This window comes from Caballeronia udeis, assembly GCF_001544555.2.
Lineage (GTDB): Bacteria > Pseudomonadota > Gammaproteobacteria > Burkholderiales > Burkholderiaceae > Caballeronia > Caballeronia udeis.
This window is the reverse complement of sequence record NZ_FCOK02000029.1, coordinates 1-102,174: the sequence shown is the minus strand read 5'-3', so window position 1 is coordinate 102,174 and position 102,174 is coordinate 1. Positions and strand designations below refer to the sequence as shown.

Sequence of the window (102,174 nt, the reverse complement as noted above, 5' to 3'; positions counted from 1 at the left end):
GCCCGAGGCGACAAGCTCAGGGATGTGGGCTGCACCTGCCCTCGGAAAAACCTTGACGGACCGCCTCAGGGCGTGACCCGGTCAGGTGGTCAATGTTTTAAGCGATGCAACCATAGCGATAACCAGCTCGTCAATAGCGCACGAGGTGGTCTTGTAGATACCCCGGCACTGCTGGATGCCCTGACGAACGGCCGCCTTGGAGGGGCAGCGCTCGATGTGCTGCCCCAGGAACCTCCGGACGTCACGCCCCCCCGTGCTTGATCGCTTCCATCGAAACCTGATTGTGACGCCTCATATCAGTGGGCCGCGACGAGCGGCGCACAACGACTGAACAAGGGCATCGCAGAGAATCTGAACGCTTTTGATTCGGGTACACCGATCAATGTCGTGTCTGGTGCTCGCCCTCCCGATCAGGATACGAAGCTCCCTGTACGGAAAACGTAATCGTGTCTTCTGCCTGTTTGACCTCGGCCGTTCCAAATTGCGTGCCGGCGCCGAGCGTGGCCGCAACACGCTGCTCGCACCCGGCGGCGCATTCGGTCTTCCAATGCAATCCTGATGCTGATCGGCCTCTGCCGGCCTGGTTTAACGTTTGCGTATTTGCAGCAGATGATCGTTCCAGCACGTCTCGGTACAGGCCTGCTACGCCCCGCCGCGAATCAATTTGTTTGTTGCGCAAGCATCGCTAAAGAGTTTGGAAAAAAAGTCGATATTGCATCTGTAGCACATAAATATTGGCGAAGCGCTTGCGCGCCTGACAAATAGAATTCGGGGGGGCTACATTGTGAATCAGGAATCGTTGTCCAGACTGCGGACGGTCGCCCCGGGTGAAGTCATCTACTCGGAAGGCTATATCGGAACTTCGGCTATCTATGTCATTGCCGAAGGAAAAGTCGAGATCTCGGCGAAATGCGACGAGAGGCGTGTTGTCCTGGCGACCCTGGGCAAGGGGGAGTGCTTCGGAGAGTCGGCATTGTTGCCGTCCGAGCCACGCGGGTCGACAGCGAAGGCGCTTAGCTTCTGCCGGCTGAGCGTGGTCGAAGCAAAGATCGTGGAAGAAGAACTCGAGCGCGTCTCGCCGCTCCTTCGCCACTTGATGCGCACGCTGATCCGCCGAAACAAAAGAAAGGACGAGCTCCTCGCGACGTACACGAACGCTGACTTCCTACCCGGCATAGTCTCCTACGCCCACGTGCTCAGCTTGATGGCAGGCGGTGTCAATCGGGAAGCACGAGGTCGACGGCTTCAATCCGATGACGTGTCAATCGCACTTACCGAAGTCTGCAAGCGGTGCCAGGCAGTAGCAGGTCATCCTCGCGTGCACGTCATGGCCATGCTCAAACGCATGGAGAAACTCAACCTCGTCATACTCGAGTCGGGTCGCCCTGACTTTCTCGGCAACGTCCCGGCTCCCGCCGTGGACGACACCATCAGCCGCCAGGTTGTCACCTTCGATCCCGTGCGGATCATTGAACGTGCTCAACGAGTGGGTGACCACGATCTTGATATTTCGATCGCCAGCGAACTGGAGTTGATAGAGCTGTCCGATCTCGAAGCGCTGATCGGCGTCGAGAGACAATTGATACTCGATAAGCTCTCGCGCGCGGAAATTGCCGATGACATTTTCGCTTTCCGGCGAACCAAGGTACTGACGTACATCGAAAAGAACGGCGTGGCTTACTTCTCCAAGAAGAAGGCGCGACCGGTCACCGAACTCGAATCGCTTACTGACCTTGATCTCATTGACGACCGGACGCTGTTCGATGCCGTCAGCGCGTTCGATACCTACGATCTCGCGAAACTGCTCGCCTCGGCGACGGACCACACGGTCTCGGAGCGGCTGCTTTCAGTCATGACGAAGGCACGGCAGAGCGAGACGGCGTGGATCATGCGTCGTGAACTCGTGACCAATCCTCTTGAGATACAGGACATTGAAGAACGCTTTATTCAACTGGTCAAGTCGATAAAAGCCGGGCCCGCAGCCGACGCCGACGCCGAACAGCGTTCGGTCGGAACCTGACTCATCGAAAACAGTCACCGTCGTCAAAAAAAGATAAACGAGAGATCGAATGGACATCCTAACGCTGTGCGGAGCGCTGGTCGGCATCGTCGCTATCGTGGCCGGCTTCACCCTGGAAGGCGGCCATTTCCTGACGCTCTTCCAGGTAGAAGCCATTGTCATTGTGCTGGGCGGCACGATCGGCGCCGTGATGGTTCAGAACACGTGGACCAAATTCTCGGCAGGGGTAAGGCAACTCGGTATGGTCTTCACCAAGGCCAAGCCGATAGACCGGGAAAACCTGACCATCCTGCTCGAATGGGGTCATAAAGCAAAAGTGGAAGGGATGCTCGCATTCGAAACCATCGATCCCGAAGGCATCAGCCCCTTTGCCAAGAGAGGACTGGAGCTGATCGCCAACGGCGTGCCGACCGCCGTGATCGAGGATGCCTTGCAAAGAGAACTGGACGCGTATGAGCGCAACCAGATGGCTGCGGCGCGGATATGGCTGCAGGCCGGGGGTTATGCTCCTACCTTCGGCATCCTGGGAGCGGTGCTGGGCCTGATTCAGGTGACGGGGCACCTCCTGGAACCTGCTCTGCTTGGCCAGGGTGTTGCGGTCGCTTTTATCACGACGCTGTATGGACTGGCCCTCGCCAATATCCTGTTGCTGCCCATCTACGGAAAAATCAAGGCAAGAATAGATAGCGAATTACGATTCAAGAAATTGTACTTTGACGGCTTGCTTGCGATCTCCCGCAAGGAGTCTCCGCAGTTGATCGAAGCCCGGCTGGTGGCGGATATTACTTAGAGGCTCATGCGATAAGCGAAGTCAACGATCGGGTTCCGGCGGCTGCCTACCTTTCCTGACATTCACCAAGGATTCCTCATGATTTGGTGAAACAGTGATTCGCCGAAACACGTGAGCCAGGTCGCTTCACCCACGCCACTTTCTATCTGAAGATCATGTCCTCAGTCACGACCAAGCCTAATCCCAAGTTCGACGACGACGCCGAGATACTCGCCGAACGATGGTTGATATCGTACTCGGATTTCGTGACCACCCTGATGGTGCTATTCATCGCGCTGTACGCAATGCAGTTGGCCCAGCATCGGGAAACCGAAAGTAAAAGTCTCACGCTTACACCCGTCGAGAAGCAAGGCGCAAGCGACACCCATGTTCAAGCGTCCCGGACTGCGGCGCTCAAACAGGTCCAGGCGTCCAGGCGAGAATTGATCGCGGCTTTAAAGGTACTGCGCGACAAGCAGGAAATCCTCGTTCACGAAACCGCGCGCGGTGTCGAAATAGAAATCAATGCGAAGATACTCTTTCGCTCGGGTGAAGCCCATTTGATGCAGGATTCAGACGCAGTGCTGGATCAGGTGGCGACGGCGCTCAAGGAGCATTCGGCACAGCAGATCCTGGTGGAAGGACACACCGATTCCGTGCCCATATCCACGGCGAAATACGAGTCCAATTGGGAGCTTTCCTCCGCGAGAGCCGGCTCGCTCGTCCGGTTCCTGGTCGATCGGGGCATTGAACCACACCGGCTCGCGGCTATTGGTCGCGCGGACAACATCCCCGCTGTGATCGGAGACGACGCCTATGCCCGCGCAGCCAACCGTCGTGTGGTGATCGTCGTGCAATACGATGTTCCGGGCACACCTCAGTAGACCCGCGCGAGTAGCGACTCGACGTCGACCACCCGGTTGACCAGGACGTAAGCCGGCAACAAACCGGCTCAGGCGTTCCCGATCCGCGGCCCCGGTAGCGGGCACTCAACCGGGTGATTCGTTATAGCCTGCGGCATGAATGCATTGCCCGATTCGTGGAAACCACGTTGTCCGATCATATGGCCGTGTGCCTCGAATCTGCGCCGAATCATTCGCGGCACGAACGCCATGCCAATCACATACATCATCGGCGCGCCTGCAATAGGTTGCGAGACCAGCGCGGTTATCAATAACGGTGCGCATGCTGCGATCTTCTTCCAGTCCCGGCCGGGTCCCAGCCTGAAACCGGAAAGCAGGAGCACCTTGCAGATGAACCCGAACAGCCCGATCATCCCGAGTTCCGCGAGCAGGCAAATGCCGTCATTCCTGCCAAGGCTGGAGTAGAGGCCATTGCCAAGCGGATTACGGCGCACATCTTCAAGACCTCGTTCAATCGACATGGAGCGGTCGGACAGAGAGGAGCCGTGTGTGACCGCCTTGTCTTCCAGGCCAATATAAGGTGTGTACATGGAGACGGGATAAACGAGAGCAATCATCGCCGCCGTCAGCACGACACGCCAGGCGCGAACGCGCGTGCCCGAGAACAGGAAAATGGAGCCCATGGTCATTGCAAGCAAGGCGACACCCAGCGACGAGAACGCGCAGATCGTTCCGCCTGCAAGACCGAACATGACAACTTTCGAGCGCCGCGTAAAGGCCTCATAGGCCAGGCAGAAGCACGCCACCCCTTGATAAATCCCGGCTTCCCGGAAGAATGCGCAATAACGGTCGAGCTTCACGGCGCCCGAAACATAGTCGCCGTACAGCATGGAAAACGGGAAGTAGACGGCGCCGGTCGAGGTCTGTTGATGCAGCGTGGCTTCGGTATAGCCCTTGACGTCAACCGAGAACAAGAACAACGACTCCTTGCCACCGAGTATGGCAGACAGCGCGACGGTGATGACGCTGGAAAGTCCGAGTAGCGCGATGACGGTGCACAAGGTCCTGAAGAACTTGCGATTAGCGTCCACATCGATGAGAAACGCGCCGTAAGCCAGCACGATTATCCCACTGGTAATGAACTCCTTGAGCACCCAGTCGAGTTGTGACTTCTCGAAGAAGATTGAGATCGGACAGATGTACAGCCAGTAAAGACCCAGCAACGTAAGCAGAGTAGCGATGTCCCAGCGAATGGCGGAATTGGAGTAGCGAGTTCTCTTGAAGTTGTGCAGCAAGTGCAGGCCGACAAGAGGTAGCGCCAGCGCCATGCCTAGCGGCGTGTAGGCCTCGCCAAGCGCTGTCGGACGCATCAGGAACAGGTTGAGAACAAGGCCTATGCTCACCAGGCTGGTGGCGTCTGGCATCTTTATCGAGAATCGTCGCATCGACATCTTTATTTGCCACCATCGTTAGTTTTTTGAGCAGTCAGGGGATCGGGCAACGGTGTCGATCGATACGTCAGATCATTAGCTGCTAGGTACGTCGCCGGGTCCTCGGGAGAACGAATGTCTTTACGTCGCCCGAATACTAATGAGCTTTTTAATTAATCAACGTAGGCTGGCGTACGTAGAGCGGTCGAATAGTGCCCTCCCGCTTCTGATGCGGTCTTGCCGGCAAAGCCAACTGCTCTATAGCACCTGTTTGTTTGCGCTGAGGAACCTTGGTCTTGCCGCGCTATGTGCGGGAAGCAACAGACTGCTGATTGACCAGCCGTTCTTCAACCAGACAATCGGGCGGAGGGATGGGAGAGGATCAGGATCGAAAACCTCCGTACGAATCCTCTTTTTGACGGCCGGAAACCTGACCGTCACCCGGAAGGTGTGGGACTGTCCGCGCAGCTCTGCCGGACGTGGCGGCATCCTCACGTCTTGACCACGGTGAGAAGCCGCGCGCACCGTCCAGCCACAACGCACGGTTTCTCGGCACATCAAGGTGCAATGCTATTCAACGCGACGCGGCAACATCCGCATGCACCGGAGCGCGCCAGCAGAGACCGATGACGACACCAAGCACGCACAGTCCGGCGATATACCAGGCCGGCGCCATGACGATTCCCTGACGGCCCACCATATACGAAGCAACGGCAGGCGCGGTGCCGCCGAAGATCGCGTAAGCGGTGTTATACGACAGCGCAAAGCCCGTGAAGCGGACTTCAGGCGGGAAGCTCTTGACAATGATGTACGGTCCGAGCGTGATGGTGCCGATCAGGAATCCCCCTGCAATATAGAGCGGCCACACAGCGCTGCTTCCGGAACTCAGTGCGAAGTAGAAGGCGCTTGTCACCGCCAGCATCGCCACGCTGCCCAGTGCGTACGCGCGGCCACCGCCAATCTTGTCTGCAGCCCAGCCTGCGACCGTGCTACCTATGATCAGCCCGAAGATCGACCACGAGTTGTTCGTGAAGACCGCTTTTCCCTCGTAGTGAAACTGCGATTGCAGGAAGGTTGGCGTGTACAGGAAGTAGAGCACGAAGATCCCGGAGAAGACCCACGTGGCCAGCAGCGATACAGCAATCGCACCCCGGTGATGCCTGAGCACGACGGACAGCGGCAAACGCGGGTCGGCAGCACGCTTGGCACGCAAGGCCTCGAAGACAGGCGTTTCGTGCAGGTAGCGGCGCAGGTACACGGAGATCAGCCCAAAGACCCCGCCGGCAATAAACGGCATACGCCAGCCCCAGCTCTTCAGGCTGTCGGCGTCGAGGTTGCCCATCAGGAACTTTGCGCTCAACGCGCCAAGCAGGATGCCGGTGCAAAGCCCCGACATCAGGAGGCCACACGCAAGACCCACGCGGTCACGCCGGACGTGTTCCGAGCAGAAGATCCACGCGCCCGGCACTTCACCGCCCACTGAAAGACCCTGAAGAATCCGACATAGCAGGAACAGCAGCGGCGCGACCATTCCGAGCATTTCATAACTGGGCAGCAGGCCGATCAGCAGCGTAGGAAACGCCATCAGGAACAGGCTGAGCGCGAACATCTTCTTGCGGCCAATCTTGTCGCCGAAGTGAGCGAAAAAGATCCCCCCGATCGGACGAACGAGATAGCCCGCGGCGAAGATACAGAACACCTCGAGCTGAGCAAGCCACTCCGGTGTGTGCGGGGGAAAGAACACGGTGGCCAGCAGCTTGGTAAAGAATACGGCGACGATGAAATCGTAGTACTCAAGCGCCCCGCCCAGCGAGGCGAGACCCAGCGTCTTGACATCGCTCCAGGACATCGACTGCGGCCCCAGGGCCGCCTCATTCGATCTGGCAGGTGTAGTACTCATTGTTGGCTCCAAACAAGTGAAACTTCAAAGTGAAAGTTCACGCCTGGCAAATCTGCCGTCCTCGAACTTATCAGCATACTGACGAAATTGATATAGGTTCAGTCGCTGACGAGCACGCTGGCCGATATCCTTGCGTGACGCTTCTTAAGTTAACTCTTAAGCTGAGAGGGAAAACCTGTCTTCGACGACGGTCCGGCAACTTGGCTGTAAAATCATCAGCGCACTGACAGATAACTTTTTATCCGGAAAAAAAACCGATTGCAACAGGGGTTCCCCTAAAGGTTGCACGGACCAGAAGCTAACGAAACAATCTCACTCGCTCGGAGCTTCACGGCATCATGCAAGTGCGAGTTACACTTGACCTGAACGACAGGATTTATTGGAAAGGATGAATATGGGCACAGTTACGGAGAAGAAAGCTGCCGTCTCGAATCCGACGATCGAGACCGGTCACTTATGGCAGCGCCCGGGCTTCCTGATCCGGCGTCTCAATCAGATCCATGTCGCGCTGTTCTTCGAAAGCTGCAAGGACTTTGCAATCACTCCGGTTCAATATGGCTTGCTGACGACGCTGAGCGAGCGCCCCGGGCTCGACCAGACGTCGCTGTGTGCAGAAGTCGGCGTCGACCGCACTACCATGGCGGACGTTCTCCGGCGCCTCGAAGAGCGCGGGCTGGTCAAGCGCGAACCCAGTCCTGATGACGGACGCCAGAAAATTGCAAACATCAGCGTCAAGGGCCGACGTGTGATGAACGAAATGTACGAGAGCATGCGCGACGCGCAGGTTCGGTTCCTGGCGCCGCTGGCTCCCGAAGAGCGCGTTGAATTCGTCCGCATGATGATGCAACTGGTCGAAGGCAACAATCAGTACGGCCGCACGTTGCTCAAGCACTTCGACTGAAGAGCCGGCGTGGTTTCATCGCTAAACCTGTTTCACTGCGAGACATCCCGGCGGAATGTTTCGGGAACGAAGAGCACGCCGACTACCAGCGACACCCCTGCAATCACGATCGGGTACCACAGGCCGAAATAGACGTTCCCGCTTTCGACGGCCATCGCGGAGACCACGAACGGCAACATCCCGCCGAACCAGCCCGATCCGAGATGGAACGGAAGTGACAGCGAAGTGTAGCGAATCCGAGCGGGAAAGAGCTCGACCATGAATGCCGCCATCGGGCCGTAGACCATGGCGAGATAGACGATCAGCAACCACATCAGAAAGACCACCGCAGGCGCGTTGATCTGCGACGGGTCCGCGTGCCGCACCCAGCCCGCGGCCAGCAGCACACGCTCCAGATCCCCCGGTCGCTGCCGTGCACCGTCGCACCGCCAATGGTGGTTGTTGTCGACTGCCCTGCCTGCAACGGCACGTGCCTGTACGAGACCCCCGACGCACTCAGGAACGACCGGATGCGGTCGCATTCGGTCTTTGGCGCAGCGAACAGGGAAAAGTGACAGTCGTCCGCATGAACGGTTACCGGCGAGGTTTTCTGGAACATCTCCAGTCTTGGGTTGGCGTAATGCGTCAGCGCGTGAAAGATGGGCTGGGTGGTCAGGGCGAGCAACAGGCAGGCGGTCATCATGATCCACTTGCGCCCGATGCGGTCCGAAAGCCAGCCGAATACCAGATAGAACGGAAAGACGCATACCAGCGCGATAGCCAGGTAAAGATTCACCGTGTCAGGTGCGACTTTTAACGTGTTCTGCAGGAACACCATCGAATAGAAGTGGCCGGTCCCGAACACAACGCCCACCCCGGACGCTGTGCTGAACAGCATGATAAGCACGTACTTGAGATTTTTCCACTTGCCGAAGCTCTCGCTGATCGGAGCTTTGGACAGTTTTCCCGCCTGTTTCATCCCTTGAAAGGTCGGAGACTCCGCCAGCTTCGTTCTCAGGTAGACAGAGATAATCAGTAATACGATGGAAATGAGAAACGGCAGGCGCCAGCCCCAATCCTGGAATGATGCGCTATCCATCGCGCGTCGGCTCGCGCTGACTACCGCAATGGATGAGAGCAAACCAAGCGTCGCAGTTGTTTGCAGCGAGCTTGTGTATAAACCACGGCGGCCTGCGGGAGAATGTTCCGCGAGGTACGTAGCCGCTCCGCCCGTTTCGCCTCCCAATGCAAAACCCTGCAATAACCGCAGGCATACAAGCAACAGCGGCGCCAGCATGCCGATCTTGGCGAACGACGGCAGCAACCCGACACCAACCGTAGCGACACCCATCAGGACGATGGTCGCCATGAAGGTATATTTCCGGCCGATCCTGTCGCCCAGACGGCCGAAGAACAAAGCGCCGAGCGGCCGTACCAGGAATCCGGCGCCGAAGGTGGCGAGACTGGCGAGTAGCGCCGTGGTCTCATTACCGCTGGGAAAGAAAAGCGTGCTGAATGTTCCAGCCAGCGCCGCATAGATATAAAAATCGTACCATTCGAGCAACGCCCCGAATGATGACGCGACGATAAGCGTCAATTCGTGGCGCGTGACCGTGCGCCGCGATGGCTCCGACGTCGAGATGTCCATTCTCACTCCTGGCGGCACGGTTATCACCACGGTTTAATTCAGTCATACTTATTGACTGGCTTAACGCTTGCTACATATCTCCGAGTACTTCCAATGCTTCGTCGCGGGTCATGACGGCGGCGTACTTCTGTGCCATGTCGAACAGGTTGGCGTCGTGAGGCGCGATAGCGCGGTCACCAACGCAGTCGGAAAGCACGAACGGACGGAAGCCATACTGCATGGCGTCCACCACGCTCGAGCGCACGCAGCCGCTTGTCACCGCCCCGGCAACCACCAGCGTCTGCACGCCACGTAGCGCAAGCCACGCGGCCAGTGACGTACCAAAGAACGCCGACGGCACGGTCTTGCGCACCACCAATTCACCATCACGCGGCGTGAGTTGCGGCACGATTGCACTGTTGTGTGCATGCTCCTTGAGCGCGAGCAGGCCCGGCACCTTCAGCGTGAAGATATTTTCGTCGGCATCATCGTCGGAGAACACAATGCGCGTGTGGGCGACGGGCCAACCGCGTTCACGCGCGTGCGCCAGCAGTGCGACGGTGCGCTCGATGGCCGGCGCGATGTTACCCCCGCCAAATACCTCGGGGTCCGCGAAACCATTGACGAAGTCAACGATGAGCAGCCCTGCGGGCGCCTTCGGTTCCAGCGCCGAACCGAAGCTCTGGCGCTGATAGGTATCAAGTTCATTGGACATGCTGATTCCTCACTTATCCAGCACGCGGCCGTCGCGCACCACGGCTTCATCATCAAGGAACACGTCGCAGTGACGCAGCGGGATATCAATATGACAGGCCGTCGTGCGTTTGCCGCCCGCTTCGTTGTTCGGTCCCAGGGAAAACAGGAAGTTGCCTTCGAACGCACGCGCGTCCATGCCGATAGTCGCCTCGCGATCGTATAAGCCCAGCGTCGACCAGTGCGCGCGCGGCTGCAGCCCCCAGCCGATGTGCGAGATGGCGTAAGCCTCGCGGTCCCTGAAGGTGCCCATGTATTCCTTGAGCAGGTCCGCGTCCATGCCGCCCTCTATGCGGGAGGCAAAACCATTCTCAATCGTCAGTTCGATACGGTCCTGGACATAGCTCTTCTGCGGCAGCAGGATGTCTCCCCTGTCGATCACAATGCGCCCATAGGCACGGCCTTCGTCCGGGAACGTCAGCGCAAAGCCGCTTGGCCAGTGGTCCCACCGCCCCGGTTCATCGACGAAACCGTATTCCGCAATCGCCTCGAATTCGCCTATCGGGCAGTGAAAATCCGTCCCCGCCGCCGAGACAATGTGCATCTCGCGAGCCCCGTTGATACGGGCCTGTGCGGCCAATACCCGCTCGCGGTCAGCAAGACTTGGCACCAGCCGCGTGAGCACCTCGGGCGGCTCGACCGCGAGCAGGATCCGGGTCCCGGTCTTGAGGATCTCGAGCTGCTCGGGCGAGAACAGCAGCGTCATCAGGTTCAGCACAAGGTCGCTCGCCTTGAGTGCTGCAATGGCTGCGGGGTTACCCGTGAGCGGCGTCGTGCCGAGGTACGCGAGCGAATCGCGGCTGAGCGCCTTCTCGCCGTTCACCGGCGGCAAGTCCAGCCGGTTGACAATAGCGCCCATCGACTGCGTGGCGATCAGCGCCGTCGAGAGCGTCTGCGGATGAGTCGCCGCGCTCGTGAGAATGGTGACGGTTTGACCCGCCTCGAGCCGCGAGAGCGTCAACACCTGCTTCCACGCTTCGATCATCTGGTAGTCGCTGACTGGCATGGTGGTCTCCTCAAGAAATGGGCATCAGGCCTGAGGCAACGGTGCGCCCAGGAAGTCACCGAACCCGCGATAGAAACCTTCCTCGTCATCCCACGGAATCATGTGGCCGGCATCGGGAACATGCGAATGCGCGAGCTGGGGCACAAGCGTACGGATCTTCTCGACATCTTCCGGGCGCACCACGTCGCCGCGTCCGGCGGTCATCAGCATGACGGGCACGCCGATATGCGGCAGGTCCACGTGAATATCGTCGGAATGAAAGCCCTCGAAACTTGTGATCACCGCGCGCTCGTCGCAGGTATGCAACCACTCGGCACGCAGTTGCCTCTGCTCATGCGTCCAGGTGGGACAGAACGGGCGCATACCTTCTGCATCCGTTCCCTCGCGCGCGAGGCGCATGGAATTGACGTACCAAGGCAACTGCGACGGATACGGACGGCGCCCCCGACCGGACACCGGCGGGTCGACCATCACCACCCGCGCCAGACCCGGCGGCTGGGCGCGGGCGGCGCGCGCGCCAATGCGCGCGCCCATCGAATGACCCACCACGCTATAGCGCGTGAGCCCGATTGCCCGAGCGAACGCGATCAGGTCCGCGGCCTGCGCATCGAGGCTGTAGTCAAGCGTATCCGATGCCGAGGACAGGCCCCGGCCGCGGACATCGAGCACGTAGGTGTCGAAGCTCGTACCGAAGCGCTCGCCGACGAAACCCCACGTCGCGGCCGGACTGGTGATACCCGGCACGATGATGACGGCGTCGCGCCCGGCACGCTCGCCGGTGTCGCCGCCGTAGCGCAGGTAGTGCTGGCGGATCCCGTTCGCGTGGACGTTGCCGCCGTGGAGGAAGGTGGATTCTATGCTCATGCGGACTCCGGATTGATCAAACTTAGGCAAATCAATAAGCCCCCGATAACAGCGCGCCTGCACCCGGCACCACCGTCTCCAGTCCGAGCGCCTTGAGCATGGCGTAGGTCGTCGCAATCGAAGCGGTGATGACCGGCTTGCGCGTCATGGCTTCGACCTTGGCTACCGCCGCCAGCGACGGCATCTGCACGCACGCCGAGAGCACGATCGCGTCAGCGTTCGATGTGTCCATCTGCGCCACGATACCCGGCAACAAGCTCGGGTCGTGACGGCCCACGTCGAGATTGTCGGGAATCTCGAGGGCGCGGTAATCGAGCACCTCGTATCCCTCGTTGCGGATATAGTCGACCACCAGTTCCGTGAGCGGCTTCATGTAGGGCGCCACCACCACAATGCGCGTGGCGCCGATCACCTTCAGCGCATCGACCAGTGCGCCGGCGCTGGTGATGACCGGTGCCGCCCCGCCATTCTCGACCGTGCGTGAGCGCAGCCGCTCCTGCGACACGCGGTGGTAACCATGCCCCATCGCCATGATTGCGACCAGGCATGCGTAGCCCAGCACGTCCACGCGAGCATCGCTCAACTCAAGCGCGCAGCGGTCCGACTCCGCATCCATCGCAGCCAGTTCTTCCTTGACCACCTTCTTCATGCGCATGCGGCTGGAATGAAACGTGAACCGCTCGGGACGGATCGTCTGGCGTGCCAGCAGCATGGCCGGGATCTCCGTCTCCATCGTCGTGTTCGAACTCGGCACAATCTGACCAATTCGATATTGCTTCGTCATTGCCAACTCCAGATCCATTGGATGTGATGTACTCGTGCCCGTGTTGGCAAAACCGGCGTCAGAGCTTGAAAATGCGTTCTGCGTTACCGTGGCAAACCAGCTCTCTGACGTGATCGTCGAGCGGCGCCTGCTCAATGAAATCAGCGGCAATCGCTGTCGATTCATACGGGTAGTCCACCGAGAACATCACGGCCTCCGGACCCATCTCGCCAATCGCACCCAGCAGCGAGGGTGCCGAGCACACACCGGATGTGGTGATCAGGATGTTCGTTCCGATGTACCCGGACGGCGCGCGCTCGAGGCGGATGCCGTGCGAATAAACAGCGAAACGGCTATCGAATCGCCAGCGCAGGTAAGGCAAGCCTTCGCCCATGTGGCCCAGGATGACCTTCAGCGCGGGGAAGCGATCGAAGACACCGCCGAAGAGAAGCCGCAGCGCATGGCTGCCCGTTTCCACGCCCCATCCCCACGCGGCGCCCGTCAATTCCGGATGGCCGTCGAACACCTTCGGCATCACATAGGCATCCGTAGGGTGCAGGTACAGCGGGACATCGAGTTCCTGCATCCGCGCCCAGAAAACGTCGTACGCCCGGTCGTCGTAATACGTTCCCAGCGTGTGCCCATTGACCAGCGCACCCTTGAAACCGAGCTCCTGGACAGCGCGGGTCAGTTCTTCAACAGCCCCTATAGGCGTGTGCATGGGCAACGTTGCAAAACCGCCGAACCGGCCCGGATGACGCGCAATCTGTTTTGCCAGAAAGTCGTTGCTTTCCCTGGCGCGGGCCACGGCCAGGGTCGGGTCAGTCTCGCCCTGCACGCTCGGCCCCGTCTGCGACAGGATGGTGTAGTCAATCCCCGCGCGGTCCATCTCGCCAATGCGCTGCTCGTCGAAATCCGTAAGGCGGGCCGCGAGATCGGCAAGCACATCAGGGGCAATGTGCTGGGTAAAGCTTTTTGAATAGCCCTGGAAACCAGGCGTTGAAAAGTGTTCTTCCAGGGCGATTTTCCGAATTCGTTTAGTCACGAGAAGACTCCATACGTTTATTCAGCGTACTGATTGTTTGAGCAGAACATAGCGGGGCCACGAACCCCAAAACAGGCCTCGAGTTACCGCCGCAATTGCTTTATTCGCCTCGACCAAAGAGACGTTTCACGCGCCCCCAGATAACACTCCACACCAGACTGCCGACGTTGAACCGGGTCGACGGTCCTGCGGAGGCGGGCATGTCCGAACCCGCCAGTTGCGCGGTGATCCTCGCGCCAAAGTCGGCGATCATCCGACGGACGAAGTCTTTAACAAGGCCCGACCGCGAGAATTGAGCCAGGGGGCCCTGCAACATATATTCGAGCGTGACTGCTACACGCGTGTGCGCTCCGTTCCCTTCATCGCTCAACGCGTAGGTCACGTCGCCATTTGCCTTCGAGCGGCTGATGTTGTCCTGCCCGGCCCCACGCATCACGGCACGGCGCGCGGCGTCATCGCGTTCGAGCCGCGCCGCGCCGGCGAAATTCGCCGACATCGGACCGAACTTGATAGCGATCTTCCCCTTCACCTTTTCCGAATCGTGTTCGATCAATTCCGCGCCCGGAAGGCATGCGGTGACAGATGGCAGGTCGCCCATGAACGCCCAGACCTGGTCGAGCGGAAACGGCACGACAAAGCTGTCATCAATCGCGGTCCAACCCTTGCGCGCACCGGTCTGCTGGACGTTCGCGACCGGCGATGCCGTATCTTCCTGCGATGAGCGTGCGGGCAGATCTGAAGGTGCGGCAGCGACAGTGTTGAAGGTCTGAAACTGGCCTGCTGCTTGCGGCTGGGCAGCCGTTGCCGCCGCTTGTCGAACCGGGGCCGGCGATGCATCCGTTATCGGGCTTTCCCTCAGGTCGGCAAGCACGACCTTGATTGCGTTGACAATGCCGACGTACCCCGTACATCGACACAGGTTCCCCGACAGCTCAAGGCGAATGCGCGCTTCGTCAGCGTCAGGAAAGCGCCGCACGATATCGCGCGCGGTAATGAGCATGCCGGGCGTACAGTAGCCGCATTGCAGCCCGTGATGAACCGAGAAGGACCGGCGCAGGCGCTTCATCAGCTCATCGTCGTCGAACCCTTCGATCGTGCGGACCTTCTGATGGTCGCAGGCTACCGCGAACGTGATGCAGGAGCGCACCGGTTCACCGTCCAGAAGGACCGTACATGCGCCGCACACACCATGCTCGCAACCAAGGTGAGTGCCGGTCAGGTTCTGATTGTCGCGAAGAAAATCGCCCAGATGGGTGCGCGCCGCAACGTCGCCGCGAATGGCCCGGTTGTTGATGGTGAGTTCGATGACAGACATGGAAATTCCTGGAATTCCTGTTAACGCGCATTCCTGTTAACGCGCGGATGAACCGAAGGCTTGTGCAAGACAGCGCTCGACGGCCGCTTCGTGCATGGACCGGTCGATAGCGTCGGCATTTGGCATTGCATTCGCCACGCCCGACGCAATCGCTTCCGGCGTCGCCGCGCCGGGTCCGTGTTGCGCTATTGACTGAGCGAGTGCTTCCAGCCCTGCAGGGGGACCATCAAGCGCACCAAGCACCACACGAGCCAAACCGGTTTGTGCGTCAAACGCCGCGGCCGCGCTTGCGTGAGCGAACTCGCCCGTCTTCCTGCACAGCTTGTAGTAGCCCCAGCGCAAGGTGAGCCCCATCTTCGGCAGCAGGACTGCCGAGATGATCTCGCCCTCCTCCAGCAGCGTCGTAAATGCGCCCAGCATGAACTCGCTGGCACGCACCCGGCGCGTACCGGTTGCCTTCGACAGCTCGATCCGGGCGTCGAGCGTGGAAAGCGCCAAAGGCCAGTCCGCAGCAGGATCAGCGTGCGCAAGGCTGCCGCCAATGGTTCCTCTATTGCGAATCGCTCTATATGCAATACCCGCGGCGACATACTGCATAAAACCGTTGCGCAAAAGCTCGTACTTGCCATCCTCGATTTCCGCATGAGTAATGGCGGCGCCCACACGAACGAGGTCACCCGCAACGGTGACGGTGCGCAGTTCGTCGACACGCGATACATCGATCACTTTCGACGGCCTCGCCAGACGGAGATTCAGCATCGGCCCCATCGACTGGCTGCCTGCAATCGGCTTGGCGCCAATGGCTGAATCGCCGAGCTCGCTCAGCGCTTGCGGCAATGTCGCAGCCCTGACGTAATCAAACGCGGCGGCCTTCATCGAATCACCTCGTGGACTTGTTCTGCCTCTGGTTTTCTGCGGGCGGCGGCCCTGGCCGCTTCAATGGCAGTGAGCAATCGCCGCGGCGTGAGAGGTGTCTCGGAGACGAGTGCTCCAAGGGGACTGAGTGCGTCATTCACCGCATTGAAAAGCGCGGCCGGCGGTGCAATCGCGCCCCCTTCGCCCACGCCCTTCGCCCCGAACTCGGTATAGGGCGATGGCGTCTCCATATGGATGATCGTCAACGGCGGTAGCTCAGTCGGCCCAGGCAACATGTAGTCCGCAAGCGTGGAGGTCAGAGGCTGGGCGTTGTCGTCATACAGTGTCTCTTCGTAGAACGCCGTACCAATGCCCTGTGCTGTGCCACCGATCGTCTGGCCTTCAACGACCATTGGATTGATCATTCTCCCGCAATCCTCAACAATCACGTATTCCAGGATCTCGACGTGGCCGGTCTTCGTGTCGACCGCAATGGCCGCCGCATGCGTTGCATAGCTGAACGCGCCGGTATCCACCTTCGGCTTGAAACCTTGAGTCGCCTCGAGTCCCGTCAGGTCGACGCCTGCAGGCAGACGTTCGGGCCGCAGGTACCATGCGTGACCAATATCCGCCAGGGAAACCCGTCCCGTCACGCCGACGACCTCGCCCGCCTCGAACCGGACAGCGTCCTCTTTTTCGCCAAGGATATGTGCGCCAATTTTTATGAGCCGCGGCACCAGTTCGCGGCACGTTGCAGCAACCGCCCCGCCGGCCATGACAATGCTGCGCGACGCGTATGTGCCTGTTGAGTAGGGTGTAAGCGCGGTGTCGCCGTGAACCACCTTGATCTTCTGGATGGGAACGCCCAGCACTTCATTGGCGATCTGCGCCAGAGTGGTTTCCATACCCTGTCCATGGGAATGAATGCCGGCGCGCACCTCAAGACCACCGTCCGCGGTGATGCGCACCGTTGCCAGGTCGTAGCCAGGAACGACCGGCAAACCCCATGACGCGAACACCGCCGTGCCATGAGCCGACTGCTCGGTGAAGGTCGCAAAACCAATACCGACCAGCCTGCCATCCGGCTCGCCCTCTTTCTGGCGGCGGCGCCATTTTGCGACATCGAGTTGATCGGCTGCTCGCTTCAGGCTTTCCTGGAAATCACCGCTGTCGTAGTGCTTTTTGACAACGTTCGTGTAGGGCATGTCCGCCCCGCGAACCAGATTGTCGTAGCGCACTTCCCACGCCTCGCGGCCAACCGCCCGCGCAATGGCGTCCATGGTCAGTTCGATCGCGAAACAAACGCCCGTACGCGCCACCCCTCGATACGGAAGAAAGCCCGGCTTGTTGGTCGCCGCGCATTGCGTACGGCAGCGGTACCCGCTGAAATCATACGGACCCGGCAGGTTGCCAAGCGCCTGCCCTGCTTCCAGGCCTATCGTAAACGGCCACGCTGAATAGGCGCCGCCATCGATCAACAGGTTGCAGTCCAGCGCCAGTAGCCGCCCGTTCTTGTCTGCATAGGCCGTCAGCTCGTAATGATGTTGACGCGTGTTGGCACCCGCGATCAGGTGCTCGCGACGATCTTCGATAAACCGGAAAGGCCGCTTGTACGTAAGAGCGAGCCACGCAATGCAAAGCTCTTCCTGCTGCAGGACGCATTTATATCCGAACGCGCCGCCCACATCGGGTGAGATCACGCGGACCTGCGCATGATCGATTCCCAGGCATTGAGACAGCACCGTGCGGATCATGTGCGGGACCTGGGTCGACGTAATCACGACCAGTTGCGCCTGGGTATGATCCCAGTACGCCAGCACCGCCTTGCCTTCCATCGGGACCATGCACTGGCGCGCCAGGTCGACCTTCTGCTTCACGACCACGGGTGCATCCTTGGCGCGTTCGTCGAAATTGACGTCCGCCTTGAGATCGAGGAAGAGATTGTCGGTCCAGTGGTCATGCACGCGGACATCGGTACGCGCGCGAGCCGCAAAGGCGCTCGCAAATGCGGGCAGCTCATCCAGATCCAGCTCCACCTCTTCCGCGATGTCCTCGGCCTCGGCGCGGGAATTCGCGAAACACATGGCTACAGGTTCGCCGACAAAACGGACCTTCCCCGACGCGAGAGGAGGGTGCGCCGAAGGCTTGTACGTCGCCAGGCTGGAGTCCGCCACGATGTCCGCGGCGGTATGCATGTCTTCCCGTACGATGACCTGGCTTGCGAAGCGCTCCGGCTTGCCAATACTCTCGATGCGCGCGTGCGCAAGCGGGCTGCGCAAGAACGCGACTTCCTGCAGATCAGGAAACGTATAGTCGGCGACAAACCGGCCCTTCCCATGCAGATGCCGTTCATCTTCGCGCCGCCTCACACGGGCGCCGACACCGCCACTTTCGACGGGTGCTTCTGTCGGTTCAGTGCTGCTCATATGCCTCTCCCGCATTCGTGTAGCCCGCGAATGACATCGTCTGATCGCCCTCTTTCAAACAGGATAGGCCAGATCGTTTGCGATCATGGCCGTGTCATAAATTGCCTGCCGTTCCTTGAGGAGCAATTCATTGCCGCTGCGTTCGAAGCGGTCAAACAGCCGGCCGGCCTGATGCAACGTCGTTGCCCCTTCGACCAGCGTCTGCAGCAGCAGGTAATTGCTCTGCGCCACGATCTCTTCATCGGTGACATCCAGGATGCGGACATTGCTCACGAAATGCAGCATCTGCCGGGGCGCAAACATCTGGGTTCTGGAAATTGCTATTGCGCGGTCGCGGAGCATGTTGCGGCCTTCCGCATACACCAGCCCGGCCGGGAAACCATGAGCAGCATTCTCGTACTCGGTCACGCGGTAGAGACAGTTCTCCGTGAAAAACTCCGGCCACTGTTCGAGATCGCCCCCATCGAGCACGGCGCAGTATTCAGCATGGAAATATTCCACGGCCGCGCGCGCTGCGAGCGCCTTGTCGAGTGCAACCGGTTTCTTCTCAAATCCTGGCAGCATTTAGAACCCCATTACTTCACGATAGTGCTTGTACATCGCACGAATGGCGGCTTCGGAGATCAGGCTATCCGCGGTTCCGATGTTTTCGCTGTCGAGCCTGAGCACGCTGCGGTCGGTTACCGAGCGCCGAACGCCTTCCTGTACAAACTTCATTGCTTCGTTATCCTCCAGACCAAGAAACCCCGATGGTCCCATCAGGTTGCCTTGGCGAAGCCGGTGACGCGTGGTCTCTTCGGTGTCGTCTTCGTAGCCGAACATGGTCCAGAGCATGATCATGCTGTTCGGGCCGTTCGGGACAATATGACGTACGCCCAGGGTATTCATTTCTCGCTGGACAATCAGGTTCGGCCAGATCGTCTGCATGGTCACCGACCACTCTGAATCGAACTCCTTCACGTATTCGAGGAAGCGTTCGTCCTTGAGGACCATGCCCTCATGGAACGAACGCATTTCCTTCTTCTTGTCGGCATCCACCGCCGCATAGAGCGAATCGCTTTTCGCCGATGCCATCGTGCCGTGAATGCCGCGCTTGCTGTCGGCTACCATGGCCGACCGGTTGCCTGCGACCAGCAAGCCGAACACGACGAGGAACGAATGCAGCAGCGTGGCGTGGTACGGGTCCTTCAGGTTCTCGTGGTACATCTTCCAGTTGCATGGCAACTCGTTCTTGTAAAACCCGAGAATGCGCAACTTCTTGCCGTTAAAGACGGCGTCGAAATCTTTCAGGATTTCGGGCGTCAGGTAATCTTCGATTGACTCCATATCATGCGTAAATGACGCGAAGATCACACCATTACGCGTGGTGACGGCAAGCTTCTTGAGGCCATGGTCTTCGTTGCGGAAGTCGCGCGGCATGCCACCGAGCTTGTTCACGCCGCGTTTGAATGGAATGCCTTGCAGGTTTCCTTTCAGGTCATAGGACCACTGGTGATACGGGCAGACAAACTCGGTATTGTTGCCGCGGGTGTGCCGGCAGAACTCCGCACCACGGTGGGCGCAGCGGTTCTCGAACGCGTGGATGGAGCCGTCTTCCGCGCGCGAGACGACCACCGGCGTAGGTCCCACGTACGAGCGTTTGTAGTCTCCGCTATTGGGAATCTCAGCCTCTAGTGCAACGAAATTCCAGGTTGGACCTTGAAAAATCCGTTCCACCTCGCGAGCATATACATCGTCACTCGTATAGACCCAGTCCGGGATGGCATGAAGTCCCTCTTCCGGCCAGACCAGCTGTTCGATGGGCTTGTTCTTGACGCTCGGCGTACCGAGGCCAATGACTGTCTCTGACGAATACAAAATGCGCTCCTGAAAACCTTATGAGTGAGCTTGCCGTTCAAGTTGCCGCAGCTTGACGCCCGGGTCCGCGAGAGCCTCGGGATCGACCTGGGTCGCCTGCTCGACAAGGCGGCGAATCGCCCGCAGTTCACCACCGTTATTTACCGCGAGGGCGTATGTGATCGCGTTATTCCGCAAGCCCATGAGCAAGGTCTTGTCGATGGACGTCTGACGCTCGATCCATTGATCCACCGGACCGTCGAGCATTCCCAGCATCTGTATGTTCCAGTCGTACTGGTCTGTCCAGAACCAGGGACCTGGCCGGTACTCCACCGACTCGCCCAACATGTTGCGGGCCGCGACAATCGCCTGATCCTGCGCGTTCTGCCACGACTCCAGACGCAGGCGCCGGCCGGATACGCCAAACGGAAAATTCGCACAATCGCCCGCTGCGTAAAAACCGTCGGCGGAAGTCCGGCAATGTGTATCGACATGTATGCCGTTACCGGTGGTCAAGCCGGACGCCCTGGCAAGCGCATCATTCGGCTCTTGCCCAATGGCCACCACGACGAAATCAAAGCGCTCTGACACATTCGGCGCGATTGAGAGGGTTACTCCGGATGCCTCCTCCGTTGAGGAAATCAGCTTGGCGCCCAGCATGAACCTGACCCCATTCTGTTCATGCTTGGTGCGTAGACGTTCGGAGAATTCGCGCGGCAGCGCACGCCCCAATAACTGTTCACCGGCTTCCACCACGGTGACGTCGATTCCGCGCGCCCTGGCGCTTGCCGCAAACTCCAGCCCGAGGAAACCTCCCCCTATAACGGCCACGGAACTCGCGCCAACCATGCGCGTTCGCACTCTCATCGCGTCCTGCAGCGTGCGCAACGCGAAGACATGACGGCTGTCCGGCGTTCCGGGAAGCCTGCGCGCTCGGCCGCCTGTTGTGATCAGACATTTATCGAACCTGATGCTTCGGCCACTTCGAAACGTGGCCGTGCGGTGTCTCACGTCGAGCAGTTCAACGCTATCCGCAATCCAGTCGATATTGTTCGTCTCGTAGAAGTCGCTCGAGTGGAGCCACGCGCTGAAGCAGTCGTTATCGTCAGTCGCAGTCAGCACCGTCTTCGATAATGCCGGGCGCTCGTATGGCCGGTGCTGTTCATCACCAGCCAGAACGACCGAGCCGTCGAAGCCCTGCGCCCGCAGCGTTTCGGCTGCGCGGCCACCGGCCTGTCCCGCGCCGATAATCAAGATCGTTTCCACGTTTAAATTCCTGGCTTGGGTCAAAAGACCGCTCCCTCAAAGCTCGACCATTACTGCCCCCTTTTCGACCTGGACCTTGTAAGTCCTGATCGGCGCGGTCACGGGCGCGCAAAGCGCGGCACCGGTCTTCACATCGAATTTCCCCTGATGAAGCGGGCACTCAATGCAGCCATCTTCCAGAAAACCTTCGCTGAGCAACGCGAACTGGTGAGTGCAAACGTTGTGGGTTGCATAAACCTCGCCGTCTACCAGATACAAGGCTATCTGTTCATTCCCGATGGTCGCGGCATAAGGTTCATCCGCGTTGAGGTCTTCAAGGTTTGCTGCGAATTGGAGTGTCATCGCTTTGCTTGGGAAATTGATCAGTGTACTGATTAATTAATCATAGCTCGAATTCATCCTGAGTCAATATTGTCAAAATTATCGTTTACCCTTTACGGGCGTCTTTACCGGTAGAGGGCGAATTTGCAGGCAGGTGCTGGCGTTGACAATTGGGAAAGGAAGAAGATGTAAGCAGACGAATCAACTGAACGCGACGCCTTGCGCATCGCGGCACTCGCCCGAGCTCCTTCATTTTCCGCGGGGATCGTTTTGGGTAATCAGCTGTCGGCGCGGTAACTCCACTCGCTGACCTTCCTTCTCCAGACCATGCCGGGAGGTCGAAATGCTCAGACGGGTGTGGAGATGTCGAGATCGCTTTCGAGTAAAAAAACACAGGGCGAAACCGACCAGCCATAGCGAGAAATAAGTCATTACAAACAGCCGGAGCAAATCAAGAACGTGAACCACATGGCCTCCCGGACTCCCGCCCAAGTGTAATGTGCGAACCGCTGACTCTGATTTGGTGCATAGCCGTTTTGCTCTCCCTCAGCTCACGGCTACGCGGACGTTCGTGTCCTATAACGTTGCGGGTCTTGTCCGGTCAATCTGCTAAGCAAGCTGTTCGGGACGAAACAGAATGCGTTTGACAACGTATTGAACCAGCAGACCGCTCGGGGGTCGACACTCCACCATCTGCCCCACCCGTGCACCAAGAAGTGCAAAACCGGCGGGCGAAAGAACCGATATGAATCCCCGTTCGTAATCCGCTTCATCCGGATAAACGAGCGTCCACTGATGGGCGTGGCCGCCGGCGACAGCCACGCATTCGATCCTTGTATTCACCATGACGACATCCGGCGGTACTTCGGCAGCGTCCAGCAGCATGGCTGTCCCCTCAAGCTCCTCCACGAGCGTACGCTGCTCGGATGAAGCACCGGGCACGCGTGCGCAACGCTTGAGCCGCTCCATATCGAGCTCGGACAGAATAGGCATGCCCGCAGTCTTGGGTCTTGCCGCTGTAGATGGTTGAAATTTATCGAATGACATAGGTACCTCGGGTGTAAATGAAAATTGAAGGGGCTAATGCAATAGCCATCAAGTTATTGTTGAAACTATTAGTTATCCTGCACGATAAGACACTCAAAAGCGCTGATCCGGCAAGACCCGGCATGTCATAGGATCGCTTCTGTCGTCCCCGGGCAATCAATAGGAAACGACTTGTTTACCGGTTTAAACCGCTGCTAGAAGTAATTCACCGTATAGCCGAACAGACGGCCACGCGCGCGTTTCCAAGCGCCGGTTCCTGACAGGAATCGGCGCCGTTGCTGTGATGTGGGACGTGCGAGAGGAGAAGGCCCGGCTCGCGCGTTACTAAAGGTCAGTCGTTACGCGGGAGCCAGGCTCAGGGAAGTGCGGACTTGCCCGCCGGTCGTGCGCGGCTCCGGTTGAGCATGATGACTCTCGATTTTCCGCTCGCGCGCAGGCATCTTCCGGTCAGGACCGGAAGATGAAACACTGCGAGCGAATGAAGCGAAATGAGAAACACGATGGTTACCTAGGTCAGAAACGCTTGAGAAGGACTAAAGATGCAGATGACCTCATTAAAGCTTGTTTGTCAGGATATTGCAAGCTTGTGCCCTGCAAGCATGCATTTCCTCGGCGGTTAAAGCCAGTTGACGCCAGATTCAGACCATCCCGCTTGCGTCGGCAGACGTTGCGGGGATAGGAAAAATCGCGGTGCCGGGGTCTCACCGCGATACCGAACGTCAGCGCGAAGCACACCCGGATCCCGCGGCTTATCGCAAGAAATTCGGCGGTAAGTATGCGCACCGGACGATCAACGGCGGCATTGGCCATAACCTTCCGCAGGAAGCGCCAAAGGCCTTCGCTGGCGCTGTGATCGAGGTCGCCGGTTATTGAACTATTGAACGGAACGGCTCCGAACCGCGGCGACTACCAGTCCCGCCGATGGTTTGTATCACGATGTATCAGCAACGCACATGGACACACAACGTTTCAAGTGCGGTGCGTTCCGGACAAAAACCAGATACATCCATGCGGTCCAATAGATTCACGCCAGCCCTGCTTCACGGCGTCGACTCAGCTTAAACCCTTTGGCACGCAAACCGGTGTTTGCGGACAACCCACTCTCCTGAGGTAGAAACCATGAAACTCGTTCAATCGCTGATCATTGCTGCTGTCGTTGCTATTCCGGCCGTATCGTTCGCTCAATCGAACGAATCTCTTACCCGCGCCGACGTGCGTGCTCAACTGATCCAACTGGAAAAGGCCGGCTATAACCCGGCTGGCGATCAGACGCAATATCCGCAGAACATTCAAGCTGCAGAAGCGCGGGTCGACGCGGCGAACGGCGTGTCAGCAACGTCGTATGGTTCGTCGACCAGCGGCACGGCTGCGGCAGGTTCACGTACGACCGGGTCTGATGTGACCGGTCCGGGCTCGATCTACGCGCGTCCCTAAGCTCAGGCTTGCGCCTTTACCGGCGCAACGTGAATGCGCTTTCGCAGCAAAGAACGGGGCATGGCCTTAATGACGTGAGTTCGTACTCCTATTATTAAGGTCACGTCTTTTTCGGGGTGTGCTTGTTTTCCGGTTCTCACGCCATTGCCCACCACGTCAGCCTGATATTCATGTCGCAATGTATCTGGCGTGTTGGCAGACACAAAACATTGCACCCGCGCCCTTCGCCCGACACAAGCCAGATACGCGCGAGCGCTCCAATAGCACCATGCCAATCAACGGAACACCCATCGTGCACAACCTCCTTGAAACTCCCCTCGCCTTGCTGGCCGGCCTGCTCACCATTGCATCGCCGTGCATCCTCCCGGTGATGCCGATCCTGCTCGGCACGTCGGTTGACCGGCCCGACCGGGTGCGCCCGCTGTTTGTCATCGCCGGCTTCATCCTGAGCTTCGCTGCGTTCGCCATGCTGCTGGGCGCCGTCTCCAGCACCGTCCATGTAGCGCAAGGCGCGCTGCGCGACACCGCCACCGCGCTGCTTGCGCTCTCCGGATTGCTGCGGGTATGGCCGGCACCCTATGAGTGGCTGATGGCGCGTCTGGAGCAGCCGTTGCAGCGCATTGGCACGGCAATCGCGCCCGGCGTGCCGGCGGGCAGCAGCAACACCGGTGGTTTTGTCCTCGGCATGTCATTGGGCGCGGTATGGACGCCGTGCGCGGGACCCGTGCTGGCATCGATCCTCGTGCTGGTTGTCAAGGCCCAGGACCTCCAATGGTCCGCATTGCTGCTTGCGCTATATGCAATAGGCGCCTCGATTCCGATGCTCGCCATCATCTACGGCGGACAGTACATCACGCGCCGCGTACGCGTGGTGGCACGCCATGCGCCCCGTCTGCAACAAATTTTCGGCGCTCTGGTGGTGCTGACCGCACTCGCCATCTACCTGCAATACGACGTCCTGGTCTATGCCCGGATCGCCGCGTTCCTCCCCTCCCTGAAAGGATTTTGACATGACCTCCCGACTCAAGACCGCCGCTGCCGCGATGCTGCTGGCCGCCACCGCCCTGACCAGTTCCGGCGCCAGCGCCGTCCCTCTGAAGAACAGCACGCCCGCGCCGGAATTCGGCGGTATCGACAAGTGGCTCAACAGCGAACCGCTAAGCATCGGTCAGTTGCGCGGCAAGGTCGTGCTGGTCGATTTCTGGACCTACACGTGTATCAATTGCATCAACACTCTTCCCTACGTCAAGGACTGGAATCAGAAGTACAAGGACCAGGGCCTGGTAGTGATCGGCGTGCACACCCCCGAGTACCCGTTCGAGCGCAATACCGACAACGTCAAGACGGCCATCAAGCGATTCAACATCACGTACCCGGTTGCGCAGGACAATCGTTATGCGACCTGGAGCGCTTACAACAACCAGTACTGGCCGGCGTTCTATTTGATCGACAAGAAGGGACAGGTGGTCTATAGCCACTTCGGCGAAGGCGAGTACGACAAGACCGAGGCGCAAATCAGGGCGTTGCTGGCGCAAAAGGAATGAATGCGCGGGGAGCGATTCGCGTCACCTTCCTGCGTCACATCCCTTTGACCGATGGACATTTCCGGTCGCACCGAATCGTCCATCCTGTGCGGGACGAGTACGACAGGCTCTCGAGAAGCTTCATTCAGCGAATTTGTATCCCAACGTATCCGGGAGCCGCATCGATACAAAGCATTGGATTTACACGGGTTCACCGACACAAGCCAGATACCTGTGCACGTTCTAATCCATCAACGCCGGATTTCCCGGGGAAACGAAACAAGGAGTCGACCATGACACAGCTTGAAAAAGTGCTTTACACCGGCAAGACCCACACAACGGGTGGCCGCGACGGCGCGTCCCATAGCGATGACGGCCGCCTGGACATCGCCCTTTCCGTTCCTGGCAGCAAGGGTGCCGGCACCAATCCCGAGCAGTTGCTCGCCGCCGGCTGGTCCGCCTGCTTTATTGGGGCAATGGGCCACGCAGCGGCCAAATTGAAGATTGCCCTGCCAGCGGGCACCGCAGTGGACACGGAAGTGGATCTCGGCACGACCGGGGGCGCGTATTTCCTTCAGGCACGCCTGAACGTCAGCCTTCCCGGGCTTGACCATGAAGTCGCCCAGTCTCTCGCAGACGCCGCTCACCAGACCTGCCCGTATTCCAAGGCTACGCGCGGCAACATCGATGTCGTGATCAAGGTGGCCTGAGCCGGAAGCGCTCTAGCTGCGGCGCCGTTCCCGATGTTCGTCCAGTTCGATGCCGCGTCGAAACTCATAGGGCTGCGCGACCCATGCGTCCAGCCGCCTTGCCGCCGGGTCCGCCGGGGTCACATCCGGCTTTTGCTATATTCGCTGTTTCCCCTGGCAAGCTTTCACCCATGCGCGTCGGCCGTCCGGTTCAAGCCTTACCCCATCCAAATTGCGACTATTGCGGCGCAAAGGCAACGCTCGTGCGGCCGGGAGAGGCGGCTTATCCGTATCAGGACGACCACGGTCCTCTGTGGTTATGCGCGCCCTGCGAGGCCTGGATCGGGATATTCGCGCGCAGTACGCGCAACCTCCCGCTCGGCCGGCTGGCGAACGCCGAATTGCGGGAATGGAAAGCGAAACTACACGCTGCGCTGGAGCCCATGGCGGAGGCCAAGGCCAGGCGCGACGGCGTGAATATCTTCGAGGCAAGATCGAAAGGCTATAAGTGGCTCGCCGGGGAACTGAAAATAGAGCCGAAAGCCTGCAACATCAATTTGCTCGACGTGGAGCAATGCAAGGCGGCAATCGATGTAATCGAACAATTCGAACGGAATCGCCGCGCTGCGACCCCTTCAGAATAGTCGCGACTTGTACGTTAACCTGTGGACAACTCTCCCAACGACTCCATGGCCCGTACCCTACCGTTTAACCGCAGCGCACAAGCAACGCGTGTCCGCTTGTCGAAAATGCAGCTTCTTCCCATGCCCCGGCCGGAAGCGGACAGGCTTTCGTTGCATGCTCATTGCGCACTGCAGGCGCTGCGCGATGGCCATGGATGGATGGCGGGAACCCAGTCGCTCGCAGAAGTCCTGATCCTGACGGCGTACGTCGCGGAGGCGGGATATGGACAAATCACCCGCGAAGCCTGGCTCCAGGGCGAGTTGGCGATCAACGCGGCATTTGCAGAGGGCCAGGCCACGGGAGTCTGGAAACTGGACGACGCCAGTTGTGAGCAACTCGCCGGCGTCGTGTGCGTGCACGACGCGCAACTTCACAACACTCCGTTAGGCATCCTTGCCGCGGCGAGCGAACGGCTTGAACGCCTCAAGGCCGGCGAAGCGGACCCAATGCCGGGACTAAAGCGGGCGTGAACGGAAAATCCGGCACGAGATGCACCAGATGGATGCGGCACGCCGGGATCGCCAGGGCGACGGTATAGCCGCCTTCAACGCACTGCATAGGCCTCACAGAGGCCTCACACAGGCTGCGCTGGTTCTAATCGAAGCGGCTGCAACTGCGCCAATGCCGGAAACGCCTCATCGCGCGATATCGTCTCCATCAGATGATCGGCGGACATCGGGCGCCCGAGCAAGAAGCCTTGCAGGGAGTCACAGCCGAGACGAGTCAGGAACTCTTGCTGCGCGAGGGTCTCTACCCCCTCCGCGACAATAATCAGATTGAGTGTCTGCCCCAGCGCGACGATGGCCGAGACAATGGCCGCATCTTCGGTATCGCGTGCAAGCTCACGAATGAACCCGCGGTCAATTTTCAGTTCACTGGCCGGCAGGCGCTTCAGGTAGAGCAGGCTTGAATAGCCTGTACCGAAGTCATCGATGGAAATACGCACGCCAAGATCGTGCAACTCCTCCAGGATTCGCAGGCTGGCATCCACGTCATGCATCGCCGTCGATTCGGTCACTTCCAGCAGCAGGCAGCGCGGCTCCAGTGCGTGGCGCTCCAGGGTGTCCCGCACGGTCTGGATCAGGCTTATGTGCCTGAATTGCAACGCAGACAGGTTGACCGCCATGGTCCAGTCCTCGCGGCCCGCGTTGCGCCACACGCTCATCTGCCGGCACGCCTCGTCCAGCACCCATTCGCCGATCGGCACGATCAGTCCCGTTTTCTCCGCAAGCGGAATGAACTCGTCCGGCGCGATCATCCCGCGAGTGGGATGCGCCCAGCGCACCAGCGCTTCCACCCCGATCACGGGCCCGACCGGCGCGGCGAACTTCGGCTGATACTGCAATACGAGTTCATGGCGCTCGACCGCGGCACGCAGATCCTGCACAAGCTGAAGCTGCTCGTGAACGTTGGCGTTCATCGATGCTTCGAAGAAACAGTAGGAATCGCGTCCCAGTGCCTTGGCGTGGTACATGGCCGCGTCGGCGTTGATCAGCAAGTCGTTCGGACTGAGTCCATCGCCGGGATACATTGCGATCCCGATACTGGTCGATACCCGCAGCTCCCGGCCGTCCATCTGGAATGGTTCGCGGATGGCGGCCAATACCTTGCCCGCCAGCGTCGCGGCGTCCGCCGGTTCGCCTACATCCGCCAGCAGCACGAACTCGTCTCCGCCTACGCGGGCAATGGTGTCCCGTGTCCGGACGTTCGCCCGGATGCGTTCGGCGACATCAACCAGCAATGAGTCGCCAACGTGATGCCCGTAGGCGTCGTTGATGGCTTTGAAGCCATCCAGGTCCATGAACATCACGGCGAAGCGGCCTTGCTCCCGGTCCGCGTCCTGTGCAGCACGGTCCAGCCGGTCTTCCAGCAACACCCGGTTGGGCAGTTTGGTGAGTGAGTCGTGCAGCGCCAGGTAAGTCAGTTCCTGATTGGCCTCGGCGAGCGACATCGCCAGGGTTGCGGTGCGGGTTTCCAGACGCAGGTCGAATACCGAAATGACCAGTGCAATGGCGAGGATCGCCAGCGTAACGACAATGATCACCAGCGCCATCCACCCCGTGCTCACCCCGTTTTGCACTGCACCGCACACGCTGCCGATCGGAAACTCCGCGGCCGCCATGCCGGTGTAATGCATCGCGACAATGGCGACGCCCATGACAACGGCGGCGCCGGCACGTATCGGCCGGACCAGCGGTGAATTCCGGCGCAGGCGGAAGGCTATCCACAGCGCCACGGCCGACGCAAGGATCGCGATGACGATGGACAACGCGAAAAGCGCGGGAACGTACTGGATTCCCGGTGTCATGCGCATAGCGGCCATGCCGGTATAGTGCATGGCCGCGACCCCGGCTCCCATCAATACTGCGCCGCAGACGAGGCGCGACACCGGTAATTCGTTCTGGCCCACAAGCCATAACGCAAACGCGGAAGAAGCAATTGCGATCAGCAGTGACAGCGCGGTGAACGAGGGGTCGTAGCCGAGCGGGATCGGCAAGCTGAAGGCGAGCATGCCGACAAAATGCATCGACCAGATCCCGGTGCCCATCGCGCACGCCCCGCCTGCCAGCCACCAATAGCCCGCCCGTCCGTGCGCAGTCGCGATACGACCCGCCATGTCCAGGCCGGTATACGAGGCCAGGATCGCGACCAGCAGCGAGAACAGGACGAGCAAGCTATTGTATTCACCAGCAAGCATGGGATACCCCGTCACGATTGATTCGAACCACTTGGGGGCGCCCCAATTCGCCTTCGCATGAAGAAGTCATCGCAAGGAGAGCGCCGAACATGCCCCGTGGCACGTTCCGGAAACCGTGCATGCTCAGGGAAAAAGTCGCGAACAAGACGCCGGGGAGTTGAAGCCTCAGGCAGATGCCGGGGGAACGGTGGAAGGGATGGAAGCGGTGAAGCAACAGCCATGAAATTCATACCGGTTAGTTATAGCGAACACCGCTATCAACCAGCGCGGAGTCAGCCTGTTTTTGGGCGCGTAGCAAAAAAGTCGGGACGCCGGCCTGACGAGAACTGAGCGCGCTGTTAGTTATATCGACTCATTGCGGGGAAACTTGAAAGAATTGAAGAGTGGCCGCGCTTTCGGCCGCCCTTCCATCCGTACTTCCATCCGTACTTGCGTCCTCTCGGCAATCCTGGCCCCGGGCCGAGCTGTCCTGACCCCCGCCCGGCGGATCCGGCGCACCGCCTAGAGCCACCGATGAGCTACGGCTTCGCCCGGACGAACGGGCCCTTAGTCTACGGTGTCAAAACTTCACAACACTACATGCGTCATTGATTAAATAAAGTGACATGAGCCGCAGCAAAATGATTAAATTGTCCCGGCTGCTCCCGTGTGACCGGACTTGCACCGCACACACGGAGCCGTCTCGTTGTGCATTGGCATCTGTGAAGATCGGCCGACAAAGTGCCGGTCAAATCTAGCGAGAGCACTATGTCGCCTTGGTTAGCCGTCGCCTTAGGCGCTGGAGTTTTCAGCGCGGTCGTCAACGTGGCTTGCAATACGGTTGCTCACAAGCGCGGTTCAGCGCGCAAGGCCGCCGAACGTGTCCATGCCGGTCGTCATACCGCATTGACCGTGGCCATCACACTCGAAGAGTTTGCGCATCGCTGTCAAAGCGCAATCGATCGTGCAGAACGCCGTGACCTGTCCGAGCAGCGGCACGTACAGTTGGGCGATGTAGAAATACCGCCCTTCGCATTTTCCAGTGATACCCCATGGCGTGACCTCGATGCCGGAAAGGCATCGTACCTCCGCGCCTTCAGCGCCGATCAAACACACAGCGCCGAACTGATCCAGTCGAACGATCGATGTTCGAATGTCGATGAGTTCGCCGCCTATATCAAGGGCCATTGCGCCGAATTCGGACGGCGAGCCTGGTTGATGGCGGTTGAACTGCGCGAAGAAAACGAACTGCAGGCGGTCACGGATCACAATTACGTGATCGAGTTCGACGCGGCACTCAGCCGATACATCGCGTGGGAACAGCGCCAAAAGGTCCGCGGCGAGAGAGTCCCGTCGCCTTCGCCGGTGGCTCAAAGTCCGCACCGTCCACGAAACAGCGGACGTGGACTCGCCGTGGGCGGTCCGGCATAAATCCAGATTCATCCAGGTTCTTCGCGGATGGCCAGAGCGGCGCGCGTCTGGTAAGTATGGGTGTGCGTCCCGTATATCCTCACCTTTTGCGAGAGCCGCTTACTCCGTTGACGTCAAACGCCGGTTGATTCGTATCTCGATCCGGTTCGAAACACGATGCCATATTCATATGGACACCGGATTAAATCAATAACGAACGCCTGACCTGGCAACCGACCGATTGCAGCCGGCAAAGCCACGGATCTCGACAAAGTGGTCTTGCATGAGCACCCCGCCGCTGACAAACCATTCCGGCCTCTCCCGCATCCAAAATTGTCGGCGTGAGTGATCCGCGCTATTGTTGCGGCAAACCATTTTTATGAGGCGAACATGCTCACGCATCCCGACAATCACCTGATCCCCGCGAAACTCGCCGCATTGCGTCCTACACAGATGACGGTGGGTTACCGCGAAGTCATCGCCAAGCGCGAGCACTGGAAGACACTCGGCAAGAAAGCGCGCACCGAGGCTATTGCTTCCCACTGGTTTCCCGCCGTGCTCGGCCCGGAGAAGCTCTATTACATCGTGGACCATCATCACCTTGGACTGGCGTTGCTAGAGGAAGGGGTCAAGGAAGTGAAGGTGGCGATGCTCAAGGACCTCTCGTGGCTGGACGAAGCGATCTTCTGGCGCATGATGGAGCACAACCAGTGGGTCCATCCGTTCGGTACGGACGGCTCGCGATACGACTTCGAGCATCTCCCCAAGATGGTGACCGGGCTCACGGACGATCCGTATAGAAGTCTCGCCGGCGAACTGCGCCGGGTGGGCGGCTTCGCGAAGGACGCGACGCCGTTCAGCGAATTCCTCTGGGCTGATTTCCTGCGTCCACGGGTCGCTGAAAGCAAGATCCGCAAGAGCTTCACGAAGGCGCTGGATCAGGCGAAAGCCGTCGCGCACACGCCGGAGGCACGGTATCTGCCGGGCTGGTCCGGGCTGATTGAAACCCCCGTGAGCTGACCTGCCTCGGCTCCGCAGGCTGTGGATGCATTCCATTGATAAACGGAATTCGGACGCCCCTGCAGAGGTTTCGCAGGAAACCTCCGGGCACGGAAAAAGATGGTCAATACAGGCCGTGCCTGAATGTTAAGGGTTGCCGCGTGAACATCACGGATCTTCAGGGAACGCCCCTACGGCGTGCCCTCGAACCTGGCAAATCCGCACGAATGCCCGCTGCGGAGTAAGCCGCTCCTACAGGATCACGACTCCACGTCGGCCAGGCTGAAAAGTTCCGTCTTGTCGTTGTACGAGAAGATCTCGCCGTAACGGCCCCAGTTGATCACCGCGTCCAGCGTTTCCTTCGCGCCGCTATCCGACAGAAAGTCCTCCAGTTCCTGCTCGAAACGCACGCGCGGTGCACGGTGGCCCGGGCGCTCATTCAGGACCTTCTTGATCTGCGTAGCAAGGGGCACGTGTCGCAGCAAATGCTCGGCGAACATCATCTTGCGTTCCTGCGTGCCGAGTTCGGCGAATACGCGGGCGGGCGGCGTCAGGAATATATCGCCTTCGCGTATTTCCGCAAAAGCGAGATGCTGCAGCACCTCAGCTACCGGGAACAGATCGTCCACTTCGAGTTGCAGGGTGCGGGCAATTTCCGGCATATCCGCGCGGCCATGGTACGGAGCGGCGGCCAGCGTTTCGATCAGACCGGCCATCAGGTTGGTCGATACCAGCGGCAGCCAGCTACTTAATTCCAGGCCCTTCTTCGTGGCTTCGTCGGACTGGCGCGCGGTCATCTTCGCGTAGATTTCATCGACGAGACTGCGGAACGCCGGATCCAGCCGGTTGCGCGGATGCGCGAACGGCACCTTGATCTCGGCGATCACCCGCCCCGGATTCGACGACAACACCAGGATCCGGTCGCACATGAACACCGCTTCCTCGATGTTGTGCGTGACGATCAGCATCGACTTGATCGGCATCTTGCCTTGCGTCCAGAGATCGAGCAGGTCGGTACGCAAGTTCTCGGCGGTCAGTACGTCGAGCGCGGAGAAGGGTTCGTCCATCAGCAGGAGCGTGGGATCCACGACCAGCGCGCGCGCAAACCCCACGCGCTGGCGCATGCCGCCTGACAACTCGCGCGGGTACGCGTTCTCGAAGCCGTCGAGACCGATCAGGTCGATTGCCGCCAGCGCGCGCTCACGCCGCTTCTGCGCGCCAACACCCAGCGCCTCCAGCCCCGCCTCCACGTTCTGAAGCACGGTCAGCCACGGGAACAGAGCAAACGTCTGGAACACCATGGCGACGCCCTTGGCTGGGCCGTCGAGAGGTTTGCCGAGGTAAGTCACGTCGCCGCTGGTCGGCTCGATCAACCCCGCGATGATCCGCAGCAACGTTGACTTGCCCGATCCGGAGCGGCCGAGCATGCCGACAATCTCGCCTTCAGGAAGCGTCAGGTTCACGCCGTCGAGCACCAACTGGTCGGGCTGGGTCTTGTCGAAGCCGTGACACACGCTCTTGATATTCAGGATTTCATTCCCGGTACGCACCGGTGCCTGGACGATCTCGACGGGTACAACTTTAGGATTTAGCATCGCATTCTCTCTCACTTCAAATTCAGTCGAGCCGGAGCTTGTTTTCGGCATAGGCATACAGCGGACGCCACAGCGTGCGGTTGAACAGTGTCACGAACAGGGACATGGTCGCAATGCCCAGGATGATCTTCGGAAAGTCGCCGGCGGCGGTGGTTTGCGCGATATACGCGCCAAGCCCGTGCGCGACGACCTTGGTGTCGCCCCACTGGACGAACTCCGCCACAATGCTGGCGTTCCACGCGCCGCCCGATGCCGTGATTGCGCCCGTGATGTAATACGGGAAGATGCCCGGCAGCATGGCCTTGCGCCACCATTGCCAGCCATGAATGCGGAAGTTCGCGGCCACCTCGCGATAGTCGTTCGGATACGCGCTTGCCCCCGCAATCACGTTGAACAGGATGTACCACTGCGTGCCGAGCACGATCAGCGGAGACAGCCAGATGTCGGGGTTCAGGTGAAAGCGCACGATCACGATCACGAACACCGGGAACAACAGGTTGGCCGGAAATGCGGCAAGAAATTGTGCGAGCGGCTGGATCTTCTCCGCCAGCGCCGGCCGCAGTCCGATCAGCACCCCGACAGGCACCCAGACCAGGGTGGAGAGCAGGATCAGCAGAGCGACGCGAAGCAGCGTGATCAGGCCAAGCACGAACACGTGGCCGACTTCGTCGAGCGTGACACCGGTACGCACATACGTGACCACGCGATAGACCACATACGCCGTCAGCAGGATCACCAGCATGCCCCAGACAATGTCGCCCATGCGCGATGGTTTCAGCCGGCGCGGCATGCTGAAACGTACACCGCCGAGTGACGGCAGGCGCAGCGGTATACGTGCGGCATTCGCAAAGATCCTGCCCATGGGCACCAGCACGCGATGAATCAGCCGGGTGCGGCGAATCAGGTCGAGCAGCCACGACTCGGGCGCATTGCCCGAGCTGGTCGTTTCCATGCGGAACTTGTCGGCCCACGCGACCAGCGGGCGGAACAGCAGTTGGTCATAGGCAAGAATCACCACGGTCATCGCGAGGATCACCCAGCCGACCGCGTGAAGATTCTTGTCGGAAATGGCCTGCGCGAGATACGCCCCGATTCCCGGCAGCGTGATCGTATTGTTGCCGACGGTGATCGCCTCCGACGCAACGACGAAAAACCAGCCGCCGGACATCGACATCATCATGTTCCAGATGAGGCCGGGCATCGAAAACGGCACGTCCAGCTTCCAGAAGCGCTGCCACGGAGTCAGGTGAAAACCGCGCGAGACTTCATCCAGATCGCGCGGCACGGTGCGCAGCGACTGATAGAAACTGAACGTCATGTTCCACGCCTGGCTCGTGAAGATGGCGAAGATTGCCGCGAGTTCCGCGCCCAGCACGCGCCCCGGAAACAGGGCGAGAAAGAACGTGACTGTGAACGAGATATAGCCCAGCACCGGCACCGACTGCAGGATGTCCAGGATCGGCACGAGCACCAAGGACGCCCGCCGGCTCTTCGCGGCGAGCGTGCCGTAAACCAGTGTGAAGACCAGCGACGCAACCATGGCCGCGAGCATGCGAAGTGTGGTGCGCATTGCGTACTCGGGCAGACTCGCCGGGTCAAGCGAGATGACCTGGGTTTTTAAAGTGGCGATGGGCGCCATCGTCTCGTGAAAACCGATCGCACCCATGGCAATCAGGCAGATGATCAGCGGGAAAGCGACGAAGTCCCAGCCGTTGGGGAGCAACCGCCATGCAGAAGCATTCGCAATGCGGTTTGGGTTAAAACTGAAGTTCATCGGATGTCCCACCGGTCACAGATTGACGGATTGCAAAAACATGCGGGGTCTCACTCGAGCGATTACGCGACAACGCGCTCGAAAGTCCCGCCTGAAAATTGAAGCGAATCATGACCGGGTACCGGCCACGAAAGGGAACAGGGAATCCACACCTCTTAAGAACGGCCACGAAACTTAAGACAGGCGTGTCTTGAGACGGCGCCAGAAGGCGGCCACTCTGTTTGATACGGCGGGATCGCCCTTGACGTGGACATGCAGCGCGGGCACGGCGTGGTAGTAGACGCGTGCTTCTTGCCGGACAGGAGGGTGCGACAACAGCAGACCGAAGTTCATGATATTTCTCCGAGCGTTTGGCTCAGCGCGGTTCTTGGCAAGCCAGCAGACCCGGAGCTCGATCGCGTGATAAGCGCAGCGGAGAACGTCTACTTGCTTGCCCTGGGCATGAGTAAGGTGCAGCGAGTTATGGGACAACTATCAGGGTCCGGCATGGACGCTCCTTGTTGGCGTTGATACAGATACAAATACGGTTAGCCACCACACGTCCGCTTCGGCCAGCAGGCTGCACCGGCGCGGACGGACACTGTCGCACAAGCTTATGCTCGCGACTCAATACCATCAGACGCGCATTAATGACTGCGTCCAAAGGGTGTTTTAAAGGTGCACGAAGAGAGTTACTACGGCGCGCACCGTCTGCCTGCTGGCAAGACGGCGGCTGAAAGAAAAAGCGGGGACGTCCTGCCGGTCAGGCAGCGAAATTCTTCGAAGGTCGACTACTACAGGTGTCCAAGGCATTAGCCCGATTTGTGGAGACTGCGGAGTTTAGTCATTCAAGGAATCAGAAGTCAACCTCATTTGCCACGTCCACCGATATAAATCGAAAATGGGGCATTCAGGTGATCGGAGAGTCCCCTATAACAACAGCACTCTTTCGTATGCCACGTCACAACCGGCCCTGGAAAGAATAATGAAAGAATATAAGAAGGCCACACAGTGTTGCGTACGCCGCCAGGTGCTGCGCGCGTCTTTCGAATACGTCCGCACGGCACCCGCCGGTATGGCGAAAAAAAGCCCGCGTGCTGGTGCAGGCCAGGGGCGCCCAGCGACAGCATGGTGTCGTAAAAGATACGCGACTCCTGAATGTGGGGCAGTTGCGGCAGAAGCAAACCGAAGTTCATGATGTTTCTCCGGACTACGTACGATTGCTACGCACGTGTTAATCCACGCGCTCGTCTACGCCGGTGAATCGAAAAAAGGCGCGAACGAACGCGGCAGCGAGTTTATGCGCGCGGCGCATTGCCACACGGACGCATACCGACGCTGCGTCGAATATGGCGGTCAAAGGTGCACGGAGAGACTGATTACGGCGCGCACCGCCTGCCTGCTGGCAAGACGGCGGCTAAAAGAAGAGTGCGTGGACGTCCTGCCGGTCAGGCAGCGAAACTGTTCGAAGGTCGACAACTGCAGGTGTCCAAGGCACAAGTCCCATTTGTGAATACACTTAAACTCTAGGTGGTGCGGGAATTCAAAGTCAACCTGATTCGATAAGCAGAGCAAAGATAATCTCGAAGCCGCTTGTGCAATGCCACATGACCTGCGCACGCCCTTCCCCGCCTTGACGGGTGCTCACCGGAGATGCGCGAGAACAAGGGACGAAACAGAAGAATGAAGCGAGGAAGTGAAAGAAGGGAGTCAAACGGGAATGAGAGAATCGTGCATTATTCGTATTAACCCAATGCAGATTACTGAATTGAAAGAATAGGGCGTCGTTATTCTTGAATCTTCCTGAATGCATGATTCCACCTGACTTCGCCGCACCCCTTCCCGTAAAATAGAAAGCTGACTTTCGAAATGAACACCCCCATGAAGCTTTCACGTCGCGCAGTGCTTGGCCGCAGCCTCGCCATTCCCCTGAGTCTTGGTCTGTCGCCATTTATGGCTCTCCGGTCTGAAATCGCCAACGCCGCCGAATCCCCGCTGGCCATCGTGATGAATTCCGGTGAAGCCAGTGTCTCGGTCATCGACATGACGTCGCGCAAAGTCATCCGCACCCTGCCTACGCTGCGCGAACCGAGTCACTGGGCGCTTTCCCAGGACCGCAGCAAACTCTATATTGCGGACGCCAGCGGCAATGCGCTGTTTATCGTCGATCCGCATACCGGTACCGCACTCGGCCACAAGGTCATTGCCGATCCCTACCAGCTCGGCTTCACGCCGGATCATCGTTACCTCGTTGTCAACGCGCTCAGGCTCGATTATGTCGACGTCTATCGCGCCGACGACCTGACCCTCGCCAAGCGTTTCTCGCCCGGCTCCATGCCGAGCCACCTCGATTTCTCGCCGGACTCCCGCTGGAGCTTCAATTCCATGCAAGGCTCGGGCACGCTTGTTTCGTTCGACCTGACCACCATGACGATACGCTGGAAGACGAAGCTGGGTTCGACCCCGGCGGGCGTGCTCTGGCACAACGGCAAGGTGCTGGTCTGCGTCATGGGCAGCGACCATGTGGCGGAGATCGACCCGGTGACGGGTGACATACTGCGGCGAGTCAAGACGGGAGTAGGTCCGCACAATATTTTCCTCTCACCGGACGGCAGCACGCTCTACGTGTCCAATCGTATTGGCGGGTCTCTCGTCGCCATGGAACCCACCACGTTCGCCATACAACGCACGTATCCTTTCCACGCTGCCGGACCGGACGACATCGGCATCGCGCCGGATGGCAAGTTGTGGGTCACGTTGCGCTTTCGTGAACAGGTCGCGGTGCTGGACCCGAAAAGCGGCGTTTATGAGACCATTAACGTGGGGCGCTCGCCGCATGGCATTTTCCTCAATTCCGAATTGAGCCATAAGGGCCCGATCACCGCGGAAACCTTGTAAAGAACACCATGCTGATATTCCTCGACAGGTTGTTCAACGCTCTGGCCGGCGAGATCGATCAGTACCTCGTTCTGCCACTGCTTTATCACTTCGGCTGGATGCAGTGGGAAGAGCTGTCTTTCGACTGGGTACTCGTGTGCGTGTATGGCATGTTCGCGGTCATCGTCACCTACGCCGTATGCTGGCCGCTGGAGGCGCTGTTCCCGATCGAACACTGGAAAGATCGAAAAGCCGTAGTGACGGACGCGTTCTATACGGTGCTCAATCGCGTTGGTGTATTGCCCGTCGTCAGTTTCCTGCTGTTCTATCAGGTGCAGGTGTGGGTGAACGGTTTTGTGGTCGCCCAAGGCTATATTCCGCCAACGCTGGAGACTGTCGTGCCGGCGCTGCTGGGGCATCCGGTCATCACGTTCTTCGCCTACGCACTGATTCTCGATTGCGCGGACTACTGGCGCCACCGCCTGTCGCACTCATGGCGCGGCTGGTACGCGTTGCATGCGCTGCACCACGCGCAACGGCAGATGAGCTTCTGGTCCGACGACCGCAATCACCTGCTGGATGATCTTGTCGCGGCAATCTGGTTTGGCGTGGTCGGTCTGGCGATCGGTATTCCGCCGCTGCAATTCCCGCTGCTGTTCCTGTTCATGCGTTTCATCGAAAGCCTGAGCCACGCGAATATCCGCGTGTCCTTTGGCTGGCTCGGCGACAGGCTGCTGGTCTCGCCGCGCTTCCACCGTCTGCATCACGGGCTGCGTGCGGCGGGCCGTAACTCCTGCAATTACGGCGCTGTTTTCCCGATCTGGGACATCGTGTTTCGCACGGCCGACTTCTCGGCGGAGTATCTCCCGACCGGAGACCGGCGCGCGCCGGAATCGATGGCGAGCGGCGGTTACATCGCTCAGCAGGTGGGCGGCTTGCGCTTTTTCCTCAATGAAGTCCGGGCGTCATCGAAAAAGGTGCAGCGCGGTTCCTGATGGAATCAGGACCTTTGCCAGGCGCTTCAGGCTGGAAACGGGCATGACGTTCGGCCTGTGGCGCCAGCACCTGTGTGTTCGCGAGCGCCACGCTTTGCACCGCCAGCAAGCCCTTCGCCCTCCTGCTAACATTGCGAGTCGCCGAGGTTTGACGCGGACGCGTCAAACCTCTCTTACATACTCCGGCCCGCCATGTCTCTGCTCAACCTGCTCGTCCCATGGGAACCTTCGTTCGGGCTCGTGGCAATTTTCGTCATTACTGCGCTGCTGTATGCGCGAGGGTCGCGCCACGTTCGTATCAGTCTTGCCCGGCGCATGGCGTTTTGGGTAGGCCTGGCACTCTTCTACATAGCGCTTCACACGCGCCTCGACTATTACGCCGAGCATGAGTTCTTTGTGCATCGGCTCCAGCATCTGGTGCTGCACCATCTGGCCCCGCTGATCCTGATGGCGTCTTATCCAGGCAGTGTGCTCCGGGCCGGCCTGCCGTTGCGTTGGCGCAGCGCGCTGCGGCGTTGGCAATACCGCAGGCCCGCGCGCGTACTAGCCGCCGTCGTGCTGAATCCGACCTTCATCTCGGCCGCGTTTGTCATCTCGGTTGTCTTCTGGCTGATTCCATCCGTGCAGTTTGTCGCCATGCTCGACTGGCGCATCTATACGTTCATGAACTGGTCGGTCGCTGTAAGCGGGCTGCTGTACTGGTGGATGCTGCTCGATCACCGGCCGCATCCGCCAAGCCGTACCCGGCCGGGCTTGCGGGTGTTATCGCCGGTCATCACCATGACGCCTCAGATTCTCGTGGGCGCGATCATCACGTTCTCGTCGCACGACCTTTATCCGATCTTTACGCTGTGCGGCCGTGCGTTCACCTCGGTTCCGGCGACGCTCGACCAGAGCCTCGGCGGCCTGATCATGTGGGTACCGGCCGGTGTGCTTGAGGCAATTGGCGCCATGATGGCCTTGCGCCATCTGCTGCGTCTGTCCGAACTCCCTGCCCGCGTGCCGCCCAAGGCAAGGCCTCAGAAACGGCGCGCCAAACCGGCCCTCGGTAGATGAAGGTGCGGGCCAGATACACCCGGCCGCTTCATCGGATATCTTCAACCAACGGCAGCTAAAGCAACGGGCGCGGGATGGTTTCATCCCAGCTACGCTCGCGCACCGTCTGGCCGTTCTCCTCGGCCTGCAACGAACCCTTCAGGTAGAAGTGCTCCTTGTCGGCGGACATATGCACTTCGCTGCGCACATGGATGTCCCAGCCTTCTCGTCCCATGCGTAGTGATTGCGTCAGCGTATAGCGAGCGCTAAGCGGATCGTTGCCCTGGATTGTCAGTGAGCGCTTCAGGTTGTGCTCAACAGTCGTATCGATTTCCGTGAACCGCTGCACACCTTCCCCAAAGAGCCCGCCGATACCCTCGGTCACGTACGTCCACTCGCCCGTGGTCAAATCATAGGATGAAGTGCGTGTCATGCTGCCGCCGCGCACCTGCTCGGCCGGCGTCGTGGGACCTCGCTCAGGGGCATTAAACTCGACCGGCAGCTCATCGCCGTGCGCCTCGCGCACCGGCAAATGAAGCGCGGTGTTACCGAGCCTGACCTCGAGTGTCGCGTCTTCCGGCGCCGGCCAGATCAGGGGCCAATAGGTTGTCGCCAACGACAACCGGACCCGGTTGCCAATGCCAAACTCATGCGCGCACGCGTCGAGCGTCAGCCGTACGCGGTATCTTTCGCCAGGCGTCAAAGCGACAGGTGCAGCGGACCCGTCGCGATGCGTCAGGTTGAATACGCCATAGGAAACACGGGTTGCCGAGCCGTCCGGCATCACCTCGGAAAGGCGTGCACACAGATACGCGACGGGACGGTCACTCGATACATCGATCTCAAGTTCCGGCATGCCCAGCAACGCCAACGGTTCGGTCAGCGGCGCGCTGTCGAACACTTGCGCGAGACCATCGTCCATACGCTGGTCGGCGGGCGACTCACCTGCCACGCCCGTCCCCATCCATTCGCCCGCGGCCACGCCGTGACCCTGCGGTGTGTGGACCAGAACAGGAGCCACCGTGTCAGGCGCAGTGCGTGTCAAAACGCCATCGGCCAGGTACAAGCGCCGCATGGCGACTGCCGGGCTTGGCCAAGCCGGCTCGGAGATCCATTTGCCCGGCGTGGCGGCATAAGTGGTCTGCGGAGCGCGCGGTGTCTCCATCCATTCTCGCAACGCCGGACGCTCAGACGTCGAGCCCGAACGATCGTCATGGTCCGGACGCAGCCAGCGGTTCCACCACTCCACCGCTTCCTGCAGAAAACCCACTGCAGGCCCGGGTACGCCGTCGTGCGGATAAATATGCGCCCACGGTCCGATCAGACCTTGCCGCGGCACCTGCAAGCCTGCCATCAGGCGGAACACGGCATTCGTATAACTGTCGGCCCAGCCGCCGACTGCAAATACCGGGCACTGGATCGAGGACCAGTCCTCGCATATCGAGCCGTGGCGCCAGTAGTCGTCGCGGTGCGGATGCTCCATCCACAACGCGGGAAAGAACGGCAGCTTGTCGAGCCGTTCGAGCCATGCGGAGCGCCATTCGTCTCCGTACAGCAATGGGTCGGGCGGACGTCCCTGATAGGCGAGCATGATGCTGCCCCACCACAGGTTGTCGTTGAGCAGGCAGCCGCCTTTGTAGTGAATGTCGTCCGCGTAACGGTCGTCGGTTGAATAGACCGTGATGATCGCTTTGAGCGCAGGTGGCCGGCGAGCGGCGATCTGAAGCGCATTGAAACCGCCCCACGACTTCCCCATCAGGCCGACCGCGCCGCTGCACCACGGTTGCCGGGCGATCCAGTCGATCACTTCCAACCCGTCGTCCTGCTCCTGCAACACGTATTCGTCGGCCATCAAACCGTCGGACTCGCCGCTGCCGCGCATATCGACACGCACCGCCGCGAACCCTGCCGATGCAAAGTAGTGATGCATCGGCTCGTCGCGCGAACGCGTGCCGTCGCGCTTGCGGTAGGGGATGTATTCGAGGATCGCGGGCACGGGCGACGCATCAACCCGGGTATCGGTATCGGCCGGCAACCAGATGCGCGCCGCGAGCCGTGTGCCGTCCGCAAGCGGAATCCAGACGTGCTCGATCACGCGCACGCGTGCGGCGTCCTCATTGTTGCGCTGCATACTTCAAGTCTCCCGTGAACGTGTTCGATTCAGCCGGCCGCGTGCTGTGCAAGAGGTTTTCGTCGAGCCATCCGATCCGCAACTCGGGCACCGACGCCAACAGCCGTTTTGTATAAGCGTGAGTTGGCGCATTGAACACGTCGGCTGTAGCGCCTTGAGCGATGATCTCGCCGCGCAGCATCACCGCCACGCGCTGCGCAATGCGCCTTACTGTGCCCAGGTCATGCGTAATGAACAGGTACGACAGCCCGATCCGTTTCTGCAGCGACTCCAGCAACGAAAGAATGCCGTCCGCGACCAGGGGATCCAGGGCGGAGGTAACCTCGTCGCAAATCACCAGATCAGGTTGCGCCGCCAGCGCCCGCGCAATGCAAATGCGCTGCTTCTGCCCACCGGACAATTCGGCCGGTTTCCGGTCGATGAACGTTTCCGGCAGTTCGGTCAGGCGCAACAATTCCAGCACGCGTTCGTGCACCTCATCCCTATGGATACCGAAGTAAAATTCCACCGGCCGCCCAATGATCTCGCCGACGGTGTGCATTGGATTGAGGGCGACGTCGGGCGACTGGTAGACGAGCTGGATACGCCGCTTCAGGTCACGCGAGCGCTCAATCAGCCTATGGGGCAAAGGCACACCATCGAACCGCAACACGCCGGTCTGCTGTTCGATCAACCCGACGATCGCTCGTGCAACGGTACTCTTGCCGCTGCCCGACTCGCCAACGAGCGCCAATGTTTCACCGCGTGCCAGCTGCAGTCCGACATCCCGTACGATCGCCTTGCCGTGGTAACCCGCGTTCAGCCCTTCGATGCTAAGCAGTGGCTCGGCAACATGAGGGGGACTGGCTCGCAGCGTGTCAGCCGCGCTGCGTTCGGCGACCAGCCGCCGCGTGTATTCGTCGCGCGGTGCGTTCAGCACCGCGTCTGTCGTGCCCTCTTCCACCATCCGGCCGTGCCGCAGCACCATGATCCGGTCTGCTACCTGCGCGACCACCGCCAGGTCGTGCGTGATGTAGAGCGCTGCGGCGCCGAACTCCCGCACGATCCTGCGCAACACGACCAGCACTTCGATCTGCGTGGTGACATCAAGCGCCGTGGTCGGTTCATCGAGCACAAGGATTGATGGCTTGCATGACATGGCCATGGCGACCATCGCCCGTTGCAATTGCCCGCCGGAGACCTGATGCGGATAACGTCGCCCGAAATTGTCCGGGTCTGGCAGGTCGAGCGACGCGAACAACTCGCGCGACCATGCCCGCGCCTCGTCGCGATTCATCAATTTATGCCGCAACGGCCCTTCGCAAACCTGCTCGCCAATGGTCAACGCCGGGTTGAACGCAGCGGCTGCGCTCTGAGCCACATACGCCACCTTGGTCGCACGCAGCGCACGTTGCCGTTGAGGCGTTGCACCCAGGATGTTCTCACCGGCCAGCCACACTTCCCCGCCCGTGATCCGGCAACGGCCACGCGCATAACCGAGCGCGGCCAGGCCAATAGTCGATTTGCCCGCGCCGGATTCGCCGATCAGCCCGAGCACTTCCCCCTGCTCGAGCGTGACATCGACGTTGTCGACCAATACCTGAGCGTTGGGCGCCTCGACCCGCAACGCCCGCATTCTCAAGACCGGGTTCATGCGATCACCCCCGCCTGCCCGACGGCCCGCACCGACAACAACCAGTCGACAATCAGGTTGATGCCAATCGTCAGCAACGCAATTGCCGCGGCCGGCACCAGCGGCGCAATGCCGCCGAAATTGATCACCTGGGCGTTGTCGCGGACCATGCCACCCCAGTCTGCATAGGGCGGCTGGATGCCCAGCCCGAGGAAGCTCAGGCCCGCCACGAACAGGATCGTGAAGCCAAAGCGCATACCGAATTCCGCCAGTAGCGGCGCGACCGCATTCGGCAGGATTTCGCGGCGGATGATCCACGCGAGCCCTTCTCCGCGCAGCCGCGCCGCTTCCACATATTCCTGCACGGCGATCCCCTGCGCGACCAGCCGCGCGAGCCGGAACACGCGCGTTGAATCGAGAATCGCGATCGTGCCAATCAGCACCGGCATGGACGTACCCAGCACCGACAGGATCATCAGCGCGAAGATCAGGACGGGCATTGCCATGAGTGTGTCGACGATCCTGGAGAGCACCTGATCGACCTTGCGCCCCAGCACTGCGGCTGCAAACCCCGTGACAATGCCGAGGGAAAAAGACAGGAGCGTAATCGCCAGCGCAAGGCCGAGCGTTGTACGCCCGCCGTACAGCAGGCGCGAAAACATGTCACGCCCGATGCTGTCGGTGCCGAGCCAATGGCCGGCACCGGGCGTCATCCATACGTCGCCGACCGTCTCGGTTTCGCCGTGCGGCGCAATCAGCGGCGCACACAGCGAGGCGAGCGCGATGACCGCGACAAGCAACATCCCAATCGCCGCGCTTAATGGCACTTCCTTGCCGAACAGTTTCATTGCCCCTTACCTCGCATGCCGCAAGCGCGGATTTGCCCAGACCGCAAGCACGTCGGACACGGTATTCAGCCCGACATAGGCCGTGGCAAACAGCATCCCGCAAGCCTGCACCACCGGCAGGTCACGCTTCGACACCGCGTCCACCATCAACTGCCCGACACCCGGATACACGAACACGACCTCGACCATGATGACGCCGACGATCAGGTACGCGAGATTGAACGACACCGCGTTGATGATCGGCGCAAGCGCATTGGGCAACGCGTGGCGTACGACGATCCATGACTTGGGCAAACCCTTGAGGATGGCTGTTTCGGTATAGGCGCTGCCCATCACGGCCAGCACGGACGCCCGCGTCGTGCGCAGCATGTGCGCGGCCACGACGAACAAGAGGGTGAGCGTGGGCAACGTGGTCGCGTAGATACGCCCGGAAAACGCCATGTCGGGAGACACGGCAGCCAGGCTCGGCAGCACTGGAAACTTGACCGCAAGCAAGAGCAGCAGCACGTAGCCGACGAAGAACTCAGGCATCGATACGCTCGCGAGCGACAACACGCTGGCCGCGCGATCGAAGAGACTGTCTTGCCATATCGCGGACGCTATGCCGATGAGCACCGACAGCGGCACCGCAACCACCGCCGCATAGCCCGCAAGAAACAGCGTGTTGTACAGCCGCGGCAACAGGTCCTCGCTGACCGGGCGTCCGTTCGTCAGTGACGTCCCCAGATCGCCATGCAGGAACTGCAGCAGCCATAGCCCGTAACGTTGCAGCGCCGGGTGGTCGAGACCGAGCGACGCCCGCAAGGCCGCGACGGTTTCCGGCGTCGCCGATTGACCGAGAATGGCGGAAGCCACATCACCGGGCAGCAGTTCGGTACCCACGAAGATCAGCACCGAAACGAGCCACAGCGTCAACACACCAGCCAGCACCCGCTGCAAGACAAGCCGCTTCATTACGACTCCAGCCAGACGTATTCCGCGAGCCGGCCGCCCATGAAGTTAAAGAGCGGATGCGGCGTGGCGCCTTGAAGCTTGCTGCTGGTTGCATCGATATAGTCGGCGAAGAGCGGGATCATCGCGCCGCCGTTGTCGCTCACCATCGACTGCATCTCACGGTACAACTCGCGGCGCTTGGTGTCGTCGAGCATCGCGCGTGCTTGCAGCAGCAACGCGTCAAACTTAGGATCGCGCCAATGTGTGTCGTTCCACTTGGCGTCAGACTTGTACGCAGTCGAGAGCATCTGGTCCGCCGTCGGCCGGCCGCCCCAGTAGCCCATGCAAAAAGGCGCCTGCATCCATACCTTGTCCCAATAGCTGTCTGCAGGTTGCCGGCGGATTGAAAGCTGAATGCCCGCAGGCGCGCATTCGCCCTGGAACAGAGCGGCCGAATCCACCGCACCGGCGAAGGCCGCATCGGATGTCGACAACTCGACCTTCAGTTCCGACAGGCCAGCCTTCTTCAGATAAAACTTCGACTTGTCGGGATCGTAGGCATGCTGCGGCAGATCAGCGGCATGGAAACGGTCGGTCTTCGGAATCGGATGGTCATTGCCGATCGACCCATAACCGCGCAGGATCGTCGTCAATTGCTTCTGGCGGTCAATGCCGTATTTGACGGCAAGCCGCACGTTGTTGTCGGCGAAGGGCGAGGCAGCGCAGTCCATCAGGAACGTGAAGTGCTGGCCGCCGGCCGAGCGCACTATGTTGACCGCCGGGCTGCGCTTGAGCAGATCGACGGTCTTGAAGTCGACCCGGTTGATCGCGTGAACCTGTCCCGAGATCAGCGCGTTCGTGCGCGCCGTGGCGTCGTTGATCACGATCAGTTCGACTGCGTCCACATACGCGGCATCGGGCTTCCAGTAGTGCGGATTGCGCTTGAACAGCGAGCGTACGCCCGGCGTGAACTCGCCGAATACAAAGGGACCGGTCCCTATTGGATGGCTCCAGTCCCTGAAGCCGTTAGGCACCACCAGCAGGTGATAGTCGGACAGCAGGTAAGGCAGGTCCGCATTGCCGCTTTTCAGCTTCATCGAAATCTGCAGCGGGTCGATCTTCGTGATCTCGGTCACATCCTCGAGACTCGACTTGATCGCTGACTTCGAAGCATCGCCGCGATGCAGGTTGATCGAATAGATCACGTCGTCTGCATCCAGCGTCTTGCCGTTGTGAAACACCACGCCCTTTCTTACCTTGAGAATCCATTCCGCAGCGCCGGGTTTTGCCTCCCAGCTCTCGAGCAATTCCGGCTGCACGTGCATCTTTGCATCGATCTCGACCAGGCCGTTCATGAGCATGTAAGCCTGGTTGAGCGGCACCCAATCCGGCAGCAGCGTTGGATCGATCGAGTCTGTCGTATTGCCGCCGCCCATGCCGAGCTTGAGGAGACCGCCACGCTTTGGCTGCGTCGCCGCGAGTGCGCTGGCCGGCACGATCAGGCCAAGCCCCGCGCTTGCACCCAGCGCCGCAACACCTTGCAAAAACTTACGGCGGTTCAACTGGTGATCCCTGCGCGGCAAATCAAACAAGTCCCCTTGATCGTCGAACGGCTTCATGCTTGAACTTCTCCTCATGGTGTCAACGCGTGGGATCAGGATGCACGCCGGCTTGGGTCTATACCGACGCTCCCTAAGAGGACAACGGGGCCAGAGCAGCGACCTCGCGGCGAGTATCGGTAGGCAAAACTACGCGGTCAACGCACTTTATTTTCACGCTCGCATAACAACAGGTAATATGAACGGCAGCCATCCGGACGCAAGTTGCCATGCGAGCAACTCAAGCGAGTCCCCGAAGAAAACTGGAAGTGCGAGACATGAAAGGATACCGACGCCTGATTCCTTCGCTAAATGCATTGGTCGACTTTGAAGCCGTTGCACGGCTCAAGAGCTTCACCCTTGCGGCCGACGAACTCGGCGTCACACAAGCCGCCGTCAGCCGCCAGATCCGCTTCCTTGAAGACGCCATGAAGCTGCAGTTGTTTCATCGGCTGCACCGCTCGATCGCGCTCACGAAAGAAGGCGAAGACCTGTTTTTTGTCACATCGGAATCGCTCCAGAAGATCGCGGGCACCTTCGACAGTCTCAGCAGCAACACACGCGAGCAGGAGTTCGCGATCCTGGCAACAGCCGCGTTTTCGCAATTCCGCATCTTGCCCAGGCTGCCGCTGCTGAAGCGCTCACAGCCGCAACTCAAGCTACGCCTCACCACGCAGATGTTCACCGCGGACCTGCGCCACAACGAAGTCGATATTGCGATCCGCTATGGGTCGGGCAACTGGCGCGATGGTCACTCAACGCTGCTCTTCAATGAGGAGGTGGTGCCGGTCTGTTCGCCATCGTGGCTCGAGGCGCATGGCCGCCCTCAGTCGGCGCAGGACTTGAGCAATGCCCCGCTCATTGCCTATGACTCCACGTCGGAGGGCTGGATGGGCTGGGAGGACTGGTTCGACGCAGTGGGCATCAAACGCAGCCGGCTGAACTATGTCCTGCGTTGCAGCCTGTACACCGATGCCATTCAGGCCGCGTTGCAGGGCCAGGGCGTCGTGCTCGGCTGGCGGCGGATGCTGAGCGACCTGCTAAGTTCGGGGCAGCTGGTGCCGCTTGGCGACGCCTGCGTGAAGATGACCGACGCGTATTACGCCGTCGTACCGCACGGACACGCGGTTACGCCCGCGGTGGATGCCGTCATCGAATGGCTTCGTGAGGAAACGGTGGCGTGAAGCGAAGGCGTCTTCGGTAACGCACCGCTGCCGCCGCTCCCATTACTTATTGTTATGCGAGCGGGAAAATAAAGCGCGTTGACGGTTGGAATTGGCCTATCGATACTCCGTTCACCTCGCGACTCAGGTCGCGCCTGGCAACGTAGGCAATCTGATAAGGACCAGCGGATGTCGAGCATCAATGGCACTACGCACGGCGCTTTGTTTCGCAGTCGGGCTTCAGGTCACGGCATGCCCGGCGCGCTGTTCGGCCGGCAGGACGTCTTTGAGAACGACGTCGATATCTTCTTCCACAAGCATTGGATCATGGCGGGTGTCACCGCCGATATACGCGAGCCCGGCGATATCTCTGCAGTCGATATCGGCCGCGCCTCGATCATCATTCTCCGTGACGACGACAACGTCATTCGAGCGTACCGGAACGTGTGCCGTCATCGCGGCGCGCGTCTGCGCGTGCAAGGCAAGGGCTCCGTGGGAATGCTCGTGTGTCCCTACCATCAGTGGACCTACGGCCTCGACGGCGATCTTAAACATGCCACGCATATGGGGCAGGATTTCGATCCGACCTGCCGCAGCCTGATGCCCGTCCCTATACGCGTGATAGGCGGGTTGATCTTTGTGTGCCTGCACGACGAAGCGCCCGCGGACATCGCTGCGTTCGACGAAATCATGACTCCCCGCCTCACGCCGTTCGATCTGGAGCGCACGAAAATTGCCCACGAGACGGACATCATTGAAAACGGCAACTGGAAGCTCGCAATCGAAAACAACCGCGAGTGCTACCACTGCGGCGCGACGCATCCCGAGCTCACTGTGTCGTTCCTGGCCGAAGATTTCGGCTTCTGCCCGGATGGGCTAAGCGAAGAATCGGAGCGCGCACTCGCTGAATATCGTGCGCGTAACGCGGCTTCCCTGGAGAGTTGGAAGAAGGACGGGCTGCTGAGCGAAGCAGTGGAGCGGTTGGATGATGTAGCCACACTGTTCCGGACGCAGCGCCTCGTCATTGCCGGCAACGGCGAGTCGCAAACAATGAATACGAAGGTCGCCAGCACCCGGCTGCTAGGTGACAACACGCGCCGCGATCTTGGCGATACGCATTTGTGGACGCACAACTCGTGGTCGCACTTCATGAGCGACCATGCGGTTATCTCGTACCTCATCCCGCTCGCGCCCGATCGAACGCTGGTGCGAACCAAATGGCTCGTTCACGAGGATGCGATCGAGGGCGTTGACTACGCGCTGTCCGACCTGATTGAGGTATGGCAAGCGACCAATGCGCAGGACGCGCGCCTCGTCTCGATCAATCACCAGGGCACGCAGGACCCGGGCTACCGGCCCGGACCGTTCTCGCCTTTCACCGAGTCGTATCTGGAACGGTTTTCACGCTGGTACGCGGCGCGGCTGGAGGCGCATGGCATCTGATGCCGTGTGTCGCGTTACGCTTATGATCCGATGCGGCGATCAACCACGGTTGATCGCCGATATGCCTAGGGTGACAGCCTGATCAAAGTAATCGACAAATATAATCAATTTTAATTAAGTCGCCCCTGTACACGGGCCTTTGGAAGGGACGCTCAGTGCGTCCCCGGGTCCTCGGAAAAATAGTGGGCAACGTCGATCCCCGCACGGTTGGCTCGCGATTCCTGTGGCTTTGCCACAGGCGCAACTCCCTTACTGAATGCTTACTCACCCTTTGACTTGCCCAACGCCACCCCATGTCGTCAAGCGGCACGTTTCGCCCCACGCTAAACTATCGGGCGGATGCAAAGCGTGGCACGCGGCACTTGAGCAAACACAGGGATCATGGGAGACATTCGTTCAATGGACGGCGCAGACTTACCAGGCATGCTTCCCGAGATGCTGCCGCGGCTATGGGCATTCGCTCTTCGCATTTCAGGCGATCAGCATGACGCGGAGGACCTCGTCCAGCGAGCCTGCGTGCGGGCGCTTGAGCGAGCGCATCAATTGCAGCCCGACACATCCCCGCTAAGCTGGATGTTCTCAATTGTCCATTCCACCTGGATCAATGAGCTGCGAGCGCGCAGCGTACGCAAGCGCTCCAGCATGGAATGGGACGACGACTTCCTGGAAAACGTCGCCGACCCCGTCGACAAAGGCCCGGAAACCCTGCTCATGCATGGCCAGATCATCAGCGCCGTTGAACGGCTGCCCGAAGCGCAGCGGGTGGTCATGTTGCTGGTTGCGGTTGAAGGCTTGAGCTATCAGGAAGCGGCAGATGTTCTGGAAGTGCCCATCGGCACCATCATGAGCCGGCTCTCGCGCGCGCGGCAAGCCGTCGGCGCGTTGTTCGGCACGCCTGATCCGAAACCCAGGGCTTCGGCAACGCGCAAGGACTCCATAGCATGAAAACCGGCGACCTCATGCTCATGGCCTATGTAGACGGCGAACTGGCTCCCCACGAGAGCCAGGAAGTCGAGATGCAGATCCGCGCATCATCTGAAGCCGCAGAGTTGGTGAGACTGCTGCAAGCGTCGCGTCTCGACTATAAGGCCGCGTTCGCTACGCAAAAATTGCCACCGGTACCCGAGTCGCTTACGCGGAAGATCGAAGCGATGGCCCGTGCACATAGCGCAAGGAACTTGGCTCCGGGCGCAAACGACCCGTCTGTCCCGACGCCCTCCGTTACCTCCGCCTCCGTACCGGTTCGATCACGTCTGCGCGCGGTTCCCACATGGCTTGCGGCGGCGTGTGCCGCGGGCGCGTTTGTCGGGGGACTCTTTTTACGGCCCGGAACGTTACCTCCCCTCAACCCGGGCATGCCGAATTCCGGCACCGCCGCCATGGCAAGCACCGGCGTCTCGCCATGGGTAACTGCTGCGGTTGGCTATCAGCAGCTTTACACGCGCGACACGGTGGCTTACGCCGACGAGAATCCGGCAGCGACGTCAAAAATAGTCGATGACATTCATCGTGATGATGGCCTCGCGTTGCGCATCCCCGATCTAAGGAGCGCCGGCCTGACTTTCAAGGCGGTGCGCCGCCTGAATTTCAATAACAAGCCGCTGGTGCAGATTGTTTATCTGCCGGAGAAAGGGCCTCCTGTCGCGCTATGCGTCACGAAGGGAGCGAAGGCGGATCAGGCGATTGCTTCACAGGTGGTTGACGCCATGCACGTGGTTACATGGCGGCAAGCGGAACTTAGCTATGTGTTGATCGGCAAGACCGAAGGCGTCGATCTGGACGCGCTCGGCAAGCGTATTTCGAACCGCGAGGTTGATCAGTTATTTGGCGATGCGACATCGGGTGTGCCCACGCCAACGGGGTAAGCAATGCCTCAAGCGTCGAAGCACGAAACACAGGTCCGCCGCTCACCGGCGATCGCAGATACACTTGTGACAAGCTTGATTGATCGATTGTCACCGGTTCTGGCATCGTGAATTGCGACAGTCGTTTAGCGGCACACTAGCGGTCCGGGGTCCGGAGATCGGCGCACGAGACAAAGCGAGAATTTAATCATCAGCGAAAGTAACTGCCTGGTCTTATGAAATCGGACGATATCCTGCTAATGGCCTACGTGGACGGTGAACTGCCGCCACACCAACGCGAGGAGGTGGAGCGCGAACTGCGCACGTCTCCCGACGTGGCGGAGCGCGTCGCGCTGTTGCAGGCATCGCGGCTACCGTACCGCGATGCGTTCGCCGCGCAAAAGCTGCCACCGGTGCCGGCCAGCCTTAGCGGGAAGATCGAAGAGATGGCACGCGCGGCGAAGACAAAGGCGGCCCAGTCCGCCGCCGGTCCCAATGCGGGTCCGGACACCAGCGTCAACGACCCCGTCGTTCCCCGTGCGCCGGGCGGTGCATCCTCCTCAACCATCCGCTCGCGGCTGCGCGTTGCGCCGGCGTGGCTCGGGGTCGCTTTCCTGGCCGGCGCTTTTGCCTGTGGACTGGTGCTTCGCCTGGGCCCTGGCATGGGGCCGGCATCGAATACCGGCGCTTCGCTTGCATCGGTCGGCACGGGCGTGTCGCCGTGGGTGATGGCGGCGGCCAGCTATCAGCAGCTCTATTCCCGCGAGACCCTCGCGAACGTTGCCCCTGACGCCGGCCTGTCGATCAAGACCGTCAAGGAAATTCGTCAGGACGATGGTCTCGCACTGCGCATTCCCGACTTGAGCGCGGCCGGCCTCACCTTCAAGCGGGTGCAGCGCCTGCGCTTCAACAACAAACCGCTCGTGCAAATTGTCTACCTGCCCGAGAAAGGCGCGCCCATTGCGCTGTGCGTGATGAAGGAGGTCAAGCCCGATGCCGCGGTGGCTGACCAGCGTGTCGACGCCATGACCGTTGTCACATGGCGGCAGACGAATTTGGGCTACGCGTTGATCGGTCAGCCGCAAGGTGTCGACCTGACGGCGCTGGGCAAGCAGATATCGGCAGGCGGGACCGCCCCGCTGTTCAGCCGCGAAAACTCGTCGCCGGTAGAAGGCGCCCTGGCGTCGTCAGACGTGGCTCCCGGGTCCCGCTCGTTGGTCGTGGCTGGCGTGGAATAAATTGATCGCCCGGCTGTTCTGTTGAATGGGCCGGTGTTTTAATGGCGCATTCAACGCCTGGCGGCAGACATGAAATCATTTGGGTGCGGTCGGATCGAGTGATCCAACCGCATGGCGAGGGTAAGCCGCAAGTAAGCCGCAAGTGAGCCGCAAACCAGCCGTGTTGCCTTCCCGACTATCAGGCTCCTGCGCGCACGCGTTCAACCTCCGTGCTCTTCACATCATCGCGTTGCTTGAAGAGCGTGAAGTCGAAGTCGATCAGCACGAATTGGCCCTCGACGCCATACGGCTTGCCTGCCGCTCCCTCTGCCTTCTTCAGCTCGGGCACCAGACCGTCGCGCGTAGCGAACGCGAAGTCGTCCCACAGGTACGGATCGCCGTCGATGTTGATCTGCGTCGTCAGCTTGCGATAACCCGGCGCCGAGACAAAGAAGTGGATATGCGCGGGACGATGGCCATGACGGCCCAGCTGATCGAGTAATTGCTGGGTCTTGCCTGCAGGCGGCACGCTGTAGCCCACCGGTACGACGCTCGTAAAACTATAGTTGCCGGCGCTATCGGTACGAATGGTTCGACGCAGATTGAAGGCCGGTTGCGAGGCGTCGAAGTACGAATAGTTGCCCAGATGATTGGCGTGCCACACCTCGACCAGCGCATCCTTCACAGGCGTGCCGTCTTCGCCAATCACCCGCCCGCGCATCACGAGCGTTTCGCCCGGATCGGTGCCGTCGTCCAGCCGCGCATGCCCGACAGACTCGGGTGCGCCGGCCACATACAACGGCCCCTCGATCGTGCGCGGTGTGCCACCTTCTATTCCCGCCTTTGCCTCTGCCTCGTCCATCCGCAAGTCGAGGAAATGCTCGAAGCCCAAGCCCGCGGCAAGCAGTCCAAGCTCTCCGCTCTTGCCCGCTTCGCCAAGGTAGTTGAGCGCAGTCCAGAATTCATCGGGTTGCACATCGAGGTCTTCGATCGTATAAAACAGGTCTCGCAGAACACGATTCACGATCACCTTCGTGCGCGCGTTGCCCTCGCTGGTGGCGCTGTCGTTAATGGTCTTGAGCAGCGCGTCGATAGCCTGGTGGTTCATGTTCGTCTCCGTGTGTCATGTGGGTCGGTGCGGGTAGCGTGGATCAGTGCGGGTCACGCCGCAGTCGTTCGATACGTTCCCAGTCGAGCGTGATGCCCAGACCCGGGCCTTGCGGCAAGTGCAGCGAAAAGTCTTCGTAACGCAGGGGTTCCGTGAGGATTTCCTCGGTCAGCAACAGCGGACCGAACAACTCCGATCCCCACTTCAACGTGCTGAACGTGCTGAACAATTGCGCCGACGCAATCGTGCCGATCGCCCCCTCCAGCATCGTGCCGCCATACAGATCGATAGAGGCCGCGAGCGCGATGGATGCAACGCTTGCCGCGCCCAGCAGTCCGCCGGACTGGGCAATCTTGACGGCGAAGACATCGGCGCAACGGTTGCTCGCCAGCGCGAATGCATCGGCTGGGCCATGCAGCGCTTCATCAGCCATGACCGGCACGCGGGCGAGGTCGGTAAGGCGCTTCAGGCCGGCGTGGTTGGTGGCGGCTATGGGTTGCTCGACAAGACTGACACCGGCGTCGGCGAAGCGCGGCAGCGCCCAGATAGTGTCCGGCTCGCTCCACGCCTGGTTCACGTCCACGCGTACGTCACCACGCTCGCCCAATGCTTTCTTGATTGCCACGACATGCGCTACATCGTCGGCCACCGCATTGGAGCCAATTTTCAGCTTGAACACACGATGCCGCCGCCGGTCCAGCATCTGCTCCGCTTCATCGATGTCACGCCGTGTATCGCCGCTCGCCAGCGTCCATGCCACTTCAACGGAGTCCGTTACGCGGCCGCCGAACAACTCGGAGAGCGGCACGCCGACCCGCTGGGCCTGGGCGTCGAAGAGCGCCGTTTCCACCGCGCATTTCGCAAAACGATTGCCCTGGAACAGCTTGCGCAGCTTCGCCATGGCCGCACCGGGCCGCGTTGCATCCAGGCCTTTGAGCAAGGGTGCGAAGTAGGTATCGATATTGACCTTGATGCTCTCGGGACTCTCCTCACCATACGCGAGCCCGCCAATGGTCGTGCCCTCGCCCATGCCGCTTACGCCGTCGGAGCAGCGAATCCGCACCAGCACCAGGGTCTGGCAGTTCATGGTCGCGACCGACAGGCGGTGCGGCCGGATGGTTGGAACATCGACCAGCAGTGTTTCCACGCTTTCTATTCTTACCGCTGCTGCCATTGTGCATTTCCTCCAGGAACGCACATGGTAGAAACGAACACCCCGTGAAGTCCAACACCGCTTCCGACTGGTTTCATACCTTGAAGGTATGAAACCGATATTCTTCCGTTAGCCCACGAGTTCAGGCCGCGCCAGCCACTCGCGCCCCTTGAGCATCCCCTGCCAGTAAAGCGGCGGCAGGATGCGTTCCTTCAGCAACCACGCGAGGCGCGACGGATGCTTACCGTCGATCAGCCAGGTCGGCAGCGTCGGCGCGACCTTCCCGCCATAGAGGAATTCCGCGAGCACGATCTTGCCGCGTTCGACGGTCAGCGGGCATGATCCATAACCGTCGTATGCTGCCTCGCCCCGGACCTTCCCGAGGGCGGCAAGCACGTTGTGGGCGACGACTGGTGCCTGCTTGCGCGCAGCGGCGGCGGTTTTCGCATTTGGCGTGTTCGCGGCATCGCCGAGCGCAAAGACGTTTGAGTAGGTCTTGTGGCGCAGCGTCGTCTGGTCGACGTCGACCCAGCCCGCCTTATCGGCCAGCGGGCTGACGCGGATGAAGTCCGGGGCCTTCTGCGGCGGCACCACGTGGATCATGTCGAACTCACGGGTCACCGATTCCACGCTGCCGTTCTCGAGCGTGCGCCTGAAAATCGCGCGCTTGGCCGGCCCGTCTATCGCACTCAGGTTGAAGCCGAAGTTCAACGCGATGTCGTAACGCTTGACGTACTCCATCAATGCCGGGACATAGTCGGCCACGCCGAACAACACCGCCCCGGCATTGAAGAACTGGACATCTATTTGGTCAAGCCGGCCTGAACGCCGCCAGTGATCCGAGGACAGATACATGGCCTTTTGCGGCGCCCCGGCGCATTTGATCGGCATCGGCGGCTGGGTGAACAGCGCGCGACCGCCCTTGAGCTGGCGCACGAGCTGCCACGTGTAGGGCGCAAGATCGTAGCGATAGTTGGACGTCACGCCATTCTGTCCGAGGGTTTCCGGCAACCCGTCGATAGCATGCCAGTCCAGCTTCAGTCCCGGACAAACGATGAGCTGCCTGTAGCTCACCACCCGGCATCCTTCGAGAACAACCGAATTCTTTTCCGGCTCGAACGCAGCCACCGCGGCCTTGATCCAGTGCACCTTGCGCGGGAGCACGGCGGCCATCTCGCGGGCGGTGGTCTCGGGATCGAACACACCGGCTCCGACCATGGTCCAACCTGGCTGGTAATAGTGGACGTCGGCGGGGTCGATGATGGCAATGTCGAGGTTGCGCTCGCGCGCGAGCAGGCTCGCGGCTGCCGCCACGCCGGCGGCGCCTGCGCCGATGATCACAATGTCATGACTGGCCACGGCGACTTCGCCGGGCACCTTGCCGTCGTTGGCAATACGTCGCGCCAGCGCGGACAGGTCATAGCCTGCTGCCTTGCCAGCGGCGATGATGTCCGGCAGTGTCCGGCGCGGCGCTTCGGACAGCGCCCACAGCGTCGCGGCACGCATTCCGGTGCGGCAATAGGCGAGCACCGGCTTCGGCAGTGCCTGCATCAGTTCGCCGAACTGTGCAGCCTCGCCATCGCCGACCTTGCCGGACTCGATTGGCAGGTAGTGGGTCTCGATACCCTGTTCACGGGCCGCCGCCTCGATCTCGCTAAAGTTGGGCTGGTCGGAACCTTCGCCGTCGGGGCGATTGCAGACGACGGCGCGAAAGCCAGAGTCCGCGATCGCACGCAGGTCGGATGCGGCAATCTGTTGCGATACCGCCAGTTCAGCCGTCAGTTTCTTGATGTCCATCGACTTCTCCTGTTGCTCCTGCTAACTACGTGCACCGGCTCAGATTGCGTTGAGGGGAATCTTGAGATACGGCACTCCGTTCTCTTCCGGATCGGGCATATGTCCGGCGCGCATGTTGACCTGCACTGACGGCAGCATCAGCACCGGCATGTTGAGTGTCGCGTCGCGCGCGGTGCGCATCGCAACGAAGGATTCCTCGCTGATACCGTTGCGTATGTGGACGTTGTGCTCTCGCTCCTCGGCTACCGTGCTGACAAACTGCAAAGGCCGCCCGCCGGGCTGGTAGTCGTGGCACATGTACAGCTTCGTGTCCGCCGGCAGGCTCAACACCTTGTTGATTGACCGGTAGAGCGTACGGGCGTCGCCGCCGGGAAAGTCGCAGCGCGCGGTGCCGTAGTCGGGCATGAACAGGGTGTCCCCGACAAAGGCTGCGGTCTGCACGCCGTCGCTGACCACAAAGGTCATGCAGGCCGGTGTATGGCCCGGGGTATGGATGGCGCGCGCCTGCAACGCTCCGACGGCGAACGTTTCGCCGTCGGAGAGCAGGTGATCGAACTGGCTGCCATCGTGCGCGAATCTCGAGCCGGCGTTGAAAAACTTGCCGAACACGTCTTGTACATGCGTCACCTGCGCGCCGATCGCAATCGTTCCGCCGAGTCTTTCCTTGAGGTAGGGCGCGGCGGACAGATGGTCGGCGTGCACGTGGGTTTCGAGATGCCACTGGACCTTCACGCCAAGCTCCTGGACGCGAGAGACGAGTTTGTCGGCGGTCGTCGTGGAGGTGCGGCCTGACTTCGGGTCATAGTCGAGGACACTGTCGATCAGTGCACAGTCGCCGGTGCGGACATCCAGCAACAGGTAGCTGATCGTCCAGGTACCGGGGTCGAAGAAGCCTTCGACCTGCATGGGACTCGTGGTTTTCAACATCCTCTCCTCAAAAATGGGCCTTCCAATGCGGCAGGGTCGGTGCAATCAGTACAAGAACCGTGCCATCGTCATTCCCATCTGGATTAAATCATATAAGTTGTTGATTTTAGTCAATATTTTTAGCTATCCAGATTGGACGATGCCATCCTCGGACGGCAAGCAGCGAGCGAAGACTGCCAGTTTTGGCAGTCAGGTGGCAGTTGTGGCAGTGTCAACGTATAGTGAGGTTTACCGGAGCCGCCGCCGTGAAATCCCCAAAGTCATTCATACCGGTCACGCCCGTCGCGACGATGCCGGACGAACCGCCTCGAGCGCCGGATGTCGATGCACTCGTGTCATATCTGGAGCACGATGCTCAACCGATGATCGTGCTCGATCCCGAGTACCGCATCCTTGCCGCCAACACCGCTTATCAACGTCAGTTTGGCGTCGCCAGCCAGCCTCACCTCGGCCGCAAGTGCTACCAGGTTTCGCATCACTACGACGTCCCTTGCGATCAGGCGGGCGAGCACTGTCCGATGAAACGGGCATTTGAACTGCGCGGCCCCGACCGCGTGCTGCATATTCATCACACGCCTCGCGGGCCGGAGCATGTCGATGTCGAATTGCGGCCGATTTTCAATGCACAGCGGGAGGTGGTGGCATACGTCGAGCGGCTCTCGACGGTGCGCGGCGCGTCCGCCAAGCCGAGCGCGGAGGGCCTGGTCGGGCGCTCGACGGCGTTCAACGCGGCGATCTCGGCGCTGCATCGCGTCGCTCCTTCGATGCTGCCGGTCCTGCTCCTCGGAGAGTCCGGCACCGGCAAGGAACTGTTCGCGCGCGCCCTTCATGAGGCAAGCGAGCGAGCGCAACACCCATTTGTCGTTGTCGAGTGCTCGGGCATCACGGAGGCCTTGTTCGAGACCGAACTCTTCGGCTATGAAAAGGGGGCGTTCACTGGCGCAGCCGCGCGCAAACCGGGTCTCGTCGAGACCGCGCAAGCCGGAACGCTGTTTCTCGACGAAATCGGCGATGTGCCACTGTCAATGCAGGTCAAGCTGCTGCGGCTCATCGAGTCCGGCACGTTCCGCCGGGTCGGCGGCATCGAGACCTTGCGCGCGGATTTCCGGCTCGTGGCGGCGACGCACAAACCGGTGCGGGAAATGATCGACGACGGCCGGTTCCGCCAGGACCTCTACTACCGCATCAGTGCATTTCCGATTCACCTGCCGGCGGTGCGCGAGCGCCCCGACGATATCGCGCTGCTCGTCGAATCGATACTCCAGCGTCTCGATAACACACAAGGCACTGCGGGCCGCAAGTTCAGCATTGCAACGGACGCTCTCGCGAGGCTCCATGCCTATTCCTGGCCGGGCAATATCCGGGAACTGCGCAACGTGCTCGACCGGGCGTGCCTGTTGGCCGACGACGGGGTGATCCGGATCGAACATCTGCCGGATGACATGGTGGCGGCGGAGTCGGCGTATCTGGGCAGCAGCACGGGCTCACCCTCATTTTCGGCACGCGGCGAGCTTACGGATCGTGAGTTCTTACGGTTCGCAGAGGAGTTTTCCGGGACACGCAGCGCGCTCGCTCAACACCTCGGAATGAGTGAACGCACGCTGTATCGTCGACTAAAGACGCGAAGGTGACTGGGCGGGAGGCAAGTCGGGTTTCGACAGACGGTGACAGCGGGGCAGGAAATGCTGCCGCCAACAATGACGTAATGATCAACGGCGCCATCCACGCGCCATCTCCACGCCACGTTGATGTCATCGGCCTCATCCATACCGTGATTGAATGCTTTGGCAGAACGCGATTCGCAAAATCCTGTGCTATACATGACGGCTGAATCGGACGCATTGACGGAGACGCGATGAAGAGGTCGACCGGCTTGGCGGCATCGCTGTGCGCATTGTTGTGCGCCGCGTTTTTCGCGGGCACGCTTGGCTCGCTCACGTATCCGCACTTCACGCCGACGGCCAACGCAGCAGAAACATCAACGCTACCGCTCACCGATACCGCGCTACTCAAACACGGCGCAAACCTGGCCGCCATCGGCGATTGCGTCGTGTGTCATACAGCAGATCGCAGTGCGCCTTTCGCAGGCGGCCGTCCGCTCGACACGCCGTTCGGCACGATCTATTCGACCAATATCACGCCCGATCGCCAAACCGGCATCGGTGACTGGACGCTCAGCGACTTCACGCGTTCAATGCGTCGCGGCATCGCGCGCGACGGTCACCTGCTCTACCCTGCCTTTCCGTATCCACACTTCACGTACATGACGGATGCCGATATCGCCGCGCTCTACGCGTATCTGATGTCGCGCGATGCCGTGCAGTCCACCGCGCCCGCGAACCAGTTGATATTCCCGCTCAGTTTCCGTCCGTTGATTGCGGCATGGAATCTGTTCTTTTTGCATCCCGGCGTCGAAGCAAATGGCGAAACGAATAGCCAAGCGAATGTTCAAGCGAATGTTCAAGCGCCAGCAGAACCCGCAACGCATGACGCACAGCTAATACGCGGCAAATACCTGATCGACGGCCCCGCGCATTGCGCCGCCTGTCACACGCCGATGAATCTGCTCGGCGCAGAAAAGCGCGGCGACGCGTTCGACGGCAACGTGATCGAAGGCTGGGAGGCACCCGCATTGACGACGTTGCTGAGCGCGCCCGAACCGTGGACGCACGATCAACTCGCCGCGTATTTGCGCACCGGTTTCGCCGATCAACATGGTGCAGCGGCCGGACCGATGCGAGCGGTGACGCAGTCGCTGACAAATGCATCCGATGTCGATGTCGATGCGATGGCCACGTATCTGCTCTCACTACAAAAGCCAGCCGAAGCATCGCCCAAGGCTATGCAGCAAACCGCCCAGGCAAACATGAATAACATCCGCGACGGCGCAACGCTTTTCTCAGCAGCGTGCGCCTCATGCCACGCAGCGAACGCGCCGATGACGACGCTCGGCAGCCGTCCATCGCTGGCACTCGGCACCGCCGTCAACGCGAACGATCCACGTAACGCGCTGCGGACGATTCTCGATGGCATTCCGACCGATCGCAGCATGCGCGCCGCCTTCATGCCCGGCTTCGCCGACACGTTCACCAACGCGCAGATCGCCGATCTCGCCGCGTACCTGCGCTCGAATTTCAGCAGCCAACCCGCATGGACGCTCGACGAAGCCGACGTCGAACGCCTGCGCAAGGAGTCTCACGAACCATGATGACGCTCATTGTGAACGGCATGCCGCATCAACTCGATATCGATCCGTCGACGCCACTCCTCTACGCTCTGCGCAATCAACTCGGCCTGCACGGCGCGAAATTCGGCTGTGGTCTGGGCCAATGCGGCGCGTGTACGGTGATCGTCGGTGACAAGCCGGTGTTCTCGTGTTTAATGCCGGTCGCGGCCATCGGCACGCGTTCCGTGCGTACCATCGAAGGACTCGGCAGCACGGACAAGCCCGGCAAGCTGCAACAGGCATTCATCGATAAACAGGCGGCGCAGTGCGGCTACTGCATCGCGGGCATGGTGATGCGCGCGCAGGCGCTGCTCGATCGCGTACCATCGCCCACCGACGAGCAGATTCGCGCGCACATGGAGCCGAATCTGTGCCGCTGCGGCACGCACATGCGCATCCTTGCCGCGATCCGTCAGGCGGGGCAACCCGCATGAACGATCCGCGCATTCCGCCTGACAACCTCAATCGTCGCCGCTTTCTTGCGGCTGGCAGCGTCATGGTCGGCTTCACCCTGTTGCCCGCCGTACGCGCGCTCGCGCAGACCACGACGACCGAAGCCGGCACGTTCACTGCGTCCGCGCCGCAGCTCCCGGGCAGTCTGAAGACATCGCCAATGCTCGACGCGTGGGTGAAGATCGACGAAGCGGGCTGCATCACGGTGTTCACCGGCAAGGCGGAACTCGGCACCGGCATTCGCACGGCGTTCATGCAGATCGCCGCCGAACAACTCGACGTGACGCCCGAGCGCATCGTCCTCGTCACCGCCGACACGAACGCGACGCCCGACGAAGGCTACACCGCCGGCAGTCATTCGACTGCCGACAGCGGCACCGCAATCGCCAATGCGACCGCGCAGGTGCGCTCGCTATTGCTCGAAGCTGCGGCCACGCGATTGAACGTCGATGTCCTCTCGCTGACGACGCAGAACGGCGAAATTGTCGCGAACGACGGCCGTCGATTGACATTCGGCGAAGCGGTCAGCGGCGTCGACTTGCATCGCAATGCCGCGCCCGGTGCGCCGACCAAAGATCCGAAGACGTTCAAGGTGATCGGCCAGTCGTTTCAACGTGTGGATATTCCGGGCAAGGTGACCGGCGCACCGCGTTATGTGCAGGACTTGAAGTTGCCCGGCATGGTGCATGCGCGCGTCGTCCGGCCGCCGTCTTACGGTGCAACGCTGCAATCGGTCGATATCAAGCCGGTGCGCACAATGCCCGGCGTGATCGCCGTGGTTCAGGACGGCAGCTATCTTGCGGTCGTCGCCGACGATGAATGGCGCGCGATCGTCGCGATGCGCGCGCTGTCCGACACTGCGAAATGGCGCAGCGGTCCGCCGTTGCCCGCGCAGTCGACAATCCACGAGACGCTCGAAAAACTGCCGGCGCAGGAAATCTCCGTCGCAAACAAAACGGCCGCCGCCGCGCCCGCCACGCAGACCTTGCACGCGCGCTTCACGAAACCGTATCTGACGCACGGATCGATCGGCCCGTCGTGTGCCGTCGCATGGCTCAACGACGGCACGATGACGGTCTGGACGCACACGCAAGGCGTATTTCCGATGCGCAAAGGGCTCGCCGACATGCTGTCGATGCCGCCCGAGCGCGTGCATTGCATTCACGTCGAAGGCTCCGGTTGCTATGGACACAATGGTGCCGACGACGTCGCCGCGGACGCCGCGTTGATCGCGCGCGCCGTACCTGGAAAGCCCGTGCGAGTGCAATGGATGCGCGAGCAGGAGCACACGTGGGAGCCGTTCGGACCGGCGATGTCGAGCGACGTGACGGCATCATTGGATGCGAGCGGACAGATCGTCGACTGGAAGTTCGAGGTGTGGAGTAACACGCACAACAATCGCATCGAAAACGCCGGGCGTTTCATGCCGACGTGGTTTCTGTCGAAGCCCTTTACGCCCGCGCCGCCGAAGCCGATTCCGATGCCCGAAGGCGGTGGGGACCGCAACAGCATTCCGCTGTATCGCTTGCCAAATCTCTACGTGCAGCATCATTTCCTGCCAGACATGCCGATCCGCGTGTCGGCGATGCGTTCGCTCGGCGCGTATCACAACATCTTTTCGATCGAGAGTTTCATCGACGAACTCGCGCTCGCCGCGCATACCGATCCGGTTGCGTTCCGCCTGAAGCATCTCGACGATCCGCGCGCGCGTGACGTGATCGAGCGCGCATCACAACGATTTGGCTGGCCGCATCGCGTGCATGACGGCGCGCCGTCGCGCGGCGTCGGCTTTGCGTTCGCGATGTACAAGAACCTGATGGCGTACTGCGCGCTGGCCGTCGAAGTCGCGGTCGAACGCGAAACGGGTGATGTGACGATCGAGCGCGTGGCGTGCGCGATCGATTGCGGACAGATCGTGAATCCGGACGGCGTGCGCAACCAGGTCGAAGGCGGCATTGTGCAGTCGGCCAGCTGGACGCTGTTCGAAGCAACAACCTTCGACGCGCACAACATTACGAGTTTCGACTGGAGCCAGTACCCGATCTTGCGTTTTTCTTCGGCGCCGAAAGTGCTCGATGTCGATCTGATCGATCGGCCGGGCATGCCGTTCCTGGGTGTCGGCGAAGCGTCGCAAGGACCGATGTCGGCGGCGTTGGCGAACGCCGTTGCTAACGCGACTGGCAAGCGCTTCAGGGATTTGCCGCTGTCGCCGGACAGGTTGCGCGCGGCGTTGCGGGTTTAATTGGCCAGAACGAGGCTATGGCAAGGCCGCTCAAGGGTTGCTGATCGAGATGGCGGACAAGTGGGGCTATTGCACAGTGCAGCTCGCAATCGTCTCTGATCCGAAAAAATAAAGTCTGTCATGGACTTTTCACAATGCCCGCCAATGTCAGGTCTCAATATCAACGAACACGTGCTATCGACCGTGAACCGCCCTTCGACCTTCGTTGCCGTGTTCGGCGGCTTTCAATGTCGCGTTGATTTTGATTACCCGGAGGCACGCACCCGTGGGGCCGGAATAACCGTGAGCGACCGGATCCCCTGTGCGCCGCGAATCAGGACACCTTCGATGTCGGCCGTCGCCGACGGACCGCTCATCAGCACCGCGTAGTTCGCAGCGAAGAATTCGGACCGGTGATACGCGTGGTGCAGATTGCCGACAATGTCGGCCGGATCGAGCAATGCAACGAGATGCTGGGACAGATAGCCAAGCGCATTGACGGGATACTGCATTTCGCTGAGCCAGATCGATCCGGTCTCGGCGACAGCAAACCGCGGCCGCACGACGCCGACATCCACATCGTCCAGTTCGTGCGGATCGCGGACCTCTTCGATGCGCTGCGTACCGGCCACTTCGGGCACGGCCGAGCAAATCACTTTCGCGTCCGTAAAGCGCGTTCGGATCAGCGCGTCGATGTCGCCGTCAGCGGGCATCTCCGCCCAGATGCCGCCCATCTGGGCAAGCGTTTCCTTGAACCTGTCGAGCGCCGGCGGCAGGCTGGCATCGAACATGGGCACGTCGGGTAGCGTGGCCGGCGTGCGCTGCGCGGCGCGCAGACTTGCGAGAATAGCGTTTCGGCTGCTCATTTTGCTTTCCTGTTTTTCAGGTACCAGTCGCGGAAGGTTTGCTCGGGCGCATCAGGCACTTCCCGTTGCTTGCCCCAGGCATTGAAGGGGTTGTAGATGAAGGCACGCGGGAACTTGGCAACGGCGGTGTCCGCTGCCTTGATTGCCGCGCGGTACAGCTTCGGCTCGGCCAGCACCTTGCCGGCGACCTTCATAGCCTCTTTCTTGACGAACGGCAGTTCGTGCTGCTCGGCGACGACCTGGCGCCACTTGTAGATCTGCTCGTGGATGTTGATCTTGACGGGACAGACGTTCGTGCAACTGCCGTTCATCGTCGAGGCAAACGGCAGCGCGCTGTATTTCTTCAGATCGAAGGTCGGATTGATGATCGCGCCGATCGGACCGGAATACACACCGCCATAACTCAGCCCGCTGCTGCGCCGGTAGACCGGACACGTATTCATGCAGGCGCCACAGCGGATGCACTTCAGCGAGTACCAGAAGTCGTCCATGGCAAGTCGTGCCGAACGGCCGTTGTCGACCAGCACGAAATGCATTTCGCCGCCTTTGCGCGGGCCACGGAAGTGCGACGTGTACTGCGTGATCGGCGAGCCGAGCGCGCTGCGCGACAGCAGACGAATGAATACGCCAAGATGCTCGAGCTTCGGAATCACCTTCTCGATGCCGATCGATGCGATGTGCAGAGACGGTACGTTTGCGCTGAGATCGGCATTCCCTTCGTTTGTGCACACCGTGATACCGCCGGTTTCCGCGACCGCGAAATTGCAGCCGGTCATCCCGGCTCCGGCGTTAAGGATCAACGGCCGGGTTGCATCGCGCTGCGCTTCGGCGAGGTAATGCACGTCGTCGTTGTCCGGGTCGGTTCCGAGTGTTTTGGCAAACACCCTGGAGACGTCCGATGCGAGCTTATGAACTGCTGGCACGACAATATGTGCGGGGCGCTGGTGATCGAGCTGCTGGATCCGTTCTCCAAGGTCGCTTTCGACGACCGTGATGCCGCGCGGTTCGAGGTATTCGCGCATCCCGCATTCCTCGGTGAGCATCGACTTGCTCTTGACGAGCGTCGTCGCGCTGTGACTGCTGAGAATCTCATAGACAATCCGGTTGTGCTCTTCGGCGTCCTTGGCCCAGTGCACGATCACGCCGCTTTTTGTCGCGTTCCGTTCAAATTCCTCGAGATAATCGGCAAGATGCGTGAGCGTATGTTCCTTGATGCCAGAAGCCAGCGAACGCAGCTCTTCCCATTCGTCGATACCACGCGCCGCCTCATCGCGCAGGGTTCGTAAAGTCCAAAGGCGCTTGTCGTGGAACTCGAGGTGCTTTTCGTCGGCGATAAATTCGCGCGATGCCTTGACGTGATCAACGCGCTTCATGAGCGGGCTCCATTGAGAATCTGGGCGATATGGATGAACTTCAGGCCGAGGCCGAGCCGGTCCGAGCAGCCTTTCTGGTGCATCAGGCACGACGAATCGGCGGATACGATGTACTCGGCGCCGGCCTGTTTGTGATCGCGAACCTTGTCCTGGCCCATCCGTGCAGAGACGGGTTCTTCAGTCACGCAGAACGTGCCGCCGAATCCACAGCATTCGTCAGGCCGGGCGGGCATGACGAACTCGATGCCTCTGACTTTCCGGAGCAGCGATAGCGGCTTCGAGAAGAACGGCTCATTGATCTCCGACATCTTTGCGGTGCGCAGCGAGCGAAGCGTGCCGCAACTATTGTGCAATCCCACCTTGTGCGGAAACTCGGCCCACGGCAACGCGTTGACCTTCAGTACGTCGTGCAGGAATTCGACCAGCTCGTAGGTATTGGCACGCACCGCCCGGCTTTCCGTACCCGGTTCGACTGCCGTCATGTGATCGCGCACGTGGTGCACACAGCTTCCGCTCGGCGCGACGATGTAGTCGTAGCCGGCAAAGTTCTTGACGAACAGCGCTTCCGTCGCGGCGGCGTCATTTTCGCAGCCGCTATTGCCCATCGGCTGACCGCAGCAGGTCTGCTCAAGCGGGTAGTCGACATCACAACCCAAACGCTCGAGGAGTTCGAGCGTTGCGACGCCGACATCGGGAAAGAAGGCGTCGATGAAACATGGAACAAACAAGGCAACTTTCATGATGTCTCCGGTGGCTACGAATGACTCCAATTGGACGAACCCGTCGAATCCCGATACCTCATGGCAAGCTGGTCTTGCAATGAAGTTTCCCGATCCTCGCTTGCCGGCTGATTGCAGACCCTGCGCATTGCGCTACACCCGTCATCCAACCGATCGGCCGGTATACGTAACCAACCGCTGTAACCGACCGCCCGGGCCGGCCCACAACCTCAAGCACGCACCGTACATAGGGCGGGCGGCGATAGCGTTCATCAGTAGTGACCCGAAGTCAGGTCGACCTTGCCTTTGAACACGTTGTAGCTGTAGATCGTGTAGATCAGCATCAACGGGTAGACGAACAGGCCCGCGCCCCAGAACATGAAGGCGAGGCTTGCATGCGGACCGGCTGCCTGAGCCACAGTTAGCGAGAACGGGATCATGTACGGCCAGAACGAGATCGCCAGCATCGCGTATGCGCAGATGAAGAGCACAACGATCATCACGAACGGCTGGTTGTCGCGATGCCGCCTGACGCCGGTCAGGGTTCCTGCGATGGAGACAAGCGCGACAAGCGGCACGATGAAAAGATAAGGACGGTCGAGCCAGCGATGCAGGATCGCGAAGTTTTCATAAAGCGCATGACAGAACAGCACGGCCAACAGGACGAGTACCGCGACCAGGAACGGCGGAATCGCCCGATACGCAGCGTCGCGTGTATCTCCTTCGCACTTCTTGACGACCCAGCTCGCACCGAGCAGCGCATAGCCGACGCACAACGCCCCGCCGCACAGCATCGAGAAAGAACTGCACCAGGTCATGACGTCGCCGCTGAAACGTCCATCGACGATCGGCAGCCCCTTCGCCAGCGCACCGACCATCGCGCCCTGCATGAAGGCGGCGACGACCGATCCCACCACGAAGCCGACGTTCCAGATCGCCCGCGTACGGCGAGCCCTGCCACGGAACTCGAAGGCGACGCCGCGAAAGATCAGGCCGGCGAGCATCAGGATCACGGGGACATAGAACGCGGAGACCAGCAACGAGTAAGCCTGCGAAAATGCACCCCACAGCACCACGCCGGCCACGATCAGCCAGGTCTCGTTGCCGTCCCACAGCGGCGACACGGCGGCCAGCATATGACGCCGGTGTGTTTCGTCCCGGGTCAGTCCAAAGAGCATGCCAACGCCGAGGTCGAAGCCATCGAGCAACACGTACAGCAACATGCTGAGAGCGAGTATCAGCGACCAGTAGAGGATCATTTACGTGGCTCCCGGATCATTTGACCGTCGACGACAAATCCGCCGCCACCGAAAGCGGACGGTTCGGCAAGGCAGCAGGCGGCGTGTGCAGCAGATCTTCGGCAGGTCCTCCTTTGAGCAGCCTGTAAATGTAGAACGTGCCAAAGGCAAAGATAAAGACGTAGGTCGCACAGAAGACCAGCAACGAGCCCGCGGCCGCGCGCGGCGTCAGGAACGGCGTGAGCGCGTCAGCCGTGCGCAGCAGCCCATAGACGGTCCACGGTTGCCGCCCCACCTCCGCGGTAAACCAGCCGGTGAGTGTCGCGATGAAGGGCAGCGGAAAGCACAGGAATACCGTCCACAGCAGTGCGCGCCGCTGCACCAGGCGCTCCTTGAGCGACAGCAAGGCGCCGCCCCAGGCAACGACCAGCATGACGAGACCGCACCCCACCATGACCCGGAATGCAAAGAACGGAATGACGATCGGCGGACGCTCGCTGCGTGGAAAATCTGTGAGACCGACCTCCTTCGAGTCCAGGCTCATCGAGCCAATCAGGCTGCCGAGCACTGGCACTGAAATCGCATAGTCGTTCTTTTCGTGGGTCGCGTCGGGCCATGCAAGCAGAACCTCGGACGCGGGTTGTTCGTCATGCCAGCGTGCCTCGATCGCGGCGAACTTGACCGGCTGATAGCGATGCACGTAATCGCCGACCAGATGTCCGAACAGCAGTTGCACCGGCACGAGGATCGCCGCGAGAAACAGTCCCATACGCAGCATGATGCGTGCTTCGGCGGGACACATCCTGCGGAGCAGGTACCACGCACCGGTCGCAGCCACACAAAACGCCCCGGTGACGTAAGCCGCCAGCAACATATGAGGAAACCTCACCCAGACGACCGGGCTGAAGATGATCTTCAGCCAGTCGTCCGGCACGTAGACGCCACCCTGGATCGTGTAGCCCACCGGATATTGCATCCAGCTGTTGTTCACCATGATCCAGAACGCCGAGAGCGTTGTGCCGAGCGCCACCATCGCGGTGGAAAACAGATAGAAGCCCGGCCTCACCCTGTTCTTGCCGAACAGCAGGACGCCGAAAAACGACGCCTCCAGCATGAAGGCCGTGAAGGTCTCATAGGACAACAGTGGCCCCTGGATCGGCCCCGAAAGCCGTGAGAGTTCGCTCCAGTTCGTGCCGAACTCGAAGGCCAGCACGATCCCGGAAACCACACCCATGCCGAATGCGATCCCGAAGATCTTCAGCCAGAAGTCGAATACTCGGCGGTACGCAGGCCGCCCGGTAATCAGGTGCAGCGCTTCGAGTACCGTGAGCCACGCCGCCAGTCCGATCGTGAACGACGGGAAGATGATGTGGAACGATACGGTGAAGGCGAACTGCAGTCGCGACAGCATGAGCGCGGTGGTGTCCATCACGCCTCCCTAGCGCCACAGATTGGTTTGGGCAAGATCGATCACCTGGTCCGCCTGCCCGTTCAGGATCGCCTTGACCATATAAAGCGAGAACCCCTTTGCCATCTCGAGGTTGACTGCAGGGGGCATCGCCAGCTCCATCCGGTTGACGACCGCGTCGATCAGCACCGGACCGTTGTGGTCGAACGCCGCGGCAATGCCGGGTTCGACATCGTCGGGCTTTTCAAGCCGGATACCGTGGATTCCAACCGCTTCGGCCATGGCGGCGAAATTCGGGTTGTTCAGCTCGGTGCCGATCGGCACGAACGACGTGGACTTCTGTTCGAGTTCGATGAAGCCGAGCGCGCCGTTGTTGAAGACCACCACCTTGACCGGCAAGCCCAGTTGCGCAAGGCTCAGGAAATCGCCCATCAGCATCGCGAAGCCGCCGTCGCCCGACATGGAGATGACCTGGCGGCCGGGAAAGGCCGCCTGTGCGCCGATCGCCTGCGCCATGGCGTTCGCCATCGAGCCGTGCCAGAACGATCCCATCAGCCGGCGCTTGCCGTTCATCGCGAGGTAGCGGGCGCCCCACACCGTCGGCAGGCCAACGTCGCAGGTAAACACGGCGTCTTCCGCCGCATGGTCGCTGATCGCCTTGGCAACTTGCTGTGGATGGATCAACGACGTCCTCGCTCCGGATTGCGCCAGCACGTCCAGGTCCTTGCGCGCCTTGCGGTAATGTTGCTGCGCCTGCTCAAGATGCGCGGTATCGCTTTTCTGCCGCAGTTTCGGCGCGAGCGCCGTGAGCGTCGCCTTCACGTCGCCGACAATGCCCAGATCGAGCGGCGCGCGGCGTCCGAGATGACCGGGGCGAATATCGATCTGGACGATACGCGTGCCCGTTTTGCGGGGGTAGAACTGGCTATATGGAAAGTCCGTTCCCAGCATCAGCAGCAGGTCGCAATCGAGCATGGCGTAGTAGCCCGAAGAGAATCCGATCAGGCCGGTCATGCCCACGTCATACGGGTTCTCCCATTCGACGTGCTCCTTGCCGCGCAATGCATGGACGATCGGTGCCTTGAGCCGCTCGGCCAGTGCCACCACCTCATCATGCGCGCCTGCGCAGCCCGACCCGCACAACATGGTCACGCGGCCCTGCTGGTTGAGCATCGCGGCCAGCCGGTCAATATCGGCTTCGGCCGGCGTGACGACTGCCTGCGGCGGCAGCAGACCCAAGGCCGAGGGAGGCGGTGCATCAACCGCCTGCTGCAACGCGACGTCGCCAGGGATCACGACGACTGACACGCCACGCTTGCCGGTCGCCTCGCGGATGGCGATCTCGAGCGTGCGCGGCATCTGATTGGCGCCCGAGATCAGTTCGCAGTAGTGGCTGCACTCCTTGAACAACGACTCCGGATGGGTTTCCTGAAAGTAGCCGCTACCGATTTCCCGCAATGGAATGTGCGCAGCGATCGCCAGCACCGGCACGCCGGAACGATGGCAATCGAACAGACCATTGATCAGATGAAGATTCCCCGGCCCGCAGCTGCCGGCACAGACAGTGAGCGAGCCCGTCAGATGTGCTTCGGCACCCGCGGCGAACGCAGCAACTTCTTCGTGCCGCACATGAATCCACTCGATCCCGCCATGACGACGGATCGCGTCGGTCAAGCCGTTGAGGCTATCGCCAACGATGCCATACACCCGTTTCACACCTGCGGCCACCAGTACTTCGACGAACTGTTCCGCCACGGTCCTTGACATTGCAATTCTCCTGTAAAGAGCTGCTGACTGCTTCATGCGCCCGCGTTGTGGAACTTCGCTCGCGGTGCCGTCGAGCATCCGCGGATGGGAGCCGATCGGCGCAATGCCAAGGGCGCTCCCAGGCAGCCCGAGGTGATCCAGTGCGTCCGATACAGCCGTCGGCAGCGCGGCGAATTCGGCAAGCATGGATATAAGACCGGATCGGAAACGGGCGGGCGCGAATGCGTGGTTACTATCCCGGTCAGTTCGATGGTGGAAAGACGTTCCACGACCCATCGTCATGCCGGAAGAAGACGATCGCAAAACATGCGTCCCGCCGAAACGTACCGACGCGCACGTAGCGCCTACGATCCGAACGCGTTCGACTGAATTCCATCACGCGTGCCGTCATAGGCACCGCGGGCCTGACCCACTTGTCGACCAATACGCGCAGAGACTTCTCGCCGGCATACATGTCTTTCTCCTTCAAACGCATTCACTCCTGGGGCGATCGCCGCGCCGCAAGCGTGCCCGCTCGCCGTCGGTACGAGCTTGGAGCTCTGTACAAAACCCCGGATCGCTGTAAGCGACGACTTTCGCGCCAACTCCGCCAGGTCTGACACACGTGATGCCCCATTGCCAAAGGTGATCCTGAAAGAAGACATGCAGCGTGAGTTCAGACGACCTGTTGAACGTATGCATGGTCGGCTCCTTCGAATTGATGCCGTAAAAAACTTATGACAAAAGGAAATCGGGACTACGAAACGGATGCGCGGCTGGAATACGAGCGAGTGCTCGCATTCGCGGCTTCCTTGTCGGGTTGGCCATAGATAGAGTGTCGTGGCACGCGGTCACGGACCGGTCGCAAGCCAGCTGGATTGCGTCACATCTGTGGCGCGCGGGTGACGACGAAGTCGAACCGCTCGCGCGCGCCCTCGAATGCGGCGAGCGCGGTACGCCTGTCGTGGAATGAGACCGGATCGAACCGAACCGCGATAGCACCTCGGCGGTCACTGCAAGCACCGGTGCCTCGTCGTGGACAAGCAGTGCGTGCTAGCCTCGACCTCGAGCCGGCGCGGCCGCCGCGGCCTCTGCCGCGGCCAGCATGACGTCCGAGCGCCTCAGGTAGATCGTGAAGGTGCTCCCCTGCCCAGGCGCGCTCCGCACGTCGATTGCGCCACCGAAGTCAGCCACGATCGCGTAAACGAGCGCCAGGCCCAGACCAGTGCCCGTGCCGATTTCCTTGGTGGTGAAGAAGGGTTCAAAAATGCGCGCCACGGTTGCCTCGTCCATGCCGGATCCGTTGTCCTCGACGATCAGGCGCACGTATCGGCCCGATTCGAGCGTTCCGTGCGAGAGCGCTTGCTCGCCAGAAAAACCTGCAGCCTGCAGTGCCACGCGCAAGATGCCCCCTGTGCGCATGGCCTGAATCGCATTACTGCACAGGTTCATCACGATCTGGTGCAGCCGGGTGGCGTCGCCGAATACAACGAGAGGTAAATCGGGAGCGTTCGATTCGAGGCGAATGTTGGCGGGCAGGGATCCTCTTATCAGCTCGAGCGTCTCCGCCACTACATGAGCGACGTCGACGGGCGCGCGCCTGCCGCGCTGACTGCGGCTGTAAGCGAGGATCTGCTCGACCAGTTCGCGGCCACGGGACGCGGCGGTGAGCACGTTCTGCGCATAGCGCCTGAGCGGTGAGCCCACGGGCGCTTCGTCAAGGACCATTTCACCATAAGCGAACACACCCGCCAGAACATTGTTGAAATCGTGCGCGATGCCGCCGGCGAGCCGGCCGACTGCTTCCATCTTTTCGGCCTGGCGAAGCCGCTGCTCGAGGCGCTCGCGCTCCGCCTGAGCCAACTTCTGCTCGGTGACGTCCATCACGGCACCTACAAAGTCAACGCTCCCTGATGAGTTCTGCATGGCGTGCCCTATGACGTGGACGTGCTTGACCGTACCGTCGTCCATCAGCAAGCAATTCTCAACGTCAAAGTTTGTCATTTCGCGGGACGCGCGAGCGATGGTTTCCTGCACGAACGCCCGGTCGTCGGGATGAACGCGTTGCAGGCCCAGTGCCACCGTAGGCTTTACCGCTCGGTCGTATTGAAAGATCTTGTAAGTTTCATCTGACCAATGGAGCTCTCCGCTTGCAACGTTCCAGCCGAAGCTTCCGGTCGAACTGATGCTTTGCCCCTCAGCCAGGAAAGCTTCACTGTTTCGCAGATCGGAATAGAGGCGGGCATTTTCCAGCGAGATAGCGACCTGCGAGGCCAGCACGTCCAACACAGCGATGCGGCTCGAGGTGAACGCACGCGGAGTCAGATTGTTCTCGAGATAGAGTGCGCCAGCGAGTTTGGCTTGCTTGACCAGCGGCAGACAGAGGACGGACCGGGGCCGCTGCTGCTGCATGTATGGATCCGCCGAGAACAGGGTCGGCGTCGCGGCGTCGTCCAGGAGCACGCTCTCGCGCGTGCGGATCACGTAGTGCAGCACAGACTCAGGAAGCTCGGAGGCAGTCACGGCCGCCTGCCGCAGCCCGACCTCAACGCTACCCCCGCTGGTGGTCGCCTCCGCTTCGATCCGCGGCGCGTCGCCCTGGCAAAGGATGAGCAGACCCCGCTCGGCACCCGCGTGCTCGACCGCGATCGTGAGGAGCGTCTCGATCAGCTTGCCAAGCTCGATCTCGCCCGACACGGCCTGCGAGGCCTTGAGCACCGTCCCGGCATCCAGCTGGTCGAAGGGCGCGCCGATTGTCGCAGTTGGCGCAAGTGCAGTCGATTCCAGGCGCAACCGTGGGTAACGCTGATCGAGTTGCCGCACCTTGCCGAGCGCGCCCCAGCGGAGAAAACAGTATCGCGCGTTGCGCAGGTAAGCGTGGGCGATGGTTTCGAAGCCACGCGCTGCATAGAATTGTGCGGCCACTTCGTGCGCGATGCCTTCGTGCCCGACGAAGCCGTGCTCGCGAGCTGATCGAATGGCCTGCTCGCACAGGCGCATAGCGTCGAGGTCGCGTCCTTCGAGGCGGGCGATCTCGGCTGACACCAGAGCGTGCTTGTCGCCGAACGTCGGTGGATAGTTGCCGGCCCATTCACTCAGTTGTTCGCGGTGCTTTTTCAGGAGGTCACGCCACGTCTGCTGTTCGTCGGCGGACCCGTTCTCGAAGAGCGCGGCCACCGTGAGCGCGGTGAAGTAGGTATAGTCGAACCACATAATCTGTCCGACTAAAGCCCACAGCAGCGGTTGCGCTCGTTGGGCGGCGGCGAGAGCGGCCACGTAGTCGCCCGCCAGAAACTGTGCCTGCAGTTTGAGAATCCAGTACCCACAGAGCAGCGCGCTCATCCGTTCGCCGGTCAGTTGCGCCTCGAAGGCCGCCTCGTCAAACCGGGCATCACTGAAGGTGGACAAGCTCGCCGTCCGGCCTTGGAGGGTCGCGATCAGGCGTTGCAGACTCACGACGATGTCCGCGACGTCCCGGAACCGGGCTTTGCGCACATAATCGAGTGTCCGCTCCGACTCGCGCCACACCGCGTCGAGCGGGTCGTTGCGCAACAGAAGGTCGGCGACGACATGGCCCATGCTGTAGCAGGCACAGGTTAGATCTCCTGTTTCGAGCGCGGTGCGAGAGGCCGCCCGATGGAAATCGATCGCGGTCTCGATCGGCTGCGTCCAGACGGCAGTTCGTCCCATCGCAGCATGAACCTTTGCCCGGTCGGCGAGGAAGCCATGCTTGTCAACCAGATCGCATGCGAGCCTGGCGAAACGGTAACCGTCGTGGTAACGATGAAACACCGGGCCGAGGAGGACTCCGAGAGAGCCACAAGCGTGGGCGAACGCACCGCTCGCGCCGTGTCGCAGGCCGATGTTCACCATGCGGCACAGGAGCAAACATAACAAATGGGAGTCGATAAAATAAGCGGGTTGGAACAGGGCCGAGAGAAGACGCATGGCGGCCTGCAGTCCCGGATCGGTCATCAGCGGCAAGTCGATCAAGCTCTCTATCGGGCGCCCCGCCAGGTTGTGCCAGACCGTTTCGAATTCGGCCTGCACCTGGTCATGGGTCGGGTGTGCCGGGAGGTCGATGCCGAACAGGCGCAGACACGCGAGGGCGCTGTTGACGGCCTGTGAGTTCTCGGACCTCACGACATGAAAATGGAGCTTCAGATAGCAGGCGGCCGCCTGGTCGATTTTTGACGCCGCGCGCTGCAATAGCGCCTCGATCAGCTGCTCAGCCTGGTCCAGGTGGCCAGTCAGAAACGCGCACGCCGCGCGTTCGAGCCACAGGCTGAACATGACTTCGTACTGGCTGCTCCAGTCACTGTCGTCGAGCAGGTCCATGCCCGCCGCAAGATACACGCACGCCGACGCGTAGGCCGCCGATGCCTTGGCCTTCCGCCCTGCACGCAGATTGATCGTGGCCACCCGCGCCTTCTCGTCGCGCTCGATGAGCAAGGTGGCGCCCCGATTAAACTGGTTCGCCACGTCGAACAGATGCTCGGCGAGTTCGTCCGCCGCCATGTTCTCAAGCAACACCCGGCCGATACGCAGGTGGACTTCGGCCCGCTCCGCTTCGGGAATCAGCGAATAAGCGGCCTGCTGGATCCGGTCGTGCACGAATTTGTAAGCGTCATCCTGACGAAGGACGAGCCCGGCGACGACGGCGCCCCAGAGTACCGCGTGCGTCCCCTCCTCTGAGTCTCCGCGAACCAGCGGCAGAGCGGCGATCCCGGCGACGTTGCCCAGGCAGGCGAGTTGTTTCAGGGCTTCCTGCGTGGTGGCAGCGAGCCGCTTCAGCTTCCCGGCCATGAGATCCACCACGTTGTCGGTGTAGCTCTTGGCGCGGATGCGATCGAGGTCCCATGCCCAGGCTGACGCTACCGCGTCGTATGTGAGCAGGCTCTCGTCGGCCAACGTCGTGAGGAACTGGATCGCGAAGAACGGATTGCCACCGGTTTTTTTTTGTATAAGACGCACCAGGGGCATCGCGCGCGTCAAATCACAGTGCAGGGCTGCGGCAACGAGCCGGCCGACATCGTCGAGTCCGAGCGGCGCCAGCGCGGTCTCATGCACCCTAGCGTCGGCGGCGCGGATCGCCTCAAGCGTGCGCCGCAGCGGGTGGCCGGGGCCGACCTCATTGTCCCGGTAGGCTCCGACCACCAGCAGATGCCGCACCTCCGGGTGCGTCATCAGGTGCTCGATCAGGTCGAGCGTCGTCGTGTCAAGCCACTGCAAATCGTCGAGAAACAGCGCGAGCGGGTGCTCCTTGCGCGCGAATACACCGAGGAAGCGCCGGAAAACCATCTGGAAGCGATTCTTCGCTTCCTGCGGAGGCAGTTCCGGGACACTCGACTGCGTTCCGATCACGAGCTCCAGTTGAGGAACGAGGTTCACGATGAGCTGACCGTTGCGGCCCAGCGCGTCGCCCAAAGCCTCCCTCCACCGGTCCAGCTGCTCTTCGCTCTGGGCCAGAAGCGGGCGCAGGAGGGTCTGGAAGGCCTGAGCCAGGGTCGCATACGGGACGTCGCGCTGGTACTGGTCGAATTTGCCGGACGCGAACAGGCCACGCGGCGGGACGAGCACCTTGTGCAGCTCGCTCACCACCGAGGACTTGCCGATCCCCGGGTAGCCGGACACGAGCACCAGCTCCGGCGTGCCGTGGATCAGGACTCGATTGAAGGCCGCGAGCAGGGTGTCGATCTCGCGCTCACGCCCATACAACTGCTCGGGGATCGTGAGCCGGTCCGATGCATCCCACGCGCCCACCGCGAACGGGTCGATACAGCCATGCGACACCCATTCCGTCAGGCACCGCCGGAGATCGGCTTCGACGCCCGCGGCGCTCTGGTATCGGTCCTCGGCGGTCTTCGCCAGCAGCTTCATCACGATCGCCGATATCTGACTGGGGACCGTCGCGCGCTCACCAGGCGAAGTCGGCTGCCGGGCGATGTGGCAATGGACCCACCCCATCGGATCGGTAGCGGTGAAGGGCAGCGTCCCCGTCAGCATCTCGTAGAAGGTAACGCCGAGAGCGTACAGATCGCTGCGGGAGTCGATCGAGCGGTTCATCCGGCCGGTCTGTTCCGGCGCCATGTAGGCCAGCGTTCCGGCAATCAGCTCGGGCGGCTCCGGGTTCTGACGCTCGCGAGGCAAGCGGGAAGCAATGCCGAAGCCGGTGAGCCAGACGCCGCCGCTTGCCTTGTCCGCCAGGATATTTCCCGGCTTGATGTCCTTGTGAATAAGTCCTCGTGCATGCACCTGGCGGAGCGCGCCCGCGAGCGCGATCGCAATGCGCAGAAACTCCGGCATTTCCAACGGGCCGCCGAGCAGTCGATCGAGGGGTTCACCGCCAGGATCCTCGAGCACCAATGTCAACCGATCGTTGTAGCGGAACAGCGCGACTGGCCGAGCCGCCCAGGCAGCATCAAGTTCGGCTTTGAGAGAATATTCGTGTTCGAGCCGCTTGAGGCACGCAAGCGAGGCATCGGCCGCAGTGGCAAGCAGGACCGGCGCCAGGCCGCTGCCAGAGCCCCGGTAGAGGGTGAAGTCTCCCTCCCGCAGCGGCGAGAACATGTAGCCCGAAAGCTCAGTCATCAGGGCCTCCTGCTACCGCACGTGCGTGCACTTCTCATACGGATATAGTTCAGGCAGACGGCGGCAATGATGGACAGACGGCCGATCCAGTGAGCCCGTCCGTCATGGACGCCGGTGCGATGAGGATTAAACGGACCAAACCCATTGTCGCGAGGTGAAGCCCGAGCCATGAGCGGGCGAAGTTCGGCAACGCCAGACCTTTGACACCGTCGACGTATTGCGCGGCTGAATGCGAGAATTTCGAGGTCTTGAAACCAGTCATTGCCGGTACTCCGCGCCGCGGGTAACGTCACGGACCATGCCGGATACACGCCAGCTGCTCCACACACGAAGGCTCAGCGACTGGCGCGGCGCCTTGATGCTGAAGCACAGTTTACTCTCCAACCATCCTGTTTTGGCTGCCCCTTCGGTGACCCTCGCAGGCGTTTGCGCGACCCACGGTGAAATGCCTTCTGGCAGCGAACGGATCTGCTGTTGACCAGCGGTTCCGCCAGCTATCGGGTAGGCGATCCGATCAGGTCGGCCACCGCCCGAAGCAGATCACCACGCTTGAACGGCTTCGCCAGGGCCCGTGCCGCACCAAGGGCGATTGCGGTATCCACGTCCATTCCGTGTCCGGAGTTAAAAAGGCCTGATATCGCGATGATCGGAATATCTGGATACCCTTGCTTCAGTTCGGCGATGACCACGGCGCCACTCGTTCCGGGCATATAGATGTCAGTAACCACCAGCGCGGGTGCCGCGAGTTTCGCCGCCGCGAGTCCAGCACGCCCGTCCGCAGCCTGGCGCACGCGGTAGCCCGCTGCCCGCAGCCAATCCGCCAGGGCTTCGCGCATGATCGCGTCGTCTTCAATGACGAGAATCTCCGCGGTAGTGATAGTGTTCATTTTGTCGGTCGACACTGGCTTAGTGGCGCTGCGGGGCCCGGACCGTGCAGTTCGTACGATCTGTCAACGCCTCCACTCATCTGGCGCTGATTGCGAGTATTTTACGAGGGGCTGGTCCGAGAGGTCACACCTGTGACGAACGTGGGCCAACCTGGTTAGACTTGTGCCCATGATGAGCACTCGAGCGGTCGTGAAAATGCAAGTTCACGCGCCACAGACTGCGTCGACGCATATCCTTGCTGTCGACGACGACCCCATAATCCGCGAGGCGATTAGCGACTATCTCGGCCAGTACGAGTTCCGCGTCACGGCGGTCGCCGATGGGGGCGCAATGCAGGAGGCGCTTGCTCACGAAGTGATCGATCTCGTCGTGCTGGACCTCAAGCTGGTAACCGAAGACGGGATGGCGCTCGCGCGCCGGCTGCGCGACGAATCGGCAATCCCGATCATCATGCTCACCGGTCGCGGCGAAGAAGCCGACCGGGTGATGGGGCTGGAATTGGGCGCCGACGACTATCTGACCAAACCGTTCAGCCCGCGTGAGCTGCTCGCACGCATCCGTGCCGTGCTGCGCCGCCGCCGTCCCGAGATACAACAAGGCAGACCGGAAGGCATTCGTGCCTACCGTTTCGACGGTTGGGAACTGAACCTCAACACCCGGCGCCTGAGAAACCGGGATGGCCAGACTGTGCAGCTCAGCAACGTCGAATTCAGCCTCCTTGTTGTGTTACTTGGGGCGCCGAATCGCATTCTTTCGCGCGACCAGCTTCTCGACATGTCTCGCCTGCACAGCGACGACGTTTACAACCGATCGGTCAACATGCAGATCCTGCGGCTGCGGCGAAAGCTCGAAACCGATCCGACGAACCCGCGATACATCTGTACTGAACGCAACGCGGGGTACGTGTTTAGCGTACCGGTTGAAATCATCTACTGACGGGCGTCCCCAAGCGCCGTTCCGCTGAGTTCCCTGGCTCTCCTCGTTGACGCCTGGGTGGCGCGCGTCAATCCATTGCCCGCCACCGCCCCTTCAAAGTCACAGTTGTCACCCGATTTCCGATTCCAGTGACCGATCCGTAATTCAGCGGACGGAAATTGTGCAGACGCACGAACGCCATGAAGCAATCTGTACAGAAATCACGGGGATACCTCAAAGGAGCAATATGATGAACAACGTTCGCATCGAGGCGGACAGTCTTGGAGAGGTCAGCGTTCCCGCCGACAAGCTTTGGGGTGCCCAGACACAACGTTCACTAGAGCATTTCAGCATTGGCAAAGACCTGATTCCCCGCGAGATGATCACCGCATACGCCACCTTGAAGAAAGCCGCCGCCATCGCCAATCACGACGACAAACGGCTCGACGATCTGCCTTTCAACCTGATCGTGCAGACTTGCGACGAAATTCTCGCCGGCCAGCACCACGACATGTTTCCGCTGCATGTATGGATGACCGGCAGCGGCACGCAGTTCAATATGAACGTCAACGAGGTGATCTCCAATCGCTGCTGTCAGCTCGCCGGTACGCCGCTGGGTAGCAAGGCGCCGGTGCATCCCAACGATCACGTCAATATGGCGCAGTCGTCGAACGACTCGTTTCCCTCGGCCATGTATATCGCGGCCGCGGTCTGCGTGAAGCAGCGCCTGATCCCCGTCGTCGCGGCGCTGCGCGAAGGCATCGACGCCAAGGCGAAAGCCTGGGGCGATATCGTCAAGATCGGCCGCACTCATATGCAAGACGCGACCCCGATCACCCTCGGCCAGGAGTGGTCAGGCTATGCCGGCATGCTTTCCGATAATCTGGAGCGTATCGAAGCCGTGCTGCCAGGTGTGTATCGCCTGGCCCTGGGCGGCACGGCGGTGGGCACGGGGATCAATTCCGCGCCCGGTTTCGCCGAGGCCGCGGCGACCGGTATCGCCAGGCTCACTGGGCTGCCCTTTATTACCGCGCCGAACAAGTTCACCGTGCAGGGCGCGCACGACGCGCTGGTGCAGTTGTCCGCTACGCTGCGCACGCTGGCGGTGTCACTGTATAAGATCGCCAACGACATTCGCCTGATGTCCTGCGGTCCCCGCGCCGGTTTTGCAGAGTTGCTGATACCGGCGAACGAGCCGGGTTCCTCGATCATGCCGGGCAAGGTCAATCCAACCCAGTGCGAAGCGCTGGCGATGATCGCGACGCAGGTGATGGCGAATGATGTCGCGGTCGGCTTTGGCGGTGCCGGGGGCTATCTCGAGATGAATGTCTACAAGCCGCTGATCATTTTCAATATCACGCACTCCATTGCGATCATCAGCGACGGCTGCGCCAATTTCCAGAAATTCCTGATCGAAGGTACCCAGCCCAATCTGAAGAAGATCAATGAGTACGTCGAGCGCTCGCTGATGCTGGTAACAGCGTTGTCGCCAGTGATCGGCTATGACAAGGCCTCGAAGATCGCGCACTACGCCATGGACAACGATCTCACGCTCAAGGTGGCCGCGCTGAACCTGGGCTTTGTGACGGAAGCCGAGTTCGATCGCATCGTCGATCCGAAGAAGATGGTCTCGCCCTACGTTGCCACCGCCTCCTGACGATGGGTGTTTTGCCCAAGTCCATTCATCAGGAGTGACTCGATGTCTGTCCAGAACGAGAATACCGGCTATGAGATCGCAGGCAAGACGCTGGTACCGGGCCAGGGCAACAATGTCCGTATTTTTTCGGCCATGGGCATGGCGGTGTTTGCGACCGAAACCACGCGCGTGGCGCGCCCGAGCGACATCGAGGCGCATATCCTGGCCTGTGCCTGCGGCCCGGTGTATCCGGCTTGAATGCGGTGCCTCGCATGACACTGGAAAAACGTACCTCTCTCGTGTTGGCATTTGCCCGAACGTTGTTCGTGAACGGTCAATCCACCGACCGTATACTGGCTGAGGCAGAGCGGCTCGGCACGGTATTGGGCATTCAGGCGCGGGTCATTCCGCGCTGGGGAGAACTGCAACTGCAAGCCAGCGACGGCGATGATCGATTCGCCGAAGCTGTGACGTCAGACCCCGTCGGCGTGGACATGGACCGCGTGGCTTGCGCGACGCGGTCCATCGACGATATTGGCGCCGGACGGCTTGCCCCCGCTGATGCCATGGCAACGATCGACGCGATTTCACAGAGACCGCCGGCACGGACCTGGCTGTTCACGCTGGCGGCCGCGGCGGGCGCGGTCGCCCTGGCTGTGATCTTCGGTGTCCAGCATCTGCCCGCGGCGAGCATTATCTTCGCGAGCGCGGCGACGGGCGGCTTTTTGCGCCGCACCCTGGCGCGCTACAGCAGTAATGTTTTTCTGCAACCGTTTTGCGCGGCCTTGCTCGCCGGCGTGATCGGCGCGCTGGCAACCCGCTATGAACTGAGTTCGTCGCTGCGCCTGGTCGCCGTCTGCCCCTGCATGGTGTTGGTACCGGGGCCGCATTTGCTCAATGCTGCGATGGATCTCATTCAAGGCCGTATCCCCCTGGGGACCGCGCGTCTCATCTATTCGGGGCTCGTCATCTTGGCGATCTCGACCGGACTGCTGTTCGGACTCTCGCTGCTCGGCATCTCCCTGCCAATCGATCCAGCAGGCCGGGCCGTGCCACTCTGGCAAGACATCATCGCCGCCGGCGTTGCGGTGGCGGCCTACAGCATTTTCTTCTCCACGCCGCTGCGCATGCTGGCGTGGCCGATAACTGTCGGCATGCTGGCGCATGCGCTGAGGTGGGTGGCGCTTTCGCTTGGCGCAAGCGTCACCGTCGGCGCCCTCGTCGCCTCCGTGATTGTAGAACCTATGAGCAGAGGGCGTCGACGAACTGATACGTAAAATCAGCTTGTCGAGTCCTGTTCAAAGGAGAACATCATGCGCACGGATCAGACGTTCACGACGGATGGTGAAGAAACAGTGCTGGCGGTGTCGCTCGAGCTTGCTGCGGCGAAGTGGAAGGTCGCGCTACACGACGGCCGGCGCGAGAAGCCCGCCGTGCACACGGTGGCGCAGCCCCAGGCCGCCGCCCGCCTGCAGGCCGTGCTTGACGTGATCGAACAGCAGAAGCTGAAGTGGTCGCTGCCGGCCGGCGTGCGCACCGTCCTGAGCTACGAAGCGGGCCAGGACGCGTTCTGGATCTGCCGCGCGCTGCAGGCGCGCGGCGTCGAGTGTTATGTCATCGATCCGGCGAGCATTCCAGTGCAACGCCACAAGCGGCGTGCGAAGACCGACCGGCTCGATGCCATCAAGCTGGTCATCAATCTGCGCGCGTGGCTGCGCGGCGAGCGCGACCGCATGCACGTGGTTCACGTGCCGTCACCGCAGGACGAAGCGTCGCGCCAGCTGATGCGCGATCGCGGCGAACTGCAGAAGGAAGTCCTGCAGCACCGCGACCGCATGCGCAAACTGCTGGCCACGCTCGGCTGCTGGGATGAGGTCGATCACCAGGCCTTCGCCGGCCGCCTCGCGCGTGACGAGGTGCGGTGCCACGACGGCACGCCGCTGCCGCCCGAATTGCGCGAGCGGCTGCTGCGCGAGTGCGAGCGGCTGGCGCTGGCCCAGCACCAACTCGCGGCGCTGGAGAAGACGCGGCAGGCGAGCGTGCCGGCACTCGCGCGCAAGCGAAGCGATGACCTGGCGCGCCTGAAAGGGATTGGCGAAGTGGGCGCGTCGCGCCTCGCGCTCGAGCTGTTCTGGAGACAGTTCAACAACCGGCGCCAGGTGGGTGCATGTGTCGGACTGGTGCCGCAGCCATACGACAGCGGCGAAAGCCACACCGATCAGGGGATCAGCAAACAGGGCAATAGACGGGTGCGCGCGTTACTGGTCGAGATCGCGTGGGACTGGATCCGCTACCAGCCCGGCAGCGCGCTGACGCGGTGGTTCAACCAGCGCACGCAGGGTACGGGACCGAACCGCCGCGCGCGACGCATTGCGATCGTCGCGGTCGCGCGGCGCCTCGCGATTGCGCTCTGGCACTATCTGAAGGACGGCGTCATCCCCGAAGGGGCACAGCTAAAGTCAGTCTGAGTCGTCAGGCATCTCTCGCGACCACGCAATCGCGCAAGGAGCCGAAAGCACCACCGTAGTTGGTTTGATGTGAGCATGCCCGTGAACAACCCGGGTTACATACGTAGCCGATTTTTAGATGGGGCATTGCTCCTGGAAAAACTCCAGCGTAACGCGCATGCAGGATGAGGCTGGCCAGGCGCCAGCGGATAGAAGGTAGTGAGATGCTGGTATGTCTCACGAGCGCGACGAGCGGCTTCAGACCAGGCGCGTAGACCGGGTCAACGCAGTTGTGAGCAGCGATCGAAACCGGCCGCAATGCGCGCCTGCAGCGTGGCGTCGCAATAACCCACGCTCGCCACCCTGTGGCAGCATATCGGCCCCGCGCGGCGTCAAGGGTGCGCTGGCGCCAGGCTTCGCCTGCCCTTGACGCGGTTCAAGCCTGTGTCCGCACCGGGAGCCGCGTAACGACGTGGCCAATGACCTATCGGACGGTTCGTCAAAGACCTTGACAAATGCCTGCTCATAGAAGGGTTGATCCTGACGCCGGTATCGCGACGCACGCATCTGCCTTTTGCGCCGATTGGCTTTGCCTCGGTGGTGTCGATGATGCCGGGGGTCTTCGTGTTCAGAATGACCAGCGGCGTGCTGCAACTGCTCGCCGACGGCTCGCATGCGACTTTGAAACTCGTCGCGGCAACGGTCAACGATGGCCTGATCGCGATCACGATTATTTTCGCGATGGGTCTCGGCCTTGTCGTGCCAAAACTGGTCATCGATCTCTTGGCACAGAGATCGACGCGGGCAAAATCTTGATCTGCTGCTGGTCGGCTTGCTGTTTTTCAGTATGATCGCCGTGCCGGCCGATCTATAGCCCGTTATGCGGATTTCTCCCCCGAGACGAACGAGTGACTGGCTCTGCCACCTGCTCTCGCGCCTTAACAAGCGGGAGACGCACATCGGCCATGGCGACGCGAGGTCGCGCGGGACATCGCGGCATATCCGAAATCTTTGCGCCGATATGCACTCAATGCCGGTTTGCCGGTCAATAGGCTGCGCGCAGCGCTTCATCCGCGACCGCAAGCCGTGAAGCAATCGTCTTGACGAGAAAGCGATGGAACTGCTGCGCCGTTACGGGATCGTCCTGCTCGAGTGCAAGCAGCGTCTCAAGTGACAGGCGTCGGACACGCGCGGGCACTTCGGCGAGCACATCAGCGCTGCGCCGATTCTGCGTGTACACCGCCATTTCGCCGACCACCGTACCGGGCCCGAACGAGCGCAGCCGGACCGACCGTCCGTCCGCAAGCGGCAGCGATACGGCAACACGCCCGCGCTCAACGATGTACAGGGCATCACCCGGCTCGCCGCGAAGGAACAGCGGCTGCCGGGCGTCGAGATCGAGCACCTCCATGCATGCAGCCAGCCTTTCCAGGGAGTGTGGCGTGAAATGCGCCGCGAGCATTGCGCGGAAATTGTCCTCCTCCTGAGGCGGGGCAAGGACACCCGGTGCAAGCAGCTTGTCCTCGATCCATTCCAGGCCAGCATCCAAGGTCGCGAACTCGTGTATCCGGAGATTGAGCGTACCGGTTTTCCCGAGCAGCTCACGCGAGCGCGGCGGCAATCCCGTCAAGACCAGATCCGCGTCGATCGTTGCACAAAGCTGTCTGAGCTTAACGAAACTGACCGATACCGACGCGTCCATCCCGCTAGTGGCGGCAAAGTCGAGCACCACAAAACGGGCCGGCACGGGACTGCGCGTGGCTAGCCGTTCACGCACGCGCTGCAGGATCGAATTGGCCGTGCCGAAGAACAGGAACCCTTGCAGGCACGTCCCGCACACCTGCGTGCCGAGTTCGTGGAGTCGCTGGGTATCCTCGATGCTGCGCTCGACGTTCGATGTCCGGGTGCTGACATCGAACTCCATGCGCACGCAACTCACGCGGCCATAGAGCAACGCGAACATCACGCACGCGGCGACGACGCCCGCCACCACGCCAGTAACAACGCCATAGAGCGCGATGATGCCGAGAATGATCGGAACAAGGAGATATTCGTACCAGTTGAGCTTCCGGTATGCACCGACCAGCCACTGGATCAACAGGCGTAGTCCCATGAAGAGCTGGAGCCCGACCAGCACCGGCACGGGGAACAGCGCGACGAAGTCTGGCGAGACGACCAGCAAAAGCAGGCACGCGAGGGACGCGAACACGCCGGCCATCCGGCTTGTCGCGCCCGCGCGCGAGTTGAGCATCGACCGGTTGAACGATTGATAGCCGACCATTCCACCCAGCATCCCGCTCGCGAGGTTGGCGATGCCCGCAGCCCGCATTTCTCGATTCAGGTCGATATCCTCGCCTGTCGCCGCGCCGATCGCGGTCGAGTTCATCAGGATCGTGATTGCCGACGCTGACGTGACCACGAGCGTCTCCGGCAGGTGTGCACCGATGGCCGCCCAATCGACGTTGCCGTGCACGAGCGGTTCCGGCAGGTGAAACGCGGGAATCTGGCTCAAACGCAATCCCGCATGAGGAAGTAACAGTCCCATCTTGCGCGCGTCATCGATCGACAGGCCGTCGACGTGCAGCAGGAAGTAGAAAAGCGCGATACCGAACACCAGCACGAGCGGCAGCGCGGCCGCGTGCTTCCAGCTGCGCATCAGAACCGTAATAAGTGCCCCTACGAGCACGGCAGGCATCCAGGCGAGCCAGTGCAGATGCGTCAGGAACACCAGCGTGCGCCAGTGCAGCGGCTCGCCGGTCAGTACGCGAAACGCACCCGACAACAACAGGTAGCCCGTGCCGGCCAGGAACCCGCCTACAACCGGATAGGGCAGGAACTGCAACGAGCGGCTGCGCCTCGACGAACCAATCGCGTAAAGGATGGTACCCGTCACCACTGAACACAGCGCGATGGCCATCAGCACGGTCAACAGGACGGTCTGCGTCGATCCGCCGTCCGCTCGCACGCTGCTGGCAACGCCTGCCGCGACGCCCGCGAGAAACGCCGTCGCATTGCTGTCGGGCCCCGCGATGTTCAGGCGCATCGAACTCATGAGCGCGATGACCAGCGCGGTCACGACGCAACTGACGAGCGCGGTGGGCACGCCCAGTTCGGCATAACGGGCAAGATCCGCACTGAAGATCATCGTGCCGAGGCTCATTGCATAGCAGAGCATGACGAGCGTCGATACTGCGCCGCCAGTCAGGTCGCCGAGCAAACCGGAGAGGCGGGAGCTGGTGCGAACGCCGGAGGCTGAACCGGTCGTGTCTGGCTTCACGATACTCCCCGACGAATGCAGGTGGTCGTGCTTCGGACGTCGCTGGAAGAGCGATTTAGTATCCGCCGCGGGTTTCGGTCGTGTCAAATTGCTTACACCTGGCCGCGTGACGCCTACACTGTGTATTCACGGGCAAAGGTCGGAACAGGGAACAGCCCGTGTGGGTTCGATGCTGCAAATCGTGCAGTGTCAATTCGTCTGATTTCTGGTCAGGCGGACCGATACGTTTTGAGCAGCGAGGAGAACCGGGCCGCGTTGCGGCCCAACGAGGATCGCCGCTTCGGGAAACGGCTTTCGGTGACGGTCATGGATATTGAACGATGGCTGAGCCTGTTGGGGCTTGAGCAATACGCGCGCACATTTGCCGACAACGACGTCGACTTCGCGATGTTGCCCCGACTGACCGATGCGGATCTGAAGGAGCTCGGGGTTCATTCGCTTGGCCACCGCAAGCGCATGCTCTTTTCCATTTCCGAACTCGCCACGGCGGCGTCTTGCGCGACGCCGTCCGTGGTCGACGTGCAAGCGGATGAACGCAGACAGGTCACTATTCTGTTTGCTGACCTGTGCGGCTTTACTGCGCTGTCCCAGTCGCTCGATCCGGAAGAATTGCGCGACGTCGTCGGCCGCTATACCGCGCTTGTTGACGGTATCGTGCTCGCTTACGGCGGCACGATCGACAAGCACATCGGCGATGCCGTCATGGCGCTGTTCGGTGCTCCGCGCGCGCACGATTCCGATACCCTGCGCGCGGCGCGTGCCGCGCTGGATATTCACGACGCGCTGGCTCAGCTTAACGCGCAGGCGCCGCGTCCTTTGCAGGCGCACGTGGGAATTGCCAATGGTGAGGTTGTCGCGGGCGCGCTCGGCCGTGCCGACGCGCAGGACTACACGGTGCACGGCGATCCGGTCAATCTCGCTGCGCGGCTCGTGGCAGCGGCCAAGACCGGCGAGACCCTGGTTTCCGACGGCGTCCACCGCGCGCTTGGCGACTACGCAGTCTGCGATCCGGTCGGCGACATGCGCTTCAAGGGTATCGATACACCGGTGCGAGTATGGCGGCTGCACAGCATGGCGGGCGAGCCATTGACTGCCAGCCGCGGCCGTTTCGTCGGACGAAAGGCTGAACTCGAGCAATTCCATGGGATTGTCCGCGCATCTCTCGCCGGGCAAGCAGGCCATGTCGTGTATGTTCGTGGCGATGCGGGCATTGGCAAGACGCGGCTTGTCAATGAGATGCGCGGCGTCGCGCAGACGCAGGGGTTCGAGATCCATCGCGGCCTCGTGCTGGATTTCGGCGTCGGCAAAGGTCAGGATCCGGTGCGAGCTGTCATCGGCAGCCTGCTCGGCCTGTCGCCTACCGCAAGTGCCGTCGAGCTAGGCATCGCCGTCGAGCGTGTCGTCTCGGCCGGCGTCGTCAAGCCTGAGCAGATCGTGTTCCTCCATGATCTCCTGGATCTGCCGCAATCCGCTGAATGGCGGACCCTCTATGATGCGATGGCACACGCCGCGCGCAAACGCGGCAAGCAGGCGCTCATCGCGACGCTGACTGAAAATGCATGCCGGAACGGGCCGGTCATGATTGTCGTGGAGGACCTCCATTGGGCCGACCCGCAGGTGCTCGACGACCTCGCGGCCTTCGCCTCGGGCGTTGCCAACGGCCCGGGCCTGCTCGTGATGACATCGCGCGTGGAAGGCGATCCACTCGACGCCGCCTGGCGAACGCGCTGTCGCGGTACGCCGTTTGCCACCATCGATCTCGGGCCGTTGCGAAGAGACGAGGCATTGAGCCTGGCGGGAGACTTCATTGACGCCAGCCAGCGTGTAGCGCTCACCTGCATCGAACGGGCGGGCGGCAATCCGCTATTCCTCGAACAGCTCCTGCGCAACGCCGAAGAAGGTAGCGGTGAAGCTGTCCCCGCCTCGATCCAAAGCCTGGTGCTGGCACGCATGGATCGCCTGACCCTGCGCGACCGCCAGGCATTTCAGGCGGCTGCGGTGATCGGGCAGCGCTTCGACGTGGCGTTGTTGCGCCGGCTCATCGATGAACCCGAGTACGTTTGCGATGCTCTGGTCGCCAATGCGCTTGTGGTACCGGAAGGCGACGATCTCCTGTTCGCGCACGCATTGATTCAGGAAGGTGCCTACTCGACGCTGCTGCGAACACGCCGGCGCGAGTTGCACCGGCGAGCCGCCGACTGGTTCGCGGCTACCGACCCCGTGCTGTACGCCCAGCATCTCGATCGCGCCGACGATAGCCGCGCCCCGCAGGCGTATCTTGACGCGGCCGTCGCGCAACGCACGGCCTACTTTATCGAGGCGGCGGTACGCCTGATCGAACGAGGCCTCGAAATCGCGAAGAAGGACACGGATCGCCACGCGCTCATCTGCCTCAAGGGCGAACTGCAACGGGACCTCGGCGATATTGCGGCGTCGCTTGACACGTACCGGGCGGCATTGGCCGCTGCGCCGGACGAAGCAAGCGTATGCCGGTCGCAGCTCGGGCTCGCAGAGGGCTTACGGGTCAATGAAGGTCTTGCTGAGGCCCTCGTTCTGCTGGAAGCGGCCCAGAAGGTGGCGGAACGCGATGACATGGTGTCGGAACTCGCGCGCCTGCACCATCTGCGTGGAAACATTCTCTTCCCCCTCGGCAAGATCGAGGAATGCCGCGCCGAGCATGAGCGAGGGCTTTCGTATGCGCGGCGCGTGGGCGTTCCCGAAGCGGAGGCGCGCGCTCTCGGCGGGCTTGCCGACGCAGCCTACGCGCAAGGGCGAATGCGGACGGCTTTCGAACACTTCAGCCGTTGCGTTACGTTGAGTCGCGAACACGGCCTCGGCCGCATCGAGGTCGCGAATCGCCCGATGCAGGGTTTCAGCCGGATGTACCTCAACGAAGCGCAGCAAGCGCGTGAGGACGCGGTTGCCGCAGTGCGTGCGGCAACGCTCGTTGGACAGCCACGCGCGCAGATGCTGGGCGAGACGCTGGGCGTCTTTGCCTGCCTCGAAATGGGCGATGTGCAGGCGACCCAAGTCCATCTCGAGCAGGAGATGCAACTGATCCAGCAACTGGGAGCGCGCCGCTTCGAGGCGCAAAACATAGAGATGCAGGCGCGGGTGCTGCTTGATTGCGGCCGCCGGAAAGACGCCGCGAGCCTGCTGCATGAAGCGCTGGCGATCTGTGGCGAGGTGGGCATGCAGTTCAGCGCTCCCAAGGCAGTGGGCGCGTTGTGCCGTGCCGTGGAGGACGACGCCGAGCGTGCGCGTTTGCTGGCCAAGGGTGCAGAACTACTGCGTCTCGGGGCGGTTGGTCACAATCACCTGTGGTTCTACCGCGACGCCATCGAAGCGATGCTCTCGGCCGGCGACGCGTCCGGCGCGCTGCGCTACGTGACGGGCCTCGAGCAATATACGCGCGTCGAACCGCTGCCTTGGGCGGAGCTGTTCGCGGCGCGCGGCCGTGTGCTCGCCCTCTGCCTGCAAGGCCAGGTTGACAATGCCACACGGCGCGAACTCGAGCGCGTCGGCGCGGTACTTCGGGATGCCGGGTTCGAGAGTTACTTGGTCGCTATCAACGCGTTCCTTGCCGCGTAGCTGCAGTGTTTTCCCAGCCATCGCGGGCACTGCGATATGCGACAACGGACTGGTGACAGGCCCGTCATACGTGATCGGCTAATGCCGGACCGCAAACGGACGCTCATCAACCCCATCCGAGCGGCTGGAACGGGTCCAGGTTGTGTAAAAACGCAACGCCGACGCATTCACGGTTTCACCGCAACGTCTATGGATTCGAGGTAGCGACGAACTACGTAACACATACCTGCCGATGAAATTCGCAAACCACATTACGCTGGGCTTTGCCCGGTTCAGGTGGGATGCGAATGGAGACCAGGGACGCTTCGACCGCTGTACCGTCGTGCTGCCTGATGTATTGGTGCCGGATGGCGCGCAGGCAGAGCATCTGGAGGTGTATAGCGCGGCGCTGCTATTCAGCGGTGGCATAAAAAAGATGCTGGCTGCGAAGCGGCAAATCAACGAAAAGAAGCCAGAAAAGAGGCCTGTTCGTGATGCAAACGCATGCACATTACCCATAGAATTTCGTTATGCACCGTCACGCGTTCGATACCTGTCGGATCGCTTTCTCACACACGGATTTCTGGTTGATTCAGCATGACACCGCTTGCACGGCACTACGTCCCAGAACAACCGCAGCACGTTATCTTGCAGGGGCTCACGGGGCCCGCATTCCTGGACGAAGGAGACTACCTGTACTTCCTCGCCTGCCTGGCAGACGCAGCGCGCGTCGCCGATCTGGCAGTCCATGCGTGGGTACTCATGCCTGACGCGGTACAGTTCCTCGTCACACCTTCATACGCGTCGAGCGTGGCCATGGCGATGCAGGCGGTCGGCCGTCGCTACGTCGAGACCTTCAACCGCCGCCATGGACGCCGCGGTTCGGTGTGGCGTGGCGGTTACTGGGCAACAGTGATTGAGCCCGACCGGTATTTCCTGCTCGCGAGCCAGGTCATCGATCAGGCGCCGGTGCGCAAACGCCTTGTGGCAGAGCCGGGCAACTACCATTGGTCTAGCTTCATGCATCACATCGGGCTGCGTGTCGATAGCTTCATCAAGGACCATCCACTCTACCGGACGCTCGGCAATACACCGTTCGAACGCCACCAGGCATATCGCGATTTGGGCGCACAACCCCTTGACGAACTTGAGGTCAATAACCTGATGCAATCGACGCTCAAGGGCCGGGTGCTCGGCAGCGCCGCGTATTGCGAGTGGGCGGCGCAGACAGCCAACCGGCGTTTGATGCCCCTGCTGCTGCGCGACCGGCCGCCCAAGGTTCGCACGACAGGCGCCCTCGCACACGTGGGCTAATCACAAGAAAAACAAGCAAGGAAACCTTGCTCGTTGTCGAGATGCTACGCCAGGTCAGACCGTTCCTGAAGCGCTCGATGGTAGCCGCGACGCGCTCTGCGGGAAGCTCAGTGCGGTGTTGGCGAAGCCCGGGTTGCAACTCGACTACGACAGCCCCGACATCCGCAAGATCATCGTGTTCGGGGATATTGCCGTAGTCCGGCTGTTCTGGACGCTTACTGCGCAGATGCGTGGCGAGTCGAGCGTGAGTACGGAAGCGGGGATGGACATTTTCAAACGGCAGCCCGATGGCAAGTGGTCCATTGCCCTGTTCATCTCGTTCAGCGCGACGCCGAACAAAGTCCTTCAGTAAGCGGTCGTTCGCTGTCCAACGGCCGTTCGCTCGTGCACGATCATTGATCGCTTGTCGACCGCCTTTCAGTCATCGGTAATGGCAATGTGTGGCCAAAACCTCGCGAATCCGAATAGAACGCCGATTGCAAAGACGAGCTTGAATTTGCCCTGTACGGGCGGTGTTCCACGGCGAGATCAGCCTTGCCGAATCCCGACGTGCTTCAGGTCGATCTCGGTATTGCACCGCTGATTGACGGCCAAGTCCCGGCTTTTCGGCTCGCGCTTCGACGCATGCACGCTTCCATCTCATGCGCCGGCAGTGGCGGGCTGAACAGGAAGCCCTGTGCCTCGTCACACCCCATCTGGCGCAACAGGTCCAGTTGCGCTTCATCTTCGACGCCTTCAGCCACCACTCGCAGCCCGAGAGCATGCCCCATCGAGACGATGGCACGCGCGATCGCGGCATCGTCTCCGTCGATCGCCAGGTCGCGCACGAACGAACCGTCGATCTTGAGCATGTCGACCGGGAAGCGCTTGAGATAGCTGAGACTCGAATGCCCGGTCCCGAAATCGTCGAGCGCGATGCGCACGCCCATCCGCCTGAGACGATGCAGCACGTCGATCATCTGCGCCGGATACTGCATCACCACGCTTTCGGTCAGCTCGATTTCGAGTCGCGTGCCCGGCAGGCCAGCTCGTGCCAGCGTGGCCGAAACATGGTCGAGGAATTCCTGGGGCTTATGCATCTGCCGGCCCGATACATTCACCGCTACCGGCAGCGCGGGCAGGCCCGCATCCTGCCAGGCACGGGACTGCGCGCAGGTGCGGGTGATGACCCATTCGCCGATCTGCACGATGAGGCCGTTCTCTTCCGCCGCAGCGATGAAGTCGCAGGGCATGACCAAGCCGCGCTGGGGGTGGCGCCAGCGCAGCAGCGCTTCCATGCCGACCAGCTCGCGGAGCTCCAGATGGATACGCGGCTGGTAATGCAATTCGAACTCGCCGAGCGTAAGCGCCTGCCGCAGCGCGCCCTCCAACTCGAACTGCACGCGTGCGCACTCACTCATCTCGGGCGCGTAGAAACGAACTCCGTTGCGGCCTTCTTCCTTGGCGCGGTACATCGCCACGTCGGCGTTCTTCAACAGGCTGGCCACGTCCTCGCCATCTGCGGGGCAGATCGCCGCGCCGATGCTCGCGCTCACGAACAGCGTCTGGTCCTCCACCACGACCGGCTGCTCGATGGTCGCAAGAATCTTGGCAACCATCGAGTTCACCGCGCCGACCTCCGTGATCCCGGTCAACAGGATCACGAACTCGTCGCCGCCCAGGCGTGCGACCGTGTCGGATTCTCGGACCGCCTCCCGCAACCGCTTGGCGATCACCTTCAGCAGCGCGTCGCCGACGCCGTGGCCGAAGGTGTCGTTGACGTGCTTGAAGCGGTCGAGGTCGAGGAACAGCAGCACCAGCAGTTCGCCTGCGCGATGCGCGTGCGCGGCCAGCACCTCGACGCGGTCGGCGAGCGCCGTGCGGTTCGGCAGGCCGGTCAGCGCGTCGTGATTGGCCATGTATTCGATGCGCGTCGCGTGCGCCTCGAGACGGGCACGGTACTCCATGCTGGCCATCGCCTGCGTCGTGAGCGGTGCGAAGCGTTCCAGCATGTCGACGTGGTGCCTGTCGAAAAACGCGGCGCGTGAATGGGTGAACACGAGCACCGCACAGCGCGTGCCGGTGCGCAGCGGCACGTGGATGGCCGATCGCACCCGTTCGCGCACGGAAGGCGGCTGCGCCTGCCATTCGGGCAGGGCGGTGACATCGAACGCCGAGACGATCTTGCCGGTGGCCACCCGCCGAAGCATGTCCTCCGCCGTCCAGTTGCCCCCCTCGAATTCACGGCATGTCGACTGCGTCACTTCGAAGCGATCGCTACCCTCGTCCGCCTGCATCAGGAACGCCGCCTCGAACGGCACGAATCGCTGCAGCACCGTAGTGAGCTCGTCGAACATCTGGCGCGTGTTCTCCGCGCGGGTGAGCACCCGCAGGCCCTCGAGCAGGCCTTCGGTCTGGAGACGCATCTGGCGCTCGTGCGCGCGTGCGCGATCCAGATCGATCAGCGCCTCGCGCAACTCCTCGGCGGAGTCGCGACTCTGCGAGTCCGGATCCGGGATCCTGTGGGGCGGAGGTCCAATGGGGCGGGACACTAGCGTGAGAACACGATCGACGAGACCATCAGGTTGCCGTGCACGCTCTCGCGGCCGACCACGCAGCCTTGCTCACCATAGGTGAAGCCGCCGAGAAAGGGCTTGCCGCCGAGCGACGCGTTAAGGCCGCTGACCACCCGGGGCATATCGTCCATCACCGTGCGCAAGCAGCCGGCGCAATACACCACGAGCGCACCGAGCACATCGCTGCGTTCAACACTATCGAGTTCGAGCGCAGCGCTGGTGACACGAGCCGCCCGGGACACCAGGCTTTCGCGCGAACCGGTCATGAGCCAGATGTCCTCGCCCGCGTGTACCTCGGTGAACAGGCTCAGACCACCGTCCTCGGTCACGGCGTCCAGGTGCGACAACTGGTAGTAGGCGATGCGTTCGACCGTACCGGCGACCCGGCCAAGAGGGGCAAACGAGGTCATCGTCACGAGATTGCCGCCGCCGAGCATCGAGGAGATCAGCCCGCCGGTCCATTCGTTGTAGACCTCGGCAGCCGGCCGGCCGTCGATCTGATGCAGCACGCGACCGGTGGCGGCAGTAATATGGCCGCGTTTTTCGGTCGGTGAATATCCACTCTGGAATGACGACGACATGCGGTGGCTGGAGTACAGCACGCTGATGGCAATGGCGTCATCGTTGGCCGTCTGGCGTGTCAGCACGCTCCAGCGCCCGGTGCCTTCGTTGTCGCCCGCAGTGCCACCGAGCACCGGGACGGAGTTGCCCAGCACCTCGCGGATACCCGCGAGCACGGCCTCTTCGCTGCCGGGTGCCGCGCTGATCCACACCATGTGCGGCGCCTCGCCCGGCCGGCCCGCCTCGGCCAGCGCTTGTTCGAGCGCCTGCACGGCGGCGCGGCTGGGATCCGGCTGGAGCGATGCGATACCGACACCGAACGCGCCTTCGGGATCGCGCAGACCCCACAGGCCCAGGGCCCGGCCATCGACGCCGTGGAAACCCTCCTCGGTCATTACGGCAGCACAACTCGACGTGGCGTGCACCCGCACTCCGGGCGGCAGCGCACGCACTGCCGCCAACAACTCGGCCGCAGGATAACGTTCCGTGTGGAAGGCCAGTAGCAGGGAGGCATCTCCACTCAGCTTCGCGCGTAGCTGCAGGTAAGCGGTTTCGAAAGCGAGGCGCGGATCGGGTTCCGTGCTCCAGGCGGTGGCGATGGTCATTGGGTTGTTCCTCGTCGAGTTCAGGCTTGCCCACGCGGACTTAAAATTGACCCGGGGTGTGGACCGGTCTGAATGCGAGCCGGTTGTGGATAACTGAATCGTCCCCGGGAATTCCGGAGAATATTTTGCCTGAGTCACGCCCCATGATGGACCCCGTGAGTTGCTCATAGTAAGGAGCTTCGGCCTCGGCCGGCGGGATAAGGTGATCCACCGACCTGTCGAAGATTTCGTGGTACGTGAGGAAATCTACGGCTTTCATACTCGATCTCCTGGCACGAGATACGGTTTGTACGTGTCCTTATAAGGGATATCGGCACCGCGCCACCCTCTCTTTATCGCGATTAACCCGAAGTGGGGTTCAGTTGATTTAAGAAGTCTGATCCTCATGCCAGAGGCCTACGTGTCCCACGCATTCGAAGCGATGGAGCAACTACGTACGCTCCTCGCCGTGCCAAGTGTCACAAGCGAGCAAAGTGACATGGGTGACATGCACTTTTCGGGCATTGTCAAGTTATCGGGTCGGTCACGTAAGATGGCGCGATGAAGCAACCGAAATCCCTTTATCACGGTCACCGTTTTCGCTCGCGTTCGCGGGTCGGTTGATGACTGTTCTCTGCGCGGTTGTTTAGCCGAGCCGCAGCTTTGACGAACACGCGCTTCACCTAACTCGCAGCCCGGTTCGTTGCATGGGGCGAATTCGCCGAACTCGCCCAAAATCTGTCGACTACTTTCTGACAGTCGTCACGTCTGCCGTCATGCCGCCTCACTCTTGGCAAGTTGACAATGCCCTGGGAGGCTCTACTTCTCGTGATTGAACGAGCGCGCCCGCTGAGCCCCTTGCCCGCTCCGATTTCGAAAACGCGTCTAAGGTTAATGCCGGCGATGCCGTTAACGCAGTCAGCGGATGTTTGTATTTTCGATCTGACTCCCCGTGCTTCATGGTGGCAAGCTGCCTTGCACCAGGTAATTCGAGCGCGGAGCCGTCATACCGGGTGACTGTTGTCGCGAATAGTTTGTTTCGATAAAAAGGCGCTGAAGCTGATCTTGGCGAATGCAGGAAGTTTCCTCGCTTGTGGACTGCTGGCGGCAGGAGCCGCTACGAGCGTCTTCGCCGACTCGAAATAGCCCTTGCTGCGGTTGGCGACCTGATGCTCGAGGCAAGTTAAAGGTGGTTTGATGCCATTTGAATCAGTAAGCAAAAATATCGATGCATTGGTTCCATTGCGAACGCTGTTCAACCACGCTCGACGCAAGAATCTTGTACCGGCAGTTGCGTTCGCAGGTATTTGCCTTCTCGTTTGTATTTCGCAACTAGCCCGGGGTATGCCGCTGTCGTCCGCTGGACAACCCGCTTCGGCCATTACCTTATCCCTCGCCGAAACGCAGCTGATCATCGCCAAAGCGACGCTCCACGGTGTTCCGTGGACCGGGCCTGAATCGGGGCCGCCTGCTCAACCCGGCAAGAGTATTGCTTTCATTTCGGAAGATCTGCGCAACGGCGGGATCCTCGGCGTCGCACAGGGGGTGCGTGAGGCAGTACGGACGATGGGCTGGACGCTCAAGATATTCGATGCCGGCGGTACATCAGCCGGCCGCCTGACGGCGTTCGAACGAGCAATGGCGTCAAAGCCGGATGGTCTTATTCTGTGTGGCGCCGACGCACAGAACAGCAACCCGGAGCTGGCACGAATTGCAAGCCGGGGAATTCCGATCGTTGCGTGGCATGCTGGGTCAACGCCGGGTCCTATCGCCGGTACTCCCGTTGCAATGAACGTGACGACCGACCCCGTCGAGGTCGCTCGCGTCACTGCCTTGGGGGCGGTGGCGCAGTCGAACGGTCATGCCGGGGTTGTGATCCTGACGGACTCCAGGTTTGAAATTGCGGTAACCAAGTCGAATGTCATGGCGGACATCATCCGGGCCTGCAAAGGGTGCACATTGCTGGAGGTGCGCGACGTCGCCATTTCAGAAAGTGCTGAGAAGATGCCGGCAATAACAAAGGCGTTACTCGCGCGATATGGCAAGCGCTGGACCGATGCGCTTGCGATCAATGATATCTACTTCGACTATGCCGCTCCTGCGCTGACCAAAGCCGGCGTGCCAAGCAGCGGGCTAAGCTTGTTGTCGGCCGGCGACGGAAGTGCCTCCGCGTTTCTGCGCATTCAGGCGAAAACATATCAAACCGGTACTGTTGCTGAGCCGCTCAATCAACAAGGGTGGCAACTGGTGGACGAGTTGAACCGTCTGTTTGCAGGCCAGCCGGTCAGCGGCTTCGTGGCACCGGTTCACCTGGTCAACGCCGACAATATTGCGTTCGATGGTGGCGAGCGCTTTCAGTACGACCCTAAGAATGGCTATAGGGACATCTATCGGCGCATCTGGAAACGTTAGGGGTGGCCTTGACTCACATCGTCGCGCGCGTGTTCCACCGCATGATGCCGAAATCGCTGCGCGGCCAGTTCGCCCTTGCGCTTTCAGTGTTGGCGCTGCTGATCATTGCGGGCGCCATGACGGCGGTCTACACGCTGCGTGCGTCGAACAGCGCTGCGCAACAACTGACAGAAGAACGGCTGGTGCGCATGCAAGATGTACAGGACCTGCTAGAGCACACGGTCTTGATAGAGCGCGCAACCTATCAGTTGCTGGCCACCGAATCGCTCGACGCGATGCATTCGAGTTACGCCGACATCGTTGTGCGGTTGAACACGCTCGATCATCTGGTGATGCGCGTGGGTGCGTTCAGCGAAGATGTAGACGTGCTCGACTTGCAGCAGTCGAGCCAATTGTTTCGCAGTACCGCCAATATTGTGGCGCAACTGCGCGAGAGCACCCTGAGAACCAAAGTCGATTTTTCCCGGACGCTAAAAACGCGTATCGCGAGCCTTCAGGCGGCTCACACGCGAGAGGGTTTTGCGCTGGCGAATGTGCTTTATCGTCTCGACGGCGCGAGCCGCATAGAGGACGTGACGCAACTGCGATTCCAGTTCGAGAAGGAGCTTAAGGCGGCAGGCAGTTTGCCTAAACCTTTGCGAGCCAAGCTTGACGATTTTGGATCGAGGAAAGCTGACAGTATTGATCCCGATCCGCAGGATCCATTCTCGCTACGCATGAGGCTTATCAAGGATAACGAAAGGCTGCTGCGCTTCCACGATGAGTTGCAGAAGCAATCGATCGCACTGGTTTTAGCTGCACGGCGGCAATCCAGCTACTTTACGCGGGACTACCGGGAAGCGGTGCAAGCGCTTGTCGGTGTCTCGAATCGCAATCAACAATGGGTGCTGGCCATACTCGTCTGCAGCCTGACGCTGGCGTGGCTGATTGCGTACTTGTTCATGGGGCGGCACGTACTTGCACGGCTGCGCGGCATTAGCAAGCATCTTCGTCGGCAGTCGGCAGAGGACACAACCGTGACGGGGCCGTTGACCGGCACAGATGAAATAGGCGAGATGGCGAACGCGGTGGGGCAATTGCTGAAGGACCGCAATCAACTCAAGCAGAGAACAAGTGAATTAAGCGTTATCAAAGAAAGACTGGGTGCGCAGAATGCCGACTTGCAGCGCGAGGCAATCGTTCGCTCGCAAGCGGAGCAGGAAATTGTTGCCCTGATGACAGAACAAAAAATCATTCTCGACCACATTGGCGTCGGCATCGCCTTTCTCGCGGATCGCCGCATTGTCCGATGCAACCATTCGTTTGCCACCATGTTCGGCTATCAAATTGATGATCTGACGGATGTCTCGACCGATCGACTGCATCCGTCGAAGGATAGATATCAAGAGGATGGCGATGCGGCGTCTGCTGCGGTCGAAATGGAAGGCGTACACGCCGTCGATATACAACTGAAGCGGCGGGATGGAACGGTTTTCTGGGTTGAACGGACCCTGATCGCAGTCGATCGTGGCGACTTGTCCAAAGGCGCGATCTGCGTGGTGCACGACATTGACCAGCGCAAAAGAGCGGGGGTTTTGCGGATCGAACAAGGTCGGGTCCTGGAGATGATCGCGATGAGCACGCCACTCGACAAGGTTCTGGACAGCCTCGCGCGCCTTGTCGAATCGCAATTGACCGGAATGACCGCCTCCATCCTGCTTCTCGACGTGGATGGAATACATATGCGCCATGGTGCTGCACCAAGCCTTCCAGACGCGTACATCCAGGCCATCGACGGCGTTGCAGTCGGCCCGAAGGTGGGCTCTTGCGGTACAGCAGTACATCGAGGCGAGCCCGTGATCGTTACCGATATCATGCAGGACCCGCTATGGGAAGACTATCGGGCCCTGGCTGGCACTTACGGGTTTCGCGCCTGCTGGTCGACCCCTATTCTGTCGCATCACGGCAAGGTCATGGGGACGTTTGCGTTGTATGCCAGGGAAGTACGCAAACCGGCCCCGATCGAGACCCAGATGATTGATATCGCTACCCGCATTGCGGGCATAGCCATAGAGCGCAAAGACACGGAAGACAGCATTCGACACATGGCACTTCATGATGCGCTGACTGGCTTGCCAAACCGCGTACTGCTGGAAGAGCGCATTCGACAAGCCTTGCTTCACAGCGACCGCGACGGTCGCGGGGTAGCAGTCGTGTTTATCGATCTCGACCAGTTCAAACTGATCAACGACAGCCTGGGCCATAGCGCCGGCGACGAACTGCTTAAAACGGTGGCCGACCGGATGGTGAAGTGCGTACGAAGTATCGATACGGTCGCGCGCCTGGGCGGCGACGAATTTGTGATTGTCCTGTTCGATGCGCCTGACAACATGGACGGCATCGCGCACACGTTGCAGAGAATCCAGGACGTGATCGGGCAGCCCCTGCAGATTGGCGCCCAGAAACTTCAGGTCACATGCAGCGTGGGGGTAGCAACCTACCCTGAAAACGGGACGGACATAGATACATTGCTCATGAATGCGGATGCCGCAATGTATTCAGCCAAAGAAATGGGGCGAAATAACTACCAGTTCTACGCGAGCGAGATGAATGCGAAGGTTCAAGAAAAGCTCGTGCTGCAGGATGGATTGCACAGGGCAATCGAGCACAGTGAGTTCTTGTTGTTGTATCAACCACAGGTCGATTTAGGCTCTGGCCGGATCACGGGTGTGGAAGCGCTAATACGTTGGCGGCATCCCGAGCTGGGCGTGATTTCACCGGCCAGGTTTATTCCGCTAGCTGAAGAAACCGGTTTGATCGTCCCTATCGGCGAATGGGTGCTTCGAACGGCGTGTGCGCAAAATAAAGCTTGGCAGGAGGCGGGGCTGCCGTTGATCCGCATGTCGGTCAACGTATCCGCCCGCCAATTCGCTGAAAAAAACCTGATTCATCGCGTGGCGAGAGCCTTGGCGGATAGCGCTCTGGATGCCTGCCATCTTGAACTGGAACTGACCGAGAGTCTCATCATGCAAGACGTGCCGCAGGCAATCGTAAAGATGGAGGCGCTGCAGACCATGGGCGTCCAGATGTCAATTGACGACTTCGGAACCGGCTATTCCAGCCTGAGCGCATTGAAGCAATTTCCTGTGTGTCGTCTGAAGATCGATCAGTCCTTCATTCGTGACATCTCGACAGACCCGGATGATAAAGCGATCGCGATGGCCGTCATATCTCTGGGCCACATGCTGAACCTGAAAGTTATTGCAGAAGGGGTCGAAACTGAACAGCAACTGGCTTTCCTGCGCGAGAACGAATGCGACGAAGCACAGGGGTATCATTTTGGCAGACCCGTTTCATCTGATGAGATTGTGACACTGCTCCACCGATCTGAGAGAACGCGGTCGGTCATCAATATCGAAGCCAGACAGGGCAGGTATAAAACGACGTAAAGGGTTGTGTCGCGATAAGATCGAAAGGGCAAAAAAATCTTAGTTGATACAGATTCCTAAATCATCAGAGAATAGAACTGAGCGGCAGATGTTCGCGCGACACCTCCGTCCGTCATTTGGCCTTTCCTGATCATGTGTATTTATATGACCGCGTCCCGTTTGCGCTGGGATGTATCCATATGTGACCGGCTACCGGTCGCGGATCTGGATTCTTGAAGAAATCATCCGGCACGCGCGATCGCATCCGCAGGTATGGTTCGCGCCACAGGGACGTCGCGCAGCGGGCGCTTGAACACGCGCGATAGACCGGCAACC

77 protein-coding genes and 4 pseudogenes are annotated in these 102,174 nt (G+C 60.8%); 37 read left to right on the top strand and 44 right to left on the bottom strand.

Features of this window, described 5'->3' with window-relative positions:
- Positions 1-126 precede the first annotated feature (126 nt).
- The 4 genes and pseudogenes from AWB69_RS50815 to AWB69_RS21000 form a co-directional block, all read left to right on the top strand.
- Positions 127-231, top strand: a pseudogene (locus tag AWB69_RS50815) (NAD(P)-dependent oxidoreductase); the annotation flags it as partial.
- 553 nt (positions 232-784) lie between these two features.
- Positions 785-2,020: a cyclic nucleotide-binding domain-containing protein gene (locus AWB69_RS21010; protein ID WP_062088258.1), complete on the top strand. Its 1,236-nt coding sequence runs from the start codon at positions 785-787 to the stop codon at positions 2,018-2,020.
- Between the two features lie 49 nt (positions 2,021-2,069).
- Positions 2,070-2,810, top strand: coding sequence for a flagellar motor protein (locus AWB69_RS21005; protein WP_062088257.1), 741 nt, complete (start codon positions 2,070-2,072; stop codon positions 2,808-2,810).
- Between the two features lie 155 nt (positions 2,811-2,965).
- The gene (locus AWB69_RS21000; protein ID WP_062088256.1) at positions 2,966-3,673 is read left to right on the top strand and encodes an OmpA family protein; all 708 of its coding nucleotides are present in this window, start codon (positions 2,966-2,968) and stop codon (positions 3,671-3,673) included.
- Between the two features lie 68 nt (positions 3,674-3,741).
- Here the strand turns inward: AWB69_RS21000 and AWB69_RS20995 are convergent, their stop codons facing one another.
- Together AWB69_RS20995 and AWB69_RS20990 are read right to left on the bottom strand one after the other, a co-directional pair.
- Entirely contained in the window at positions 3,742-5,076 is a 1,335-nt protein-coding gene (locus tag AWB69_RS20995; protein ID WP_156528917.1) for a hypothetical protein, read from the bottom strand.
- A 580-nt stretch (positions 5,077-5,656) separates the two neighbouring features.
- Positions 5,657-6,982: an MFS transporter gene (locus tag AWB69_RS20990; protein WP_062088253.1), complete on the bottom strand. Its 1,326-nt coding sequence runs from the start codon at positions 6,980-6,982 to the stop codon at positions 5,657-5,659.
- A gap of 394 nt (positions 6,983-7,376) precedes the next feature.
- Between AWB69_RS20990 and AWB69_RS20985 the strand changes: the two genes are divergently transcribed.
- On the top strand, positions 7,377-7,883 hold the full coding sequence (locus AWB69_RS20985) for a MarR family winged helix-turn-helix transcriptional regulator (RefSeq protein ID WP_062088251.1): 507 nt from the start codon (positions 7,377-7,379) through the stop codon (positions 7,881-7,883).
- A gap of 32 nt (positions 7,884-7,915) precedes the next feature.
- On the opposite strand, the pseudogene AWB69_RS20980 reads toward AWB69_RS20985, so the two are convergent.
- The 14 genes and pseudogenes from AWB69_RS20980 to AWB69_RS20915 all read right to left on the bottom strand — a co-directional run bounded on the left by AWB69_RS20980 (position 7,916) and on the right by AWB69_RS20915 (position 22,932).
- Positions 7,916-9,510, bottom strand: a pseudogene (locus AWB69_RS20980) (MFS transporter).
- A gap of 70 nt (positions 9,511-9,580) precedes the next feature.
- A complete protein-coding gene (locus tag AWB69_RS20975) occupies positions 9,581-10,204 on the bottom strand; it encodes an isochorismatase family protein (protein WP_062088249.1) in 624 nt (207 codons plus the stop codon).
- A gap of 9 nt (positions 10,205-10,213) precedes the next feature.
- Entirely contained in the window at positions 10,214-11,248 is a 1,035-nt protein-coding gene (locus AWB69_RS20970; RefSeq protein ID WP_062088247.1) for a M29 family metallopeptidase, read from the bottom strand.
- Positions 11,249-11,272: 24 nt separating this feature from the next.
- On the bottom strand, positions 11,273-12,112 hold the full coding sequence (locus AWB69_RS20965) for an alpha/beta fold hydrolase (protein ID WP_062088245.1): 840 nt from the start codon (positions 12,110-12,112) through the stop codon (positions 11,273-11,275).
- Positions 12,113-12,143: 31 nt separating this feature from the next.
- Positions 12,144-12,896 carry a maleate cis-trans isomerase family protein gene (locus AWB69_RS20960; RefSeq protein WP_062088268.1) on the bottom strand — a complete coding sequence of 251 codons (753 nt, stop codon included), beginning with the start codon at positions 12,894-12,896 and terminating at the stop codon, positions 12,144-12,146.
- 58 nt (positions 12,897-12,954) lie between these two features.
- The gene (locus AWB69_RS20955; RefSeq protein WP_062088243.1) at positions 12,955-13,920 is read right to left on the bottom strand and encodes an amidohydrolase family protein; all 966 of its coding nucleotides are present in this window, start codon (positions 13,918-13,920) and stop codon (positions 12,955-12,957) included.
- A 100-nt stretch (positions 13,921-14,020) separates the two neighbouring features.
- Positions 14,021-15,235 carry a xanthine dehydrogenase family Fe-S subunit gene (locus AWB69_RS20950; RefSeq protein ID WP_082913500.1) on the bottom strand — a complete coding sequence of 405 codons (1,215 nt, stop codon included), beginning with the start codon at positions 15,233-15,235 and terminating at the stop codon, positions 14,021-14,023.
- Between the two features lie 36 nt (positions 15,236-15,271).
- Complete coding sequence (locus tag AWB69_RS20945) at positions 15,272-16,111, bottom strand: FAD binding domain-containing protein (RefSeq protein ID WP_062088239.1); 840 nt, start codon at positions 16,109-16,111, stop codon at positions 15,272-15,274.
- The gene (locus AWB69_RS20940; protein ID WP_062088237.1) at positions 16,108-18,516 is read right to left on the bottom strand and encodes a xanthine dehydrogenase family protein molybdopterin-binding subunit; all 2,409 of its coding nucleotides are present in this window, start codon (positions 18,514-18,516) and stop codon (positions 16,108-16,110) included. Before AWB69_RS20940 ends, AWB69_RS20945 begins: the two co-directional genes overlap by 4 nt.
- Before the next feature lie 54 nt (positions 18,517-18,570).
- Positions 18,571-19,080, bottom strand: coding sequence for an aromatic-ring-hydroxylating dioxygenase subunit beta (locus tag AWB69_RS20935; protein WP_062088235.1), 510 nt, complete (start codon positions 19,078-19,080; stop codon positions 18,571-18,573).
- Positions 19,081-20,373: an aromatic ring-hydroxylating dioxygenase subunit alpha gene (locus AWB69_RS20930; RefSeq protein WP_062088233.1), complete on the bottom strand. Its 1,293-nt coding sequence runs from the start codon at positions 20,371-20,373 to the stop codon at positions 19,081-19,083.
- An 18-nt stretch (positions 20,374-20,391) separates the two neighbouring features.
- Positions 20,392-21,618, bottom strand: a complete 1,227-nt coding sequence (locus AWB69_RS20925) for an NAD(P)/FAD-dependent oxidoreductase (RefSeq protein ID WP_062088231.1) — start codon at positions 21,616-21,618, stop codon at positions 20,392-20,394.
- 36 nt (positions 21,619-21,654) lie between these two features.
- A complete protein-coding gene (locus tag AWB69_RS20920) occupies positions 21,655-21,960 on the bottom strand; it encodes a non-heme iron oxygenase ferredoxin subunit (protein WP_062088226.1) in 306 nt (101 codons plus the stop codon).
- Positions 21,961-22,548: 588 nt separating this feature from the next.
- A complete protein-coding gene (locus AWB69_RS20915) occupies positions 22,549-22,932 on the bottom strand; it encodes a GreA/GreB family elongation factor (protein WP_231937181.1) in 384 nt (127 codons plus the stop codon).
- Between the two features lie 783 nt (positions 22,933-23,715).
- Between AWB69_RS20915 and AWB69_RS20910 the strand changes: the two are divergent.
- The 7 genes and pseudogenes from AWB69_RS20910 to AWB69_RS20880 all read left to right on the top strand — a co-directional run.
- Positions 23,716-23,859, top strand: a pseudogene (locus AWB69_RS20910) (alpha/beta hydrolase); the annotation flags it as partial.
- 246 nt (positions 23,860-24,105) lie between these two features.
- Complete coding sequence (locus AWB69_RS20905; RefSeq protein WP_062088220.1) at positions 24,106-24,420, top strand: DUF4148 domain-containing protein; 315 nt, start codon at positions 24,106-24,108, stop codon at positions 24,418-24,420.
- A 292-nt stretch (positions 24,421-24,712) separates the two neighbouring features.
- On the top strand, positions 24,713-25,429 hold the full coding sequence (locus tag AWB69_RS20900; RefSeq protein ID WP_062088266.1) for a cytochrome c biogenesis CcdA family protein: 717 nt from the start codon (positions 24,713-24,715) through the stop codon (positions 25,427-25,429).
- A gap of 1 nt (position 25,430) precedes the next feature.
- Positions 25,431-25,964, top strand: a complete 534-nt coding sequence (locus tag AWB69_RS20895) for a thioredoxin family protein (protein WP_062088218.1) — start codon at positions 25,431-25,433, stop codon at positions 25,962-25,964.
- A gap of 272 nt (positions 25,965-26,236) precedes the next feature.
- Positions 26,237-26,653: an organic hydroperoxide resistance protein gene (locus tag AWB69_RS20890; protein ID WP_062088216.1), complete on the top strand. Its 417-nt coding sequence runs from the start codon at positions 26,237-26,239 to the stop codon at positions 26,651-26,653.
- Positions 26,654-26,823: 170 nt separating this feature from the next.
- Positions 26,824-27,276 carry a zinc-finger-containing protein gene (locus tag AWB69_RS20885; RefSeq protein WP_062088214.1) on the top strand — a complete coding sequence of 151 codons (453 nt, stop codon included), beginning with the start codon at positions 26,824-26,826 and terminating at the stop codon, positions 27,274-27,276.
- Positions 27,277-27,396: 120 nt separating this feature from the next.
- On the top strand, positions 27,397-27,786 hold the full coding sequence (locus AWB69_RS20880) for a hypothetical protein (protein WP_197500288.1): 390 nt from the start codon (positions 27,397-27,399) through the stop codon (positions 27,784-27,786).
- Positions 27,787-27,890: 104 nt separating this feature from the next.
- Here the strand turns inward: AWB69_RS20880 and AWB69_RS20875 are convergent, their stop codons facing one another.
- Positions 27,891-30,014 carry a putative bifunctional diguanylate cyclase/phosphodiesterase gene (locus AWB69_RS20875; RefSeq protein ID WP_062088207.1) on the bottom strand — a complete coding sequence of 708 codons (2,124 nt, stop codon included), beginning with the start codon at positions 30,012-30,014 and terminating at the stop codon, positions 27,891-27,893.
- An 837-nt stretch (positions 30,015-30,851) separates the two neighbouring features.
- Complete coding sequence (locus tag AWB69_RS47850; RefSeq protein ID WP_231937180.1) at positions 30,852-31,436, bottom strand: hypothetical protein; 585 nt, start codon at positions 31,434-31,436, stop codon at positions 30,852-30,854.
- 357 nt (positions 31,437-31,793) lie between these two features.
- Between AWB69_RS47850 and AWB69_RS20865 the strand changes: the two genes are divergently transcribed.
- A complete protein-coding gene (locus AWB69_RS20865) occupies positions 31,794-32,423 on the top strand; it encodes a ParB-like protein (protein WP_062088203.1) in 630 nt (209 codons plus the stop codon).
- A 239-nt stretch (positions 32,424-32,662) separates the two neighbouring features.
- Here AWB69_RS20865 and AWB69_RS20860 read toward each other — a convergent pair whose 3' ends face one another.
- The 4 genes from AWB69_RS20860 to AWB69_RS47110 all read right to left on the bottom strand — a co-directional run bounded on the left by AWB69_RS20860 (position 32,663) and on the right by AWB69_RS47110 (position 36,946).
- Positions 32,663-33,997: an ABC transporter ATP-binding protein gene (locus tag AWB69_RS20860; protein WP_062088201.1), complete on the bottom strand. Its 1,335-nt coding sequence runs from the start codon at positions 33,995-33,997 to the stop codon at positions 32,663-32,665.
- A 22-nt stretch (positions 33,998-34,019) separates the two neighbouring features.
- A complete protein-coding gene (locus AWB69_RS20855; protein ID WP_062088199.1) occupies positions 34,020-35,771 on the bottom strand; it encodes an ABC transporter permease in 1,752 nt (583 codons plus the stop codon).
- Between the two features lie 174 nt (positions 35,772-35,945).
- Positions 35,946-36,104 (bottom strand): hypothetical protein, encoded by a 159-nt coding sequence (locus AWB69_RS48755; RefSeq protein ID WP_197500287.1) that lies wholly within the window; start codon positions 36,102-36,104, stop codon positions 35,946-35,948.
- Positions 36,105-36,619: 515 nt separating this feature from the next.
- Complete coding sequence (locus AWB69_RS47110) at positions 36,620-36,946, bottom strand: hypothetical protein (RefSeq protein ID WP_082913499.1); 327 nt, start codon at positions 36,944-36,946, stop codon at positions 36,620-36,622.
- A gap of 685 nt (positions 36,947-37,631) precedes the next feature.
- On the opposite strand from AWB69_RS47110, the gene AWB69_RS20850 reads away from it, so the two are divergent.
- The 3 genes from AWB69_RS20850 to AWB69_RS20840 all read left to right on the top strand — a co-directional run bounded on the left by AWB69_RS20850 (position 37,632) and on the right by AWB69_RS20840 (position 40,678).
- Positions 37,632-38,648: a YncE family protein gene (locus AWB69_RS20850; RefSeq protein ID WP_231937179.1), complete on the top strand. Its 1,017-nt coding sequence runs from the start codon at positions 37,632-37,634 to the stop codon at positions 38,646-38,648.
- 8 nt (positions 38,649-38,656) lie between these two features.
- Entirely contained in the window at positions 38,657-39,622 is a 966-nt protein-coding gene (locus AWB69_RS20845) for a sterol desaturase family protein (RefSeq protein WP_062088195.1), read from the top strand.
- Positions 39,623-39,814: 192 nt separating this feature from the next.
- Positions 39,815-40,678 (top strand): cytochrome c oxidase assembly protein, encoded by an 864-nt coding sequence (locus AWB69_RS20840; protein ID WP_062088193.1) that lies wholly within the window; start codon positions 39,815-39,817, stop codon positions 40,676-40,678.
- Between the two features lie 55 nt (positions 40,679-40,733).
- Here AWB69_RS20840 and AWB69_RS20835 read toward each other — a convergent pair whose 3' ends face one another.
- Genes AWB69_RS20835 through AWB69_RS20815 form a run of 5 tightly spaced genes read right to left on the bottom strand, consistent with a single transcriptional unit; the run spans position 40,734 to position 47,800 of the window.
- Positions 40,734-42,788: a CocE/NonD family hydrolase gene (locus AWB69_RS20835; RefSeq protein WP_062088191.1), complete on the bottom strand. Its 2,055-nt coding sequence runs from the start codon at positions 42,786-42,788 to the stop codon at positions 40,734-40,736.
- Positions 42,772-44,421, bottom strand: coding sequence for an ABC transporter ATP-binding protein (locus AWB69_RS20830; protein WP_062088189.1), 1,650 nt, complete (start codon positions 44,419-44,421; stop codon positions 42,772-42,774). Before AWB69_RS20830 ends, AWB69_RS20835 begins: the two co-directional genes overlap by 17 nt.
- Positions 44,418-45,248 (bottom strand): ABC transporter permease, encoded by an 831-nt coding sequence (locus AWB69_RS20825; protein ID WP_062088186.1) that lies wholly within the window; start codon positions 45,246-45,248, stop codon positions 44,418-44,420. Before AWB69_RS20825 ends, AWB69_RS20830 begins: the two co-directional genes overlap by 4 nt.
- A gap of 6 nt (positions 45,249-45,254) precedes the next feature.
- A complete protein-coding gene (locus tag AWB69_RS20820; RefSeq protein ID WP_062088184.1) occupies positions 45,255-46,202 on the bottom strand; it encodes an ABC transporter permease in 948 nt (315 codons plus the stop codon).
- Positions 46,202-47,800, bottom strand: coding sequence for an ABC transporter substrate-binding protein (locus AWB69_RS20815; RefSeq protein WP_062088182.1), 1,599 nt, complete (start codon positions 47,798-47,800; stop codon positions 46,202-46,204). Before AWB69_RS20815 ends, AWB69_RS20820 begins: the two co-directional genes overlap by 1 nt.
- A 257-nt stretch (positions 47,801-48,057) precedes the next feature.
- Here AWB69_RS20815 and AWB69_RS20810 point away from each other — a divergent pair, with 257 nt between their 5' ends.
- From AWB69_RS20810 to AWB69_RS20790, 5 genes are all read left to right on the top strand, one after another.
- Positions 48,058-48,963 carry a LysR substrate-binding domain-containing protein gene (locus AWB69_RS20810; RefSeq protein WP_062088180.1) on the top strand — a complete coding sequence of 302 codons (906 nt, stop codon included), beginning with the start codon at positions 48,058-48,060 and terminating at the stop codon, positions 48,961-48,963.
- Positions 48,964-49,131: 168 nt separating this feature from the next.
- Entirely contained in the window at positions 49,132-50,385 is a 1,254-nt protein-coding gene (locus tag AWB69_RS20805) for an aromatic ring-hydroxylating oxygenase subunit alpha (RefSeq protein WP_062088178.1), read from the top strand.
- Between the two features lie 399 nt (positions 50,386-50,784).
- Positions 50,785-51,330, top strand: a complete 546-nt coding sequence (locus AWB69_RS20800; RefSeq protein ID WP_062088176.1) for an RNA polymerase sigma factor — start codon at positions 50,785-50,787, stop codon at positions 51,328-51,330.
- Complete coding sequence (locus AWB69_RS20795) at positions 51,327-52,250, top strand: anti-sigma factor family protein (protein WP_062088174.1); 924 nt, start codon at positions 51,327-51,329, stop codon at positions 52,248-52,250. Before AWB69_RS20800 ends, AWB69_RS20795 begins: the two co-directional genes overlap by 4 nt.
- Positions 52,251-52,465: 215 nt before the next feature.
- Positions 52,466-53,467: an anti-sigma factor family protein gene (locus AWB69_RS20790; RefSeq protein ID WP_063977867.1), complete on the top strand. Its 1,002-nt coding sequence runs from the start codon at positions 52,466-52,468 to the stop codon at positions 53,465-53,467.
- Between the two features lie 178 nt (positions 53,468-53,645).
- Here AWB69_RS20790 and catA read toward each other — a convergent pair whose 3' ends face one another.
- The 4 genes from catA to AWB69_RS20770 form a co-directional block, all read right to left on the bottom strand.
- Positions 53,646-54,554 carry a catechol 1,2-dioxygenase gene (gene catA, locus AWB69_RS20785; protein ID WP_062088172.1) on the bottom strand — a complete coding sequence of 303 codons (909 nt, stop codon included), beginning with the start codon at positions 54,552-54,554 and terminating at the stop codon, positions 53,646-53,648.
- A gap of 43 nt (positions 54,555-54,597) precedes the next feature.
- Entirely contained in the window at positions 54,598-55,728 is a 1,131-nt protein-coding gene (locus AWB69_RS20780) for a muconate/chloromuconate family cycloisomerase (RefSeq protein ID WP_062088170.1), read from the bottom strand.
- 108 nt (positions 55,729-55,836) lie between these two features.
- Positions 55,837-57,504: a bifunctional protein tyrosine phosphatase family protein/NAD(P)/FAD-dependent oxidoreductase gene (locus AWB69_RS20775; protein WP_062088168.1), complete on the bottom strand. Its 1,668-nt coding sequence runs from the start codon at positions 57,502-57,504 to the stop codon at positions 55,837-55,839.
- Positions 57,505-57,543: 39 nt separating this feature from the next.
- Positions 57,544-58,431, bottom strand: coding sequence for an MBL fold metallo-hydrolase (locus tag AWB69_RS20770; RefSeq protein WP_062088166.1), 888 nt, complete (start codon positions 58,429-58,431; stop codon positions 57,544-57,546).
- A 290-nt stretch (positions 58,432-58,721) separates the two neighbouring features.
- Between AWB69_RS20770 and AWB69_RS20765 the strand changes: the two genes are divergently transcribed.
- The 4 genes from AWB69_RS20765 to AWB69_RS20750 all read left to right on the top strand — a co-directional run bounded on the left by AWB69_RS20765 (position 58,722) and on the right by AWB69_RS20750 (position 64,352).
- Complete coding sequence (locus AWB69_RS20765; protein ID WP_062088264.1) at positions 58,722-60,062, top strand: sigma-54 interaction domain-containing protein; 1,341 nt, start codon at positions 58,722-58,724, stop codon at positions 60,060-60,062.
- Positions 60,063-60,286: 224 nt separating this feature from the next.
- On the top strand, positions 60,287-61,639 hold the full coding sequence (locus tag AWB69_RS20760; RefSeq protein ID WP_062088164.1) for a cytochrome c: 1,353 nt from the start codon (positions 60,287-60,289) through the stop codon (positions 61,637-61,639).
- Positions 61,636-62,091: a (2Fe-2S)-binding protein gene (locus tag AWB69_RS20755; protein WP_062088162.1), complete on the top strand. Its 456-nt coding sequence runs from the start codon at positions 61,636-61,638 to the stop codon at positions 62,089-62,091. The genes AWB69_RS20760 and AWB69_RS20755 overlap by 4 nt, the downstream gene beginning before the upstream one ends.
- On the top strand, positions 62,088-64,352 hold the full coding sequence (locus tag AWB69_RS20750; protein ID WP_062088160.1) for a xanthine dehydrogenase family protein molybdopterin-binding subunit: 2,265 nt from the start codon (positions 62,088-62,090) through the stop codon (positions 64,350-64,352). The genes AWB69_RS20755 and AWB69_RS20750 overlap by 4 nt, the downstream gene beginning before the upstream one ends.
- A 245-nt stretch (positions 64,353-64,597) precedes the next feature.
- Here AWB69_RS20750 and AWB69_RS20745 read toward each other — a convergent pair whose 3' ends face one another.
- The 9 genes from AWB69_RS20745 to AWB69_RS20700 all read right to left on the bottom strand — a co-directional run bounded on the left by AWB69_RS20745 (position 64,598) and on the right by AWB69_RS20700 (position 79,159).
- Entirely contained in the window at positions 64,598-65,197 is a 600-nt protein-coding gene (locus AWB69_RS20745; RefSeq protein WP_062088158.1) for a LutC/YkgG family protein, read from the bottom strand.
- Positions 65,194-66,570 (bottom strand): lactate utilization protein B, encoded by a 1,377-nt coding sequence (locus tag AWB69_RS20740; protein WP_062088156.1) that lies wholly within the window; start codon positions 66,568-66,570, stop codon positions 65,194-65,196. Before AWB69_RS20740 ends, AWB69_RS20745 begins: the two co-directional genes overlap by 4 nt.
- Entirely contained in the window at positions 66,567-67,310 is a 744-nt protein-coding gene (locus AWB69_RS20735) for a (Fe-S)-binding protein (protein WP_062088153.1), read from the bottom strand. Before AWB69_RS20735 ends, AWB69_RS20740 begins: the two co-directional genes overlap by 4 nt.
- A 251-nt stretch (positions 67,311-67,561) precedes the next feature.
- Complete coding sequence (gene cydB / locus AWB69_RS20730) at positions 67,562-68,548, bottom strand: cytochrome d ubiquinol oxidase subunit II (RefSeq protein ID WP_062088151.1); 987 nt, start codon at positions 68,546-68,548, stop codon at positions 67,562-67,564.
- Positions 68,549-68,564: 16 nt separating this feature from the next.
- On the bottom strand, positions 68,565-69,956 hold the full coding sequence (locus tag AWB69_RS20725) for a cytochrome ubiquinol oxidase subunit I (RefSeq protein ID WP_062088149.1): 1,392 nt from the start codon (positions 69,954-69,956) through the stop codon (positions 68,565-68,567).
- A 9-nt stretch (positions 69,957-69,965) separates the two neighbouring features.
- Entirely contained in the window at positions 69,966-71,702 is a 1,737-nt protein-coding gene (gene poxB / locus AWB69_RS20720; protein ID WP_062088262.1) for a ubiquinone-dependent pyruvate dehydrogenase, read from the bottom strand.
- Positions 71,703-72,734: 1,032 nt separating this feature from the next.
- Positions 72,735-78,272, bottom strand: coding sequence for an AAA family ATPase (locus AWB69_RS20710; protein WP_062088147.1), 5,538 nt, complete (start codon positions 78,270-78,272; stop codon positions 72,735-72,737).
- A 49-nt stretch (positions 78,273-78,321) separates the two neighbouring features.
- Entirely contained in the window at positions 78,322-78,534 is a 213-nt protein-coding gene (locus AWB69_RS20705) for a hypothetical protein (RefSeq protein ID WP_062088145.1), read from the bottom strand.
- A 232-nt stretch (positions 78,535-78,766) separates the two neighbouring features.
- Positions 78,767-79,159, bottom strand: coding sequence for a response regulator (locus tag AWB69_RS20700; RefSeq protein WP_062088143.1), 393 nt, complete (start codon positions 79,157-79,159; stop codon positions 78,767-78,769).
- Between the two features lie 196 nt (positions 79,160-79,355).
- Here AWB69_RS20700 and AWB69_RS20695 point away from each other — a divergent pair, with 196 nt between their 5' ends.
- From AWB69_RS20695 to AWB69_RS20670, 6 genes are all read left to right on the top strand, one after another.
- Positions 79,356-80,096, top strand: a complete 741-nt coding sequence (locus tag AWB69_RS20695; RefSeq protein WP_062088141.1) for a response regulator — start codon at positions 79,356-79,358, stop codon at positions 80,094-80,096.
- A 226-nt stretch (positions 80,097-80,322) separates the two neighbouring features.
- Positions 80,323-81,732, top strand: coding sequence for a class II fumarate hydratase (gene fumC, locus AWB69_RS20690; protein WP_231937178.1), 1,410 nt, complete (start codon positions 80,323-80,325; stop codon positions 81,730-81,732).
- Positions 81,733-81,774: 42 nt separating this feature from the next.
- Positions 81,775-81,969: a hypothetical protein gene (locus tag AWB69_RS20685; RefSeq protein WP_062088137.1), complete on the top strand. Its 195-nt coding sequence runs from the start codon at positions 81,775-81,777 to the stop codon at positions 81,967-81,969.
- A gap of 14 nt (positions 81,970-81,983) precedes the next feature.
- Positions 81,984-82,988, top strand: coding sequence for a threonine/serine exporter family protein (locus AWB69_RS20680; RefSeq protein WP_062088135.1), 1,005 nt, complete (start codon positions 81,984-81,986; stop codon positions 82,986-82,988).
- A 36-nt stretch (positions 82,989-83,024) separates the two neighbouring features.
- Positions 83,025-84,179, top strand: a complete 1,155-nt coding sequence (locus AWB69_RS20675) for an IS110 family RNA-guided transposase (RefSeq protein ID WP_062088133.1) — start codon at positions 83,025-83,027, stop codon at positions 84,177-84,179.
- Positions 84,180-84,692: 513 nt separating this feature from the next.
- Positions 84,693-84,974, top strand: a complete 282-nt coding sequence (locus tag AWB69_RS20670; protein WP_062088132.1) for a threonine/serine exporter family protein — start codon at positions 84,693-84,695, stop codon at positions 84,972-84,974.
- Positions 84,975-85,203: 229 nt separating this feature from the next.
- Here AWB69_RS20670 and AWB69_RS20665 read toward each other — a convergent pair whose 3' ends face one another.
- Positions 85,204-87,435: a SulP family inorganic anion transporter gene (locus tag AWB69_RS20665; protein WP_062088131.1), complete on the bottom strand. Its 2,232-nt coding sequence runs from the start codon at positions 87,433-87,435 to the stop codon at positions 85,204-85,206.
- A 306-nt stretch (positions 87,436-87,741) separates the two neighbouring features.
- Between AWB69_RS20665 and AWB69_RS20660 the strand changes: the two genes are divergently transcribed.
- The 4 genes from AWB69_RS20660 (at position 87,742) to AWB69_RS20645 (ending at position 92,671) form a co-directional block, all read left to right on the top strand.
- Entirely contained in the window at positions 87,742-91,026 is a 3,285-nt protein-coding gene (locus AWB69_RS20660) for an adenylate/guanylate cyclase domain-containing protein (protein ID WP_062088259.1), read from the top strand.
- 232 nt (positions 91,027-91,258) lie between these two features.
- Positions 91,259-91,606 (top strand): hypothetical protein, encoded by a 348-nt coding sequence (locus tag AWB69_RS20655; RefSeq protein ID WP_062088130.1) that lies wholly within the window; start codon positions 91,259-91,261, stop codon positions 91,604-91,606.
- Positions 91,603-92,319 (top strand): transposase, encoded by a 717-nt coding sequence (locus tag AWB69_RS20650; RefSeq protein WP_062088129.1) that lies wholly within the window; start codon positions 91,603-91,605, stop codon positions 92,317-92,319. Before AWB69_RS20655 ends, AWB69_RS20650 begins: the two co-directional genes overlap by 4 nt.
- Before the next feature lie 115 nt (positions 92,320-92,434).
- Entirely contained in the window at positions 92,435-92,671 is a 237-nt protein-coding gene (locus AWB69_RS20645; RefSeq protein WP_062088128.1) for a DUF4440 domain-containing protein, read from the top strand.
- Positions 92,672-92,873: 202 nt separating this feature from the next.
- Here AWB69_RS20645 and AWB69_RS20640 read toward each other — a convergent pair whose 3' ends face one another.
- The 3 genes and pseudogenes from AWB69_RS20640 to AWB69_RS45925 form a co-directional block, all read right to left on the bottom strand.
- The gene (locus AWB69_RS20640) at positions 92,874-94,775 is read right to left on the bottom strand and encodes a putative bifunctional diguanylate cyclase/phosphodiesterase (protein ID WP_062088126.1); all 1,902 of its coding nucleotides are present in this window, start codon (positions 94,773-94,775) and stop codon (positions 92,874-92,876) included.
- Positions 94,776-94,849: 74 nt separating this feature from the next.
- Positions 94,850-96,040 carry an FIST signal transduction protein gene (locus tag AWB69_RS20635; RefSeq protein WP_062088124.1) on the bottom strand — a complete coding sequence of 397 codons (1,191 nt, stop codon included), beginning with the start codon at positions 96,038-96,040 and terminating at the stop codon, positions 94,850-94,852.
- A 575-nt stretch (positions 96,041-96,615) separates the two neighbouring features.
- Positions 96,616-96,702: pseudogene (locus tag AWB69_RS45925) on the bottom strand (IS6 family transposase); the annotation flags it as partial.
- 661 nt (positions 96,703-97,363) lie between these two features.
- Here AWB69_RS45925 and AWB69_RS20625 point away from each other — a divergent pair.
- Together AWB69_RS20625 and AWB69_RS20620 are read left to right on the top strand one after the other, a co-directional pair.
- Positions 97,364-98,431 carry a substrate-binding domain-containing protein gene (locus AWB69_RS20625; protein ID WP_062088120.1) on the top strand — a complete coding sequence of 356 codons (1,068 nt, stop codon included), beginning with the start codon at positions 97,364-97,366 and terminating at the stop codon, positions 98,429-98,431.
- Between the two features lie 8 nt (positions 98,432-98,439).
- On the top strand, positions 98,440-101,859 hold the full coding sequence (locus AWB69_RS20620) for an EAL domain-containing protein (RefSeq protein ID WP_156528914.1): 3,420 nt from the start codon (positions 98,440-98,442) through the stop codon (positions 101,857-101,859).
- Positions 101,860-102,174: the final 315 nt, after the last annotated feature.

What these genes read in the sequence shown, in the direction of transcription:
- AWB69_RS20990 (WP_062088253.1), bottom strand. Translation starts at nt 6,982, where the DNA reads ATGAGTACTACACCTGCCAGATCGAATGAGGCGGCCCTGGGGCCGCAG.
- AWB69_RS20815 (WP_062088182.1), bottom strand. Translation starts at nt 47,800, where the DNA reads ATGAAGCCGTTCGACGATCAAGGGGACTTGTTTGATTTGCCGCGCAGG.
- AWB69_RS20945 (WP_062088239.1), bottom strand. Translation starts at nt 16,111, where the DNA reads ATGAAGGCCGCCGCGTTTGATTACGTCAGGGCTGCGACATTGCCGCAA.
- AWB69_RS20675 (WP_062088133.1), top strand. Translation starts at nt 83,025, where the DNA reads ATGCGCACGGATCAGACGTTCACGACGGATGGTGAAGAAACAGTGCTG.
- AWB69_RS20750 (WP_062088160.1), top strand. Translation starts at nt 62,088, where the DNA reads ATGAACGATCCGCGCATTCCGCCTGACAACCTCAATCGTCGCCGCTTT.
- AWB69_RS20655 (WP_062088130.1), top strand. Translation starts at nt 91,259, where the DNA reads ATGAAATTCGCAAACCACATTACGCTGGGCTTTGCCCGGTTCAGGTGG.
- AWB69_RS20915 (WP_231937181.1), bottom strand. Translation starts at nt 22,932, where the DNA reads ATGCCTATTCTGTCCGAGCTCGATATGGAGCGGCTCAAGCGTTGCGCA.
- poxB (WP_062088262.1), bottom strand. Translation starts at nt 71,702, where the DNA reads ATGTCAAGGACCGTGGCGGAACAGTTCGTCGAAGTACTGGTGGCCGCA.
- AWB69_RS20635 (WP_062088124.1), bottom strand. Translation starts at nt 96,040, where the DNA reads ATGACCATCGCCACCGCCTGGAGCACGGAACCCGATCCGCGCCTCGCT.
- AWB69_RS20850 (WP_231937179.1), top strand. Translation starts at nt 37,632, where the DNA reads ATGAAGCTTTCACGTCGCGCAGTGCTTGGCCGCAGCCTCGCCATTCCC.
- AWB69_RS20875 (WP_062088207.1), bottom strand. Translation starts at nt 30,014, where the DNA reads ATGCTTGCTGGTGAATACAATAGCTTGCTCGTCCTGTTCTCGCTGCTG.
- AWB69_RS20985 (WP_062088251.1), top strand. Translation starts at nt 7,377, where the DNA reads ATGGGCACAGTTACGGAGAAGAAAGCTGCCGTCTCGAATCCGACGATC.
- AWB69_RS20920 (WP_062088226.1), bottom strand. Translation starts at nt 21,960, where the DNA reads ATGACACTCCAATTCGCAGCAAACCTTGAAGACCTCAACGCGGATGAA.
- AWB69_RS20765 (WP_062088264.1), top strand. Translation starts at nt 58,722, where the DNA reads ATGCCGGACGAACCGCCTCGAGCGCCGGATGTCGATGCACTCGTGTCA.
- AWB69_RS20840 (WP_062088193.1), top strand. Translation starts at nt 39,815, where the DNA reads ATGTCTCTGCTCAACCTGCTCGTCCCATGGGAACCTTCGTTCGGGCTC.
- AWB69_RS20975 (WP_062088249.1), bottom strand. Translation starts at nt 10,204, where the DNA reads ATGTCCAATGAACTTGATACCTATCAGCGCCAGAGCTTCGGTTCGGCG.
- AWB69_RS21000 (WP_062088256.1), top strand. Translation starts at nt 2,966, where the DNA reads ATGTCCTCAGTCACGACCAAGCCTAATCCCAAGTTCGACGACGACGCC.
- AWB69_RS20865 (WP_062088203.1), top strand. Translation starts at nt 31,794, where the DNA reads ATGCTCACGCATCCCGACAATCACCTGATCCCCGCGAAACTCGCCGCA.
- AWB69_RS20855 (WP_062088199.1), bottom strand. Translation starts at nt 35,771, where the DNA reads ATGAACTTCAGTTTTAACCCAAACCGCATTGCGAATGCTTCTGCATGG.
- AWB69_RS20660 (WP_062088259.1), top strand. Translation starts at nt 87,742, where the DNA reads ATGGATATTGAACGATGGCTGAGCCTGTTGGGGCTTGAGCAATACGCG.
- fumC (WP_231937178.1), top strand. Translation starts at nt 80,323, where the DNA reads ATGATGAACAACGTTCGCATCGAGGCGGACAGTCTTGGAGAGGTCAGC.
- AWB69_RS47850 (WP_231937180.1), bottom strand. Translation starts at nt 31,436, where the DNA reads ATGAATCTGGATTTATGCCGGACCGCCCACGGCGAGTCCACGTCCGCT.
- AWB69_RS20790 (WP_063977867.1), top strand. Translation starts at nt 52,466, where the DNA reads ATGAAATCGGACGATATCCTGCTAATGGCCTACGTGGACGGTGAACTG.
- AWB69_RS20745 (WP_062088158.1), bottom strand. Translation starts at nt 65,197, where the DNA reads ATGAGCAGCCGAAACGCTATTCTCGCAAGTCTGCGCGCCGCGCAGCGC.
- cydB (WP_062088151.1), bottom strand. Translation starts at nt 68,548, where the DNA reads ATGATCCTCTACTGGTCGCTGATACTCGCTCTCAGCATGTTGCTGTAC.
- AWB69_RS20830 (WP_062088189.1), bottom strand. Translation starts at nt 44,421, where the DNA reads ATGAACCCGGTCTTGAGAATGCGGGCGTTGCGGGTCGAGGCGCCCAAC.
- AWB69_RS20775 (WP_062088168.1), bottom strand. Translation starts at nt 57,504, where the DNA reads ATGGACATCAAGAAACTGACGGCTGAACTGGCGGTATCGCAACAGATT.
- AWB69_RS20895 (WP_062088218.1), top strand. Translation starts at nt 25,431, where the DNA reads ATGACCTCCCGACTCAAGACCGCCGCTGCCGCGATGCTGCTGGCCGCC.
- AWB69_RS20755 (WP_062088162.1), top strand. Translation starts at nt 61,636, where the DNA reads ATGATGACGCTCATTGTGAACGGCATGCCGCATCAACTCGATATCGAT.
- AWB69_RS20995 (WP_156528917.1), bottom strand. Translation starts at nt 5,076, where the DNA reads ATGCCAGACGCCACCAGCCTGGTGAGCATAGGCCTTGTTCTCAACCTG.
- AWB69_RS20845 (WP_062088195.1), top strand. Translation starts at nt 38,657, where the DNA reads ATGCTGATATTCCTCGACAGGTTGTTCAACGCTCTGGCCGGCGAGATC.
- AWB69_RS20760 (WP_062088164.1), top strand. Translation starts at nt 60,287, where the DNA reads ATGAAGAGGTCGACCGGCTTGGCGGCATCGCTGTGCGCATTGTTGTGC.
- AWB69_RS20885 (WP_062088214.1), top strand. Translation starts at nt 26,824, where the DNA reads ATGCGCGTCGGCCGTCCGGTTCAAGCCTTACCCCATCCAAATTGCGAC.
- AWB69_RS20710 (WP_062088147.1), bottom strand. Translation starts at nt 78,272, where the DNA reads ATGACTGAGCTTTCGGGCTACATGTTCTCGCCGCTGCGGGAGGGAGAC.
- AWB69_RS20650 (WP_062088129.1), top strand. Translation starts at nt 91,603, where the DNA reads ATGACACCGCTTGCACGGCACTACGTCCCAGAACAACCGCAGCACGTT.
- AWB69_RS21005 (WP_062088257.1), top strand. Translation starts at nt 2,070, where the DNA reads ATGGACATCCTAACGCTGTGCGGAGCGCTGGTCGGCATCGTCGCTATC.
- AWB69_RS20880 (WP_197500288.1), top strand. Translation starts at nt 27,397, where the DNA reads ATGCCCCGGCCGGAAGCGGACAGGCTTTCGTTGCATGCTCATTGCGCA.
- AWB69_RS20950 (WP_082913500.1), bottom strand. Translation starts at nt 15,235, where the DNA reads ATGTCTGTCATCGAACTCACCATCAACAACCGGGCCATTCGCGGCGAC.
- AWB69_RS20810 (WP_062088180.1), top strand. Translation starts at nt 48,058, where the DNA reads ATGAAAGGATACCGACGCCTGATTCCTTCGCTAAATGCATTGGTCGAC.
- AWB69_RS47110 (WP_082913499.1), bottom strand. Translation starts at nt 36,946, where the DNA reads ATGAACTTCGGTTTGCTTCTGCCGCAACTGCCCCACATTCAGGAGTCG.
- AWB69_RS20680 (WP_062088135.1), top strand. Translation starts at nt 81,984, where the DNA reads ATGACACTGGAAAAACGTACCTCTCTCGTGTTGGCATTTGCCCGAACG.
- AWB69_RS20780 (WP_062088170.1), bottom strand. Translation starts at nt 55,728, where the DNA reads ATGGCAGCAGCGGTAAGAATAGAAAGCGTGGAAACACTGCTGGTCGAT.
- AWB69_RS20960 (WP_062088268.1), bottom strand. Translation starts at nt 12,896, where the DNA reads ATGACGAAGCAATATCGAATTGGTCAGATTGTGCCGAGTTCGAACACG.
- AWB69_RS20625 (WP_062088120.1), top strand. Translation starts at nt 97,364, where the DNA reads ATGCCGCTGTCGTCCGCTGGACAACCCGCTTCGGCCATTACCTTATCC.
- AWB69_RS20940 (WP_062088237.1), bottom strand. Translation starts at nt 18,516, where the DNA reads ATGAGCAGCACTGAACCGACAGAAGCACCCGTCGAAAGTGGCGGTGTC.
- AWB69_RS20800 (WP_062088176.1), top strand. Translation starts at nt 50,785, where the DNA reads ATGGACGGCGCAGACTTACCAGGCATGCTTCCCGAGATGCTGCCGCGG.
- AWB69_RS20825 (WP_062088186.1), bottom strand. Translation starts at nt 45,248, where the DNA reads ATGAAACTGTTCGGCAAGGAAGTGCCATTAAGCGCGGCGATTGGGATG.
- AWB69_RS20890 (WP_062088216.1), top strand. Translation starts at nt 26,237, where the DNA reads ATGACACAGCTTGAAAAAGTGCTTTACACCGGCAAGACCCACACAACG.
- AWB69_RS20735 (WP_062088153.1), bottom strand. Translation starts at nt 67,310, where the DNA reads ATGAAAGTTGCCTTGTTTGTTCCATGTTTCATCGACGCCTTCTTTCCC.
- AWB69_RS20685 (WP_062088137.1), top strand. Translation starts at nt 81,775, where the DNA reads ATGTCTGTCCAGAACGAGAATACCGGCTATGAGATCGCAGGCAAGACG.
- AWB69_RS20860 (WP_062088201.1), bottom strand. Translation starts at nt 33,997, where the DNA reads ATGCTAAATCCTAAAGTTGTACCCGTCGAGATCGTCCAGGCACCGGTG.
- AWB69_RS20770 (WP_062088166.1), bottom strand. Translation starts at nt 58,431, where the DNA reads ATGTTGAAAACCACGAGTCCCATGCAGGTCGAAGGCTTCTTCGACCCC.
- AWB69_RS20740 (WP_062088156.1), bottom strand. Translation starts at nt 66,570, where the DNA reads ATGAAGCGCGTTGATCACGTCAAGGCATCGCGCGAATTTATCGCCGAC.
- AWB69_RS20705 (WP_062088145.1), bottom strand. Translation starts at nt 78,534, where the DNA reads ATGACTGGTTTCAAGACCTCGAAATTCTCGCATTCAGCCGCGCAATAC.
- AWB69_RS20795 (WP_062088174.1), top strand. Translation starts at nt 51,327, where the DNA reads ATGAAAACCGGCGACCTCATGCTCATGGCCTATGTAGACGGCGAACTG.
- AWB69_RS20935 (WP_062088235.1), bottom strand. Translation starts at nt 19,080, where the DNA reads ATGCTGCCAGGATTTGAGAAGAAACCGGTTGCACTCGACAAGGCGCTC.
- AWB69_RS20905 (WP_062088220.1), top strand. Translation starts at nt 24,106, where the DNA reads ATGAAACTCGTTCAATCGCTGATCATTGCTGCTGTCGTTGCTATTCCG.
- AWB69_RS20835 (WP_062088191.1), bottom strand. Translation starts at nt 42,788, where the DNA reads ATGCAGCGCAACAATGAGGACGCCGCACGCGTGCGCGTGATCGAGCAC.
- AWB69_RS20695 (WP_062088141.1), top strand. Translation starts at nt 79,356, where the DNA reads ATGCAAGTTCACGCGCCACAGACTGCGTCGACGCATATCCTTGCTGTC.
- AWB69_RS20965 (WP_062088245.1), bottom strand. Translation starts at nt 12,112, where the DNA reads ATGAGCATAGAATCCACCTTCCTCCACGGCGGCAACGTCCACGCGAAC.
- AWB69_RS48755 (WP_197500287.1), bottom strand. Translation starts at nt 36,104, where the DNA reads ATGAACTTCGGTCTGCTGTTGTCGCACCCTCCTGTCCGGCAAGAAGCA.
- AWB69_RS20805 (WP_062088178.1), top strand. Translation starts at nt 49,132, where the DNA reads ATGTCGAGCATCAATGGCACTACGCACGGCGCTTTGTTTCGCAGTCGG.
- AWB69_RS20820 (WP_062088184.1), bottom strand. Translation starts at nt 46,202, where the DNA reads ATGAAGCGGCTTGTCTTGCAGCGGGTGCTGGCTGGTGTGTTGACGCTG.
- catA (WP_062088172.1), bottom strand. Translation starts at nt 54,554, where the DNA reads ATGAACCACCAGGCTATCGACGCGCTGCTCAAGACCATTAACGACAGC.
- AWB69_RS20725 (WP_062088149.1), bottom strand. Translation starts at nt 69,956, where the DNA reads ATGGACACCACCGCGCTCATGCTGTCGCGACTGCAGTTCGCCTTCACC.
- AWB69_RS20970 (WP_062088247.1), bottom strand. Translation starts at nt 11,248, where the DNA reads ATGCCAGTCAGCGACTACCAGATGATCGAAGCGTGGAAGCAGGTGTTG.
- AWB69_RS20700 (WP_062088143.1), bottom strand. Translation starts at nt 79,159, where the DNA reads ATGAACACTATCACTACCGCGGAGATTCTCGTCATTGAAGACGACGCG.